Annotated in this window: 105 protein-coding genes, 2 tRNA genes, 1 other RNA gene and 2 pseudogenes (1 of these 110 running past the window's edge); 51 read left to right on the top strand and 59 right to left on the bottom strand. The window is 64.9% G+C overall.

What is annotated here, in order from left to right; translation table 11 throughout:
- Positions 1 to 89, bottom strand: partial view of a crossover junction endodeoxyribonuclease RuvC gene (gene ruvC / locus ABIB78_RS12660; protein ID WP_429024698.1) — the 5' portion only. 439 nt of this gene lie to the left of the window's left edge; 89 of the gene's 528 nt are visible here — the first part of the coding sequence; the start codon lies at positions 87 to 89; its stop codon lies off the left edge, out of view.
- A 278-nt stretch (positions 90 to 367) separates the two neighbouring features.
- Positions 368 to 1,114: a YebC/PmpR family DNA-binding transcriptional regulator gene (locus ABIB78_RS12655; RefSeq protein ID WP_429024696.1), complete on the bottom strand. Its 747-nt coding sequence runs from the start codon at positions 1,112 to 1,114 to the stop codon at positions 368 to 370.
- Between the two features lie 224 nt (positions 1,115 to 1,338).
- Between ABIB78_RS12655 and ABIB78_RS12650 the strand changes: the two genes are divergently transcribed.
- Complete coding sequence (locus ABIB78_RS12650; RefSeq protein ID WP_429024694.1) at positions 1,339 to 3,099, top strand: methyl-accepting chemotaxis protein; 1,761 nt, start codon at positions 1,339 to 1,341, stop codon at positions 3,097 to 3,099.
- A 113-nt stretch (positions 3,100 to 3,212) separates the two neighbouring features.
- Positions 3,213 to 4,637: a methyl-accepting chemotaxis protein gene (locus ABIB78_RS12645; RefSeq protein WP_429024692.1), complete on the top strand. Its 1,425-nt coding sequence runs from the start codon at positions 3,213 to 3,215 to the stop codon at positions 4,635 to 4,637.
- 21 nt (positions 4,638 to 4,658) lie between these two features.
- Here ABIB78_RS12645 and ABIB78_RS12640 read toward each other — a convergent pair whose 3' ends face one another.
- The 5 genes from ABIB78_RS12640 to ABIB78_RS12620 all read right to left on the bottom strand — a co-directional run bounded on the left by ABIB78_RS12640 (position 4,659) and on the right by ABIB78_RS12620 (position 7,263).
- Entirely contained in the window at positions 4,659 to 5,483 is an 825-nt protein-coding gene (locus tag ABIB78_RS12640) for a TIGR00282 family metallophosphoesterase (RefSeq protein ID WP_429024690.1), read from the bottom strand.
- 2 nt (positions 5,484 to 5,485) lie between these two features.
- Positions 5,486 to 6,064 carry a 5-formyltetrahydrofolate cyclo-ligase gene (locus ABIB78_RS12635; protein ID WP_429024688.1) on the bottom strand — a complete coding sequence of 193 codons (579 nt, stop codon included), beginning with the start codon at positions 6,062 to 6,064 and terminating at the stop codon, positions 5,486 to 5,488.
- A 171-nt stretch (positions 6,065 to 6,235) separates the two neighbouring features.
- A non-coding RNA gene (ssrS, locus tag ABIB78_RS12630) (6S RNA) lies at positions 6,236 to 6,396 on the bottom strand.
- A gap of 166 nt (positions 6,397 to 6,562) precedes the next feature.
- Positions 6,563 to 6,946: a cell division protein ZapA gene (locus ABIB78_RS12625; protein ID WP_429024686.1), complete on the bottom strand. Its 384-nt coding sequence runs from the start codon at positions 6,944 to 6,946 to the stop codon at positions 6,563 to 6,565.
- Positions 6,943 to 7,263: a DUF4164 domain-containing protein gene (locus ABIB78_RS12620; protein WP_050405740.1), complete on the bottom strand. Its 321-nt coding sequence runs from the start codon at positions 7,261 to 7,263 to the stop codon at positions 6,943 to 6,945. The genes ABIB78_RS12625 and ABIB78_RS12620 overlap by 4 nt, the downstream gene beginning before the upstream one ends.
- Positions 7,264 to 7,587: 324 nt before the next feature.
- Here ABIB78_RS12620 and tkt point away from each other — a divergent pair, with 324 nt between their 5' ends.
- The 8 genes from tkt (at position 7,588) to ABIB78_RS12580 (ending at position 17,304) form a co-directional block, all read left to right on the top strand.
- Positions 7,588 to 9,570: a transketolase gene (gene tkt, locus ABIB78_RS12615; protein WP_429024684.1), complete on the top strand. Its 1,983-nt coding sequence runs from the start codon at positions 7,588 to 7,590 to the stop codon at positions 9,568 to 9,570.
- Positions 9,571 to 9,732: 162 nt separating this feature from the next.
- On the top strand, positions 9,733 to 10,740 hold the full coding sequence (gene gap, locus ABIB78_RS12610; RefSeq protein ID WP_429024682.1) for a type I glyceraldehyde-3-phosphate dehydrogenase: 1,008 nt from the start codon (positions 9,733 to 9,735) through the stop codon (positions 10,738 to 10,740).
- Positions 10,741 to 10,884: 144 nt separating this feature from the next.
- A complete protein-coding gene (locus ABIB78_RS12605) occupies positions 10,885 to 12,081 on the top strand; it encodes a phosphoglycerate kinase (protein ID WP_429024680.1) in 1,197 nt (398 codons plus the stop codon).
- A 142-nt stretch (positions 12,082 to 12,223) separates the two neighbouring features.
- Positions 12,224 to 13,291, top strand: a complete 1,068-nt coding sequence (fba, locus tag ABIB78_RS12600; RefSeq protein ID WP_429024678.1) for a class II fructose-bisphosphate aldolase — start codon at positions 12,224 to 12,226, stop codon at positions 13,289 to 13,291.
- 176 nt (positions 13,292 to 13,467) lie between these two features.
- Positions 13,468 to 14,493, top strand: coding sequence for a class I fructose-bisphosphate aldolase (locus ABIB78_RS12595; RefSeq protein WP_429024677.1), 1,026 nt, complete (start codon positions 13,468 to 13,470; stop codon positions 14,491 to 14,493).
- Entirely contained in the window at positions 14,494 to 15,171 is a 678-nt protein-coding gene (locus tag ABIB78_RS12590) for a thiamine phosphate synthase (RefSeq protein WP_429024675.1), read from the top strand.
- Between the two features lie 7 nt (positions 15,172 to 15,178).
- On the top strand, positions 15,179 to 16,270 hold the full coding sequence (locus ABIB78_RS12585) for an HcpA family protein (protein WP_429024673.1): 1,092 nt from the start codon (positions 15,179 to 15,181) through the stop codon (positions 16,268 to 16,270).
- Between the two features lie 239 nt (positions 16,271 to 16,509).
- The gene (locus ABIB78_RS12580) at positions 16,510 to 17,304 is read left to right on the top strand and encodes an inositol monophosphatase family protein (RefSeq protein WP_429024671.1); all 795 of its coding nucleotides are present in this window, start codon (positions 16,510 to 16,512) and stop codon (positions 17,302 to 17,304) included.
- A 14-nt stretch (positions 17,305 to 17,318) separates the two neighbouring features.
- Here the strand turns inward: ABIB78_RS12580 and ABIB78_RS12575 are convergent, their stop codons facing one another.
- From ABIB78_RS12575 to ABIB78_RS12565, 3 genes are all read right to left on the bottom strand, one after another.
- Complete coding sequence (locus ABIB78_RS12575) at positions 17,319 to 18,461, bottom strand: AAA family ATPase (protein ID WP_429024670.1); 1,143 nt, start codon at positions 18,459 to 18,461, stop codon at positions 17,319 to 17,321.
- Between the two features lie 116 nt (positions 18,462 to 18,577).
- On the bottom strand, positions 18,578 to 21,733 hold the full coding sequence (locus ABIB78_RS12570) for a multidrug efflux RND transporter permease subunit (protein ID WP_429024669.1): 3,156 nt from the start codon (positions 21,731 to 21,733) through the stop codon (positions 18,578 to 18,580).
- 6 nt (positions 21,734 to 21,739) lie between these two features.
- Positions 21,740 to 22,942 (bottom strand): efflux RND transporter periplasmic adaptor subunit, encoded by a 1,203-nt coding sequence (locus ABIB78_RS12565; protein ID WP_429024667.1) that lies wholly within the window; start codon positions 22,940 to 22,942, stop codon positions 21,740 to 21,742.
- Positions 22,943 to 23,472: 530 nt separating this feature from the next.
- On the opposite strand from ABIB78_RS12565, the gene ABIB78_RS12560 reads away from it, so the two are divergent.
- The 3 genes from ABIB78_RS12560 to ABIB78_RS12550 all read left to right on the top strand — a co-directional run bounded on the left by ABIB78_RS12560 (position 23,473) and on the right by ABIB78_RS12550 (position 26,085).
- Positions 23,473 to 24,462, top strand: coding sequence for a flagellar motor protein MotA (locus ABIB78_RS12560; protein ID WP_429024666.1), 990 nt, complete (start codon positions 23,473 to 23,475; stop codon positions 24,460 to 24,462).
- A 27-nt stretch (positions 24,463 to 24,489) separates the two neighbouring features.
- Complete coding sequence (locus tag ABIB78_RS12555; protein ID WP_429024665.1) at positions 24,490 to 25,518, top strand: peptidoglycan -binding protein; 1,029 nt, start codon at positions 24,490 to 24,492, stop codon at positions 25,516 to 25,518.
- A gap of 117 nt (positions 25,519 to 25,635) precedes the next feature.
- Positions 25,636 to 26,085: a GNAT family N-acetyltransferase gene (locus ABIB78_RS12550; RefSeq protein WP_429024663.1), complete on the top strand. Its 450-nt coding sequence runs from the start codon at positions 25,636 to 25,638 to the stop codon at positions 26,083 to 26,085.
- 738 nt (positions 26,086 to 26,823) lie between these two features.
- Here the strand turns inward: ABIB78_RS12550 and ABIB78_RS12545 are convergent.
- Positions 26,824 to 27,816: an aldo/keto reductase gene (locus ABIB78_RS12545; protein WP_429024662.1), complete on the bottom strand. Its 993-nt coding sequence runs from the start codon at positions 27,814 to 27,816 to the stop codon at positions 26,824 to 26,826.
- A 109-nt stretch (positions 27,817 to 27,925) separates the two neighbouring features.
- Here ABIB78_RS12545 and ABIB78_RS12540 point away from each other — a divergent pair, with 109 nt between their 5' ends.
- Positions 27,926 to 28,819 (top strand): LysR family transcriptional regulator, encoded by an 894-nt coding sequence (locus ABIB78_RS12540; RefSeq protein ID WP_429024661.1) that lies wholly within the window; start codon positions 27,926 to 27,928, stop codon positions 28,817 to 28,819.
- Positions 28,820 to 29,073: 254 nt separating this feature from the next.
- Complete coding sequence (locus ABIB78_RS12535) at positions 29,074 to 30,558, top strand: hypothetical protein (RefSeq protein ID WP_429024659.1); 1,485 nt, start codon at positions 29,074 to 29,076, stop codon at positions 30,556 to 30,558.
- Between the two features lie 64 nt (positions 30,559 to 30,622).
- Here the strand turns inward: ABIB78_RS12535 and ABIB78_RS12530 are convergent, their stop codons facing one another.
- Positions 30,623 to 30,943, bottom strand: a complete 321-nt coding sequence (locus tag ABIB78_RS12530) for a PilZ domain-containing protein (RefSeq protein ID WP_429024657.1) — start codon at positions 30,941 to 30,943, stop codon at positions 30,623 to 30,625.
- A 306-nt stretch (positions 30,944 to 31,249) separates the two neighbouring features.
- Between ABIB78_RS12530 and ABIB78_RS12525 the strand changes: the two genes are divergently transcribed.
- The 3 genes from ABIB78_RS12525 (at position 31,250) to ABIB78_RS12515 (ending at position 34,976) form a co-directional block, all read left to right on the top strand.
- Positions 31,250 to 32,767 carry an AMP-binding protein gene (locus ABIB78_RS12525; RefSeq protein WP_429024655.1) on the top strand — a complete coding sequence of 506 codons (1,518 nt, stop codon included), beginning with the start codon at positions 31,250 to 31,252 and terminating at the stop codon, positions 32,765 to 32,767.
- A 144-nt stretch (positions 32,768 to 32,911) separates the two neighbouring features.
- Complete coding sequence (locus ABIB78_RS12520; RefSeq protein WP_429024653.1) at positions 32,912 to 33,883, top strand: S1C family serine protease; 972 nt, start codon at positions 32,912 to 32,914, stop codon at positions 33,881 to 33,883.
- Between the two features lie 25 nt (positions 33,884 to 33,908).
- The gene (locus tag ABIB78_RS12515; RefSeq protein WP_429024651.1) at positions 33,909 to 34,976 is read left to right on the top strand and encodes a phospholipase; all 1,068 of its coding nucleotides are present in this window, start codon (positions 33,909 to 33,911) and stop codon (positions 34,974 to 34,976) included.
- A 99-nt stretch (positions 34,977 to 35,075) separates the two neighbouring features.
- Here the strand turns inward: ABIB78_RS12515 and ABIB78_RS12510 are convergent, their stop codons facing one another.
- Together ABIB78_RS12510 and ABIB78_RS12505 are read right to left on the bottom strand one after the other, a co-directional pair.
- A complete protein-coding gene (locus tag ABIB78_RS12510; RefSeq protein WP_429024650.1) occupies positions 35,076 to 35,975 on the bottom strand; it encodes an SDR family oxidoreductase in 900 nt (299 codons plus the stop codon).
- Between the two features lie 57 nt (positions 35,976 to 36,032).
- Positions 36,033 to 36,773, bottom strand: coding sequence for an SDR family oxidoreductase (locus tag ABIB78_RS12505; RefSeq protein ID WP_429024649.1), 741 nt, complete (start codon positions 36,771 to 36,773; stop codon positions 36,033 to 36,035).
- 120 nt (positions 36,774 to 36,893) lie between these two features.
- On the opposite strand from ABIB78_RS12505, the gene ABIB78_RS12500 reads away from it, so the two are divergent.
- Together ABIB78_RS12500 and ABIB78_RS12495 are read left to right on the top strand one after the other, a co-directional pair.
- A complete protein-coding gene (locus ABIB78_RS12500; RefSeq protein ID WP_429024647.1) occupies positions 36,894 to 37,781 on the top strand; it encodes a LysR family transcriptional regulator in 888 nt (295 codons plus the stop codon).
- 63 nt (positions 37,782 to 37,844) lie between these two features.
- The gene (locus ABIB78_RS12495; RefSeq protein ID WP_429024646.1) at positions 37,845 to 38,051 is read left to right on the top strand and encodes a hypothetical protein; all 207 of its coding nucleotides are present in this window, start codon (positions 37,845 to 37,847) and stop codon (positions 38,049 to 38,051) included.
- An 85-nt stretch (positions 38,052 to 38,136) separates the two neighbouring features.
- On the opposite strand, the gene ABIB78_RS12490 is transcribed toward ABIB78_RS12495, so the two are convergent.
- The 6 genes from ABIB78_RS12490 to ABIB78_RS12465 all read right to left on the bottom strand — a co-directional run bounded on the left by ABIB78_RS12490 (position 38,137) and on the right by ABIB78_RS12465 (position 41,930).
- Entirely contained in the window at positions 38,137 to 38,814 is a 678-nt protein-coding gene (locus tag ABIB78_RS12490) for a DsbA family protein (RefSeq protein ID WP_429024644.1), read from the bottom strand.
- Positions 38,815 to 38,850: 36 nt separating this feature from the next.
- On the bottom strand, positions 38,851 to 39,588 hold the full coding sequence (locus ABIB78_RS12485) for a sulfite exporter TauE/SafE family protein (protein ID WP_429025339.1): 738 nt from the start codon (positions 39,586 to 39,588) through the stop codon (positions 38,851 to 38,853).
- A gap of 132 nt (positions 39,589 to 39,720) precedes the next feature.
- Complete coding sequence (locus ABIB78_RS12480) at positions 39,721 to 40,443, bottom strand: LrgB family protein (RefSeq protein WP_429024642.1); 723 nt, start codon at positions 40,441 to 40,443, stop codon at positions 39,721 to 39,723.
- Positions 40,440 to 40,823: a CidA/LrgA family protein gene (locus tag ABIB78_RS12475; protein ID WP_429024640.1), complete on the bottom strand. Its 384-nt coding sequence runs from the start codon at positions 40,821 to 40,823 to the stop codon at positions 40,440 to 40,442. Before ABIB78_RS12475 ends, ABIB78_RS12480 begins: the two co-directional genes overlap by 4 nt.
- Positions 40,824 to 41,043: 220 nt before the next feature.
- Positions 41,044 to 41,490: a PaaI family thioesterase gene (locus tag ABIB78_RS12470; RefSeq protein ID WP_429025336.1), complete on the bottom strand. Its 447-nt coding sequence runs from the start codon at positions 41,488 to 41,490 to the stop codon at positions 41,044 to 41,046.
- Between the two features lie 5 nt (positions 41,491 to 41,495).
- On the bottom strand, positions 41,496 to 41,930 hold the full coding sequence (locus tag ABIB78_RS12465) for an acyl-CoA thioesterase (RefSeq protein WP_429024638.1): 435 nt from the start codon (positions 41,928 to 41,930) through the stop codon (positions 41,496 to 41,498).
- A 93-nt stretch (positions 41,931 to 42,023) separates the two neighbouring features.
- On the opposite strand from ABIB78_RS12465, the gene ABIB78_RS12460 reads away from it, so the two are divergent.
- Positions 42,024 to 42,581 (top strand): TetR/AcrR family transcriptional regulator, encoded by a 558-nt coding sequence (locus tag ABIB78_RS12460; protein WP_429024636.1) that lies wholly within the window; start codon positions 42,024 to 42,026, stop codon positions 42,579 to 42,581.
- 73 nt (positions 42,582 to 42,654) lie between these two features.
- Here the strand turns inward: ABIB78_RS12460 and ABIB78_RS12455 are convergent, their stop codons facing one another.
- Entirely contained in the window at positions 42,655 to 43,140 is a 486-nt protein-coding gene (locus tag ABIB78_RS12455) for a hypothetical protein (RefSeq protein ID WP_429024634.1), read from the bottom strand.
- A 194-nt stretch (positions 43,141 to 43,334) separates the two neighbouring features.
- On the opposite strand from ABIB78_RS12455, the gene ABIB78_RS12450 reads away from it, so the two are divergent.
- Positions 43,335 to 43,610, top strand: coding sequence for a PsiF family protein (locus tag ABIB78_RS12450; protein ID WP_429024633.1), 276 nt, complete (start codon positions 43,335 to 43,337; stop codon positions 43,608 to 43,610).
- A gap of 132 nt (positions 43,611 to 43,742) precedes the next feature.
- Complete coding sequence (locus tag ABIB78_RS12445; RefSeq protein ID WP_429024631.1) at positions 43,743 to 44,828, top strand: AbrB family transcriptional regulator; 1,086 nt, start codon at positions 43,743 to 43,745, stop codon at positions 44,826 to 44,828.
- Positions 44,829 to 44,890: 62 nt separating this feature from the next.
- Here ABIB78_RS12445 and ABIB78_RS12440 read toward each other — a convergent pair whose 3' ends face one another.
- From ABIB78_RS12440 to ABIB78_RS12430, 3 genes and pseudogenes are all read right to left on the bottom strand, one after another.
- Positions 44,891 to 45,256 (bottom strand): hypothetical protein, encoded by a 366-nt coding sequence (locus ABIB78_RS12440; RefSeq protein WP_429024629.1) that lies wholly within the window; start codon positions 45,254 to 45,256, stop codon positions 44,891 to 44,893.
- Between the two features lie 96 nt (positions 45,257 to 45,352).
- Complete coding sequence (locus ABIB78_RS12435; RefSeq protein WP_429024628.1) at positions 45,353 to 45,637, bottom strand: DUF1488 family protein; 285 nt, start codon at positions 45,635 to 45,637, stop codon at positions 45,353 to 45,355.
- A 106-nt stretch (positions 45,638 to 45,743) separates the two neighbouring features.
- Positions 45,744 to 46,104: pseudogene (locus ABIB78_RS12430) on the bottom strand (hypothetical protein).
- Between the two features lie 337 nt (positions 46,105 to 46,441).
- On the opposite strand from ABIB78_RS12430, the gene ABIB78_RS12425 reads away from it, so the two are divergent.
- A complete protein-coding gene (locus ABIB78_RS12425) occupies positions 46,442 to 46,576 on the top strand; it encodes a hypothetical protein (RefSeq protein ID WP_429024626.1) in 135 nt (44 codons plus the stop codon).
- 10 nt (positions 46,577 to 46,586) lie between these two features.
- On the opposite strand, the gene ABIB78_RS12420 is transcribed toward ABIB78_RS12425, so the two are convergent.
- Complete coding sequence (locus ABIB78_RS12420; protein ID WP_429024624.1) at positions 46,587 to 47,159, bottom strand: disulfide bond formation protein B; 573 nt, start codon at positions 47,157 to 47,159, stop codon at positions 46,587 to 46,589.
- A gap of 158 nt (positions 47,160 to 47,317) precedes the next feature.
- On the opposite strand from ABIB78_RS12420, the gene ABIB78_RS12415 reads away from it, so the two are divergent.
- The 3 genes from ABIB78_RS12415 (at position 47,318) to ABIB78_RS12405 (ending at position 48,043) form a co-directional block, all read left to right on the top strand.
- Positions 47,318 to 47,402, top strand: a tRNA-Leu gene (locus ABIB78_RS12415).
- Positions 47,403 to 47,674: 272 nt separating this feature from the next.
- Positions 47,675 to 47,800, top strand: coding sequence for a hypothetical protein (locus ABIB78_RS12410; protein ID WP_429024622.1), 126 nt, complete (start codon positions 47,675 to 47,677; stop codon positions 47,798 to 47,800).
- A 123-nt stretch (positions 47,801 to 47,923) separates the two neighbouring features.
- Positions 47,924 to 48,043, top strand: a tRNA-Arg gene (locus tag ABIB78_RS12405).
- A gap of 116 nt (positions 48,044 to 48,159) precedes the next feature.
- Here ABIB78_RS12405 and ABIB78_RS12400 read toward each other — a convergent pair.
- From ABIB78_RS12400 to ABIB78_RS12385, 4 genes are all read right to left on the bottom strand, one after another.
- Positions 48,160 to 49,116 (bottom strand): alpha/beta hydrolase, encoded by a 957-nt coding sequence (locus ABIB78_RS12400; protein ID WP_429025334.1) that lies wholly within the window; start codon positions 49,114 to 49,116, stop codon positions 48,160 to 48,162.
- 236 nt (positions 49,117 to 49,352) lie between these two features.
- On the bottom strand, positions 49,353 to 49,676 hold the full coding sequence (locus ABIB78_RS12395; RefSeq protein WP_429024621.1) for a hypothetical protein: 324 nt from the start codon (positions 49,674 to 49,676) through the stop codon (positions 49,353 to 49,355).
- A gap of 70 nt (positions 49,677 to 49,746) precedes the next feature.
- The gene (locus ABIB78_RS12390; RefSeq protein WP_429024619.1) at positions 49,747 to 54,570 is read right to left on the bottom strand and encodes an NAD-glutamate dehydrogenase; all 4,824 of its coding nucleotides are present in this window, start codon (positions 54,568 to 54,570) and stop codon (positions 49,747 to 49,749) included.
- Between the two features lie 212 nt (positions 54,571 to 54,782).
- A complete protein-coding gene (locus tag ABIB78_RS12385) occupies positions 54,783 to 55,211 on the bottom strand; it encodes a twin-arginine translocation signal domain-containing protein (protein ID WP_429024618.1) in 429 nt (142 codons plus the stop codon).
- 594 nt (positions 55,212 to 55,805) lie between these two features.
- On the opposite strand from ABIB78_RS12385, the gene ABIB78_RS12380 reads away from it, so the two are divergent.
- Complete coding sequence (locus ABIB78_RS12380) at positions 55,806 to 56,057, top strand: hypothetical protein (RefSeq protein ID WP_429024616.1); 252 nt, start codon at positions 55,806 to 55,808, stop codon at positions 56,055 to 56,057.
- Between the two features lie 319 nt (positions 56,058 to 56,376).
- On the opposite strand, the gene ABIB78_RS12375 is transcribed toward ABIB78_RS12380, so the two are convergent.
- Positions 56,377 to 57,009, bottom strand: coding sequence for a TetR family transcriptional regulator (locus ABIB78_RS12375; RefSeq protein ID WP_429024614.1), 633 nt, complete (start codon positions 57,007 to 57,009; stop codon positions 56,377 to 56,379).
- 93 nt (positions 57,010 to 57,102) lie between these two features.
- Between ABIB78_RS12375 and ABIB78_RS12370 the strand changes: the two genes are divergently transcribed.
- The gene (locus ABIB78_RS12370; RefSeq protein WP_429024613.1) at positions 57,103 to 57,768 is read left to right on the top strand and encodes an O-methyltransferase; all 666 of its coding nucleotides are present in this window, start codon (positions 57,103 to 57,105) and stop codon (positions 57,766 to 57,768) included.
- A 45-nt stretch (positions 57,769 to 57,813) separates the two neighbouring features.
- Here ABIB78_RS12370 and ABIB78_RS12365 read toward each other — a convergent pair whose 3' ends face one another.
- The 3 genes from ABIB78_RS12365 to ABIB78_RS12355 form a co-directional block, all read right to left on the bottom strand.
- Entirely contained in the window at positions 57,814 to 58,554 is a 741-nt protein-coding gene (locus ABIB78_RS12365; RefSeq protein ID WP_429024611.1) for a hypothetical protein, read from the bottom strand.
- 108 nt (positions 58,555 to 58,662) lie between these two features.
- Complete coding sequence (locus tag ABIB78_RS12360; RefSeq protein WP_429024609.1) at positions 58,663 to 58,908, bottom strand: hypothetical protein; 246 nt, start codon at positions 58,906 to 58,908, stop codon at positions 58,663 to 58,665.
- 116 nt (positions 58,909 to 59,024) lie between these two features.
- A complete protein-coding gene (locus tag ABIB78_RS12355) occupies positions 59,025 to 60,023 on the bottom strand; it encodes an NAD(P)H-dependent flavin oxidoreductase (protein ID WP_429024607.1) in 999 nt (332 codons plus the stop codon).
- 66 nt (positions 60,024 to 60,089) lie between these two features.
- Between ABIB78_RS12355 and ABIB78_RS12350 the strand changes: the two genes are divergently transcribed.
- Positions 60,090 to 61,652 carry an AMP-binding protein gene (locus ABIB78_RS12350; protein WP_429024606.1) on the top strand — a complete coding sequence of 521 codons (1,563 nt, stop codon included), beginning with the start codon at positions 60,090 to 60,092 and terminating at the stop codon, positions 61,650 to 61,652.
- A gap of 184 nt (positions 61,653 to 61,836) precedes the next feature.
- On the opposite strand, the gene ABIB78_RS12345 is transcribed toward ABIB78_RS12350, so the two are convergent.
- The 7 genes from ABIB78_RS12345 to ABIB78_RS12315 all read right to left on the bottom strand — a co-directional run bounded on the left by ABIB78_RS12345 (position 61,837) and on the right by ABIB78_RS12315 (position 68,435).
- A complete protein-coding gene (locus tag ABIB78_RS12345; RefSeq protein ID WP_429024604.1) occupies positions 61,837 to 63,939 on the bottom strand; it encodes an ATP-binding protein in 2,103 nt (700 codons plus the stop codon).
- A gap of 231 nt (positions 63,940 to 64,170) precedes the next feature.
- The gene (locus ABIB78_RS12340) at positions 64,171 to 64,944 is read right to left on the bottom strand and encodes a thioesterase family protein (protein WP_429024602.1); all 774 of its coding nucleotides are present in this window, start codon (positions 64,942 to 64,944) and stop codon (positions 64,171 to 64,173) included.
- A gap of 120 nt (positions 64,945 to 65,064) precedes the next feature.
- Entirely contained in the window at positions 65,065 to 66,036 is a 972-nt protein-coding gene (locus ABIB78_RS12335) for an NAD(P)H-dependent flavin oxidoreductase (RefSeq protein ID WP_429024600.1), read from the bottom strand.
- A 182-nt stretch (positions 66,037 to 66,218) separates the two neighbouring features.
- Positions 66,219 to 66,776 (bottom strand): hypothetical protein, encoded by a 558-nt coding sequence (locus ABIB78_RS12330; protein ID WP_429024598.1) that lies wholly within the window; start codon positions 66,774 to 66,776, stop codon positions 66,219 to 66,221.
- A gap of 47 nt (positions 66,777 to 66,823) precedes the next feature.
- Positions 66,824 to 67,405, bottom strand: a complete 582-nt coding sequence (locus ABIB78_RS12325) for a YqaA family protein (protein WP_429024596.1) — start codon at positions 67,403 to 67,405, stop codon at positions 66,824 to 66,826.
- Positions 67,406 to 67,468: 63 nt separating this feature from the next.
- On the bottom strand, positions 67,469 to 67,870 hold the full coding sequence (hisE, locus tag ABIB78_RS12320; protein WP_429024594.1) for a phosphoribosyl-ATP diphosphatase: 402 nt from the start codon (positions 67,868 to 67,870) through the stop codon (positions 67,469 to 67,471).
- Positions 67,871 to 67,994: 124 nt separating this feature from the next.
- A complete protein-coding gene (locus ABIB78_RS12315; RefSeq protein WP_429024592.1) occupies positions 67,995 to 68,435 on the bottom strand; it encodes a hypothetical protein in 441 nt (146 codons plus the stop codon).
- 293 nt (positions 68,436 to 68,728) lie between these two features.
- Between ABIB78_RS12315 and ABIB78_RS12310 the strand changes: the two genes are divergently transcribed.
- From ABIB78_RS12310 to ABIB78_RS12285, 6 genes are all read left to right on the top strand, one after another.
- Positions 68,729 to 69,787: an ABC transporter substrate-binding protein gene (locus tag ABIB78_RS12310; RefSeq protein WP_429024590.1), complete on the top strand. Its 1,059-nt coding sequence runs from the start codon at positions 68,729 to 68,731 to the stop codon at positions 69,785 to 69,787.
- Between the two features lie 244 nt (positions 69,788 to 70,031).
- Complete coding sequence (locus tag ABIB78_RS12305) at positions 70,032 to 71,810, top strand: glucan ABC transporter ATP-binding protein/ permease (protein WP_429024588.1); 1,779 nt, start codon at positions 70,032 to 70,034, stop codon at positions 71,808 to 71,810.
- A gap of 202 nt (positions 71,811 to 72,012) precedes the next feature.
- On the top strand, positions 72,013 to 73,446 hold the full coding sequence (locus ABIB78_RS12300) for a D-alanyl-D-alanine carboxypeptidase family protein (RefSeq protein ID WP_429024586.1): 1,434 nt from the start codon (positions 72,013 to 72,015) through the stop codon (positions 73,444 to 73,446).
- Between the two features lie 178 nt (positions 73,447 to 73,624).
- The gene (locus ABIB78_RS12295) at positions 73,625 to 75,307 is read left to right on the top strand and encodes a long-chain fatty acid--CoA ligase (RefSeq protein WP_429025331.1); all 1,683 of its coding nucleotides are present in this window, start codon (positions 73,625 to 73,627) and stop codon (positions 75,305 to 75,307) included.
- Positions 75,308 to 75,331: 24 nt separating this feature from the next.
- Entirely contained in the window at positions 75,332 to 75,889 is a 558-nt protein-coding gene (locus ABIB78_RS12290; protein ID WP_429024584.1) for a DUF924 family protein, read from the top strand.
- Positions 75,890 to 75,997: 108 nt separating this feature from the next.
- Entirely contained in the window at positions 75,998 to 76,483 is a 486-nt protein-coding gene (locus tag ABIB78_RS12285) for a peroxiredoxin (RefSeq protein WP_429024582.1), read from the top strand.
- A 110-nt stretch (positions 76,484 to 76,593) separates the two neighbouring features.
- Here ABIB78_RS12285 and rnhA read toward each other — a convergent pair whose 3' ends face one another.
- The 3 genes from rnhA to ispH are packed head-to-tail and all read right to left on the bottom strand — an operon-like array spanning position 76,594 to position 79,003.
- Positions 76,594 to 77,055, bottom strand: a complete 462-nt coding sequence (gene rnhA / locus ABIB78_RS12280) for a ribonuclease HI (protein ID WP_429024580.1) — start codon at positions 77,053 to 77,055, stop codon at positions 76,594 to 76,596.
- Positions 77,043 to 78,023, bottom strand: a complete 981-nt coding sequence (locus ABIB78_RS12275; RefSeq protein WP_429024578.1) for a homoserine kinase — start codon at positions 78,021 to 78,023, stop codon at positions 77,043 to 77,045. The genes rnhA and ABIB78_RS12275 overlap by 13 nt, the downstream gene beginning before the upstream one ends.
- A gap of 5 nt (positions 78,024 to 78,028) precedes the next feature.
- Complete coding sequence (gene ispH / locus ABIB78_RS12270; RefSeq protein WP_429025329.1) at positions 78,029 to 79,003, bottom strand: 4-hydroxy-3-methylbut-2-enyl diphosphate reductase; 975 nt, start codon at positions 79,001 to 79,003, stop codon at positions 78,029 to 78,031.
- A gap of 229 nt (positions 79,004 to 79,232) precedes the next feature.
- On the opposite strand from ispH, the gene ABIB78_RS12265 reads away from it, so the two are divergent.
- Positions 79,233 to 79,928: a DUF1013 domain-containing protein gene (locus ABIB78_RS12265; RefSeq protein ID WP_429024576.1), complete on the top strand. Its 696-nt coding sequence runs from the start codon at positions 79,233 to 79,235 to the stop codon at positions 79,926 to 79,928.
- A gap of 109 nt (positions 79,929 to 80,037) precedes the next feature.
- On the opposite strand, the gene ABIB78_RS12260 is transcribed toward ABIB78_RS12265, so the two are convergent.
- From ABIB78_RS12260 to ABIB78_RS12250, 3 genes are all read right to left on the bottom strand, one after another.
- Complete coding sequence (locus ABIB78_RS12260; protein ID WP_429024574.1) at positions 80,038 to 80,310, bottom strand: hypothetical protein; 273 nt, start codon at positions 80,308 to 80,310, stop codon at positions 80,038 to 80,040.
- 348 nt (positions 80,311 to 80,658) lie between these two features.
- Positions 80,659 to 82,563, bottom strand: a complete 1,905-nt coding sequence (locus ABIB78_RS12255) for a propionyl-CoA synthetase (RefSeq protein ID WP_429025326.1) — start codon at positions 82,561 to 82,563, stop codon at positions 80,659 to 80,661.
- 201 nt (positions 82,564 to 82,764) lie between these two features.
- A complete protein-coding gene (locus ABIB78_RS12250; RefSeq protein ID WP_429024572.1) occupies positions 82,765 to 83,535 on the bottom strand; it encodes a tetratricopeptide repeat protein in 771 nt (256 codons plus the stop codon).
- A 135-nt stretch (positions 83,536 to 83,670) separates the two neighbouring features.
- Here ABIB78_RS12250 and ABIB78_RS12245 point away from each other — a divergent pair, with 135 nt between their 5' ends.
- On the top strand, positions 83,671 to 85,215 hold the full coding sequence (locus ABIB78_RS12245; RefSeq protein ID WP_429024570.1) for a cation:proton antiporter: 1,545 nt from the start codon (positions 83,671 to 83,673) through the stop codon (positions 85,213 to 85,215).
- Between the two features lie 77 nt (positions 85,216 to 85,292).
- A complete protein-coding gene (locus ABIB78_RS12240) occupies positions 85,293 to 86,063 on the top strand; it encodes a hypothetical protein (protein ID WP_429024568.1) in 771 nt (256 codons plus the stop codon).
- Between the two features lie 107 nt (positions 86,064 to 86,170).
- Here the strand turns inward: ABIB78_RS12240 and ABIB78_RS12235 are convergent, their stop codons facing one another.
- The 4 genes from ABIB78_RS12235 to ABIB78_RS12220 all read right to left on the bottom strand — a co-directional run bounded on the left by ABIB78_RS12235 (position 86,171) and on the right by ABIB78_RS12220 (position 90,679).
- Positions 86,171 to 86,977, bottom strand: coding sequence for an SDR family NAD(P)-dependent oxidoreductase (locus tag ABIB78_RS12235; protein ID WP_429024566.1), 807 nt, complete (start codon positions 86,975 to 86,977; stop codon positions 86,171 to 86,173).
- Positions 86,978 to 87,073: 96 nt separating this feature from the next.
- Positions 87,074 to 87,487, bottom strand: coding sequence for a DUF1850 domain-containing protein (locus tag ABIB78_RS12230; RefSeq protein ID WP_429024564.1), 414 nt, complete (start codon positions 87,485 to 87,487; stop codon positions 87,074 to 87,076).
- Positions 87,448 to 89,556, bottom strand: a complete 2,109-nt coding sequence (locus ABIB78_RS12225; RefSeq protein WP_429024562.1) for a TRAP transporter permease — start codon at positions 89,554 to 89,556, stop codon at positions 87,448 to 87,450. Before ABIB78_RS12225 ends, ABIB78_RS12230 begins: the two co-directional genes overlap by 40 nt.
- 175 nt (positions 89,557 to 89,731) lie before the next feature.
- On the bottom strand, positions 89,732 to 90,679 hold the full coding sequence (locus tag ABIB78_RS12220; RefSeq protein WP_429024561.1) for a TAXI family TRAP transporter solute-binding subunit: 948 nt from the start codon (positions 90,677 to 90,679) through the stop codon (positions 89,732 to 89,734).
- Positions 90,680 to 90,811: 132 nt separating this feature from the next.
- On the opposite strand from ABIB78_RS12220, the pseudogene ABIB78_RS12215 reads away from it, so the two are divergent.
- Positions 90,812 to 91,317 (top strand): annotated as a pseudogene (locus tag ABIB78_RS12215) (MFS transporter); the annotation flags it as partial.
- A gap of 319 nt (positions 91,318 to 91,636) precedes the next feature.
- A complete protein-coding gene (locus ABIB78_RS12210) occupies positions 91,637 to 92,851 on the top strand; it encodes an EAL domain-containing response regulator (protein WP_429025323.1) in 1,215 nt (404 codons plus the stop codon).
- A gap of 14 nt (positions 92,852 to 92,865) precedes the next feature.
- Here ABIB78_RS12210 and ABIB78_RS12205 read toward each other — a convergent pair whose 3' ends face one another.
- A complete protein-coding gene (locus ABIB78_RS12205) occupies positions 92,866 to 93,768 on the bottom strand; it encodes an HpcH/HpaI aldolase/citrate lyase family protein (protein WP_429024559.1) in 903 nt (300 codons plus the stop codon).
- Positions 93,769 to 93,775: 7 nt separating this feature from the next.
- On the bottom strand, positions 93,776 to 94,255 hold the full coding sequence (locus ABIB78_RS12200) for a hypothetical protein (RefSeq protein ID WP_429024557.1): 480 nt from the start codon (positions 94,253 to 94,255) through the stop codon (positions 93,776 to 93,778).
- Positions 94,256 to 94,460: 205 nt separating this feature from the next.
- Here ABIB78_RS12200 and ABIB78_RS12195 point away from each other — a divergent pair, with 205 nt between their 5' ends.
- On the top strand, positions 94,461 to 94,760 hold the full coding sequence (locus ABIB78_RS12195; protein ID WP_429024555.1) for a hypothetical protein: 300 nt from the start codon (positions 94,461 to 94,463) through the stop codon (positions 94,758 to 94,760).
- A gap of 16 nt (positions 94,761 to 94,776) precedes the next feature.
- On the opposite strand, the gene ABIB78_RS12190 is transcribed toward ABIB78_RS12195, so the two are convergent.
- Entirely contained in the window at positions 94,777 to 95,973 is a 1,197-nt protein-coding gene (locus ABIB78_RS12190; RefSeq protein ID WP_429024554.1) for a hypothetical protein, read from the bottom strand.
- Positions 95,974 to 96,070: 97 nt separating this feature from the next.
- Positions 96,071 to 96,700: an NUDIX hydrolase gene (locus tag ABIB78_RS12185; RefSeq protein WP_429024552.1), complete on the bottom strand. Its 630-nt coding sequence runs from the start codon at positions 96,698 to 96,700 to the stop codon at positions 96,071 to 96,073.
- Positions 96,701 to 96,792: 92 nt separating this feature from the next.
- Here ABIB78_RS12185 and ABIB78_RS12180 point away from each other — a divergent pair, with 92 nt between their 5' ends.
- The 3 genes from ABIB78_RS12180 to ABIB78_RS12170 all read left to right on the top strand — a co-directional run bounded on the left by ABIB78_RS12180 (position 96,793) and on the right by ABIB78_RS12170 (position 98,693).
- Entirely contained in the window at positions 96,793 to 97,215 is a 423-nt protein-coding gene (locus ABIB78_RS12180; RefSeq protein WP_429024550.1) for a PaaI family thioesterase, read from the top strand.
- Between the two features lie 147 nt (positions 97,216 to 97,362).
- Entirely contained in the window at positions 97,363 to 98,373 is a 1,011-nt protein-coding gene (locus ABIB78_RS12175; RefSeq protein ID WP_429024548.1) for an aldo/keto reductase, read from the top strand.
- A 119-nt stretch (positions 98,374 to 98,492) separates the two neighbouring features.
- Complete coding sequence (locus ABIB78_RS12170) at positions 98,493 to 98,693, top strand: hypothetical protein (protein WP_429024546.1); 201 nt, start codon at positions 98,493 to 98,495, stop codon at positions 98,691 to 98,693.
- Positions 98,694 to 98,807: 114 nt separating this feature from the next.
- On the opposite strand, the gene katG is transcribed toward ABIB78_RS12170, so the two are convergent.
- Entirely contained in the window at positions 98,808 to 100,982 is a 2,175-nt protein-coding gene (gene katG, locus ABIB78_RS12165; RefSeq protein ID WP_429024544.1) for a catalase/peroxidase HPI, read from the bottom strand.
- 118 nt (positions 100,983 to 101,100) lie between these two features.
- Here katG and ABIB78_RS12160 point away from each other — a divergent pair, with 118 nt between their 5' ends.
- Positions 101,101 to 102,060, top strand: coding sequence for a LysR substrate-binding domain-containing protein (locus tag ABIB78_RS12160; RefSeq protein WP_429024543.1), 960 nt, complete (start codon positions 101,101 to 101,103; stop codon positions 102,058 to 102,060).
- Between the two features lie 455 nt (positions 102,061 to 102,515).
- On the opposite strand, the gene galU is transcribed toward ABIB78_RS12160, so the two are convergent.
- Both galU and ABIB78_RS12150 read right to left on the bottom strand, forming a co-directional pair.
- A complete protein-coding gene (gene galU, locus ABIB78_RS12155) occupies positions 102,516 to 103,391 on the bottom strand; it encodes a UTP--glucose-1-phosphate uridylyltransferase GalU (protein ID WP_429024542.1) in 876 nt (291 codons plus the stop codon).
- A 208-nt stretch (positions 103,392 to 103,599) separates the two neighbouring features.
- Positions 103,600 to 104,889 carry an NADH:flavin oxidoreductase/NADH oxidase family protein gene (locus ABIB78_RS12150; RefSeq protein ID WP_429024540.1) on the bottom strand — a complete coding sequence of 430 codons (1,290 nt, stop codon included), beginning with the start codon at positions 104,887 to 104,889 and terminating at the stop codon, positions 103,600 to 103,602.
- Between ABIB78_RS12150 and ABIB78_RS12145 the strand changes: the two genes are divergently transcribed.
- From ABIB78_RS12145 to ABIB78_RS12135, 3 genes are all read left to right on the top strand, one after another.
- Entirely contained in the window at positions 104,888 to 105,400 is a 513-nt protein-coding gene (locus tag ABIB78_RS12145; protein ID WP_429024538.1) for a MerR family transcriptional regulator, read from the top strand. The two genes, ABIB78_RS12150 and ABIB78_RS12145, sit on opposite strands and share 2 nt — an antisense overlap.
- 134 nt (positions 105,401 to 105,534) lie before the next feature.
- The gene (locus ABIB78_RS12140; protein ID WP_429024536.1) at positions 105,535 to 106,917 is read left to right on the top strand and encodes a lytic murein transglycosylase; all 1,383 of its coding nucleotides are present in this window, start codon (positions 105,535 to 105,537) and stop codon (positions 106,915 to 106,917) included.
- A 286-nt stretch (positions 106,918 to 107,203) separates the two neighbouring features.
- Entirely contained in the window at positions 107,204 to 108,934 is a 1,731-nt protein-coding gene (locus ABIB78_RS12135) for a DUF459 domain-containing protein (protein ID WP_429024534.1), read from the top strand.
- An 81-nt stretch (positions 108,935 to 109,015) separates the two neighbouring features.
- Here the strand turns inward: ABIB78_RS12135 and ABIB78_RS12130 are convergent, their stop codons facing one another.
- Together ABIB78_RS12130 and ABIB78_RS12125 are read right to left on the bottom strand one after the other, a co-directional pair.
- Positions 109,016 to 109,393 carry a CsbD family protein gene (locus ABIB78_RS12130; RefSeq protein WP_429024532.1) on the bottom strand — a complete coding sequence of 126 codons (378 nt, stop codon included), beginning with the start codon at positions 109,391 to 109,393 and terminating at the stop codon, positions 109,016 to 109,018.
- 59 nt (positions 109,394 to 109,452) lie between these two features.
- Entirely contained in the window at positions 109,453 to 110,187 is a 735-nt protein-coding gene (locus tag ABIB78_RS12125) for an SDR family NAD(P)-dependent oxidoreductase (protein WP_429024530.1), read from the bottom strand.
- 178 nt (positions 110,188 to 110,365) lie between these two features.
- On the opposite strand from ABIB78_RS12125, the gene ABIB78_RS12120 reads away from it, so the two are divergent.
- Both ABIB78_RS12120 and ABIB78_RS12115 read left to right on the top strand, forming a co-directional pair.
- Positions 110,366 to 111,145 carry an SDR family NAD(P)-dependent oxidoreductase gene (locus tag ABIB78_RS12120; protein ID WP_429024528.1) on the top strand — a complete coding sequence of 260 codons (780 nt, stop codon included), beginning with the start codon at positions 110,366 to 110,368 and terminating at the stop codon, positions 111,143 to 111,145.
- Between the two features lie 127 nt (positions 111,146 to 111,272).
- A complete protein-coding gene (locus ABIB78_RS12115; RefSeq protein WP_429024526.1) occupies positions 111,273 to 112,160 on the top strand; it encodes a TauD/TfdA dioxygenase family protein in 888 nt (295 codons plus the stop codon).
- Positions 112,161 to 112,403 lie beyond the last annotated feature (243 nt).

Here is a 112,403-nt window from a genome sequence, read left to right as displayed (position 1 = left end):
TCGGTCTCGATCACGCCCCAGCCGGTGCGGCGGAGACCCGGATCGATACCGATGATACGGACGGGAGAGCGAATCGGCTGCGATGTCATGGGCTAGTGATACCGCCTGCGCCGGGAGAACGAAACACAAACGGAGCGCCGTCCCCTGCTCCGCGTATCATCGCACCGTGCTCGTCATCCAGCCCTACTCGTCATCCCCGAAAGCGGCGAGCCAGTACGCCGCGGCTTCTCGGATCAAACGCAGGCCTCTCGAATACTGGATCGCCCGGTCCCGTCTACGCCAAGGCTTCGATGGGGGTCACGGATTCAGGCACGCCGAAGCTTCAGCGGAGGCGGCAAGCCGGGCGATGACAGTGGAGCAACGCGCGTCAGCCGCCCATCTTAGCGATCAGCGCGTCGGACACCTCGAAATTGGCGAACACGTTCTGCACGTCGTCGTGCTCGTTGAGCAGGTCGATCAGCTTCAACAGCTTTTCGCCGGTCTCGTCGTCGACCGAGACGGTGTTCTGCGGCTTCCAGGTCAGCGCCGCCTTGCGCGGCTCGCCGAACTTCGCCTCCAGCGCTTTTGCTACTTCGCGGAAGGTGTCCTGCGCGGCGTAGACCTCGTGGCCGGCCTCGCTGGAGACCACGTCGTCGGCGCCGGCCTCGATCGCGGCGTCCAGCATGGCATCGTCGGAGGCGACCTTGGCGTCGTATTCGATGATGCCGGTATGGTCGAACATGAAGGCGACCGAGCCGGTTTCGCCGAGATTGCCGCCCGATTTCGTGAAGAACGAGCGGATGTCGGAGGCGGCGCGGTTGCGGTTGTCGGTCAGCGCCTCGACGATCACCGCGACGCCGCCCGGACCATAGCCCTCGTAGCGGATCTCGTCATAGTTCTCGCCCTCACCGCCGATCGCCTTCTTGATGGCACGATCGATATTGTCCTTCGGCATGTTCTCGGCGCGGGCCGCAACCACGGCGGCGCGCAGCCGCGGGTTCATCGCAGGATCCGGGGTGCCGAGCTTGGCCGCCACGGTGATTTCGCGGGCCAGCTTGCCGAAAAGCTTCGACTTCTGGGCATCCTGCCGGCCCTTGCGGTGCATGATGTTCTTGAATTGGGAATGGCCGGCCATGCGACGTCTCTTCGGAGCTTAGTGTCTGATCAGGGTGGAAAACGCGGCCTTATAGGCCCCTATCGGTCAAAATCAAAGGATCGGCGGGGCCCTCCGGCAGAGGAATACTACCGCATGCCGGAATATGAGGCACTTGTTAACCATGACTTCACGACCGGATGCGAGGATCGCCCCGTCCCGCTGCAACTTTCCAAGGCAACTCCCAGAAGCCCCAAAGAGCCCCCATGGCGTTCGGTTTGTTTCGAAAGCAAGTGCCGGAGCCGGCTGCGCCGGCCGTCGCGCCGCAGGTTCCAAATGCTGCGCCTGAAGTCTCGACCGAGACTGATTCGTCCGGTGATTCGGCCAAGGAAATCCTGGAACTGCTGGAACTCGAGCTCGGCGCGATGATCCGCCAGCTCGAACGTGCCGCGGGCTCGGTTGCCGACGGTGCCGAAGCGACGGCAGCCAAGCTTGCGACCATCCGCGCGCGCACCGATGCGCTCACCGGCCGCAGCAGCGATGCGCAGAGCACCGCGACGACGTTCTCTGAAGCGGCCAACCGTTTCACCCATTCCGCCGAGGGCATCGGCGCGCAGGTGCGCAGCGCCGGCCAACTCGCCGACGACGCCGCGGCCGCGGCGCGCGAGGCCACCGCCAATGTCGATCGGCTGCGCGAATCCTCGGCGGCGATCGGCAACGTCGTCAACCTGATCGCGCAGATCGCGCGGCAGACCACGCTGCTGGCACTCAACTCGACGATCGAGGCCGCACGCGCCGGCGCCGCGGGCAAGGGCTTTGCGGTGGTCGCCACCGAGGTTAAGGCGCTCGCCGTGCAGACCCAGAGCGCGACCGAGGAGATCACGCGGAAGATCGAGGCGCTGCAGAAGGACGCCACCGGATCGGCGGACGCCGTCCACCGCATCTCGCAGGCGATCGAAAGGATCCGCCCCGTGTTCGACAACGTCAACGGCGCGGTCGCCGAGCAGAACCAGATCACCGGCGAGATGGGCCAGAACGCGGCCTCCGCCTCGCATTTCATCGTCTCGGTCGGCACCAGCGCCGGCGAGATCGACAGTGCGACACGCGAAGCCGCCGCGCATGGTGACAATGTCGCGAAGGCCGGCAAGGCGGTAACTGCGTTCGCCCAGAAGCTGAAGGCACGCTGCGCGGTGCTGCTGCGCCAGGACGAGCGCGGCGATCCGCGCAAGAACGAGCGCCTGCCCTGCAACCTCAAGATCGAGATCACGACCGCGCGCGGCATCGTCACCGCGCCGGTCTACGAGATCGCGATGGACGGCATCCTGATCGGCGGGCCCGATGCCGAGAAGCTGCCGGCCGATGAGAGTATGAGCGCCACCCTGCAGGATATCGGCGCATGCCGGATCAGGATCGGCGACCGCTCCAAGGCCGGTGCGCAGGCCCGCTTCGAGGCGGCGACCGCCGAACTGCGGGAAAAGGTCGAAGACCGGATGTGGGCGATCCACGAGGAGAACGCCGAACTCGTCACCCGCGCGATGGAAGCAGGCAGCGCGCTGAGCAGGATTTTCGAGAACGGACTGGCGAGCGGCGCCATCACGCTCGAGGACATGCTCGACACCGACTATGTCGAGATACCCGGTACCAACCCGGTGCAGTACCGCACCAAGATGCTGGATTGGGCGGATCGCGCGCTGCCCGCCTTGCTAGAAGCGTTCCTCGCCAAGGACCAGCGGATGGCGTTCTGCGCGACGGTCGACCGAAACGGCTATTTGCCGGTTCACAACAAGATCTACTCGCATCCGCAGCGGCCGGGCGATGTCGCCTACAACACCGCCAACTGCCGCAACCGCCGCATCTTCAACGATCCGGCCGGGCTTGCCGCCGCCCGCAACCAGCGCGCCTATCTGATCCAGAGCTACGCACGCGACATGGGCAACGGCACCACCGTGATGATGCGCGAGATCGACGTGCCGATCCGCGTTCGCGGCCGGCACTGGGGCGCCTTCCGCACCGCCTACAAGCTCTGAGCGGGCGCGAGTGCACGCTCAGGCAAGACCGGCGGCGCGAATCACGCTTTAGGATTGGGATGGGGAATGATGCGGCGGCTCTACGGGCCGCTGTGACCGGAGGAAGTGCTGATATGTCGGCTGCGCAGCTTGCAGTGCTGGATACGTCATCGAACCGGACGCTGGCCGAACGGCTCGTCGACCAGCTCGCCGACCGTATCGGCGGCCTTGGGGTGGAGCTTGCCGATATCGCCGGCAACGTCCAGGAGGTCGCGAACCGCGTCAGCAGCCAGTCGGAGCGGTTCCATCATTTGCAGGAGACAGCCGAGACGATGGTCTCCGCCAATCACGACATCGCTAATGCGTCGCAGGCGGTACAAACGACCGCATCCGCCGCGGTCGGCCAGATCGCGCAGTCGCGCAACGTGGTCGAGACGGCGGTCAGCCACATCGCAGAGCTCGTCGCGGCGGTCGGACGGATCGAGACCCGGCTGAGCGCGGTCGGCTCCGCGCTGAGCCAGGTTGCCAAGGTCTCGGGTTCGATCGAGGCGATCGCGAAGCAGACCAATCTGCTGGCGCTCAACGCCACCATTGAGGCGGTGCGCGCCGGCGCCGCCGGCCGCGGCTTTGCCGTGGTCGCGAGCGAGGTGAAGAACCTCGCCGAGGCGACGCGTCAGGCGACGCATCAGATTTCCGACACCGTGCGCGACCTCGACGGCCAGATCGGCAGCCTGATCGGCGAGAGCAGCGATGCCTCGCTGCGCGCCAAGAGCGCCGGCGAAGGCGCCCAGCAGATCTCGGGCATCATCATGCGCGTGCAGGAGGGCTTTTCATCGGTTGGCGCCGAGATCGGCAGCGTCGCGCGCGCCGCAACCTCCAATCTCGGTCATTGCGACACCGTGATCGCGGAGCTGAACGAGCTTGCCAAGGGCGTCGATCTTTCCTCGCGCGACCTCAAGCACGCCGACGGACGCGTCGCGAAACTGCTCGAGCTCTCCGAGAGCTTGATTGTCATGATCGCCGACAGCGGCGTGGAGACCAGCGATGCGCCGCTGATCCGCGTCGTGATCGAGACCGCGAAACAGATTTCCGAGCTGTTCGAGAATGCCATAGCAAGCGGCGAGATCACGCTCGCGCAACTGATGGACGAGAATTATCGCGAGATCGCGGGCACCAACCCGAAGCAGTATCTGACCGACTACGTCAGCTTCACCGACCGCCTGCTGCCCGCGATTCAGGATCCGATCCAGAAGACCGATCCGCGCATCGTGTTCTGCGTCGCCTGGGCGCGGGGTGGCTATCTGCCGACCCATAATCCGAACTACCGGCTGCCGCAGGGGCCGGACCCGGTCTGGAATAACGCCAATTGCCGCAACCGCCGCCTGTTCAACGACCGCGCGGTGAGCAAGGTCGCGGCGAATACAAAACCGTTCCTGCTACAGACCTACCGCCGCGACATGGGCGGCGGCAATTTCGTGCTGATGAAGGACCTGTCATCGCCGATATTCGTGAACGGCCGCCACTGGGGTGCGTTCCGGGTGGGTTTTCGGCAGAGCTAGAACGAATCCGGGCTACAGGCACTACGTCCAGAACCCCGGCACCGCAGGCTCGAGCCGCCCGCCGGCGCGCACCGGCGCGACTTTCACGGCAAGGCCCGTCGCATCATCGGTCTCGACGGCCACGCCGCTGAGCGTCGCGACGCCCGCGGCCGGCTCGAAGCGGCCGGAGGGAATGCCGGTGAGGAAACGCTGCAGCGGCTCCTCCTTCTGCATGCCGATCACCGAATCATAATCGCCGGTCATGCCGGCATCGCTCATATAGGCGGTGCCGCCGGGCAGCACCTGATGATCGGCGGTCGGCACATGCGTGTGGGTCCCGACCACGAGGCTGACGCGGCCGTCGCAGAAGAAGCCGATGCCCTGCTTCTCGCTAGTGGCCTCGGCGTGGAAATCGAGCACAATGGCGTCGGCGCCCTCGCGCAACGGGCAGGCCTCGAGCTCGCGCTCGATCGCGCTGAACGGATCGTTCGAGGACGGCTCCATGAAGACGCGGCCGATCGCGTTGATGACCAGCGCGCGCTTGCCGGTCTTGGTATCGACCAGCGTGGCGCCGCGGCCCGGCGAATGGCGCGGGAAATTCAGCGGGCGGATCAGGCGCGGCGCGCGCTCGATGAAGACCAGCGCCTCCTTCTGGTTCCAGGCGTGATTGCCGAGCGTGATCGCATCGGCGCCGGCGTCGAGCAGCTCCTGGTAGATCGCCTCGGTGATGCCGAAGCCGCCGGCGGAATTCTCGCCATTGACGACCACGAGATCGAGCGACCAGTCCCTGATCATGCCGGGAAGGTGGTCGGCGATGGCGGTGCGGCCGGTCCTGCCGACGACGTCACCAACGAAGAGAATACGCAAGGCTAGCTACTCCGGAAATCGAACGTCTTGCGCTCCGTTAGCACATAATCGAGCGGGACGTCGTGCGACAGCGCCGGAATCGCCTTGGTTTCCTGTGCAGCAAAGGCAATCCCGACCCCGATCACGTGCTTGGCCTTGCGTAGATGCGCAAAGGTATAGTCGTAATAGCCGGCGCCATAGCCGATGCGGTGGCCGAGCCGGTCGAATGCCGCGAGCGGCACCAGCATCACGTCGGGATGCACCTCGGCCGCGGCCGGCGACGGCTCCGGAATGCCGAGCGGCCCGAGCATCAGCCGGTCCTGCGGCGACCAGCTTCGGAAGGTCAGCGACTGGCCGCGCGCATTGATGCAGGGCAGCGCGAGCCGCGCGCCCTTGTCGGCAAGCTTCTTCATCAGCGGCACCGGATCGAGCTCGCTGCGGATCGGGGCATAGCCGGAGACGATCATGCCTTGCGCGATCTCGAACGGCGCGCCGCGCTTGGCGAGCGCCTCGGCCGCGGCCGCGCGCTGCTCGTCGCTCAGCGCGTCGCGCTTGGCGAGGGCAAGTGCCCGAAGCTCGGCCTTCGATGGAGATGCGTGCATGATCCATCTTCCGCTGTCGTCGTCCGCGACAACGGACGATCCATCATTCAGAGACGCTCACATTCGTTAGGGCCAGGCCGCAGCGCACCGGACGCCCCGCGTCGCGGGGCACAACACTGCACCACAATCGAGCCGCCGCAGCGCGACGACAAGGCAACAGCAAAAAATCAGTGCGAAGCCGCAGAGGCCGTTGGAGCGCTCGATCCCGGAGTTCCCTACGAAAGTAGGTGGGCACCATATGTCCGGGTCCACGGACCCGGCCAGGGACAGTTCCCTAAAGGATCGATAAGGCCCCGGGGATATATGGCTCCTGACGCACGACGCAGCTTCGCGAGGGTCAATGTAGCGACGAAGTGCCTGTTCCGCCAGCGGCACCTATTCGTCCCGGCGAAGGCCGGACCCATAACCACTACTTTTGATTGCTTCGGGGGGTGTCGACCCACAACGCCCAAAAACGTCAGGCCGCAGCGTATGGATCCCGGCCTTCGTCGGGAGGACTCACCCGATCGCGATGCCGCCGCCGATGGTGCGGTTGAGCACCTGCGTGGTGCGCTCGATCCGCTCGGCGGCGGCGTTGAGCGCATTGGAGACGGCGGTCTGGGTCGCACGGGCGCGGTCGGTGGCAGCGACCCGGGCATTGCGCAACTGCTCGACCTCTTCCTCGAGGCTGCGAATGCGCGCGCCCGCATCGACCAGCTCGTCGCAGGCGGTGAGCGCCGCCATCACGGTCAGCCGCGCATCGCCGATCTCGCCGAACTTGCCGCGCAAGGATTCGACACGCTGCTCGAGGTTTTCCGCGAGCTTCAAGAGCCGCACCTCCTGGCCCTCCTCGCAGGCCATCCGGTATTGCCGGCCATTGATGGTGACGTTGATATGGCTCATCTGCCTTCTCCGCCCTCGAGCACGGCGCGAATGGTGCCGATCGCCGCGTCGAGTTTCTCCGCAATGTCGCGATTGACGCGCTCGAGCTTGCGCGTCTTCACCAGCGATCCGTCGAGTTCGTCGGCAAGCCGGGAGCGATCGGCGCCGAGCGCCTGGATCCGGCTCGCCAATTCGTTCTCGTCGCGATCGGCCTCGCGGCGCCGCTCCACGGAGCTTTCCAGCGCATCGAGCGCTGCCATCAGCCGCTTGGTCGCAGCGTCGATATCGGCAAGCGGTGCCTCGGTATTGCCAGACCCGTTGGCGAGACGATCACTCATGACACGCGGCGTGGACCCCTAAGGTAGGCCTGCTGGAGATAGGCCTGCCGCACGGCAAAACTGGCGGTTCGGCAAGCGTTTACGGGACGAAATTTACGTGGCAAGCGAGCCCAGCGCAACGGCGGCGCAGAACTATGCACCGTTCAATGAAACTGGGCGATTTCGGGCAACTTTTCCCCGTTTTGGGGCGTTTCATCGCCTTGGACTTGCGGAATTGAGGTGCTAATCCACCCTCCAACCCGTAAGGCCCTTCCACGCGCGTATCGCGGCTGCCCGCCCCGATGCGTTCAGAATCAGCTCCTCATTCCAGGCGGACTTTTCATCATGACGCAGGTCGATCACACCCGTATGGCCAATGCGATCCGTGGCCTTGCCATGGACGCCGTCGAGAAGGCGAATTCCGGCCATCCGGGCCTGCCGATGGGCGCCGCCGACATCGCGACCGTCCTGTTCACCCAGTTCCTGAAATTCGATGCCGCCGACACGGCGTGGCCCGATCGTGACCGCTTCGTGCTCTCGGCCGGCCACGGCTCGATGCTGCTCTATTCGTTGCTGTACCTCACCGGCAACACGGACATGACGCTCGACCAGCTCAAGCATTTCCGCCAGCTCGGATCGCGGACGCCGGGACATCCCGAGAATTTCCACACCAAGGGCATCGAGACCACCACCGGTCCGCTCGGCCAGGGCATTGCGACCGCGGTCGGCATGGCGCTCGCCGAGAAGATGCTCGCCGCCGAGTTCGGCAAGAAGATCGTCAACCACCACACCTATGTGCTCGCCTCCGACGGTGACCTGATGGAAGGCATCTCGCAGGAAGCGATCGCGCTCGCCGGCCACTGGCGGCTCAACAAGATGATCGTGCTGTACGATGACAACGGCATCTCGATCGATGGCCCGACCTCGATCTCCGATTCGGTGGATCAAGTGAAGCGCTTCAAGTCCGCAGGCTGGGCCGCCGAATTGATCGACGGCCAGGATCCGCAGGCGATCGCCGCCGCGATCACCCGCGCGCAGAAATCCAGCAAGCCTTCGATGATCGCCTGCAAGACCACGATCGGCTTCGGCGCGCCGCACAAGGCCGGCACCGCCAAGGCGCATGGCGAGGCGCTCGGCGCCGACGAACTCAAGGCCGCCAAGGAGAAGCTCGGCATTTCGCTCGAGCCGTTCTCGGTACCCGACGACGTGCTGAAGGCCTGGCGTGAGGCCGGTGCCCGCGGCGCCGCCGATCACAAGGCATGGGACGAGCAGTTCGCGCAGCTCGGCAACCGCAAGCGCGCCGAGTTCGAGCGCCGCATCCGTCACGAGCGGCCGCAATCGCTCGCCAAGGGGCTGCGCGCCTTCAAGAAGGGCCTGTTGGAAAATCCGCTCAACGTCGCGACCCGCAAATCGTCGGAAGCCGCGATCGAAGTGATCGCCGCCGCGATGCCGATGGAATTCGTGGCCGGCTCCGCCGACCTCACCGGCTCCAACAACAACAAGGCGAAGTCGGCGACAGCGTTTGCCGCCAAGACCCCGAAGGGCCGCTTCATCCATTACGGCATCCGCGAGCACGGCATGGCAGCGTGCCTCAACGGCATCTTCCTGCACGGCGGCTTCGCACCGAACGGCGCCACCTTCCTGGTGTTCACCGACTATGCGCGCGGCGCAATGCGGCTGTCGGCGCTGATGGGCACCGGCGTCGTCTATGTCATGACCCATGACTCGATCGGCCTTGGCGAGGACGGCCCGACGCACCAGCCGGTCGAGCATCTCTCCGCGCTGCGCGCCATGCCCAACATGCGCGTGTTCCGTCCCTGCGATGCGGTCGAGACCGCCGAGTGCTGGGAACTCGCGCTCAACCGCATCGACGGACCGACGGTGCTGGCACTGACCCGCCAGAACCTGCCGCAACTCCGCACCACGGTGCCGAACGACAATCCGTGCAGCCACGGCGCCTACGAGCTGGTCGCGGCGCAGGGTGACGCAAAAGTGTCATTGTTCGCCTCCGGTTCCGAGGTCCAGATCGCGGTCGAGGCGCAGAAGCAGCTTGCCGGGCGCGGCATCGCGACGCGGGTGGTCTCGGTCCCGTCGCTGGAATTGCTGCTGACGCAGCCCGCCGAGCGGCAAAATGCGGTCATCGGCAACGCCCCGGTCAAGATCGCGATCGAGGCTGCGGTGCGCTGGGGCTGGGATGCCGTGATCGGCCATGACGGCGAATTCATCGGCATGCACGGTTTCGGCGCCAGCGCTCCGGCGAAGGACCTTTTCCCGCATTTCGGCATTACTGCGGAGGCCGTCGTTAACGCTGCCCTGAAGCGCGTCTGACGCTGGCCTGACACCGCCGGTCGAAGGTTGAGCTTGCCGCAAAAAAGGATTACGAAAGCTCCATCTTTTCCGCTCGCGCCCGGCTGAACCGGGCGTTCCGCCGTAAAACCCTCGTGGGACACCTCCCGCGGGGCCGGCAGCAGCTTTTAGAGGAGACACAGCATGGCAATCCGCGTCGCGATCAACGGGTTTGGGCGTATCGGCCGCAATGTGTTGCGCGCCATCGCCGAGTCCGGCCGCAAGGACATCGAGGTGGTCGGCATCAACGACCTCGGCCCGGTCGAGACCAACGCACACCTGCTGCGCTTCGATTCCGTACACGGCCGCTTTCCGGGCACCGTGACCGTCGATGGCGACTCGATCAGCGTCGGCGACAACAAGATCAAGGTCTCGGCCGAGCGCGATCCCTCCAAGCTGCCGTGGAAGGCCCTCGGCGTCGACATCGCGCTGGAATGCACCGGCATCTTCACCTCGAAGGACAAGGCCTCGGCGCACCTCACGGCCGGCGCCAAGCGCGTGCTGGTCTCGGCGCCGGCCGACGGGGCCGACGCTACCATCGTCTACGGCGTCAACCACGACACGCTGAACAAGGATCAGCTGGTCATCTCCAACGGCTCCTGCACGACCAACTGCCTCGCGCCGGTTGCCAAGGTGCTGAACGAGACGGTCGGCATCGAGACCGGATTCATGACCACGATCCACGCCTATACCGGTGACCAGCCGACGCTCGATACTCTGCACAAGGACCTCTATCGCGGCCGCGCCGCGGCGATGTCAATGATCCCGACCTCGACCGGTGCGGCAAAAGCGATCGGCCTGGTGCTGCCGGAGCTGAAGGGCAAGCTCGACGGCGTCTCGATCCGCGTGCCGACCCCGAATGTCTCGGTGATCGATCTCAAGATCGTCGCCAAGCGTGCCACCGACGCCAAGGAAATCAACGAAGCGATGAAGCGCGCCTCCGAGCAGCAGCTCAAGGGCATTTTGGGCTTCACCACCGCGCCCAACGTCTCGATCGACTTCAACCACGATCCGCACTCGGCCACCTTCCACATGGACCAGACCAAGGTGCAGAACGGCACGCTGGTGCGGGTGATGGCCTGGTACGACAATGAGTGGGGCTTCTCGAACCGCATGGCCGACACCGCCGTCGCGATCGGCAAGCTGGTTTAAGTTCGACTGTTGGCGATGCCCGGCCCCGTGCCGGGCATCTGCGTCTTTGCCCCCGCATTCGCGACCTGAACGGCCGCGACATCGGCAAGCGACAGCGACGCCGTCCTCTCTGGACGGCTGTGTCGGGCCGCACAGGAAACGCTCATGACAAAATCGTTCCGCACCCTCGACGACGTCAACGTGAAGGGCAAGCGCGTGCTGCTGCGCGTCGACCTCAACGTCCCCATGGAGGGCGGCCGCGTCACCGACGCCACACGGCTCGAGCGCGTTGCCCCCACCATCACCGAAATTTCCGACAAGGGCGGCAAGGTGATCCTGCTCGCCCATTTCGGCCGCCCCAAGGGGCGCGATCCCAAGGAGTCGCTGAAGCCGGTGGCTGAAGCGCTCTCGAAGGTGATCAAGCGTCCGGTCGCTTTCGCCGAGGATTGCATCGGTGAGCCTGCGGCCACGGCGGTCGCGGCGCTCAACGACGGCGACATCCTCTGCCTCGAGAACACGCGCTTCCATAAGGAAGAAGAGAAGAACGACGCCGGCTTCGTCGCGGAGCTTGTCAAGCTCGGCGACATCTGGGTCAACGACGCCTTCTCCGCGGCGCATCGCGCCCACGCCTCGACCGAAGGCCTCGGCCACAAGCTGCCGGCTTATGCCGGCCGCACCATGCAGGCCGAGCTCGACGCGCTCGGCAAGGCGCTGGAAGCACCGACCAAACCTGTGATCGCGATCATCGGCGGCGCCAAGGTCTCGACCAAGATCGATCTTCTGGAAAACCTCGTGAACAAGGTCGACGCGCTGGTGATCGGCGGCGGCATGGCCAATACCTTCCTGCACGCGCAGGGCGTCGCCGTCGGCAAGTCGCTCGCCGAGAAGGACCTCGCCGCGACCGCGCTGCGGATCATGGAGAAGGCTAACTCGGCCAATTGCGCGATCATCCTCCCGGTCGACGCCGTCGTCGCCAACCAGTTTGCCGCCAATGCGCCCTCGCATGCCTATGGCCTCGATGCGATCCCGGCCGACGGCATGATCCTCGACGTCGGCCCGCAATCGATCGCGCGGATCCATGCCGCGATCGACGATGCGGCGACGCTGGTCTGGAACGGGCCGCTCGGCGCCTTCGAGCTGACGCCGTTCGACCGCGGCACCGTGGTGTCGGCCAAGCGCGCCGCCGAGCGCACCAGAGCCAGGAAGCTGATCTCGGTCGCCGGCGGCGGCGATACCGTCGCGGCACTGAACCAGGCGGGCGTGGCCGGTGATTTTTCCTACGTCTCGACCGCGGGCGGCGCGTTTCTTGAATGGATGGAAGGCAAGCCGCTGCCGGGCGTCGAAGTTCTGAAAAACGGTTGATTTAGGGCATGATCCGGAAAAGCGTGAAGCGTTTTCCGAAAAGATCATGCTCAAACAAAGAGTTAAAGCGCGATGACGATCTAGTCCAATCGCATCGCGCCTTAGGTCAAATCCGCGAACGCGCACTACAGGGAGAAATGGAATGGCTCGCATAACGTTGCGGCAACTGCTCGATCACGCGGCCGAGCACGATTACGGCGTACCCGCCTTCAACATCAACAACATGGAGCAGGCGCTGGCGATCATGGCCGCGGCCTCCGAGGTCGACGCGCCCGTGATCATCCAGGCCTCGCGCGGTGCGCGGTCCTACGCCAACGACGTCATGCTCAAGCACATGATGGACGCCGTCACCGAGATCTACCCGCAGATCCCGGTCTGCGTGCATCTCGACCACGGCAACGAGCCCGCCACCTGCATGACCGCGATCCAGGCTGGTTTCACCTCGGTCATGATGGACGGTTCGCTGAAGGCCGACGGCAAGACCCCCGGCGATTGGGACTACAATGTCGGCGTCACCAGGACCGTGACCGGCATGGCCCATCTCGGCGGCATCTCGGTGGAAGGCGAGCTCGGCGTGCTCGGCTCGCTCGAGACCGGCATGGGCGACAAGGAAGACGGCCATGGCGCCGAGGGCAAACTGTCGCATGACCAGCTTCTGACCAATCCCGACGAAGCCGTGAAGTTCGTCCGGGAGACCAAGGTCGACGCGCTGGCGATCGCGATGGGCACCTCGCACGGCGCCTACAAGTTCACCCGCAAGCCCGACGGCGACATTCTCGCCATGAACGTGATCGAGGAAATCCACCGCAAGCTGCCGAACACGCATCTGGTGATGCACGGCTCCTCGTCGGTGCCGCAGGAGTTGCAGGAGATCATCAACGCCAATGGCGGCAAGATGAAGCCGACCTGGGGCGTGCCGGTCGCCGAGATCCAGCGCGGCATCAAGAACGGCGTGCGCAAGATCAACATCGACACCGACAACCGCATGGCGATGACCGGCCAGATCCGGAAGGTGCTGAAGGACAATCCGGAAGAATTTGATCCGCGCAAGTACCTGAAGCCCGCCATGGACGCGATGACCAGGCTGTGCAAGCAGCGGCTGCAGGAGTTCAACACCGCGGGCCAGGCCAGCAAGATCAAGAAGGTGCTGACCACGGCGGAGATGGCCAAGCGCTACGCCAACGGCCAGCTCGACCCGAAGGTCGCCTGACGACATATCGCCTCAATCATTAAGGCGGGACACCGGCTCTGACGCAGTTGGAAACGGTGTCCCAGGCTGTGATTGCCGGCGGCGACAAACACCGGCCGCGACGAACGTTTTCTAGGCAATTGCCCGAGAACCGCCTATTTTGGCTCGCAAAGGCAATGGCTCTGGAGGACGCCCCCATGAACCTCTCCGACCTCAACAAAATTGCGCTTGCCATGGTCACCCCGGGCAAGGGTATCCTCGCCGCGGACGAATCCTCCGGCACCATCAAGAAGCGTTTCGACGCCATCAAGGTCGACTCGACCGAAGATAATCGCCGCGACTATCGCGAGATGCTGTTCCGCTCGCAGGACGCGATGCACAAGTACATCTCCGGCGTCATCCTCTACGACGAGACGATCTGGCAGAATGCCAGGGACGGCACGCCGCTGGTCAAGCTGATCGAGCAGGCCGGCAGCATTCCCGGCATCAAGGTCGACGAAGGCACGCAGGCCTTGCCGAACTGCCCCGGCGAACTCGTTACCGTCGGCCTCGACAAGCTCGCCGAGCGGCTGAAGAAATATTACGAGCGCGGTGCGCGCTTTGCGAAATGGCGCGCCGTGATCGATATCGGGCCGCGAATCCCGACCCAGACCGCGATCCGCGTCAATGCCCATGCGCTGGCGCGCTACGCTGCGTTGTGCCAGGCCGCGCAGATCGTCCCGATCGTCGAGCCCGAGGTGCTGATGGACGGTGATCACGACATCGACCGCTGCTACGAGGTGACGCAGCGCGTGCTGAACCGCACCTTCCAGGAATTGCGGGTGCAGCGCGTCGCGCTCGAAGGCATGATCCTCAAGCCGAACATGGCGATCTCGGGCAAGAAGTGCCCCAAGCAGGCATCGGTCCAGGAAGTCGCCGAAAAGACCATCCGCCTGCTCAAGAGCTGCGTTCCGGCCGCGGTGCCCGGCATCGCCTTCCTCTCCGGAGGACAGAACGACGAGGAAGCGACGGCGCATCTCGACGCCATGAACAAGATCGGCCATCTGCCCTGGCGGCTGACCTTCTCCTATGGCCGCGCGCTGCAGGCGGCGCCGCAGAAGGCGTGGTCCGGCAAGCCCGACAACGTCCCCGCCGGCCAGCGCGCCTTCTCGCATCGCGCCCGGATGAACGGGCTGGCGAGCACCGGCAACTGGGAAGCCGGCCTCGAAAAACAGGCGGCATAGTTGGCCACCAAGCCCGTTCCGCCACGGCCAGCGCCGCGCCTCTATCTGGCAACACCGCCGGTCGACGAGCCCGCGCAGCTTGCGGCCGAGCTTCCGGACCTGCTTGCCGCGGCCGACGTCGCGGCAGTGTTGGTGCGGCTGCGCGAGACCGACCCGCGCAGCATGATCTCGTACGTCAAGGCGCTGGCGCCCGCCATCCAGACAGCACGTGCTGCGCTGCTGATCGACGGCCATCCCGATATCGTGGCCCGCGCCGGCGCCGACGGCGCGCACCTGACCGGGATCGCCGCGTTGGAAGACGCGGTGCCCTCGCTGAAACCCGACCGCATCGTCGGTGTCGGCGGTCTCGCGACGCGCCACGATTCCATGGCCGCGGGCGAGGCCGGCGCCGACTATGTGCTGTTCGGCGAGCCCGACGCCAAGGGACAGCGGCCCTCGACCGAGGCGATCGCCGAGCGGCTGGAATGGTGGGATGAATTGTTCGAGCCGCCCTGCGTCGGCTTTGCGATCTCGCGCGAGGAGGCCGAGGCATTCGCGGCGGCCGGCGCGGATTTCGTGCTGGTCGGAGACGTCATCTGGTCCGATCCGCGCGGCGCAAAGGCGGCTCTCGTCGAGATTGGCGATGCGATAGCGCAGGCGCATGCCGGCACGTTCGGCCAGGCCAAGGCCGAGGGATGACGCCGGAATGAAATGCCTGCGTCCGATAGGTCTTGCGCTCGGCTGCACGATGCTGGCGAGCGGCGCGATGGCGCAGCTCTCGATCACGCCGCCGGCGCAGACGCCGCCTTCTGCAAAAAAGGAGGCTCCGAAGCCGAAGGTGCATGCGCCGGTCGCGAAGAAGCCGACGCCGAAGCCTGCCGCCTCCGCGACGCCGAAGCCTGGCGCATCAGCGACGCCCACCCCGACGCCATCGCCAACCCCGACACCGGACGATCCCAATGTCGACCTCGTCTACGGCGCCTATCAGCGCGGCATGTACAAGACGGCATTCGATCTCGCGACAGTGCGCGCGCAGAACAACAACGATGCCAAGGCAATGACGATGCTGGGCGAGCTCTATGCCAATGGGCTCGGCGTCAAGCGCGACTACGCCAAGGCCGACGACTGGTACAAGCGCGCGTCCGATGCCGGCGACCGCGAGGCGATGTTCGCGCTCGCCATGATGAAGATCGCAGGCCGCGGCGTCACGGTGGACAAGGATGCCGCGGTCAAGCTGCTGGCGTCGTCGGCCAAGCTTGGCGAACCGAAGGCGGCCTATAATCTCGCGCTGCTCTATCTCGACGGCCAGACCCTGCCGCAGGACCTCCGCCGCTCCGCGGAGCTGTTGCGCATGGCGGCGGACGCCGGCAGCCCCGAGGCGCAATACGCGCTGGCGACCTTCTACAAGGAAGGCACCGGCGTGCCGAAGGACCTCGAAAAGGCGGCGCGGCTGCTACAGGCCGCCTCGCTGGCCGACAATGTCGACGCCGAGGTCGAATATGCCATTGCGCTCTACAACGGCTCCGGCACGCCGCGGAACGTGCCGGCGGCGGTGGCAATGCTGCGCAAGGCGGCCCGGCAGAACAGCGCGATCGCGCAAAACCGCCTCGCCCACGTGTTGGCGACCGGCGCGGGCGCCCCGGTGGACAAGGTCGAGGCATTGAAATGGCACATGGTCGCCAAGACCGCCGGCAAGGGTGACCCCGATCTCGACGACATTCTCGCCGATATGAGCCCGGAAGACCGCGCCAAAGGCGAGGCAGCGGCGCGAAAATGGATCGGAAACAACGTCAAATGACGCCTTGACGGCGCCACTTCCAGAGGGCACCCAGTCCAGCAACCGAAGGCGCCGCAGGCCGTTTCCCGTCATCCTGAGGTGCGAGCCTTGCGGCGCAATTGCGCCGCTGGGCGAGCCTCGAAGGATGCACGGCCGGTTGGCGGCCGTCGATCCTTCGAAACGCGCGTTCCGCGCTCCTCAGGATGACAGGACCACGTTCGGGCCGGTCCTCCAGCACAATCGCAAAGAAACCGTTCACTATGCTCTACTCCGCCCTCATCAATGTCATGGTCAAGGCTGCGCGCCGCGCCGGCCGCAGCCTCAAGCGCGACCTCGGCGAGATCGAACATCTCCAGGTGTCGCTGAAGGGGCCGGCGAACTTCGTCTCGCTCGCCGACAAGCGAGCCGAGGAGATGCTCTACACCGATCTTGAGAAGGCCCGGCCCGGCTACGGGTTTCTCGGTGAGGAAGGCGGCAAGCGTGAAGGCTCGGACAAGAGCCACACCTGGATCGTCGATCCGCTCGACGGCACCACCAACTTCCTGCACGGCATCCCGCAATTCGCGATCTCGATCGGGCTCAAGCGCGAGGACACCGTGATCGCGGGCGTGATCTACAATCCCGCCAATGACGAGCTCTACATCGCCGAGCGCGGCAAGGGTGCGTTCCTCAACGACCAGCGGCTGCGCGTCGCCGGCCGCCGCCAGCTCAACGAATGCGTGGTCGCCTGCGGCCTGCCGCATATCGGTCGCGGCAATCACCAGCTGGCGCTGCAGGAGATGGCCGCGCTGCAGACCAAGGTCGCGGGCTTCCGCCGCTTCGGCGCCGCCTCGCTCGACCTCGCCTTCGTCGCCGCCGGCCGTCTCGACGGCTATTGGGAACGCAATCTGCAGGCCTGGGACGTCGCGGCCGGCCTGCTGATGATCCGGGAAGCCGGCGGCACGGTCTCGGGCATCCAGGGCAATGACGATCCGCTGCAGACCGGCCACATCGTCTGCGGCAATGAGTTCGTGCACGGCGAGCTGATCAAGATCCTCAAACCGCTCGGGCAATAGCGCGACGGCCCGATCTAATCGTCATCGTTGTCATCATCGTTATCGTCGTCTTCCCGGTCACGAAATTCACCGCCGGCGGTCAGGCCCTCAATCGTCGTGGCGCCATTCGCCTTGATCACCCGGCGCAGCGGGACCGAACTCTCGCTTCGCAATGCCTCCATCAGATGTTCCGAATGGGTGACGATCCAGATGTCGGCGCGGCGGGACGCTTTGGCGATCAGCCTGGCCAACGGCGCCAGCAGCGATGGATGCAGGCTGGTCTCGGGTTCGTTCAGCGCGATGAACGGCGGCAGCCGATAGCCCATGAACACGGCGAGCAGGCAGATGTATTTCAGCGTCCCGTCGGACAATTCGTGAGCCTTGAACGGACGCGGCATATCCTGCTGCCGTAACTCGAATTCACACCGCCCATTCTCCTCCCATGCCCGGAGTTCAGCGCCCGGGAATGCGTCTTCGATCGCATCCTGCAGATCACCGGCACCTTCCCTAATAGCGAAGAGTGTTGCCAGCACGGCAGCCAGATCGTGGCCATCGGCGCTCAGCGACGGCGTCGTGATCGCCAGACAAGGCTTGCGGATCGGCGACGCCGGATCGGTACGAAAGTCGTGATAGAATCGCCAGCTCTGCAACGCGTTTCGGATCAGATCGATTTCGGGGCACACTTTGCTGTCGAGGAAATCCGCGAGCGCGGTTTCCGACGGCAGCACCGCATCCTTGTGCTCGCTCCAGGCGCCGCTCTCGCCGCGGACGCTGACATGTGAATTGGCCCGCTCCATCATCAGCACTTTTCGCTTGCCGTGAGTCGCTTCGATTCGTTCGGACTTGATCATCGGCTCACCAGGAAATGCCGCCTCGGCCGGGGCAGGAAACCCGAGCTCGATGGCATATCTGATGTGCTCGAACCTGACCTCCAGCCGCAGTCGTCCGTCCTCGCCCCGCCTGCGGACGCCGGACCAGTAGACGGAGTTCAATCCACCTTCGTCGGCGATCGTGCGCGTGATCCGACCCGTCGCCGCGTCACGCAACAGCGACAGGGACTTGTAGAGATTGGATTTGCCGACACCGTTCTGGCCGACGAAGACGGACAGCGGCTGAATGGGCATGATGAGCCGGCGAATGGAGCGATAGTTCGAGATCGCAATATCGCTCGGCCGCATCACATGCCCTCGATCCCCGGGTTGCTTGCACGTTCCCCGTTCAATCCAGAGATGCAATCTGAATTGAACGGCTTGCGAAAGCAAGCCGCCGATCTGATCGGCACCCGTCTTGAACATCAGTGACCGATCCTTGCCGGCGCGGGCGGGCCGTAGACTTCGGCCTTTGCCGGCGCCTTCTCGCGATCCCCCGCCAGCACGCGCTGCACGCTGACGAAGAACACCGGCACCAGCAGCAGCGCGAGGATCACGACGGCGATCATGCCGCCCATCACCGAGGTGCCGAGCGCCTGCTGGCTGGCACCGCCGGCGCCGGTCGCGATCGCCATCGGCAGCACGCCGCAGACGAAGGCGAGACCAGTCATCAGGATCGGGCGGAATCTGAGACTGCACGCCTCGATGGTCGCCTCGACCAGCGGCTTGCCCTGCGCGCGCAGATCCTTGGCGAACTCGATGATCAGGATCGCGTCCTTGGCGGCAAGGCCGATGATGGTGATCAGGCCGACGGTAAAATAGACGTCGTTGGATAGCCCGCGCAGCGTCGCCGCCACCACGGCGCCGAGAATGCCTAGCGGAATGGTGAGCAGCACCGCGAGCGGAATGGTCCAGCTCTCATAGAGCGCCGCGAGCAAGAGGAACACCACCAGCACCGACAGCGCGAGCAGGAACGGCGCCTGCGAGCCCGACAGCTTCTCCTGCAACGACTGGCCGGTCCATTCATAGCCGAAGCCGCGCGGCAGCTTGTCGGCGAGCCGCTCCATCTCTGAGATCGCATCGCCCGAGGTGAAGCCCGGCTTCGCCTCGCCGGAAATGCGCACCGCCGGATAATAGTTGAAGCCCGCAATTTGAGTGGGTCCCTTCGACCACTCGATGGTGGCGAAGGCCGAGAACGGCACCAATTGCCCACGGCTGTTCTTGACGTTGTAATTGAGGATGTCGTCCGCGTTCATGCGGCTGGTCTTGTCGGCCTGCACGATGACGCGCTGCATGCGCCCGCGGTTCGGGAAGTCATTGATGTAGTTCGAGCCGAGATTGGTCGAGATCGTGTTGTTGATGTCCTCGAAGGTGAGCCCGAACGCGCCCGCCTTCTCGCGGTCGATCATCAGATTGACCTGCGGCGCCGGCGGCAGGCCCTCGACATAGACCTTCTGCAGGATCGGGCTGGCATTGGCCTCCGCGATCAGGCGGTCGGACGCTGCGATCAGCGCCGTATAGCCCTTCTGGCCGCGGTCCTGCAGGCGGAACGAAAAGCCCGAGGAGTTGCCGAGGTTGTCGATCGGCGGCGGCTGCAGCGCCGAGATCCTGGCGTCGCGGATCGACGACAGCTCGCGGTTGATGTCGGCAACGATGGCGGCGGCGGAATCCTTCGGTCCGCGCTCCGACCAGTCTTTCAGCGTGATGAACGCCTGCGCGGTGTTCATGCCCTGGCCGAGGAAGCTGAAGCCGGTAAGGAACGTCACGTTCTCGATGCCGGCGCGATCCTTCAGGTACTTCTCGACCTGCTCGACCGCAGCTTCGGTGCGCGCATAGGACGACTCCGACGGCGTCTGCACGTCGGTCGTGATGAAGCCCTGATCGTCGACCGGCAGGAAGCCGCCGGGCAGCCGCACGAACCCGTAGGCGACGCCTGCGAACAGCACGAGATAGATCAGCATCAGGCGGCCGGTGCGCTTCAGCCCGGCCTGCACCGTACGGACATAGCCAGCACGGCTGGTGTCGAGCACGCGGTTGAAGGCTCCGAACACGCCCTTGCGGGCATGGCCGTGGCCCTTCTCGACCGGCTTGAGCAGCGTCGCGCACAGCGCCGGCGTCAGCGATAGCGCGAGCAGCGCGGAGAACGCGATCGCCGCCACCATGGTGACCGAGAACTGGCGGTAGATGATACCGACCGAGCCAGGGAAGAACGCCATCGGCACGAACACCGCCATCAGCACCAGCGTGATGCCGATGATGGCGCCTGATATCTGCGACATCGCCTTCCTGGTGGCTTCCTTCGGCGGCAGGCCCTCCTCGGCCATGATGCGCTCGACGTTCTCGACCACGACGATGGCGTCGTCGACGAGGATGCCGACCGCCAGCACCATGCCGAACATGGTCAGCATGTTGATCGAGAAGCCCGCGATCATCAGCGTGGCGCAGGCGCCGAGCAGCGCCACCGGAACCACGATGGTCGGAATGATGGTGTAGCGGATGTTCTGCAGGAACAGGAACATCACGATGAACACCAGCACCACCGCCTCGACCAGCGTCATCAGCACCTTCTTGATCGATGCCTCGACCACCGGCGTGATGTTGTAGGGGATCTCGTAAGAGATATTGGCCGGGAAGAAGCGCGACAGCTCCTTCATCTTGGCTTCGACGGCGCTCGCGGTCGCCAGCGCGTTGCCCTTCGGCGACAGCAGCACCGAGAGACCGGCAGTCGGCTTGCCGTCGAGGCGCGTATTGAACTGATAGCTGAGACCGCCGATCTCGATCCGCGCGACGTCGCGCAGGCGGACCGTCGAGCCGTCGGCATTGGCACGCAGGATGATGGCGCCGAACTCGTCGGGCGAGGAGAGCTGGCCCTTCACCAGCACCAGCGCGGAAATCTTCTGCGTGTCGGTGCTCGGCTCGGCGCCGATGCTGCCGGAGGCGACCTGGGCGTTCTGCGCCGTGATCGCCTTGTTGACGTCGTCGACGGACAGGCCGTAGCCGACCAGCTTGGCCGGATCGATCCAGATGCGCAGGCTGCGCTCGGTCGAATAGAGCGTGGCGCGGCCGACGCCGGGAATACGGCGCACCTCGCCCAGCACGTTGCGGATCATGAAGTCGCCGAGGCCGACCTCGTCGAGGCTGCCGTCGGTCGAATTCAACGTGATGATCTGCAGCACCGCGGATGACGCTTCCTCGACCAGGATGCCCTGCTGGATCACGGCGCGTGGCAGCCGCGCCTCGACGCGCTTGAGACGGTTCTGCACCTCGACCGAGGCCTGGCTGGTGTCGGTGCCCGGCTTGAAGTTGGCGATGATCTCGACCTGGCCGAGCGAGTCGGAGGTCGATTCGAAGTTCAGGATGTTGGCGGCGCCGTTGAGCTCCTCCTCGATCAGCCGCGTCACGCTGTTGTACAGGTTCTCCGGCGACGCGCCGGGATAGCTGGTCGAGATCGAGATCGAGGGCGGCGCGATGATCGGGTATTGCGCCACCGCGAGTAGCGGAATCGAGATCGCGCCGATCAGACAGATGAACAGCGCGACCACCCAGGCGAAGATCGGCCTGTCGATGAAGAAGGCGGGCATGTCGGATCACCGCACCGCGTGCGCGGTCTGCTGCGAATCCGATGCCGCTGCAGCGTCGATCTCACGCCAGGCCAGCGGCCGCACCTTGTCGCCGGCGGCGAATTTCTGGAAGCCCTCGACGACGACCTTGTCGCCGGCCTTGAGGCCTTCGGTCACGAACCAGGAACCGCCCTGCAACGAGCCGGTGCGCACCGGCTGCACCGCGACGTGATTGTCGTCCTTGACGACGAACACCTCGCTGCCGCCGCCGCCATTGCGCTGGATCGCCTGCTGCGGCACGGCGATCGCGTCGCTGTCGATGCCCTGCTCGATCAGCACGCGGACATACATGCCCGGCAGCAGGATGCGATGCGGATTCGGAAACTCGCCGCGCAGGGTCACCTGCCCGGTATAGGCATCGACCTTGGCGTCGGAGAACAATAGCTTGCCCGGCACCGGATAGATCGAGCCGTCGTCGAGCACGAGACGCACTTTCAGCGCGTCGGGCGCGATACGGTCGAGGTCGCCGCTCTCGAAGGCGCGGCGGAGCTGGTTCATCTCGGTCACCGACTGCTGGAAGTCGGCATAGATCGGATCGAGCTGCTGGATGGTCGCAAGGCTCGCGGCGTCGTTCTGCACCACAAGCGCGCCCTCGCTGACGAGCGCAGCACCGATGGTGCCATCGATCGGCGCGCGGATCGTGGCATAATCGAGATTGAGTTTCGCACGCGCGACCTCTGCCTCGCGGCCCTGTACGTCGGCCTCTGCCTGCTTCAGCGTTGCGATCGCCTTTTCGTTCTCGGCTTCCGGCGCCGCGCGCTGGCTGGTCAAGGTGGCGATACGGCGGGCCTGCAGCGCGGCTTGCTCCTGCACTGCCTTGGCGCGCGCCAGCGCGGCCTCGGTCGACTGCAATTCGACTTCGAACGGGCGCGGATCGATCTGGTACAAGGGATCGCCGACCTTCACCTCGCTGCCCTGATGGAACATGCGATTGACGATGATACCCGAGACGCGCGGGCGCACCTCGGAGACACGGGTCGGCGCGATGCGGCCCGGCAGCTCGCGCACCATCGCGCGCGCTTGCGGCTTCACGGTGACGACACTGACGTCCGGCTCGGGTGCTTGCACGGCGGCGGTTGCGGTGTTCGGCTCGTCGCAGCTGGCAAGCAATGGCGCCGTCACGGCCAGCATCAGAGCAATGCATGCCGATTGCGCGCGAAGTCCAGACATTGAGATGATCGCCCCCGAAAGGTTCGAACAAACGAACGGCGGTGTCACGGCGACAGCGCTCGCGTTGCTGCGGTGAAAATAAAATCTGCTTGCTGCAACGCAATGCGTTTTTCGGCGGCTCATTGTCACAGAACGCTATCGCCCTGATTTCGCGGCATCTTTTATCGACTCACTGCATTGTGAGCGGGTTCCATCGCAGGCTATGGGAATGCATTAAGGACTGCGTGAGCGGGAACGCGCCATTTTGCCTGCGCAGGAATGCCGCAGCTCGCAACATCATGCGGCGATCCGGCCGAATCACCGCGCGGCGCGCGCCGCCCCAGCGATGCATGCAGCCCGGTCTCGTCACCCGATCTACGCGTGCGACCGGGCACCTGCGCAAACGTTGGCCATAAAGCTGCGCAAAGCGGCAACAGTCTGCCCGGTCTCAACCCAAGGTTCTGCCATCCGCCCTTGGATTCGGCTTTCCTCACTCCGCCGCTGTGCCATATTGCTGGCAGATGCGGCCTTCGCGAACGGATGATCCGGCAATGCCCCCTTCCCGCTCCGACATGGAGATCGAACTGAGCAAGCTGTCCTCGCCCAGGATCTTCCTGGTGCGGATGCTGGTGTTCCTGGTGCTCTGCGGCCTGGTCGGGGTCGTGCTGTACAAGCAGATCGTCACCGCTTTCTTCGCCAATCCCGGGCTGAACGCCCTGATCGGCGCGGTGCTGCTGATCGGCGTCATCCTCGCGTTCCGCCAGGTGATCCGGCTCTATCCCGAGGTCGCCTGGGTCAATAACTTCCGCATCGCCGATCCCGGCCTTGCGATCGAGCGCCGTCCGACGCTGCTTGCGCCGATGGCCGCGATTCTCGGCGGCGAGCGCACCGGGCGGATGTCGATCTCGCAGCAGACCATGCGGCATCTGCTCGATTCGATCGCAACCCGGCTGGATGAAGCCCGCGACATCTCGCGTTACATGACCGGCCTCCTGGTGTTCCTCGGCCTGCTCGGCACCTTCTGGGGCCTGATCGAGACGGTGGGCTCGGTCGGCAAGGTGATCGACGGGCTCAAGGTCGGCGGCGACGCCGGCGCGCTGTTCGACACGCTGAAGGAGGGCCTCGCCGCCCCGCTCGGCGGCATGGGCATCTCGTTCTCGTCCTCGCTGTTCGGCCTCGCCGGCTCGCTGATCCTCGGCTTCCTCGACCTGCAATCGAGCCAGGCCCAGAACCGCTTCTACACCGATCTCGAGGACTGGCTCGCCACCACCGTGCGCGGCATTTCCGGCGAGGGTGTCGGCACCGGCGGCGCCGACCTGCAGGGCGCGATCGAGCGGTTGCGCGCCACGGTCGAGGAAGGCGGGGGCGGCCGCAGCACCACAGCCGCGATGGCCAATCTTGCCGAGGCGATCCAGGGGCTGGTCGCGCACATGCGCACCGAGCAGCAGATGATCCGCGAATGGGCCGATGGCCAGGGCGAGCAGAACCGCGAAATCAAGCGGCTGCTCGAGCGCCTCGCTCGCCAGCCCGAAAAGAACTAACCGGGGAGCAAGCCCAAGGAGAAAACCATGGCCCTCGCCCGCTCGCGCCGCAGCGAATCCGGCTTCAACTACTGGCCCGGCTTTGTCGACGCGTTGTCGACGCTGGTGCTGTCGATCGTGTTCCTGCTGTCGGTGTTCCTCGTCGTGCAGTTCTTCCTGTCGCAGGAGGTCACCGGCAAGGACAAGGCACTGGAGCAGCTCACCGCCAAGATCGCGCAGCTCAACGACCTCCTGTCGCTGGAGAAGCTCTCTAAGCTGACGCTCGACGACCAGGTGTCGCAGCTGCGCGCCGGCCTCGCCTCCGCGGAAGGCGAGCGCGATCGCATGAAAGGGCTCTATGAGGGGCTCGCCAATTCCGGCAATGACGCGCAGGGCCGCGCCAACGAGCTCAACAAGGCGCTGGAGTCCGAGAAGAGCGTGTCGTCGCGCGCGCTGGCGCAGATCGAGGTGCTGAACCAGCAGATCAGCGCGCTGCGCCGCCAGCTCGCCGCGCTCGAGGAGGCGCTCGACGCCTCCGAGAAGCGCGACAAGGAATCGCAGAGCCGGATCGCCGATCTCGGCCAGCGCCTCAACGTCGCGCTGGCGCAGCGGGTGCAGGAACTGTCGAAATACCGCTCGGAATTCTTCGGCCGGCTGCGCGCGATCCTCGGCAACCGCCCCGATATCCGCATCGTCGGCGACCGCTTCGTGTTCCAATCCGAAGTGTTCTTCGACACCGGCCAGGCGACGCTGCTGCCGGAAGGCAAGACCGAGCTCGAGACGGTGGCGAGCGCCTTGATCGATCTGGACAAGCAGATCCCGGCCGAGATCGCCTGGGTGCTGCGCGTCGACGGCCACACCGACGTGCGGCCGATCAACAGCCCGCTGTTCAAGTCGAACTGGGAATTGTCCTCCGCGCGCGCGATCTCGGTGGTGCAATACCTGGTCTCGCTCGGCGTGCCGGCGCAGCGCCTGGTCGCCGCCGGCTTCGCCGAATTCCAGCCGCTCGACACCGCGCAGACCGAAGAGGCCTACAAGCGCAACCGCCGCATCGAGCTGAAGCTGACGGAGCGCTAGGACAATGGCGCCTGGCCAACCAGTCGTCATGCCCGGGCTTGACCCGGCAATCCATCTGAGAGGAGTCGTTCGAAGTAGATGGATGCCTGGGTCAAGCCCGGGCATGACTGCCTTTGCATGACAAACATCTTCCAACTCCGTCCCTACCGTGCCGCGGATGAGGACGCCGCCATCGAGTTGTGGCGGCTGACCTGGCAGCAGGCCTATCCGTCGATCGATTTCAACGCGCGGGTGGAATGGTGGCGCGAGCGGTGGCGCAACGAACTGGTAGCGAATGCCGCGATCGTCGTCGCGGAACAGGAAGGCTCCCTGGCCGGCTTCGTCACCATCGACGAGACCGGTTATCTCGACCAGCTCGTGGTCGATCCCGCTCGCTGGGGCTCGCCGCTGGCAAGCGCGCTGGCCGATGAAGCCAAGCGCCTGTCGCCCGATGGCGTCACGCTGCTGGTCAACAAGGACAACGCCCGCGCCATCCGCTTCTACGAACGCAACGGCTTTGTGCATGCAGGCGAAGACGTCAACCCGACCTCGGGACGGCAGGTGCTGAAGATGGCGTGGGCGCCGTGAGGCAGGTTGCGAGGCACCAACCACCCGTCGTCCCTGCGGAAGCAGGGACCCATACTCCGCGGCGGATATCGTGAACGGGACTCGTCATTGCCACGCCGCCCAACAATAGCCATTCGTGGTTGTGGGTCCCTGCTTCCGCAGGGACGACACCGAATTTGTTGCGGCATCGAGAGTCATACATTCGCATTCTCGCGACATGATCTGTCCGAAGTTTTGCATCGCGTTCCGCCGCTCTTGAACAGAGGGCGCAGGGAAAGCCGGGTGCCGATCGCACCCATGGGCCCCGAGCAAAGGGTAGAAAGCTCGGGGGTAGGACCACAGGTGTAACCGGAGCAACCCGGCTTTCCCTGCGCGATGGGTTACGGCTTACTTCGCGCTCTCCCCGGCGAGACTGGGCTTGTTTGTCACCGCCTTCGCAACGCGCATCGCGCAATGCGAAAAGACACCTACCACTAGGGCGTCAGGACCACACGACTTCACCGTCCGCCTCAGTCACGCTTCGTCGGTCGTGACATCAGCGTCCACCGCATCTCACACCGCGTTCGTGACGACCGCGAAGCGCCCCTCGATCGGGTGAGACGGGCAGACCATACGCTGAGTTGCACTTCTGATAAAGCGAAATATTTTCGCCGTGGTGGCTTGCCACGTCGGGCAACTCAGTAGCACGCGCGCGAGGGAACCACCGGCGGGGAGGGTTCTGAACCGAGTGCTCACCTTACCGTCATTCTCGACGACGCCTCAGCGGCCAACCATCCCGAGCAATTGCTCCGGATAGCGCGCGCCCTGGACCTCGATCGCGGCAATGGCCTTACCGATGTCAGCCAGATCGGCAGCGGTGAGTTCGACACGCGCGGCGCCGATGTTTTCCTTGAGCCGATTGAGCTTCGTGGTGCCCGGGATCGGCACGATCCACGGCTTCTGCGCCAGCAGCCAGGCCAGCGCGATCTGGGCCGGCGTCGCGCCCTTGCCGACCGCGATCCTGCCGAGCTGATCGACCAGTGCCTGATTGGCGCGGCGGGCTTCCGGCGAAAAACGCGGCACGAGGTTGCGGAAGTCGTCGCTCGCGAACGTCGTAGACGCATTGATCGTGCCGGTGAGAAAACCTCGGCCGAGCGGGCTATACGGCACGAAGCCGATGCCGAGTTCTTCCAGCACCGGCAGGATCTCTGCTTCCGGCCCGCGTTCCCACAATGAATATTCGCTCTGCAATGCCGTGACCTTCTGCACCGCATGGGCGCGGCGGATGGTCTGCACGCCCGCCTCCGACAGGCCGAAATGACGGACCTTGCCCGCGGCAATCAGGTCCTTCACGGTACCGGCGACGTCCTCGATCGGCACGTCCGGATCGACGCGATGCTGATAGAACAGGTCGATGACGTCGATGTTGAGCCGTTTCAGCGAGGCATCCGCCACCGCCCTGATGTGCTCGGGCCGGCTGTTCAGCGACCGGTGCCGCTCGGCCATGGAGCCGATATCGAAGCCGAACTTGGTCGCGATCACGACCTCGTTGCGGACCGGCGCCAGCGCCTCGCCGACCAGTTCCTCGTTGACGAAGGGGCCATAAACCTCGGCGGTGTCGAAGAAGGTGATGCCGCGCTCGACCGCGCCGCGAAGCACCGCGATGCCCTGCGCCTTCTCGAGCGCCGGGCCATAGGCGAAGCTCAGGCCCATGCAGCCCAGGCCGATCGCCGATACTTCCAGATTGCTGTTACCGAGTTTGCGTTTCTGCATGCTGTCTCTCCGCATCGATGACTGGAATTCGTCGCAGCGGGATTTAGGGCGTGCACCGGCGCGCCATTAGACGTAAAAATCGGAATGGACTTATGAGCAGGATTCATGAATGCCACGGCATGACGTCAATGACCTGATCGCCTTCCTCGCCGTCGCGCGCGAGCGCAGCTTCACCCGCGCCGCCGCGCGGCTCGGTGTGTCGCAATCGGCACTCAGCCACACCATGCGCGCGCTGGAGGAACGGCTCGGCGTGCGGCTCTTGACCCGCACCACGCGCAGCGTCGCGCCCACCGCAGCCGGCGAACGGCTGCTGCAGGGCATCGGCCCGCGCTTCGAGGAGATCGAGGCCGAGCTCGCCGCGTTGAGCGCCTTGCGCGAGAAACCTGCCGGCACCATCCGTATCAATGCCGGCGAGCACGCGGCCGAGACGATCCTGTGGCCGGCGTTGGCCGAGTTCCTGCCGTGCTATCCCGACATCAAGGTGGAGTTGAGCGTCGACAACGGGCTCGCGAACATCGTCGCGGAGCGCTTCGACGCCGGCGTTCGCCTCGGCGAACAGCTCGCAAAGGACATGATCGCTGTACGGATCGGGCCGGATTTCCGCATGGTCGTGGTCGGCGCACCGTCCTATTTCAAGCAGCGGGAGCGCCCGAAACGGCCGCAGGATCTGACGCAGCATGCCTGCATCAACATCCGCTTGCCGACCCATGGCGGCATCTATGCCTGGGAGTTCGAGCGGCGCGGCCGCCCGCTCAAGGTCCGCGTCGACGGACAATTGGTGTTCAACAGCACCCCACTGCGGATCAAGGCGGCGCTGGCCGGACTGGGGCTTGCCTATATCGCCGAGGATCAGGTGCGCGCACAGCTCGCCAAGGGACAGCTGGTCCAGGTGCTCGACGATTGGTGCGCGCCGTTTCCCGGCTATCACCTCTACTACCCGAGCCGGCGGCAGTCCTCTCCGGCCTTCGCGTTGCTGATCGAGGCACTGCGCTATCGCCGCTGACCGTGACCGGCCGCGTAGCTTCCTCCGGCGGTGTTGGCGGTCTTGCGCTTCCGGCGCAGCCGGGCCGGCGCCTCGCACCATCCTCCTGCGACGGTCGTGCGGCGCGAGTTCCATACGGGCGTCGGGCAGCCATCGAATTGCTCGGCCGACATTAACTCTACTTTAGCGGGCGTGTCCTAAAGCGATTGTTTGCTAGGCAAACACAAAGCATGCAGGGCCCGCTGGCGGCTCGCCTTGATCGTGGGGTCTCATTCATGGACGCGCTGGCGGCTTGGAACGGCACCAAGCCTGATCGAGAGCCAAGAACGATCAAGCTTGAGAAGTTCGGAATCTATATCTTCCTGATCGCATTCGCATGTGTGTACTACCTGTCAAACGGGCCGATCCTGCTTGGCCACCTTGATCTGGGATGGCACCTGGCCGCCGGAGACCTGATAAGAGACCGTGGCAGTATCCCCTTCCAGGATCCATGGTCGTTCACCCTCGGAAACAGGCAATGGTATAACCTTTCCTGGCTCTGGGACGTGATCGCCAGCGTGGTGTTTCAATACACGGGATTTGCCGGTCTCACATTGTCGGTCGTTGCATGTGGTGCCGTCATCGCCGGATATCTTACATCTTTCTCCCTGAGCAGCGGCGCCTCAACACTTGCGGTTTGTATTTCCGTTTTCCCCGCGTGCCTGCTTTACCCCGCTTTTGCGACCGCCCCGAATTCCTATCTCACCGCTTCGCCAAACATCGCCACCATGTTGTTCTGCGTCATTTTCTACGCAGAATGCTTGAAGAGAACGAGATGGTTTTTGCTGCCCGTGACGATGGTTCTTTGGGTCAATCTGCATGGCGGGTTTATGCTCGGGCTTCCCATCATTGGCATTTTTGGCGCCGCATCCGTGCTCAGGCGCGACTGGGCAGGTCTTAGGATCTACAGTTTCGCGACAGCCGGCTGCCTCGTCGCAGTACTCGTCAATCCTCTTGGCTGGCATATCTACGAAGGCGTCGCGACCACGCTGGGCCACTTTGCGCAGGCGCACATCACCGAATGGTGGTCTTATTCAGCGAACTTCACCATGCCAGGAAGCATTGCCGGCATCGTCTATATCGCCATGTTTGCTGCATTTGAGCTCCGCCACCCAACTTCTTCGCCGGCTGCTCTGGAGTCGCGGCTGCTGTCCTGGCTGTTCTTGCTTCTGGGATTTTATCAATACAGGTACATGTCGTTCTTCTTCATGTTCGCAACGGTACCGCTGGCGCTTCACATAGATCGGCTGCTGCCCAAGCACCTGAATGATCTCAAGGTCCAAAGCTCGTTGTTGGTTGCGGGCATCATTGGAATGTGCGCTCTGCCGCTGACGCTGATGTACGTCAAACCGGCTCTCGCACTTCCGCAGCTGCTGTCAAAGCAGGATGCGCGCTATCTTGAAACACATTTTCCGCACGCACGGCTTCTGAACCACTGGAACGTCGGTGGACTTTTGATCTTCTACACACGTGGTGCGGTCCCCGTGTTCATCGATGGTCGGTCAGCCACCGCCTATCCCGACGAGCTGCTGCGCGACTATTTCAGTCTGATCAAATGGGAGATCGATGAGGCCGCTTGGGACGCCGTCCTCGACAAATACAAGATCGATACGGTGCTCTGGGTGAAGGTGCACGAACCTCTCAGGAGATACCTCGTGGACAAGAGAGGTTGGACCGAGGAATACACGGGAACGGATGAGGCCCTTTACGTGAAGCACTGACGCAGCCCACGTTTTCGCGCCGCCAGCCGCATCGAGCCCGCCGCCCGGCGGCAAAGCCTTTCGGCTACACCGCGCCGGCCGGCTCCGCGGCCGGTTCGTCCGGCTCAGCTTGATCAGTCACGAATTTGAGCCCGTAGGTCTTGCCGCGACGCCAGACCACCTCGCAAGGGTAGCGCTTGGCATGATCGGCGAGCAGCGTCAGCGCAAGACGGTCCTTCACCTCGAACTCGACCTCGGTGGTGATCTTGGCGCCGCCGGGCGAGATGTCGACCACCGCGCAAGCGTGCTCGGTCACGCCGTCATCGATCGTGATCCACGCCGCACGGTTGTTGAGCTGGCGCCGCGGCTCGCGACTGACCTTGATCCGTGCTCCATTGCTCGCCATCGTCGTCTCGTCCTTGAAGACTTTGGAGACCGCGCAGGTCGACCGACAAGCGCGGCACACAACCGCACGGGCCACAATGCCGTCGCCCCGTAAAGTCCGGCTTAGCGCGATCGCTTGAACTTTACCGGAATCTTGATCCGGCTTTTATCAAACAGGGATTCTACAATTCCATCAGCGGGATACCGGCCACATCCGCAGCCGTCGGCTTGACACGGAGACCGCACTGTTGGTGAAGTGGCCGCCGTGGCTTTGGCCACATCCTGCAACAAGAGCGCTTCAAGCCGCCCCCTCTGACGGAAACGACCCATGCTGATCCCCTTAGCCGACGTGCCGCGCTGGTATGCCGGACGCAAGCCCGCCGATGCGATCGCCGTCAGTCACGGCGCGGATACGCTGACCTGGCTTGAGCTCGAGCGCCGAGCCAATGCGCGGGCGCGCGCCTTCGCCGCCAAGGGCGTCAAGCCCGGCGACTTCGTCGCGATCGGGCTGCCCAACAGCAATGCGTTCTTCGAGACCAGCTTTGCGGTGTGGAAATGCGGCGCGACGCCGACATCGCTGTCGTGGCGGCTGCCGCGCGGCGAAGCTGCCGCGGTGCTCGACATCCTGAAGCCGGCGCTGGTGGTCGGCGGCGAGGCCGACTGGAACGCGCCGAATTCGCTGCCGGTGAATTTTGTGCCGGAGGGATTTTCCGAGGAGCCGCTCGATGCACCGGTCGCGCGCTACTGGAAGGCGATGACGAGCGGCGGCTCGACCGGACGGCCGAAGGTGATCCTCGATCACAACCCCGCTGTGATCGATACGGCTGCGGAGGCGACGCTAGGCATTGCGCGTGACACCTCGCTGCTCAATCCTGGGCCGCTCTATCACAACGCGCCGTTCATCCTCTCGCACTTTGCGTTGTTCGGCGGCGGGCGGCTGACCGGCATGGTGAAGTTCGACGCCGAGGAGACGCTAAAGCTGATCGAGCGCGAGCGCGTGCAATGGGTCAACTTCGTGCCGACCATGATGCACCGGATCTGGGCGCTGCCCGACGAGGTGCGCAACCGCTACGACGTCTCCAGCCTAAGAATCGTGTTTCACATGGCGGCGCCGATGCCGCCCTGGCTGAAGGAGAAGTGGATCGAATGGCTCAGGCCGGAACGGATCTGGGAGCTCTATGGCGGCACCGAGCGGCAGGGCGCCTGCGTGATCTCGGGCGTCGAGTGGATGGCGCACAAGGGCTCGGTCGGCAAGATCGGCGAGACCGCGCGCTTGCGCATCATCGGCGAGGACGGCAACGACGTCGCACCGGGCGAGACCGGCGAGATCTATTTCCTGCCCAATGACGGCGCCGGCTCCACCTATCACTATCTCGGCGCGACGCCGAAGCGGCGGCCGGACGGTTGGGAGTCGCTCGGCGACATCGGCCGACTCGATGACGACGGCTATCTCTATCTCGGCGACCGGCTCGCCGACATGGTACTGCGCGGCGGCGCCAACATCTATCCGGCCGAGGTCGAGGCCGCGGTGAGCGAACATCCAGAGGTGCGCTCCTGCGTCGTGGTCGGATTGCCAGATCCGGAATTCGGTCAGCGCGTGCATGCGATCCTCGAGCTCGCCGACAGCGCCGATGCGCAAGAGATCGCCGACGGCATGGGCGATTTCCTGAAGGACCGGCTCAGCCGCTACAAGCATCCGGAAAGTTTCGAGCGCGTCGGCACCGCGCCGCGCGACGATTCCGGAAAAGTCCGCCGCACCATGTTGCGCGACGAGCGCGCCGCATGGATCAAGGACAACCGCGCTTTCCGCATCATGCCGGCGCGCGCGGCAGCAAAAAGCGAATAGGCTCATTCTATCTTGCGAGGAGCAGGTCTGCACGCCACATGAGCTGTGCAGGCACCCGCGCAGGGTATATCATTCCATCTTCCCTGCCGGCAGAACCTCGGATTACCTTGAGGTTCCAGCGCCCTGCACGCCAGGAGATCCCAGATGCCCTCCACGACCGAATGGAAAGTGCCCGCGGCCTTTCAGCCCCGCCCCGAAGATTACCGCTATGATCTCGATCGCGCGCTGATGAGTGTAGTCGGGCTGCATTCGATCATTCCGCCGGATGCCTTCAGCGCCGAGACGCTCGGCACCGAGCGCGTCGGCAACGGCGTGCTGATCGACGACGGGCTGGTGCTGACGATCGGCTATCTGATCACCGAAGCCGCCACGGTCTGGCTGCATCTCGGCGATGGCCGCGCGGTCGAGGGGCATGCGCTCGGCTTCGATTTCGAATCCGGCTTCGGCCTGGTTCAGGCGCTCGGAAAGCTCGATATTGATCCGCTGACGATCGGCTCGTCAGCGGCGACGCAGGTCGGCGACAATGTGGTGCTCGGCGGCGCCGGCGGCCGCACCCGCTCGGTCGCAAGCCAGATCGCGGCCAAGCAGGAATTCGCGGGCTACTGGGAATATCTGCTCGACGAGGCGATCTTCACCTATCCGTCGCATCCGAACTGGGGCGGCACCGGACTGATCAACAATGCCGGCGAGCTGATCGGCATCGGCTCGCTGCAGCTCGAACGCGAGCGCTCGAGCCGCGCCGAGCATGTCAACATGATCGTGCCGATCGACCTGCTCAAGCCGGTGCTGAGCGACCTGCGCAAGTTCGGACGCGTCGACAAGCCGGCGCGGCCGTGGCTCGGCATGTATACGACCGAGATCGATAACCGCCTCGTAGTGGTCGGCGTCGCCAGCAAGGGACCCGCGGCGCGCGGCGAGCTGAGGACCGGCGACGTGATCCTCGCGGTCGCCGGCGACAAGGTGACGAGCCAAACCGCCTTCTATCGCAAGCTCTGGTCGCTCGGCGCGGCCGGCGTCGACGTGCCGCTGACCGTCTATCACGAGGGCGTCACCTTCGACGTCACGCTGACCTCGATCGACCGCATGAAGCTGTTGAAGTCGCCGCGGCTGCACTGAAACAAAAAAGGAAGAGGCAGCAACGATGAGCGAGGCCGTGGTTGACGACATCGTGGCCGTGCTGCCGCCGCTGTTGCAGACGCTGGAATCGCTCTCCTTTGTCGCGCGCAATCTCAACCCGCCGGACTTCGATCGCGTGATGCAGATCGCGGGCGAGCCCGAGGAGGCGCTGCAGGCGGTGCAGCCGCGGCTTGCCGATTGGCCGGAGAAGTTCGCGCATATCAAGGTAGCGCTCGGGGCTGCGATCGATGCGGCGCTCGCCGGCTATGCGGGCTTACGCGCGGTGCAGAACGGCGAAGGCGATCTGGTCAGCGTATTCCGCGCGCTGCGCTATCTGCCGCGCGCACAGGAAGCGCTCTATCCGCTGACCGAGCTGCAGCCGGTAAGCCACTTCTTCATTGCGTCAGATCTCCGCGAGGACGCAGATCTGCAGACGAAGCTCGCGGCGACGCCCAACGCCGACACCGGCATCTTCCATGAGCGCAACGAGCCGGGCAACCGCGGCGGCTTCTCGATGTATGTGCCGGAATATTACACACCGGATCGGGCCTGGCCGCTGGTGATGGCGCTGCATGGCGGCAGCGGCAACGGCCGCGGCTTCCTGTGGAGCTGGCTGCGCGACGCGCGCAGCCGCGGCGCGATCCTGGTGGCGCCGACCGCGACCGGCCAGACCTGGGCGCTGATGGGCGACGACACCGACACGCCGAACCTCAACCGCATCATCGACCAGGTGCGTGCGCGCTGGCGCGTCGACGAGACCCGCATGCTGTTGACCGGCATGAGCGACGGCGGCACGTTCAGCTATGTGGCCGGGCTCGACGGCACATCGCGCTTCACGCATCTGGCACCCGTCGCGGCCACCTTCCATCCGCTGATGGCTGACATGGCCGATGCGCAGCGGCTGCCCGGCTTGCCGGTCTTCATCACCCATGGCCGGCAGGATTGGATGTTTCCGGTGCAGACCGCGCGGCAGACGCAAGGCTTGCTGTCGGCCGCCGGCGCCAGGGTGACCTATCGCGAGATCGACGACCTCAGCCACACCTATCCGCGCGAGATCAATGCGGAGATTCTTCGGTGGCTGAACGGCGGATGAGACCAACGGTCGTCTCCTCCGTCATTGCGAGGAGCGAAGCGACGAAGCAATCCATGCCGCCACTTGTGGTTTGCTCGCAATGACGTGGATAGAGCATGCCTACTGATTCACCCGCGGCTTGAGCAGGTCGGAGAAGCCGACCCGGTGCAGCATCTCGTTGCGGACCCGGTCGATCACGCCGAATGCGACTTCGGCACCGTCCTGGGTCGGATCGATGTGGACGCGGAACGGCCGCTTGCCGAACGGCATGTCGACGACCTCAACGATGGCGTCCGCGACGGAAGACGCGTCGGCATCTTCAGGCATGATCGCCGCGAACGCCTTCATGATCTCCTCGCCGAAGCCGGCATAGGGACCCGCCTCATATTCGGCGACACGCGCCTGGTCGGCGGGACGGCCGGAATGCGCGAAGTGATTGGTGCCGCCGGTGAAGGCGCCGGGCACGATGATCGAGGTCTCGATGCCCCAGCGCGACAGCTCGCGGGCATAGATCACGGCCATTGCATCCATGCCGGCCTTCGCCGCGAAGTACGGCGCGAGATAGGGCGGCGTACCGCCAGCCGAGCTGCTGCTCGATACCCAGACCACAAGTCCCCTGCCCTGCTTGCGCAACTGCGGCAGCGCCGCGCGATTGACGCGCTGGGTCGAGAGCACATTGACGTCGTACAGGTCGCCGAGCTGCTCGGGCGTGAACGCCTCAGCCGGACCGAACACCATGTGGCCGGCATTGTGCATGACGACGTCGAGGCGGCCTTCTTCGGCGACGATCTGCGCAATCGCCTTGTCGACCGACGCCTGCGAGCCGACATCGAGCTCGAGCGCACGCAGATCGACGTTGTTGTCCCTGGCGAACTCCTCGATATCGGCGACCGCGGCGGCATTGCGGCCGGTGGTGTGGCGCATCGAGGCGTAGACGATGTGGCCGGCCCTGGCGAGCGCGTTGGCGGTGAGGCGGCCGAAGCCGCTCGAGGCGCCGGTGATGACGATGACCTGTTTCATGACACGTTTCCTTGTGATGACGGATTGAACGAAGGTTGGGTTGAAGGTGCGAAGGCGTCAGACCAGGCCGCCATTGGCGCGCAGGGTCTGGCCGTTGATCCAGGAGCCGTCGGGACCGGCGAGGAAAGACACGACGTTCGCGATGTCGCCAGGCATGCCGAGCCGCTCCAGCGGGACCATCTTGGCGAAGCGGTCAATCAGCTCGTCCGACTTGCCGTTGAGGAACAGATCGGTCGCGGTCGGGCCGGGCGCGACCGCGTTCACGGTGATGCCGCGGCCGCGCAATTCCTTGGACAGGATCGATGTCAGCGCCTCGATCGCGGCCTTGGTCGCGACATAAATGCCGTAGGTCTCGAGCCTGGTGCCGACGACGCTGGTCGAGAAGTTCACGATGCGTCCGCCATTGCGCAGCCGGTGCGCCGCCTCGCGCATGGTGTTGAAGCTGCCCTTCAGGTTGACCGCGACCTGCTGGTCGAAGGCCGCATCGTCGCTGTCGGCGATCCTGCCGAGCTTCATGATGCCGGCATTGTTGACCAGCAGGTCGACGCCGCCGAACGCCGCTTCCGCAGCGTCGAACATGCCGCGCACAGCACTGGCATCGCTGACATCGGCCTTCGCGGTCAGCGCCCGGCCGCCGGCGGCCTCGATCCTGTCGGCCACTGCCTGGGCGGGCCTGGCGTCGCCTGAGTAGTTGACGACGACGGTGAAGCCGTCCCGGGCGAGGCGTTCAGCAACCGCAGCGCCGATCCCGCGTGAGGCGCCCGTCACCAGAGCTACCTTATTGGTTTTGTTCATCATTATAAGTCTCCTATCGAGTTGTGCGGCTTAGCCGCGTTCGATGGGAGGACGCTACGCCTTGGCAGTGACCGGATAATCATGCATCTTCTGGCATCACTATTCGCGATTTTCGGATAATGGATGGACCGTTTCGACGCGATGCGCGTGTTCACCCGCGTGGTGGAGCGGCGCAGCTTTTCGCTGGCCGCCGACGATCTCGCTCTGCCACGCTCGACGGTGACCGACGCGGTGAAGGGGCTGGAAGCGCGGCTCGGCGTCCGGCTGCTCGAGCGCACCACGCGCACGGTGCGCCCGACCCTCGATGGCGAGGCGCACTACCGCCGCTGCCTGTCGCTGATCTCGGACCTCGAAGACGCCGAGGGCGCGTTCGGCGGCGCGCGGCCGAAGGGCCTGCTGCGGCTCGAAGTGCAGGGCACGCTGGCGCGGCACTTCCTGCTGCCGAACCTGCCGGGCTTCCTCGCCGAATATCCCGATATCGAAATCAACATGAGCGAGAGCGACCGCTGGGTCGATCTGATCCGCGAAGGCGTCGACTGCGTGCTGCGCTTCGGCCGATTGCCCGACAGCGACATGATCGCGCGGCAGGTGACGATGCTGGAGCGGCTGACCTGCGCCACGCCGGATTACTTCGCGCGCTTCGGCACGCCGACCGATCCGTTCGCGCTCGACGGTCATCGCACGATCGGCATTCGCTCGCTGACGACGGGCCGCCTGCGGCCGATGGAGTTTCTAATCGACGGCGCCGTGAGGCAGTTTCCGCTGCCCGCGCCGATGTCGGTGACCGGCCCCGAGAGTTATCTGGCGAGCGCCAGGCTCGGCCTCGGCCTCGTACAGGTGCCGCGCTTCCACGCCGAAACCGATCTCGCAAACGGCACGCTCGTGTCGGTGCTGCAGCAATGGCCACCGCCATCGGTGCCGGTATCCCTGCTCTATCCGCGCAACCGCCAGCTTTCACCGCGGGTGCGCGTGTTCATCAATTATGTGATACGGGTGTTCGCGCGCAGTTGATCGAACGCCGGAACCACAGCGAACCCCACGACGTTATCCCGCCGACACCGGAGGGATTAGGCGATGCGGACCTTTTTCGGCATGATTCTGGGCGCGCTGCTGCTGGTATGCGGCGTCTATGTCACCGATTCGATGCGGACGTCGAGCGTGGCCAATGGCGAGGTCGCGCGGGACACGCGCACCATCGTCAATTGGGACGTCGCGGCCCATGACTGGAACCTGTTGAAGGAGCGCGCCCGCGAGCAGTGGACCAAGGTCGCCGAGAAATAGCCGTGGTTTTCAAGCCGGCACAAAAGCAAATGGCCTCTCCAGCGCTGGAGGGGCCATTTTTATCAACATGCCCGAAGGCCCTTCTCTAGTTCTGCTCGATCTTGCGGCCCATATTGGCCTTGCGGGCGTCGGCGATCGCCTGCTCGAACTGATCCATGCTGAGCACACCCGGCACGCGGTACTTGCCGACGATGAATGACGGCGTGCCGTTGAAGCCGAACGCCAGCGCCTGCTCGTTGTTGCGCACCAAAATCGCGTCGATCGTCTTGGCGTTGGCGTCGAGATCCTTCTTCAGCCGGTCCATGTCGAGACCGGCAGCCGAAAGCAGCTCGGCGATGCGCGGCTCGGTGATGCGCGAATTGGTCGAGATCATCGCCTCATGCGCGGCCTCGAACTTGTCCTGGTACTTTGCCGCCAGCGCCATCCGCGCGGCGACCTTGGAGACCGGCCCAAGGATCGGCCAGTCCTTCAGCACGAGGCGAACCTTGCCGTCGTCCTGCACCACCTGGCGGAGTTCCGGCGCGAGCTTGCGGCAATACGGGCAGTTGTAGTCGAACCATTCGACGATGGTGATATCGCCCTTGGGATTGCCGATCACCGGAATATCCGGATCGCGCAGCACCTGCTCTTCGGTCAGAACGTTGTCGTCCTCGGCGCGCGCGCCTCCCGCAGCCAGCAGCGCGAGGCCGGCACTGAGCAGGCCGAGCGCGTCGCGGCGGGTGGCGCCGGCGTTGATCAGGGGCGATTTCGTCAGATGGTTCATAGCTGGCTTTCGCAAGGGCTGTTCGCCCTTCTACGTTCAGGACACATTGACGTTACGCAGCAGCATATAGATCGCCACGGCGATAATCACGGTCGCAAACACGATATTAAGCGCGCCGCGCCGTTCCGACAGGTGCCGGGCGCTGCGCGTGCCGACCAGGCCGCCTGCGATGCCGCCGGCGACGAATAGCCCCGCCAGGCCCCACGACACCAGCCCGGACCACGCATAGCTCAGGGCCGTGGTCATGCCGAAGGCGGTGACGGCCACCAGCGAGGAGCTGACCGCGTTCATGATCGGCATCCCGGTCGCCAGCATCAGCGCCGGCACGATCAGGAAGCCGCCGCCGATGCCGAAGAAGCCGGACATGGTTCCCGCGGTAAGCCCGAGACCGATGATCGCGGGCGTGTTGGCCATCGAGATCTTGACATCGGTCAGCCCGACGCGCGCGCGGGTCTTCAGCATCAGGCCCGCGATCACCAGCATCACCAGCGAGAACATCGCGAGCAGCTTCTGCCCGTCCAGCATCTTGCCGAGGATCGAACCGCCGAATGCACCACACATGCCCGACAGCGCGAACAGCAGCGCGCAGGACCAGATCACGGTGCCGCCACGGGCGTGGTTGGAGAGGTTGATCGCGGCGTTGGCGGCGACTGCGATCGCGGAGGTGCCGATCGCGACATGTGGCTGGGCCACCCCGACCACATAGACCATCAGCGGCACGGCAAGGATCGACCCGCCGCCGCCGACCAGGCCCAGCGAAAAGCCGACCAGCATGCCCGATGCCAGCCCGAGCAGGCTTTGAGTTGCGGAGAAGACCAAGGGGAACAGACTCGCGTTTGCGGCGACCCTAGAAGGATTTGCTGCCTAATGCCATACCAATAGCACAAAACTGCCCTGCAGCCGGCGTCAGCGCAGCAGATATGTCACGGCCAGCGGCACCAGCAGCGAGGTGACCAGCGCGTTCAGGCTCATCGCGATCCCGGCAAAGACGCCGGCGATCTCGTCGACCTGAAAGGCGCGCGCGGTGCCGATGCCATGCGCGGCGATGCCGGCGGCAAAGCCGCGGCCGCGATAGTCGGTGATGCCGGTGAAGTTCATCAGCGGCGTGACGATGATCGCTCCCATGATGCCGGTGAGGATCACCGACACCGCCGTCAGCGACGGATCGGCATGCAGCGACTCGCTGATGCCCATCGCGACGCCGGCCGTCACCGATTTCGGCGCCAGCGACAAAATGATGTCGCGCGGCAGGCCGAAGGCCCGCGCGAGCAGCACCACCGAGACGATCGCCGTGAGCGAGCCGACCGCGAGCGCAACCAGCATCGGCACGACCGCAGCCGCAACCCGCTTGCGGTTCTCGTACAGCGGCACCGCGAGCGCCACCGTCGCCGGCCCGAGCAGGAAGTGCACGAACTGCGCGCCGGCGAAATAGGTGGTGTAGGAGGTGTTGGTCAGCAGCAGGAACACGCCGATGATCCACAGCGAATGCAGCACGGGATTGGCGAGCGGGTGCCGGCGCGTCTTCAGCGACACCGCATCGGTCGCGGCATAGGTCACGAGCGTCACCGTCAGCCAGAGCAGCGGCGACTGCGAGAGATAGACCCAGAGCGAGAACGGATTGTCGCTCACGGCTCCTCCTCGCGCGAAAACAGGCTGCTTGCCGCAACGAAGGTCGCGACCGTCGCCAGCAGCGTGACGATGACCGAAACCGCGAGGATCACCAGGATCGCGATGCCGTGCTCGGCAAGCAGGTCGAGTTTCTGCACCACGCCGACCCCGGCCGGAATGAACAGCAGCGAGAGATTGGCGAGCATGCCGCGGCTTGCGCTCTCGACGCCGTCATTGCCGAGCGGCCCGCGCGAGAGCACAGGATACCGGTCGCGCGCCAGCAGCAGCAACAGCAGGAGCACCAGCCCGACCACCGGGCCCGGCACCGGCACGGCGAGCGCGCGCACGGCAACCTCACCGACCAGCTGACAGAACAGGATCAGACCAAGGCTGGCGATCATGACAAGGCGCTCACGCGAAGCATCCACCTATCAGGTCGGTGTGGGAGAGGCTTGTCAATGTGCGGCAATGCACAAAGCTGCGTCACTGCGAGGAGCTCGCGACAGAATTGCAAAGCAATTTTGCGCTGAAGCGACGAAGCAATCCACCTCTCGGTACGAATGGAAGCAATGGATTGCTTCGCTTCGCTCGCAATGACGGTGGTGTGGTTTCTACCCTCGCCTATCGCTCCCGCCGTGCCAGCGCCATCAGCGTGCCGCTCATGGTCGCGACCAGCGTCTCAATGCCGTCCTGCACCGCATAGGCGCGGCCGTCGCAGACCGTCAGCGTGCGGCCGGGCTTGACCACGACGCCGCGGAACACGAATCGTTCGCCGCGCGCCGGCGCCAGCAGATTGGTCTTGAACTCCACGGTGAGGATGTCGGAACCTTCGGGCATCAGCGTGAAGGCGGCGATCCCGCAGGCATTGTCAAGGCCTGCGGTGATGACGCCGGCATGCACGAAGCCGTTCTGCTGGCAGAATTCCGGCGCGTAGGGCATTGCGAGATCGACCTCACCGGGCTCCATGCGCGCGATCGAGATGCCGAGCGTCTGCATGGCGCGCTGGCGCGCGAATGTATCGGTCGCGACCGCGCGATAGTCGGGGTTCTTCGGCTCGAACCGGAGCATGGCGGTCACGCACTCACGGGTTCTGACGGGACGAGATGCGGCATCGCCGCGTAGCGGATCGCCGGCGCAAACGGCGCCGCCTTGCGCGCGGCGCGATCGATATGCACGGCTGCGATCTCGCAGGTCGCCACGATCTCGCCGGTCTCGGCGTTGCGCATCTCGTGCAGGATACGGATCGACTTGTCGCGGAACCCGACCAGCCGGCTCTTGACCTCGACGAGGTCGCCGGCAAGCAGTTCGCGCTTGTAGGAAATGTTCTGCTGCACGGCGGCCATGCCGCGGCTGGACTCGCGCAGATAACTCGGGGTCAGGCCGAGCCGCGCGAACATGTTCCAGCTCGCCTCGTCGAACTTGCCGACATACCACATGACGTTCATGTGGCCGATGTGGTCGCAGTGCCAGGGATAGACCGTGCCGCGATAGGTCGCCTCGCCCTCCATCGTACTCTCCCTCGATTCTTGATACGGTAGCGTATCAGGGACGAAGCGGGCTAGCAATACGGTACCGTATCGGGATCGCTGCGCGGAGATCACATGATTGAAAGCAAGGGCGACGTTTGGGTCGCGGCAGGCTTTGCCGAACTCGCGCATAGCGGCGTCGACGGCGTGCGGGTCGAGGTGCTGGCGAAGAATCTCGGCGTCACCAAGGGCGGCTTCTACCGCCGCTTCAGGGATCGCGCCGCGCTGCTCGAGACCATGCTGACGCGCTGGCGCGACGGCCGCATCGCATCGATCGAGAAGCAGACCGCGCTCGACGGCGCGAGCGCGCGCGAACGGCTGAAGGCGATCATCACGCTCTATTCGGAGCGCATGAACACCGAGGCGATGGCGGTCGAGCTCGCGATCCGGCAATGGGCGCGCACCGACGAGGCCGCCGCCACCGCCGCCGCGAGCGTCGATGCCGCGCGGCTGAGGCAGGTCGGCCAGCTCTACCGCGCCACCGGGCTGTCAACTGAGGAGGCCGATGCGCAGGCCTTCCTGTTCTACTGCTTCATCTTCGGCCAGAGCCTGCTGTTTCTCGAACGTAGTCCGCGCAAGCACGCGCAACTGCTGGCGCAGTCGGCGGACAAGCTGCTCTCGGAGAGCCAGTAGCGCTCGCGCCAAAGAAAAGCGGCCGGCTTGCGCCGGCCGCTCGCGCAACTCCTCGCGTAACTCAGAGGCTAGCTCACGCGCCCTTCAGGCGCTTGTTGCATTCGCTGTAATAGCCGCCGCCCTTCTGGATCCACTTCAGGCCGCCATTGCCGCCGGTGGTCTTGTTGGCATTGTACTGGTCGACGCAGGTGTGCATGCGCCCCTTGCCTCCGGACTCCTTGGCGTATTTGGGATCGACCGCGTTCGGAAACACGGCGGGCCCTGCCGGTGCGGCCGGCGCCGCGGCGGGAGCTTGCTTGGCTTCCTTCGGCGCGGCCGGAGCGGGCGCGGCTGCAGCGGGCGGCGGTGCGGCGGGTGCCGCAGCCGGGGTCGCGTCGGCGCCGCACTGCGCCTTGCGGAAATCATTCCACTTCTGGCCGTTGAGGGTGCCGGCCGTCTTGGCCGCCTGGTACTTGGCACTGCATTCCTGTGTGGTCAGGGCCTGCGCCGGCGCGCTCGCCGCAAGGGCTGCAAACCCCGACACTGCAATCACACACAACAATCTGGTCTGAATGGTCATCCCTGGTCTCCCGTCATCCCTGGTTTCCCGTGGGGGCATTGGCGTAAGGCCATTATCCTAGCGCAACCCCGACTTGCGACAACGTGCGGGCGCGCCTGCGCGTTAAAATATTGTGGCGGCGGGACCACCGCATGTTCATCCACGGTTCAGCATCGCCGCGCGACGTTTCAGCCTCCTTCCTCACGAGGTGCCCCATGACGAAGTTTTCCTCGCTTGCGACCGCGACCGCCCTTGCCTCCCTGCTGCTGATGGGCGGAGCTTTCGCGCAAACTGCCGCGCCTGCCGCCAAGGACGCCGCTCCCAAGGCCGACACCAAGATGGCCAAGGAGGCCAAGCCGCGCACCGCCGAGTCGCTGGAATGCTCCAAGCAAGCCGACGCCAAGGGCCTGCACGGCAAGGAGCGCAAGAAATTCCGCTCCGAGTGCAAGAAGGCGGGCGGCGCTGCCGCAGCGCCCGCGGCGACGAAGTAACGCGTAGACATATTTGACATCCTTCACCCTCCCCGTCGGGAGGGTGAAAATCTGTGCGCCGGCGAGCCGGGGCGCAATGCTGCAATCGCGAGATGCATTTGTCCCGTGGTTGCGAATTTGCCATAAGGCGGCGTGACCCTGATCCGCGCTTCGATGGCGACCGCCATTCCCGACCGCAGCAAAGTTCTGAACGGGATCGAGACTCTCGTCATCGGCGCCGCCGGCGGCCTGCTGTTTTTATGGGCGGGATTGCCGGGTGGGCTGATCTCGGGAGCGATGACGGCGGTCGCGATCGCCGCGCTGGCCGGAAGGCCGCTCGCGGTACCGCCGGTGCTGACGCAGTCGGTGCTGCTGCTGCTCGGGATCTCCCTGGGCTCGCTGATGTCGCAGCAATTGCTGCAGCACATGAGCTCCTATCCGCTCACCATCGGCCTGCTGGCGCTGGCGACGTTCTGCTCGACCTTCGGCTCCAGCCTCTATTTGCAGCGCGTGCACGGCTGGGACCAGACCTCGGCCTTCCTTGCCGGTAGCCCGGGCGCGCTCTCGCAGATCACGATCCTCGCCGCGGAAAAGGGCGCCGACGTCGCGGCGATCGCCGTGGTGCAGACCATGCGCGTCATCATCCTGACCGCGGCGCTGCCGCTGGTGCTGGCGCTGACCGGGGTGACGCACGCGGCGCCGCCGCCGTTGCCGACGACGGTCGCCTCGCCGTTCGGCCTCGTCGCCCTGGTCGCCGCCTCGATCTGCGTCTCGCTGCTGCTGCGCTGGATCAAATTCCCTGCGAGCTGGATGTTCGGCGCGATGCTGGCCTCCAGCCTGCTGCATGGCTCAGGCCTGGTCGATGGCGGCCTGCCGCCCTGGCTCCGCAATATCGCGCTGGTCGGCATCGGCGCGCTGATCGGCACCCGCTTTGCGCGGATGAAGACCTCGACCCTGCTGAGCCACGTCAATGCCGGGCTCGGCTCGTTCGCGATCGCGATCCTGATCTCCGCCGTGTTCGTCGCGGTGATCGGCTTCACCACCCATGTGCGCCTTGCCGACGTCGTGGTCGCCTTCGCTCCCGGCGCGATGGACGCGATGCTGGCGCTGGCGCTGACGCTGCACATCGACCCGATCTTCGTCGGCGCGCATCATCTGTCGCGCTTCTTGTTCGTCACCATCTCGACGCCGGGCATCATCCATCTGTTCGGACGGCCGCAGGACGACGTCGACGATTAGCCACGGTCGGATCGGAATCAAGCATTGTCGCGCGCCGGCTCCGTGAAAGCGGCGCCGTAAGTTCACTGCTCCGGCTGATCGCGGAATGACCGAGCGAGGGCCGCCAGCTCGTCCGGATCGAATCGCAGGTCGTCATCCCGGCCGATTTGCAGTTTCGCGACGGCGGCGGCGCGCCACAACGGGCTGGTGATTTCCGCATAGGCCGAACCTGGCTGCGTTTCGCTCCATTCCTCGAGCCGCTCCCTGGCGACTGCGCGCCACAACGCGTTCAGCCGATAGCTGGCATCATTGATCTCGGAAATTCCGTATTTCGGGCGCTGCTCGCTCATGAGCGTGGTGACGAGATTGCGCCGGCTCTTGAGGCGCGACAGCGCCGCGTTGGCCAGCATCAACAGTTCGACGGGCACGCGGGGCACGGTGGTCGACATCGGCTTGCCTGTAGCGCAGGATTGGGCGGTGGCGATTGCAGCCTTCACCACCTCAGAACACCTGACACAGGTCAGGGCGTCTCCGTGAGGAAGCCTCTACCTTTGCTTCCGGAAATCGATGCTGCGCAGGATGATCCCGGGCGGCGCGCCCTCGAACTCCCTAGCCTGGTATTTGCCTTCGGCACACGCCTCGATGCGTTCGCGCAAACGCATGAATTGGCTTTCGCGCTGGCCTGCTCGCGCCAGCACCACGCCTTCCAGTTCATCCATCGCCGAGGTCGAAACCGCGCAAGTGATTTCCTTCTGCTCGTCGCGCATCGAGAACAGCACGACCATCCTGTCGTACTCGTAGCTGATGAAGCGACCTTGCGTAAGCGTCATGTGAGCGGCTCCTTCAAAGCGTGCAGTGCTCCAGACCTCACCGCTGCTCGGTGAGCCGGACAAGATCCTCGAGGTTCGCCGCATCGAGATTGAGCAGGTGGCGCGCCTACGCGGCCGTCTCCGGCCACGATGCCGCGGGCGCCGCCGACAGGCCGGCTCCGAGCCGCGGCCTGCCGTTCGCGCCACGGGATACGCTTGCGTCGATACGCTGGGCATCGGCGAGAGCGACCGAGCCGATCGCCACCATCTTCGTCGCCAGTGATCATCGTGGCGACACGGCGGAACGCCGCGAACGAGAGGCCTTCGATCGCCTCTTCGTTGGTGATGATCTCATAGACGCCCGCAGGCAGCTGGCCATCGATGTCCTTGATCCGGAATGAATGTTGGAAGGCGACGACTTCGCGCCGGGAGCGAATGGTCGTGGGCCTGCCTTTTTTCCGAAGCGCGTTGCGCCGGTACGGCCCCATCGGCAGCATGCGCCGCTTCGACCGCAATAGCCACTGCTTTTGTTGACCTTCCTGCCGCGTCCGGAGCACTGCCCGGCTTGCCTTGCACGCTGCACGTTGTTGCCGCGGCGGCGCCAGACGCCTTCGCGCTCGCTATTTGGATCGCATCGGCCTACGGTCGGCGTTCATCGCGTGTCCCGACGGCATCGACCGGTGACTGAGGGCCGCGCGCGCTCTCGCCGCAGGACGCTTCGCGAAGACTGCATCACTTCGCGAGCCAATCGACGTCGACGTCAGGATCTGCTTCCGCGGGCAAGCTCTGCCGGATCAATTCAGTCACCGCGGGATGGAGACCGATATGTCCAAGGGCGAACGACACGGCAACCGGGAATCCAAGAAGCCGAAGAAGGAGAAGGTCAAGGTGATCGCCGCTGCTCCCAGCCAGAAAGGCGGCAGCGGACAGCCGAGCTTCACGCCCGGAAAGAAGAAATAGACCGCCGGCGTCAGGCCTTGGCGGCCCTCACGACGCCCCAGCCGGCGATCGCGGCCATCAAGAGCGAGATCAGCACGTTGTAGCCGGCGAGCGAAATGCCGAGAAAGCGCCACTGCACCTCGTCGCAGCGGACCACCTTGACCTTGTCGAGTTGATCCAGCAGCGAGCCGGCCTTGCCGAAATCCACCATCGGGCCGGTGCAATCGGTCGGCCCCGGCCAGAACCCCCATTCGACACCGGCGTGATAGCTGCCGAGCCCAGCATTGGCGAGCGCGGCGAGACCGAGGATCGCTAGCCCCGCAAGCAGCACCGGGCGCGCCGCGCCGCGCGCCGCCGCGAACGCGACCGCCGCGCCGAGCGGGACCGCGAGGTAATAGGCATAGCGCTGCTCGAGACAGAGCGGACAGGGCATGATCTCCAGCACGAGCTGGAAGAACCAGGCGCCGGCCAAGGTCGCGGCCGCGATCACCGCAATCGCCAAAGCCGAGGTCAGCGCCGGATTGCCGGTGGCGGAAGCATCCCACGGATGGGCGGTGGCGAGCGTCACGGCAGTCCTCCTGCGAGCATCGTCCGGGAGGGTCATGGCCCCTGCTCCATACTCAATCCGGGTCGTATCGCGCGAAAATACCGCTGTCGAGGCGCAAGACAATCACATCCGCGCGGGTTGACCGTGACGGACCGCCCGCTATAGTCCGCCGCGCTTCGCGACCCCGGCCTTTCTCGGCCGGGACCATCGCGAATGCCCCTGTGGCGGAACTGGTAGACGCGCTCGACTCAAAATCGAGTTCCGCAAGGAGTGCTGGTTCGATTCCGGCCAGGGGCACCAAGCCGAAAACATCAATATAATAAATAACTTAAACCATTCGTTCGATTCCGTTTTTCTTTGCGAGAAACGTTGAAAATACTGATAAAAGTCAGCCCCCAGCTGTCCAATTTGTTGGTATTTTTGTTGGCATCGGGAAATTAAACGATCGCGGCGAATTTCGCGATTCCGAACAACGGAATCGAGCAGATGGCCCGCAAGAACGATGGCGCGGGCGCCAACCCAAAGCAGATCTGACCGACGTCGGCTGCCGCGCCGCGCGACCGAAATTAGACATGAGCAACGGACCGCTCGCGCTTTTTGGCTCGCGCACGAAGCTGACGCAGCATTGGGCTGATCCGATCGACCACTGGCTCGATCCCAAGAAGGCGATGCCGATCGACGGAGGCGCGCAGGCTTGAGTCTCCTATCATCAGGCTGGTTGACGTTGTCCAATTCAACCCGTGGCAAGCTCAAGTGATAATCGTCGACGCTTGTGCATCTCGTGCCGGAAGCGGATCGATTTCTCAGCTTTGCAACGCGTTGCGCTTGTCCGCCTGAGATAAACCCCGCGTGCATACGCCGTGACTAAGAGATCGTCTGCGCGCCTGGCCCCTGCCCTCCGAAGGCAAAGGTCACACGTTCGAATCGTGTCGGGTGCACCATTCGGCACGAAACTGGGCACTCCAAAACCTGCCGTTTTTCGCTTGAGGCCGCAGCGGGCGCGCGCAGGATCACGCTTTCGCCCAGCGTCGTCGCACGGCTCGGCGCAGACGCCCTCTTACGCGGTCGTACCGTCGACCGAGCGGCGGATTACCCGCTGCACTTCCGCATTCGAGAGAAACAGATCGTGGTTGATGATGCCCCAGCCTTCCTGGGAAGCATCGACCACGCGCACGCCGAGCCGCTCGATGGCGGCCTTCTCGGCGGCGCCGACCCTGGTCATTCCACCTGCGATTTGCCCCGACAGCGCCAGTGCGCGATCGTTCGTCGCGGCGATCACGGTGATCTTGCCGGCAAGCGGACCGATGCGGTGGATCGCCGACGAGAACACGTCCATGTCGATATCAGGCGCGGCAAACACGACCGCGCCGATCCTGCTCGTAACAGTGTCGCCGTATCGCGCATAGAGCTGACGCAGGCTTTCGAGCGTCAGCATGGTTCCCATGCTGTGCGCAACGATGTGCACGCGGCCGCCGCCTGATGCCGACACGAGGGAAGAGAGCACGCGTTCGAAATCATCGCGGGACCACATTGCGCTGTCGCGGTCATAGGCATAGTCGAACAGTCCTGCCCTGGAGGGCCAGGAGAACACCATGGTCCGGCCGCGGAATTTGATCCCATCGGAGAGATGGGCGGCATCGAGCGCCGCCGTCTCGAATGTCTGCTTGAAGCCGTGCACATAGATCAGCACGTCTCCTCCCCCGCCGGCCTCCGCAAGGAGATCGCCAACGTCGGCCGGCACCGGTTCGACCCGATCAAGGCGCCAATCGCCAAGTCCAACCGAGGCGAGAGAAAGACGGCTCTCGTCCGGCGCCACCAGCTTTGCCCGCGCGACCGTCATTGTGGTCGCGCGCTCCGGCCCGAACCAAGGTTTCGTGCGACCGCCGTTCACGGGCTTGCGCGTGGTGGCGACGAGCAATGTGGGGTCAACGGAGAGGGTCGACGCGTCGTAGCGCGCGCCGGTCGCGCCCAAGCCCGCGCATCCACCAAGCGCGAGGGAGCTGCCTGCCGACACAAGCCCGCCCAGGAGCGCGCGGCGCGACACGAGAGTCTCACGTTGTAGAGGATGTCGGACGATCACACGGAACCTTCGGGGAACATTGCCCATCGTTTGCCCCGGTAGCTCCGTGAATGATGATGGCGGCGAGAAAAGGGCGGTCCGGTTCCGCTTCAATCAGCGGCGGTACGTGCTGGCGCTGATGGCCGGCTCCGGCTCAGGATTATTGCCATGACGGTGTTGCAGGTCGCGGATCAAGACTTCAACCTTGCCACGACTTCAGGCCGGTTCGTCTCGAGCCAGGCCAGAGCTTCCGGCCCGTCGACGACACACTCGAAAGTCTCCCAGGTTGGGTCCTCCAGGGATTCCGATTGCAGTCGCTTCGCCGCATACTCAACGAGGTCGTGCAAGCGTTCGTATCCTCGTCGGTGCTCGAGCGAATCTGCAATCGCAGTGCTGGTCCATCCTCGTTGGGCCAAATCGACAATGCTCGGAGCGTCAGCCTCGCTGAACCAGAGTGTGGCATCGAACTCGATGCAGCGGACATTGTCGGCGGTATGGCAAGTGGCGTGGATCATTGGATTCCTCCGTTCGCCGGCTACAGCTTGCGCAAGCATTGCACTTCTTGCGTCGCCGCCTCGCACGACCTCAGGCTTTGACCAAGTCCCCGAGCAGGTTCGCCGCCACCGTCAGCTTGGCGAGCGTCAGGCCGCTGGCAGCAATTTCTTCGACCGAGCGGCGTATACGCGCCGCTTCGGGATGAGCCGCGAGCCATATCTCGACCGCTGGATGGCCGGACTGGCCGGTTGCCAGCATATCCGCGGCCAACTTTCTTTCGGCGCCACCGATCTGCTCAATGGCGCGATCGATCGCCATGCGTTCGAAATAATCGTTTGCCGGCACGCTGCGCGCGGCGGCGATGATGCGGTCGAGACGGAAATTCGCCTCGGCGGCGAAGAAGGTCGAGGCGGCGTCGCCGATGGGGCGGGTGGTACGCTCGGCAACCGTCACGATATCGGGTGCCGAGACCAGAGCGTCGAGATCGGCGAGCTCGAAGGCGAGGCCGGCCGGGACGCCGGCGTCGGCGAGTTCCTGCCGCCGCTTGCCGCGCGCCGCCTGTAGGTCCGGCGGCAGGGTGGTGTCGAGCCCGGCGACGATCTGGCGAATCGCCGGGCCGAAGCGCGCGACGACGGCCTCCAGCCCGTCCCTGAAATCGACATTACGCACGTACCAGACCATGCGCGAGAGCAGGAGGTCCTGCACTGACGCGTAGAGCGACAGCTGCACCTGCCCGTCGATGCAGGTGTCGAGTGCATCGATCGCGTCATTGAGCCACTTCAGCCCATAGCATTCATCGACCGCCACATAGGCCATGACGATGGTCGGGATATCGGCGTCGGTCTCGTCGATCAGGCGCACGACACAGGCCGGGCCGCCGCGGTTGATCACCGCATTGGCGAGACTGGTCGCGATGATCTCCCGCCGCAGGCGATGCAATTCGGCCGCTGTCGGGAATTTGTCCTGAAGCTCGCGCGGAAAATACTGCGACAGTTCGCGGGCAAGATAGGGGTCATCGGGCACGCTGGTGACGAGCAGGTCATCGTAGAGCGTCAGCTTGGCGTAGGCGAGCAGCACGGCAAGCTCGGGCCGCGCGAGGGACTGGCCGCGCCGTGTGCGCTCGGTGAGCGCTGCATCGTCGGGCAAGAACTCCACCGCGCGGCTGAGCAAGCCGCGCTGTTCTAGCGACTGCATCAGGCGAGTGAGGAAGCCGGTCTCGGCTACACCCTTGCGCTCGGCCAGCGAGAGCGCCAGCGTCTGCAGATAATTGTTGCGCAGCACCAGCGTGCCGACCGCGTCGGTCATCGCGGCGAGCAGGCTGTTGCGATCGGCGGGAATGAGACGCCCCTCGCGCTCAGGGCGCGCCAGCGCGATCTTGATATTGACCTCGACGTCGGACGTGTTCACGCCGGCGGAATTGTCGATGGCGTCGGTGTTGAGCTTGACGCCCTTCTGCGCCGCTTCAATGCGGCCGCGCTGGGTGACGCCGAGGTTGGCGCCTTCGCCGATCACCCGGGCGCGCACGTCGCCACCCGTGATGCGGATCGGATCGTTGGTGCGGTCCCCGACCTGATCGTCGCTTTCCCCGGAGGAGCGCACATAGGTGCCGATGCCGCCAAACCACAAGAGGTCTGCGCGAGCCTTCAGGATCGCCGTCATCACCTCGAACGGCGTGGCTTGCGGCTTGTCGAGATCGAGCAGAGTGCGCACTTCTGGAGCGAGCGGGATCGCCTTGAGCTGGCGCGAGAACACGCCGCCGCCCTGGGAGATCAGCGACTTGTTGTAGTCCTGCCAGCTCGATCGCGGCAGATCGAACAGCCGCTTGCGCTCAGCGATGCTGATGGCCGGATCGGGCGAAGGATCGATGAAGATGTCGCGATGATCAAAAGCAGCCACGAGCCTTGTCGCCGGTGAGAGCAGCATGCCATTGCCGAAGACGTCGCCGGACATGTCGCCCACGCCGACCGCGGTGAACGGCATGGTCTGAATGTCGGTGCCGAGCTCGCGGAAGTGGCGCTTGACCGCCTCCCAGGCGCCGCGCGCTGTGATCCCCATCTTCTTATGGTCGTAGCCCTGGCTGCCACCGGATGCGAAGGCATCGCCGAGCCAATGGTTCTTCTCGGCCGAGATTGCGTTGGCGAGGTCGGAGAAGGTGGCGGTGCCCTTGTCGGCGGCCACGACGAGGTAGGGGTCGTCGCCGTCGTGACGCACGGTGGATTCGGGCGGCACGACGATGTCGCCGTCGAGATTGTCGGTGAGCTCGAGCAGCGAGCGAACGAAGACGCGATAGGCTTCGGTGCCTTCCGCGAGCCAGGCGTCGCGACTGGAAGGCGGCGGCAGGCGCTTGGGAACGAAGCCGCCCTTGGCGCCGACCGGCACGATCACGGCGTTCTTGACCTGCTGCGCTTTCACCAGGCCGAGAATCTCGGTGCGGAAATCCTGCGGCCGATCGGACCAGCGCAAGCCACCGCGCGCAACCTTGCCGAAGCGCAGGTGAATACCTTCGACACGAGGTGAATAGACGAAGATCTCATAGAGAGGTCGTGGAGCGGGTAGATCGTCGATCCGGCGCGCCTCGAACTTGAAGGAGATCACCGGACGCGGATGTCCATCCTCGCCGATCTGCCACAGATTGGTGCGAACGGTTGCCTGCACCAGATTGGTAAAGCGGCGCACGATGCGGTCCTCATCGAGCGAGGCGACGGATTTGAGCTGTTCCTCGATCTCGGCGAGGAGGGCCGTCTCGCGCGCCGAGCGCTCGGCATCCGTCAAGGCGAGGCGCGGATCGAGGCGGGCTTGGAACAGCGCGACCAGGGTGGCAGTGATTGCGGTGTTCTTGCGCAAAGTCGCCCACATGTAATCCTGGGTGAACGGCGCGCGGATCTGGTGCAAATAGCGCGACAGCGCCCGGATGGTCGAGACTTCCCGCCAGCCCAGGGCGGTGCGCAGGATCAGGGCATTGTAACCGTCGGATTCGGCGCGATCGGCGACCACCGCCATGATCGAGGCCTCAAGGCGATGGCTGAAGTCCGGGTTGATCTCGATCGGTTCGCCGTCACTGGTCTCGATCGTCATGTCGTGCAGCCAGACCGGCTCCGGCCTGTTACCGGGCACGATTTGATAGGTGCGTTCGTTGACCACGCGCAGGCCGTGATTCTCGATCACCGGCACTCGGTATGACAACGACAGCGGTGCGGCGTCCGAAAAGACCTTCAAGCCGAGGCGGTTGGGATCGTCCCCCTCGAAGCGGTGAACCGAAATCGTTACCGGGCGGGCTGGCGTCAGCTTTTCGATGGTGGCGATATCGACGATTGCCTGCTCCGCGCTGAAAATTTCGGTGTAGCCACCGGTAAAGGCCCGGGCATAACGGTTGGTGAGCATGCGCGCCCGCATGCCGTCGGTCGACGCGGTGAGCGCAGCCTTAAGCTTGTCAGCCCAGGTCGCGGCAATGGCGCTGATCCCGGCTTCGAGCGTAGTGTGCTCGACGACGGGAGTTTTGCCTTCATAGCGCCCGATGATGAAATGGACGCGCGCAAGCGCGCCTTCAGGGAATGATACGTAGGAAGCGGACAGGGTCCCCTTGTAGGTCTGCGCCAGGAAGGCTCCGACGCGCGTGCGGACGTCGGTGTCGTATTTATCGCGCGGAATGAAGGTGAGAATGGAGACGAAGCGATCGAACTTGTCCACCCGCGCCAGCGCCCGGACGCGCGGACGCTCGTAGAGGAGCAGAATCTCGATGACGAATTTGTAGAGCGTGTCGACGTCGATCTGGAATAGCTCGTCACGCGGATAGTCTTCGAGAATATGCATCAGCGCCTTGCCGGAATGGCCGTTCGGGTCGAAGCCTGCGCGCTGCAGCACCCGGGAAACCTTGTGGCGCACATAAGGGATCTGCCGTACCGAGCGGGTATAGGCGCCCGAGGTAAAAAGGCCGACGACGCGCAACTCGCCTTCGAGCCGGCCGTCGGGCGAATAGAGCTTGATGCCCACATAATCCATCCGGATGCGGCGGTGGACGCGGCTGGAGACATTGGCCTTGAAGACGATCAGCAGGGTCGGCTCCCGCATGAACTCGCGGATTTCCGACGTCATCACCACCATTTCGGTGCCGCGGCGCAGGACCTTCACGTCGGGATCGCGCAAGATACCGAGGCCTTCGCCGGTCGTGATGCCGTCCGACGCGTCGCTGTCGGGCGAGAAGCGATATTCGCGCAAACCGAGGAACGTGAAATTGTCTGCGCAGAGCCATTGCAGGAACTGATTGGCTTCGGCGACCTCGTCGATCGGCAGGGGCGGCGGATTGGAAGAGAACGTCTTGATCGCTTCCTCGACGCGGTCGCGCATGGCGCGCCAGTCGGCGACGCAGGCGCGGACATTTCCCAACGTCGTGGCCAGACCCTCAATCAGCTTCTGGCGATCGGCATCCGCGTCTAGGCGGGTGATGTGGAGATGAATCAGGCTTTCGCGCGCGCCCTTTGCTCCCTCCGGCAGCGCTTCACCGTAGAACCGCAGCAGCTTACCCTCATCATCGCGCTCCACGGCGATGGTCGGGTGAGCGACGAGGGTGACTTCGATGCCCTGCTCGGTGAGCTCCGCCATGGTGGAATCGAACAGGAAGGGCATGTTGTCGTTGAGGATTTCGAGCACGGAAATCTCGCGCCCGTTCGGCAACGTCGGGTTGACGACGCGGATATCGGCGCTGCCCGCCGTGCGCCGCTGCACGTGTTCCCAGGCTTGCTCCGCCAGGAGGGCAAGCGAGGCGGCATCGTAATTGGTGAGATCCTCGATATTGGTGTAGCCGAACAAGGGCTCGGCAAAGGCCCGGGGGCTCTTACCCGCTGGCACGCTGCCCGCTGCATCGCGGATCAGGGTTGCGCGGGCCTTGTCGTCGCGCCACGCCATAATGTCCTCCATTTGCCGCGCCGTCCGATCGCAGGTGCGATCATCAGCTTGATTCAGGAGTGCATTTCTTCGAGTGCCGCAATCGAGTGCCCGGTCTCGAAGCTTCGACGGCTTCCGACGACAATACTACGCTCCCGGAGCGAAAGGCGCACGCTGTCGTGAGGCGCGCTAAAATTTCCTACGACGGCGTGAGGCCGAAGTCGGCGCCGACGGCCATCGAACCATTAGGGCAGGAAAATCGCGAGCAATTTCAATTGTATATGCACCGCGATCTCTTCATGTGGACAGGTGATGATCTCGGGCTTCTTGTTGCCGCCATGATTGACGACGGCCCCGTGCAACCCGCGGAAGCTCGAGGCGCAGTTCATCGCGAGGTAATCGATGTCCAGCGTCTTCAGCACGTCGACCATGAAGTCGCCGCCGCTCGAGGTTTGGTTGACCGGATCGGCCGGCGGCGGCATCGCATCGGCGGCCGCGAGCCTCGGTCCGGGCAGCACCGCCTTGGGACGCTGTTCCGGAAACGCCGACATCGCGGTGTTGGCCGCGGCCGGCGTGCCCAGCGCCGCGGCACCTGCGATCGTTGCACCTTTCAGGAAATTGCGGCGGCTGGAATCGGGCGCGCCATCGCGGTGCGAGCTGCTTCGCTTCGACATGGTGTCCTCTCCGGGAACGCGACCAGATGCCTACGAGCTCGTTGTTTGTTGATGCGAATGTCGTCCCCGATCCTGCGACCCGTCAATACACGGACGCGTCAGCGTGCAACGCCAGACGGGCTGCTCCGCGAAATCAGCATGGGATTGGAAACTGGGATTGGAAACAATGCGGTCACGCATCGTCGCGTGCGACGCGGATCGCGCGGACGGAATTAGCGCTGCGCGTGCTGCTTGAAATCGGCGCAGACCATGTCTGACGCCTTCGGCAATTTCTCAGCCACCAGACGGAATTTACCCGTCATATTTTAGCCATAGCCCGTTTCTTAAAGGCCCGGGCGGGCCATGTCCCCGCCTCTGTTTTGCGTCGTCCGGCCGATGCGGTCGCTTCGCAACCAAATCGCAGATCATCGCTGCGCCCCTCCCACAACCAGGATGGCCTGCCAACAACAAGAGGACTTTGTAATGCGTAAAACTCTGGCTGCCGTCACCGTGCTTTTGGCCTTCGCTTCATCTGCCGCCGAAGCTCGCGGCCGTCACCATCATCATCGGCACTATGCACATTCCGGTCGCCCGGCTGCGTGGTGCGGGTGGTTCATGCGCACGCAGGTCGGCGGCGATCCGGGCCCGCAATTCAATCTGGCGCGCTCCTGGGCGCGATACGGCAGCAATGCAGGCGGGCCTTCGGTCGGCACGATCGTGGTTTGGCGTCACCACGTCGGCAAGATCGTCGGTCAGCAGAACGGCCAGTGGATCGTACAGAGCGGCAACGATGGACATGCCGTGCGCACGCGGCCGCGCTCGCTGGCTGGCGCCATCGCGTTCCGCAATGCCTACGCTTCGTTTTAGGGAACCTCGACACTCCAGCTGACATGCGAGCTTGCGACGCCGAGCGATATACGAACCGTTCATAGTCGCGGCTTACGCTGCGGCAGGGTTTCGCCCTGAAGCCCTCAGACGGGCGCCGTCACCTGCGTTGACCAGGTGGCGGCGCCTTTTTCAGGAATGCACTGGGTTGCCTCGGAAACCGAAAAAAGTTGCGGCTGTTTCCAAGACTGTTTCTTGTTGGTCGGCCGCTTACGTCAGTTTTTGCAATGGCATGACTGTTTTCGCTGTCACCGGCGGCGTGCTCGGGTTTCTGTTGGTCGCCAGACACTATCTGTAAACTTCAGCGGTTTCCGAGACTCCCGAGATACGCGCAGAACATGTCGGCCATGGCATCGGCATAGCTCTCGATCTCGGCGCGCGTTCGCGGGCTCTCGGAAAAATCCTTGCCGACCGTGCTGAGCGTCGTCGTGATCAGATCGCCGGCCATCGCGCGCACGGCGCCTGAAGTCTTCGGCAATGCCTCGCGCATGAAGGCCTCGACGATGCGTTCGCCGGAGGCTCGCACTTCGCGCGCCTCCGGCGCGTCGCGATAGAGCGGCGCGGCGTCGTTGAGTGCGACGCGCACCGCGGCCTCCTCGCATTCGGAGCGGATGAAGGCGTGCACCAGCGAACGCAGCCGGTCCGGCGGCGGCCGCGCAGCGTCTTCGAGAATGTCGCGCAGCATGCCCGTGGTCTGCCGCCACTCGTCGCTCTGCAGCCGGAACAGGATCGACGCCTTGTTCGGAAAGTACTGGTACAGCGAGCCGACGCTGACGCCGGCCCTCTCGGCCACCCGCGCCGTGGTGAAACGCTGCGCCCCCTCCTTGGTCAAAACCTGAACAGCAGCATCGAGAATCGCCGCGACGAGCCCGGTCGAGCGGGCCTGTTGCGGTTGTTTTCGCGAGGAAATTGAAGAGGTTCGCCGTTCGGCCATGAATGCCTTGGGGAATGCGATTAGCGAATGCGAATAATTATTCGTATTTCTGGCGAGGCGCAAGGACGCGCCGCTTTTGGACCGGAGACCCACATGACCACCCTCACCTCACCCAAGCTCGCGGGCCTGCTCGATCGCCTGTTCGAGCAAGCTTCCGCCGCGGTGGAGGAAACCCGGCGCGCGGTGGCCGACCTTTCCGACGAGGAACAGGCGCGCCTGATGCGGAGCAAGACCGACTACCGCGCGCTCTACAACCGCCTGAACAATGTGCCCCTCGCCGTCTCGCGCGAGACCGGCGCGCTGCTCTACATGCTGGCGCGCGGCGCGCGGGCGCGGAGCATCGTCGAGTTCGGAACCTCGTTCGGCATCTCGACGCTGCATCTCGCCGCTGCGCTGCGCGACAATGGCGGCGGGCGCCTGATCACCAGCGAATTCGAATCGTCGAAGGTGACGCGTGCCCGGGACAATCTCGTCGCCGGCGGGCTCGACGACCTCGTCGAGATCCGCGAGGGCGATGCGCTCAAGACACTGCGCGCCGATCTGCCCGATACGATCGACCTCGTGCTGCTCGACGGCGCCAAGGCGCTCTATCCCGAGATCCTCGACCTCGTGGAAAGCCGCCTGAAGCCGGGCGCCTTCGTCGTCGCCGACAACGCCGATTACAGCCCTGACTATCTGGCGCGCGTGCGCTCGCCGGCGAATGGCTACATGTCGACGCCGTTCGGCAACGACGTCGAGCTGTCGATGCGGCTCGGCTGAGGCGGATGCTTGAAGGGCGCAGGTTCGGTTCAGCCGAACCTGCGCTCAGATCATCGAGGCGACCCGTTCGAGGCCAATCAGGCGCGCCAGCGAACGGACCTCGTTCTTCTGATCCTCGCGGAGCTGGAACAGCAGCGGCATCGCCGCCGACTTCAGCTGCTGGACTTCCTCGGAATCCGGATCGATCGGCACGCTGCCCGCGGCGGGATCGCCCTGGCGCCTGGCGTGGAGCTTGCGGGCGACGGCCCGCAGCGCGGTCTCGACCGGCGGCCAGTAATACTCCTGCGACGACGACAGTTTGAGCCGGTCCTTGATGCCGGCGATCTGCGCGTCGCTGAGCAGCGCATAGTTCTTTTGCGGCGCCGGCTTGGCGGCAGCCTTGGGCTTCGGCGATATGGGAGCCGTCGGGGCCGACGGCGCGAGCACGGGCTCGGCGGTCTTCGGCTGGCCGGCATAGACCGGATCGGTGACCTTCGGCAGTCCGATATCGGCGGGCTCGGCTGAGGCGTAGGCTTGGCGCGCCGTATCGGCCGCGCCCGGAATCGCGGCTTGCGCCCGCAGCAGGAGCGGCGACGGACTGGCGGGAGGTTCGGCCGGCTTGGGCGCCTCAAAGGCGGCAGCCGCGAGCACCGTGACCGCGAGCTTGTCCTGTTTGCTGGCGCGGTTGGCAACCGGGCCAATGTCAGCCTGCGCCGCCGGAAGGCTGTCACGGCCCAAAATGGCTGTTATCGCAGCGCCGGCGAGGAGGAAGCAGGTCAGCGCGGCGAGGGTGATGGCTCTGGTCAAAAACAACTCCATTGCCTGCCGGTGTCGCCGCAAACTGCGCTCCAAATGCGGCGTTAGCGTGCCATGACGGCGCCAAATAGGTGAAATCGTCCCGAAACGGCCCGAAAATCAGGCCGCGGCGTCAAGCTCATAGGCTTCCTGGATGTCCGCGACGATCTCGTGCGCCGTCCAGAGTGCGCCAGGCTGGACCGCGTGCATGCTGACCGTCCAGTTGGCGCGGCGGGTGCGCGGCGTGCTGACGATGTCGAATTCGACCTGACGGCACAGCGGATGCCGCTGCAGGGCGTAGAAGACCCGGGTCCGGAGTTCGTTGAGCGATGCCGGGGTCTTGGCAAAGAGCGCCTCAAAAGCCATGTCGCATTCCCACAACTGCCGGGCGGCCAGCCGTGGCGGCGGACCATCCCGTGACGCATAGTTGGGACTGGCATGGTTAATGCCGCGTTAAGCGAACAGGCGGGCTTTGAGCGGTATCAGGCGAGCCGTACTCGCGCGCTCGCCGCGTCGTACTCCGCGATCGTCCGGGCCACGAGATCATCGACCGCGAGCACCCCGGTCACCCCTGAGGTGGAATGACCGCCGCTCCAGATGTCGCGCCAGCGCTTCGGCCGGCTTTCGCGGGCGCCGATGTCGATGTCCTTGCCGATGTCGATCGCGCCGCGTGCCGGCAAGTCGTCGGGATCGAGACCGGCGGCCTCGATCGAGGGCCGCAGCATGTTGGTCTGCAGGCCCGTGAACGCCGTCGTGAGCAGGATGTCGTCGGCGCCAGAGTCGACCAGCATCTGCTTGTACCTCGCGTCCGCCATGCTCTCGCGCGTGGCGATGAACTTGGTGCCCATATAGGCGAGATCGCAGCCGAGCGCCTGTGCGGCGCGTAGCGCGTGACCATCGCTGATGCCGCCGGCGAGCACGATCGGGCCATCAAAGAAGCCGCGCACCGCGCGGACGAAGACGAACGGATTGAGCCAGCCGGTCTGCCCGCCGGCGCCCGCGGTAAGCAGCACGAGCCCGTCGGCGCCGGCCGCGACCGCGCGCTCGGCATGGCGGATCGAGGCGACGTCGGCGAACACCAGCGCGCCGGCGTCGTGCAAGGGCGCGAGCACCGGCGCGGGTGAGCCGACCGAGGTGATCACGAGCTCGGGCTTGTGCCGCAGCAGCACGGCGAGATCCTGCGCCAGCCGCGCATTGGAGCGGTGCACGATCAGGTTCGGGCAGATCGGCGCCGCCGTGCTGCCGCTCGCATCGGCATGCACTTGCAGGCGGCGCTCGATCTCGTCGAGCCAGGCATCGAGCTGCTCCGTCTCGCGGCAGTTCACCGTCGGAAACGAGCCGATCACACCGTTGCGGCAGGCGGCTACCACCAGCTCGACGCCGGACACCAGAAACATCGGTGCCGCGATCAGCGGCAGCCGGAGGCGATCGCGAAAACGCGCGAGAGGATCAGCCGACAAGTTGTTTCTTCCCTTCATCATTGTGTTAGCGTTGCCGCCAACATTGGCACGCAAGAGGCCAAAGACAAAGCGGGAGGAGACAACAGGATGAGCAATCCGCTCTATGCATTTCCGGCGGTGTGCGAGCAGACCTTGCGGGCGCTGGCACGCTATCCGTCGCGCACCGCCTTCGCATGGCCGGGCGGCTCGCTCAGCTATCAGGGCGCGACCGACCTGATCGGACGGATGCAGAGCGTGTTCATGCGGCTGGGCTTCGCGCCGGGCACCCGCGTCGCGCTACTCACCGCCAACCGCGCCGACAGCTGGTGCGCCGGCGTCGCCGCGCAATTGTCGCGGCTCGCGATCACCTGGCTGCATCCGCTCGGCTCGCTCGACGATCAGTTGTTCCAGATCGAGGACTCCGACGCCGCAATGCTTATCGTCGACGGCATCACGTTTTGCGATCGCGGCGGCGAGCTCGCGGCGAAAGCCGCGAGCCTGAAGACCGTGTTCACGCTCGGTCCGGCAAGCTACGGCACCGACCTGTTGCAGGTGGTCGAGGATGCCGGCAGCGCGAGCCCGAAGAACTTCGCCCGCGAGGACGACATCTCGACCCTGAACTACACCGGCGGCACGACAGGCAAATCCAAGGGCGCGCTGCGCTACCACCGCGAATATGGCGGCTTCGCCGCCGCCATCCTAGCCGACTTCGAGATTCCGGAGACGCCGCGCTACCTGACGGTGGCACCGATCAGCCATGTTGCAGGCACCAAGGTGCTGCCGACGTTGATGCGCGGCGGCACCGTGCACATGCTGAAGGGGTTCGATCCCGAGGCCGTGTTCAAGACCATCGAGCGCGAGAGGATCAACTTCACGCTGTTCGTGCCGACCATGATCTACGTGATGCTGGATCATCCAGCGCTTCCAAGGACCGACCTCTCCTCGCTCGAGCTCTTGCTCTACGGCGCATCCGCGATGTCGCCGAGCCGGCTGGTGGAGGGCATCGAGCGGATCGGCCCGGTGTTCTCGCAACTCTACGGCCAGACCGAATGCTACCCGGTCTCGGTGCTGCGCAAGGCGGACCATGATCCGAAGACGCCGGAGCTGTTCCTGTCCTGCGGCTTCCCGATCACCGCCTGCCAGGTGAAGATTCTCGATCAGGACGACCAGGAGGTCGCGACCAGCGAGCCGGGCGAGATCTGCGTCCGCGCCACGCACGTGATGGCCGAATACTGGAAGCGGCCGGACATCACGGCCGAGACGTTGAAGAGCGGCTGGCTGCACACCGGCGACATCGCCCGCATCGACGAGCGCGGCTATATGTTCATCCTCGACCGCAAGAAGGACATGATCGTCTCCGGCGGCTTCAACATCTTCCCGCGCGAGGTCGAGGACGTGCTGTCGCAGCATGCCGACGTCGCGATGGTCGCCGTGGTCGGGGTGCCCGACGACAAATGGGGCGAGGCCGTCACCGCCGTCGTGGTGGCGCGCGAGGGCGCGACGCCCGACGCCGACGAGCTGATCGGCCTGGTGAAGGCGAAGAAGGGCCCGGCGCATGCGCCGAAGCAGATCCAGTTCGTCAAGGAGCTGCCGATGACCGGCGTCGGCAAGGTCGACAAGAAGGTGCTGAAGGCCCGCTTCTGGACCGGCCGCGACCGCATGGTGGGGTGAGTGCAACTGCACGTCACCCCGCGCGAAGGCTTCACCTTAGTCGCTGGAGGAGGCGTCACAGCGGCCGTCTCGAAGGATGCACGGCCCCGACATTTCAGCGTGTCAGCGTGCGTCTCGGCCCATCGCGGCGGCAGCCGTGCCGTCGCCCTTCGAGACGCCGCTTCGCGGCTCCTCAGGATGACCGTTAAAAAGGACGGGCACCGGCACCGACAGCGTGCCGTTCGCTCGCTGCGCCCTGCCCCAGCAGCTGATCCAGCCGCTCGCGCAGCTGATCCTGGTGATAGGGCTTGGCCAGCCGCGGCAGGTCGACCTGGATGCCGTCGGGCAATTCGGCATAGCCGGTGGCGAGCAGGACAAGGAGTTGCGGCCGCACCTCGCGCGACGCCGCGGCGAGCTCGATGCCGGTCATGCCGGGCATCACGTGATCGGTCATCATCAGGTCGATCTCCTGGTCGCTCCTGAGGATATCGAGCGCCTGCTGTCCGGAATTGACGCCGATCACGCGATGACCGAGGTCCTCCAGCATCTCCATGGTCGACATCGCGATCAGCGGATCGTCATCGACCAGCAGGATCACCGCCGAGCGCCTGACCTTCTGCGCCGCAGGTACCGGGCTCTCGACCGCGGGCGCGGCGGTCGCAACCGGCAGCACCAGCGCGGCCGTGGTGCCCTTACCGACCGCGCTCGATAGCTGCAGCGCGCCACCGAGCTGCACTGCGAGCCCATGCACCATCGACAGGCCGAGCCCGGTGCCCTTGCCCACCGGCTTCGACGAGAAGAATGGCTCGATTGCCCGCTTCAACACGTCCGGCGACATGCCGCTGCCGCTGTCGATCACCGACAGTTTCAGGTAGTTGCCCGGCTGCAGCGCCGGATCGCTCTTCGGCTGCGAGGCCGCGAGACGGATCTCGATCACGCCGCCATCCGGCATCGCATCGCGCGCATTGATCGCGAGGTTGAGCACCGCAAGCTCGAGCTGGTTGGTATCGACGCAGGCCGGCGGCAGCCCCTCGGGAATGTCGAGCCGCAGCACGATGCGCGGTCCGAGCGAGCGCTCGAGCAGCTCGCTCATGTCGCGCACCAGCGCGCCGAGATCGACCGGCACCGCGCGCAGATCCTGCTGTCGCGCGAATGCCAGCAGCCGCTGTGTCAGCGAGGCGCCGCGCTCGGCGCCCTGCAGCGCGCCGTCGACCAGGCGACGCAGGCGCGGGTCCTCCGGCATCCGCTTGCGCAGCAGATCGAGATTGCCCATCACCGCCATCAGCAGATTGTTGAAGTCGTGTGCGACGCCGCCGGTGAGCTGGCCGATCGCCTCCATCTTCTGCGCATGGCGAAGCTGTTCCTGGGCCCTCTCCCGCGCGGCGACCTCCTTCATCAGGTCGGCCGTGCGCTGCTCGACCCGCTGCTCCAGCGTCGCGGTGAGTTCGGCAAGCGCCGTGCGCTCGACGGCGAGCTGCGCCAGCAGCGTCTCACGCTCGATCTCCGCGGTCTTGCGCGCGGTGATGTCGGAGCAAACCCCGACCAGCGACCGGATGCTGCCGTCGGGCCGGCGCACCGCGCGGGCGCGCACATCGACCCAGTGCTGGCTGCCGTCGGGCCAGATGTTGCGATATTCGATCCGATAGTCCGCGCCGGTGCGCAGCGTCTGCTCGACGATTTCGCTCCGGCGGGTGCGGTCGTCGGGATGCACCGCATCCAGCAGATCCTGATAGGTGAAGGGATCGCCAGGCCTGCGCCCGAAGAATGTCTTGCAGCTCGGGGACGCCTCGAGCTCGAAATCGGGCAAATGGAGTTCCAGGGCGCCGAGATGGCCCGCATTGAGCGCGGTCTGCAACAGGTCTTCGCTCTCGGTCAGATCCTCGAGGATCTGACGGGTCTGGTATTGGCGGCGGCGGCCGCGCACCGCCGCGGCGACCAGACTCACCAGCGTGGCCGGATGGAACGGGCGCTCGATGAAGGTGACATTGCCCAGCGCGCGGCCGAGCCGCGCCGCTTCGGGATTGCGCTCGGGCTCGCCCTTCTCGCTCATCAGCACGATGGGGAAATCCGACCATGACGGCTGCTCGTTCAGCCAGCGCGTCAGGCCGGCAAGATCGGCGGTCTTGATCACCTCATCCGCGATGATGGCAAGGCCCGCCCCGCTTGCGACCTGGCGCCCGAGTTCGGCGAGGCCGCCGCAGATATTGGCGTAGTAGCCGGCTTCCTTGATCAGATGGGCAGTCTTGACGGCGTCCCGCTCGCTCGCGGCAAGGATGACCGCGCGTTCCGAGGACGGGCCGGGCTTCATCACGTCTGTCCCTGCGGCGGCCGGGCGTCGACACCAACCGCCGCGACCGCACGAAGCCGCCGGATGGCCAAGGCCACGATGCCGGCGACAGGATCGATACGCATCATGAGGCCCCCTAACGGAAGCGAAACTCGCTCGTGCCGCCAACCGTTCCCACGAGCCGAAGTTATTTTGCCGTAAGGGCAGCCACTTGGGGCTGCCCTTACCCCCACGGCAGGTGAACGCCCCGTCCTAACGGCGCTCGATCACCAGGCTCTGGACTGCCCGGCCGAAATAGCCGCGCTGGTCGGCGAGCCGCGACATCGCAAGTCCGGCGCCGTCAGGCCCGATCCAGGATTCGCCGTCAAGAAGTATCCAATCGCCGACCGGCTCGCGCGCCAGGCTCACGGTGAGATCGGCGTTGATGAAGGTCCACTGGTTGAAATCGAGCGCCGGCGAGGTGCCGTTGGAGAAATCGGAGGCGACCACCGCCCGCATCGCCTGCGAGACGGCGGCGCCCGCGATCAGCGGCTGGTTGACCCGGAACCAGATCGCGCCGGGCCCCATCACGCCGAAGCGACCGCGCGCGGCTCGCATAGAGATGCATTTCACGAACGGACTGTTCGCGAGATTACCCGGCTCAGCCATACTTTCGTCGGGGCCCGGCAGATCGACCGGAAGCGCGGCGATGGCCGGCGGAAGCTCGGCCGCCTGCCGCTTGATCTTCAGCACGCTGGCCGAAACGACTAGAACGCCGTCGGCGAGCAGCGTGACGCCGCAGAGCTGGATCTTGCGGCCGTCGCGCAGGATCTCGCTCTGCACCGTCAACGGCGCCACCGGCACCGGACGCATCAGGTCGATCGTGACGCGCGCGATCCGCATCGGCACCGGCGTGGGGATGGCTTCGGCAGCCCACACCACCAGCGCGGCCGGCGCCGAGCCGTGCTGCATCCGCGGATCCCAGGGACCCGCGGCATCGGGACTGGTGACGACGCGGTCGCCGTCAACGCGAAAGATCGGCTCCATCAGAGCATGATCCGGAAAAGTGTGGAGCGGTTTTCCCCGCGACAAAACGCGAAGCGTTTGCGCGTAGATCATGCTCAAACAGAAAGCCAAAGCGCGGTGATCCATCTTGATCACCCTGCTTTAGGCAAGCGCCGGATCGACCGCTTCGTCGTACTCTTTCCTGAAGCGAGCAATCAGCTCGGCCGCAGGCACCACCTTGGAGATGCTGCCGACGCCCTGGCCGGAGCCCCAGATTTCCTTCCAGGCCTTCGGCTTGGCGCGCTCGCCCGAAGAGTCGGTGCCGAAGCTCATCTTCGAGGCATCGGAGGTCGGCAGGTTCTCCGGATCCATGCCGGCCGCGACGATCGACGGCTTCAGGTAGTTGCCGTGCACGCCGGTGAACAGGTTGGAGTAGACGATGTCTTCGGCGGACGAATTGGTGATCATGCTCTTGTAGCCCTCGACCGCGTTCGCTTCCTTCGTCGCGATGAAGGCGGAACCGACATAGGCGAAGTCGGCGCCGATAATGCGCGCGGCGCGAATGGCGCGGCCGTTGGCGATGGTGCCCGACAGCGCGATCGGCCCGTCGAACCACTGCCGCGTCTCGGACACGAACGGGAACGGCGACAGCGTACCGGCATGGCCGCCGGCCCCTGCTGCAACCAGGATCAGGCCATCGGCGCCCTTCTCGATCGCCTTGTGCGCGAACTTCTGGTTGATCACGTCGTGGAAGACGATGCCGCCCCAGCCGTGGACGGCCTGGTTGAGCTCTTCGCGCGCGCCGAGCGAGGAGATGATCATCGACACCTTGTGCTTCTCGCAAAGTGCCATGTCGTGATCGAGCCGGTTGTTCGACTTGTGCACGATCTGGTTCACCGCGAACGGCGCCGACGGCCGCTCCGGATGCGCCTTGTCATACGCGGCGAGCTCTTCCTTGATCCGGTACAGCCATTCGTCGAGCAGTTCCGGCGGGCGCGCATTCAGCGCCGGAAACGAACCGACCACGCCGGCCTTGCACTGGGCAATGACGAGGTCGGGCACGGAGATAATGAACAGCGGCGCCCCGATCACGGGAAGAGACAGGCGGCCCTTGAACAGAGCAGGCATAGACATTGGCGGCGGATCCTTAAAGCGGTTGGTCGATCGATTGATCACGAATGCTGACCGTCATACCAACAAGAATCTTTCCAGTGTCAAGTATTGCGTTATGGCGCTGCAAAAAAGATGACAAATCCTCATCCAGACGCCGTGCTTTCCGGAAGCGTCTGGCATCCCAGACGCAAGCTTCGCCGCCACTATTGGCAGACCGCCCGTGTCACGAAATTTTCCGTCTTGCAGTCATTCGGGCCGCGTTTGTGACCCGGCAAATAGACCAGCGGCGAGCATTTCTCGGAGGAGTCGGTGTCGATGCCCTTGCCTTCCCTGAATCCCTTGCTCCGGCACAGCCGGTCGGCGCCGATCTTGCAGTCCGGCGCGCCGTTCGAGGCCACCACGCAGGCCGCGCGCCCGGTCACGACGGTCGAGGGACGCGCGATGTTGGAGAGGTCGTTCATGGTCTCGCCGGGGCTCTTCAGCGGCGGCAGCATGGTCTTCGACTTCTCGAACAGCTTGCCGATTTCGTTGATCAGCCCGGGGTCCTCGCGCTCGACCGGAGCAGGCGGCAATTCGATCTGCTGCGGCTGAGACGGGGCTGGCTGCGGCTGCTGCGCGGGGGACTGCACGCCGAGCGCGGGCGGCGCGGTCTGGGCCCAGCCGCGGTCGAGGGTCGCCAGCGTCATCGACAGCGCAAGGCCCGCCAGTGCAACGCGTGCCTTTGCGGCAGGAATAAACAGATCCTCGATTCCATCAGCCATCGCGGCGAGCGTAGCCCGAAGCCGCCCGCAGGCAAAGCCGCAAGGAGTTAGATCAGCTTGAATGCGACAACGAAGCCCAGCACCAGCACGATCGCGCCGATCGCGACCCACAGGCCGAGCCGCTTCTCGAGCTCGGCGCGGATGAAATCGCCATAGCGGTTGAGCAGCACCGCGACGAAGAAGAAGCGGCCGCCGCGCGCGATGATCGAGCACAGAACGAACAGCCAGATGTTGTAGCCGGCAAAGCCCGAGGTGATGGTCACGAGCTTGTAGGGGATCGGCGTCAGCCCCTTCACCAGGATGATTACGGCGCCCCACTCGGCATACGAGGCGCGGAACGCGTCGACCTTGCCGGAAAGGCCGTAGAGATGGATCAGCCACTGCCCAAGCGAGTCGTAGAGCAGCGCGCCGATCGCGTAGCCGAGCACGCCGCCGGTCACGGACGCGACGGTGCAGACGGCCGCGAACCACCAGGCCCGCTTCGGCCGCGCCAGCGACATCGGCAGCAGCATGATGTCGGGAGGGATCGGGAAGAAGGAGCTCTCGGCGAAGGCGACGGCCGCGAGAATCCAGAGTGCGTAGGGCTTGTCGGCCGCATCGACGCACCAGTTGTAAATCCGTTTCAACATGGGCGCGATGAACCATCATGGAGCGGATTTGTCCATGCCGGGAATGGGTTGATTTGAGGTGATTTATGGCTGCCGTTTGCGCAGCCGGTTCTCCAGCGCGACAATTCGACGCCGGACCACCGGGACCGGCGCGGTCTTAGAGACCTTGACCGGCGACTTCGGCAGCTTCTCGGCGATCCCGAGCAGCCGCTCGCGCCGCCCCATCTCGCGCCAGACATCCTCCGGCTTCACGCCGGCCGACGCCCAGAGAACCGTGAGATTGTAGAGCAGGTCCGCGCTCTCCCGGACCACAGCATCCGGCTTGCCGCTGATGGCATCGATCACGACCTCGACCGCTTCCTCGGCGAGCTTCTTGGCCATCTTGGCCGGCCCGCGCTGGAACAACCGTGCCGTGCGCGACGTAGCCGGATCAAGATCCTTGGCCGCGATCACCGCCTGGTAAAGCCGTTCGATCGAATCACTCATCCTTCGAGCCTAGTCGAAACGCGTCGCCAGCGTGTTAACGGCGCAATCGACGACAAAAAATCCACCGGCCTTGCAGCCGGTGGATTCGGTACTTTGTGACAGTTCCGAGAACCGCCGACGGGTGTCAGTACGGTTGATAAGGTAGTTGCGAGCGGCGCCCGTAATAGCCGCGATAATCATAATACGGTCCGCCGCCATAGTAGACCGGGCCGCCACCATAATAGGCGGGACCACCGTAGTAGCCCGGGCCGCCATAGTAGCCGTAGGAATCGTAATAGTCGCGGCGGCTCTGGGCTGCGGCGATCGCGAGACCCGTGCCGACGATCCCGGCGAACACGGCCGCAGCAGCCGCACCACCGCCGCCACCACGATAGTAACGACGGCGCGCGCTGATGTCGGTCGCGCCGCTCGTGCCGTGCGATGTGGTCACAGTCGCCGCCTTGCCGGCCGGAGCAGAGCCTGCGAACGCCAACGTCGGCTCAACGGCTGTCAACGCCACTGCGGCAACCGTTGCCAATGTGGCTGCGCGGCCAACAGACGAAAAAATACCTTTTCGCGCAAACATTGCAGTCATCCTTTGTGGAAGCCGGCCCGACGGGCCATGGTCAGCTAACCACCACCTCTAGGTTAGGTTCCCCAAACCGAATGCAAGCTGAACAACCTGAGGTGAAATCGTGGCAAATCAGACCTGGGCAACTCAGACCTTGACAGTCATCGGCCGTTCACCTTGGCTGAGGCAGAATGCCTGCAAATAACGCTTGAAATTGCGCCTTGAAATGACCCTTGCCTTGGCGCATTCGGTGTCATGAAGCAGGTGCAGCCGGCGCGGCACTTTGTCTCGCCTCCCGGATTTTCACGATGCAGGTAAGTCGGACCATCGCTCTCCGCTGGATACTGGCCGGCATGATCGGCCTCTCGGGCGGCGTGTGGCCGGCGTTGGCGCCGCTCCACGCCAGCGATCCACCGCCGCCGCCGCTCACCATCCAGTTCACGCTCGACCGCCCGCTTGATGCTGCCGCTGCCCCCTTCGTGATGGCGTCGGCCGGCGGCCTTTTCAGCGCCGAGGGCCTTGCCGTCGGCACCAACGTCGCCACCAGTTCGGCTGACGCGATCGCGCGCGTCGCCGACGGCTCGAGCGATTTCGCGCTCGTCGACATCAACTCGCTGATCCGCTTTCGCGACAAGCCTGGTGCTGCCCCGGTCAAGGCGGTGTTCGTGCTGTTCAACCAGGCGCCCTATGCGATCATTGCCCGCAAGAGCCGCGGCATCAAGGCGCTGACCGACATCCAGGGCAAGAACCTCGGCGTCGCCGAGGGCGACCTCTCGATCCGGCTGTGGCCGGCGCTCGCAAAACAGAACGGCATCAAGCTTTCGAGCGTGAAGCTGAACACGATCAGCGCTGCGGTGCGCGAGCCGATGCTCTCCGCAGGCCAGGTCGACGCCGTCACCGGCTTCTCCTATCTCTCGGCGATCAATTTGCGGGATCGCGGCGTGCCTGCCGACGATCTCGCGGTGCTTCGCTTCGCCGACCATGGCTGCGAGGCCTACGGCTTTGCCGTGATCGTCAGCCCGCGCCTTGCCACGGCGAAGCCGGCCGCGGTGAAAGGGTTCGTGCGCGCGGTGATCGGCGGCACCAACCTCGCCGTCAAGGACCCGGCCCGCGCGGCGAGCGAGGTGGTGAGCCGAATGGATGGCGGTTCGCGCGATCTGGAGCTCGAGCGGCTGCAGGCAATCATCCGCGACAATATCCTGACCGGCGAGGTAAAGCGCAACGGCATCGGCGGCATCGAGACGGAGCGCTTCGAACGCTCGGTCGACCAGCTAGCTGAGGACTTCAAATTCCAGAAGCGGCCGCACGCCACCGACATCTTCGACGAGCAGTTCCTGCCGCCGATCGACGGCCGGCTGGTGAATTGAGGATCGCATCTCTTCGTCGTCGTCAAGCCCGGGCTTGACCCGGGCATCCACGCCTTTGGTCACCGCTTGCCGGATAGACGTGGATGCCGGGACCATAGGCGAGCGAAGCCACGCCGTCCCTTCGACGGCCATGCCCGGCCATGACGGAGTGTCATACATCGTCCACCGCTGGTCCTCGGCGACGAACCCTGATTAGATCACATCCCGCCTGACCTTGCGTCCACCGCTTACGAGTCCCGCCGGCATGTCCATGCTCCGCCTCTATACCCGCGTCCTCGAACTGCTCGGCAAGGAGGCACGGCTCGGCTGGATCCTCGCCGCGGCCAACATGCTGCTCGCCGGCGCGCAATTCGCAGAGCCGGTGCTGTTCGGCAAGATCGTCGACGTCCTGTCGGGCCGGCCGGTCACCGGATTGTTCGCGACCTCCTCGGCATGGCCGCTGCTGGTCGCCTGGGCGGCGTTTGGCCTGTTCACGATCGGCTGCAGCGCGATCGTTGCGCTGCAGGCAGACCGGCTGGCGCACCGCCAGCGCCAGGCGGTGCTGACTGATTATTTCGAGCACATCCTGCAGCTGCCGCTGACCTTCCACTCCGGCACCCATTCCGGGCGGCTGATGAAGGTGATGCTGAACGGTACCGATGCGCTGTGGCGACTCTGGCTCGGCTTCTTCCGCGAGCACTTCGCCGCGATCATGTCGCTGGTCGTGCTGTTGCCGCTCTCGCTTTACATCAATTGGCGGCTCGCGATCCTGCTGTTCGCGCTTTGCGTCGTGTTCACCGTGCTGACCACGCTGGTGGTGCGCAAGACCTACGGCATGCAGAGCGAGGTCGAGGCCTATTACAGCGACCTCTCGGCGCGCGCCTCGGACGCGCTCGGCAATGTCGCGCTGGTGCAGAGCTTCGTACGGATCGATTCCGAGGTGCAGGGCCTGCGCTACGTCGCCGACAAGCTGCTCGCGGTGCAGATGCCGGTGCTGTCGTGGTGGGCGCTGGTCACCGTGATCACGCGCGCCTCGACCACGATCACGGTGCTCGCGATCTTCACCGTCGGCATCGCGCTGCATAACCAGGACCTCACCACGGTCGGCGAGATCGTGATGTTCGTCTCGTTCGCCACCATGCTGATCCAGAAGCTCGAGCAGGTGGTGGGCTTCATCAACAACGTGTTCATGGAGGCGCCTCGCTTGCAGGAATTCTTCGACGTGCTCGATGCGGTGCCGGCGGTGCGTGACCGGCCCGGCGCGGTCGATCCTGGACGGCTGTCCGGCCTGGTCGAGTTCAACGACGTCTCGTTCTCCTATGACGGCAAGCGGCCGGCGATCGAGGATCTCACCTTCACCGCGTTGCCCGGCCAGACCATCGCCCTGGTCGGTTCGACCGGGGCCGGCAAATCCACCGCGATCGCGCTGTTGCATCGCGCGTTCGATCCGCAATCTGGCATCATCAAGATCGACGGTATGGATATACGCGCGCTGAAGCTGACGGCGCTGCGGCGAAACATCGGCGTGGTGTTCCAGGAGGCGCTGCTGTTCAACCGCTCGCTCGCCGACAATCTGCGCGTCGGCAAGCCCGATGCGACCGATGAGGAACTGCGCACCGCCGCGGCGCGCGCGCAGGCGCTGGATTTCATCGAGCGCAGCGAAAGGAAATTCGACACCCATGCCGGCGAGCGCGGCCGCATGCTCTCGGGCGGCGAACGTCAGCGGCTGTCGATTGCCCGTGCGCTCTTGAAGGATCCGCCGATCCTGATCCTCGACGAGGCGACCAGCGCGCTCGACGCCGTCACCGAGGCCAGGGTGAACGCTGCTCTCGACGAAGTGATGAAGGGCCGCACCACCTTCGTGATCGCGCACCGTCTCTCGACCATCCGCCACGCCACCCGCATCCTGCTGTTCGACCAGGGGCGGGTGATCGAAAGCGGAACTTTCGATGAACTGGTGGCGAAAGGCGGGCGTTTTGCCGATCTCGCGCGTGCCCAGTTCATGGTCCACGAGCAGGCGCGCGCCGGCATCGAGACATCATAATTCCGGCTTTCCAATTGAGGCGGCTGCCGAAATTCAGCCGATTTCGTCCACGATATAATTGGACGGCCTCTGTTCTCTGCTGGCAAGCCGGTATAGGGTTTGCATCGCCGCAAAGCGGCGCCGGACACGCTTGAAACCCGTACGTCACAATCGCAAGACCTCCTTTTTTGAAGGCGGGTCTCAAAGGACCGGAACCGGATTCGTGCATTTTCCTCGCCCGCTGCGCCCGTCGTTGAAATGGATTCTGGCCGCCGCGATGCTCGCCATCGCAGCGCCGCAGATGGCGCGGGCCGAAGCGCTGCTGGTCGTCGAGGCCGATTCCGGAAAGGTGGTGCAGGCCGACAATGCGACGATGCCGTGGTACCCGGCTTCGCTCAGCAAGTTGATGACGGCCTATGTCACGCTGAAAGCGGTCAAGGATGGCCGCGTATCGCTCGACACGTTGCTCACGGTGTCGCCGAACGCAGCTTCGCAGTCGCCATCGAAGATGGGCTTCCGGCCCGGCACCCAGGTCACCGTCGACAACGCGCTCAAAATGATGCTGGTGAAGTCGGCCAACGACATGGCCGTGGTGCTGGCCGAGGGCGTAGGCGGTTCGATCGACGGCTTTGCCGGCATGATGAACCAGACCGCCCAGAAGCTCGGCATGACGCAGACGAGCTACGTCAATCCGAACGGCCTGCCCGCCGACGGCCAGATCACCTCGGCGCGCGATATGGCGATCCTCGCCCGCGCCATCATCCGCGACCTGCCGGAATACGAGTATTTCGTCCACATCCCCTCGATCCGCTTCGGCCGCCGGATCACCCAGAACTTCAACAAGCTGATCGGCCGCTATCCGGGCGCCGACGGCTTCAAGACCGGCTTCATCTGCGCCTCCGGCTACAATCTCGTGGCGTCGGCGACGCGCGACGGCAAGCGGCTGATCGCCGTCGTGCTCGGCGCCTCCTCGGGCCGCATGCGTGCGATCCGCGCCGCGCAGCTCTTGGATCGGGGCTTTGCCAATAACGGGCTGGCGTGGCTGCGGCCCTCGCTCGGCACCGTCGACAATCTGGTGCCGATCGATTCCACGCCGCCGAACCTGCGCGAGGAGATGTGCGGCGCCAAACATAAGCGGCCGGCCAGCGATGAGGACGGGGAAGACACCGTCGCCAGCGCCGGAAGCTCCAGCACCAATGGCGACGGTGGCGTGAGCTTCTTCGCCTCGGGCCTGCAGGCCGCGATGCCAACAAAACCGGCTGACATGCTGGCGCAGCCGGCGACGGCGTCCGAACCGGTCGTGGTTTATACGGGGCCGACCAAGACCGGCGCTGCGTTGATCGCCGCGGTCGAGGCCGACACCGAGAAGATGCAGCCGGTCAAGCGCGCCAAGGGCAAGCATACCCGCGTCGCGGGCAAGAAGCCCGATGCGGCGGACGACGCCTCCAAGTCGGACAACAAGCCGGCGGCCAAGCCTGTGCGTCACGCCAACGCCAAGCCGGATGCCGCAGCTGCGAAGCCGGCCGCAGACAAGCAGGCCGCCGCAAAGCCTGCCGGCAAGCCGGCGACGGCGGCAAAGCCTGCTGCGAAGCCCAAAGCTGCCGACAAGCCGAAGGCCGACGCCAAGCCGAAAGCCGACGCCAAGCCAGCCGGCTAGCCAGAGCCCCCCGACCGTCCTTTCCTCCAATGCGTCGATACCGCGCAGCGGCTTGCCATTGACCGCGGCATCGCTCAATACTGCCTGAAATGACGCGGCCAGGACACGGTCAAGGGTCGGAAAACCCGGAAGCAATCCGGGACATCAGCCAAATTTATAAGAGAGGGGATTGACCATTATGGAGCGCATCTGGCTCAAGCATTATCCGGCCGGCGTGCCCGCCGATATCGACGTCACGCAATATTCGTCGCTGGTCGAATTGCTCGAAGAGAGCTTCAAGAAATTCGCCGATCGCAAGGCGTTCATCTGCATGGACAAGGCGATCACCTATCGCGAGCTCGACGAGATGTCGACGGCGCTCGGCGCCTACCTCCAGAGCAAGGGCCTGCAGAAAGGCGCGCGGGTCGCGCTGATGATGCCGAACGTGCTGCAATACCCGGTCGCGACCGCCGCCGTGTTGCGCGCCGGATATGCGGTGGTCAACGTCAATCCGCTCTACACCCCGCGCGAGCTCGAGCACCAGCTGAAGGATTCCGGCGCGGAAGCGATCATCGTGCTGGAGAACTTTGCCACCACCGTGCAGAAGGTGCTGGCGAACACCGCGGTGAAGCAGGTGATCGTCGGCAGCATGGGCGACCTGCTCGGCTTCAAGGGCGTGATCGTCAACCTGGTGGTTCGCCGGGTGAAGAAGATGGTCCCGGCTTGGTCGATCCCCGGCGCGGTCACGTTCAACGAGGCGCTGTCGGCCGGCCGCGGCATGAAGCTCAACAAGCCCGTACTGACGCGCGAGGACGTCGCTTTCCTGCAATATACCGGCGGCACCACGGGCATTTCCAAGGGCGCCACGCTGATCCATCAGAACGTGCTCGCCAATGTCCTGCAGAATGACGCTTGGCTGCAGCCGGCGCTGAAGAAGCCGCCGCATGTCGAGCAGCTCTTCATCGTCTGCGCGCTGCCGCTCTACCACATCTTCGCGCTGACCGCGTGCTACCTGCTCGCGGTGCGCGCCGGCGGCGTCAATCTGTTGATCCCGAACCCGCGCGACATGGCGGGCTTCATCAAGGAGCTGTCGAAGTACCAGGTCAACAGCTTCCCCGCCGTCAACACGCTCTACAACGGCCTGTTGAACACGCCCGGTTTCGACAAGCTCGACTTCTCCAAGCTGAAGACCTCGTTTGGCGGCGGCATGGCGACGCAGAAGCCGGTCGCAGAGAAGTGGCTGAAGGTGACCGGTTGCGCGCTGTCGGAAGGCTACGGCCTGTCGGAGACCTCGCCGACGCTGACCTGCAATCCCGCCGACGCCGACGAGTTCTCCGGCTCGATCGGCCTGCCCGTGCCCTCAACGCATCTGTCGATCCGCGACGACGACGGCAACGAGTTGCCGCTCGGTCAGGCCGGCGAGATCTGCGCCAAGGGCCCGCAGGTGATGGCGGGCTACTGGAACAGGCCAGACGAGACCGCGCGCGTGATGACCGCGGACGGCTATTTCCGCACCGGCGACATCGGCGTGATGGACGAGCGGGGCTTCACCAAGATCGTCGACCGCAAGAAGGACATGATCCTGGTCTCCGGCTTCAACGTCTATCCGAACGAGATCGAGGAAGTGATCGCGAGCCATCCGGGCGTGCTCGAATGCGCCGTGATCGGCGTGCCCGACGCGAAGTCCGGCGAAGCCGTGAAGGCGTTCGTGGTCAAGAAGGACCCGAACCTCACCGCAGAGGACATCATCAAGTTCAGCGCCACCCAGCTCACCGCCTACAAGGTGCCGAAGCAGATCGAGTTCAGGACCGACCTGCCGAAGACCAATGTCGGCAAGATCCTGCGCCGCGAATTGCGCGACGAGAAGAAGGCTGCGGCCTGAACACGCGTGATGCGGGCGTGGACCATGACTGACGCATGCTTCGCGACGCCTGCCGACATCCTCGCCTTCTGGCTGAAGGCCGGCCGCGACCGCTGGTACGAGCGCGACGATGCCTTCGATGCCGAAATACGCAGCCGCTTTCTCGCCACCTGGGAGAAGGCGGTTGCCGGCGAGTTGTCGTCATGGGAGGCGAGCGACGACGGCGCGGCGGCGCTGACCATCGTGCTCGACCAGTTTCCCCGTAACATGTTTCGCGGGGACGCCCGGACCTATGCCAGCGATGCGCTGGCGCGTGAGGTGACTGGCCGCGCCATCGACCGCGGCGTCGACGCGCGGATCGATCCGCTGCTGCGCGAATTCCTCTATCTGCCGTTCATGCATTCGGAGCACCTCGCCGACCAGCAGCGCTGCGTGGTGCTGTTTCGGCAATGCGGTGGCCATCCCGACAACCTGAAATACGCCGAAGACCACGCCGACATCATTCGCCGGTTCGGCCGCTTCCCGCACCGTAATCATGTCCTGGGCCGGGAAACGACCGCCGAGGAGCGGGCTTTTCTCAATGCGGGCGGATTTTCCGGCTGATGACGGAACGGTGACCAGCTTCCGGCATTGCCGTTCCTCCATCAGCCCGTATTGTGCGGTTAGCGCGCCGGGTTTAAGACAATTCCGCTTCACCGAGGGAGAACAACGATGACGATCAATGTTGGCGACAAGCTGCCGGAAGCCAAGTTTCGCGTGATGACCGCCGAGGGTCCGCAGGTCAAAACCACCGACGACATTTTCAAGGGCAAGAAGGTCGCCCTGTTCGCAGTGCCCGGAGCCTACACCGGCACCTGCCACAAGATGCATCTGCCCAGCATCTTCCTCAACGCCTACGCCATCAAGAACAAGGGCGTCGACACCATCGCGATCGTCTCGGTCAACGACGCCTTTGTGATGAACGCCTGGAAGCGCGACACCGACCAGCGCGACGAAGCCGTGTTCCTTGCCGACGGCAATGCCGACTTCGCCAAGGCGATCGGCATGGAGCTCGACGCCTCCGGCAACGGCCTCGGCATCCGCTCCCACCGCTACTCGATGCTGGTCGAGGACGGCGTGGTGAAGAAGCTCAACAAGGAGCCCGCCCCGGGCAAGGTCGAAGTCTCCGGCGGCGACACGCTGCTCGGGCAGCTCTGAACTGACGCTCTCGCCGCAAACTGGCTGTCATCGCCCGGCTCGACCGGGCGATGACAGTTTTGAGCATGGCGGTAGCCGGGATCGCTGATGCGCAGCCGGCAAGCGGCGCCCTACCCCTTCAACCTCGCCATCGCCACGCCCTCGCGCGCCAGCTCATCGGCGCGCTCGTTTTCGGCGTGGCCGGCATGGCCCTTGATCCAGTGCCAGCGCACCTCATGCGGCTTCAGCGCGGCATCGAGGCGCTGCCACAGTTCGACATTCTTGACCGGCTTCTTGTCGGCGGTGCGCCAGCCATTGCGCTTCCAGCCGTGGATCCAGCCGGTGATGCCCTGGCGGACATACTGGCTGTCGGTGGTGAGGTCGACCACGCAGGGTTTCTTCAGGGCTTCCAGCGCCGAGATCGCCGCCATCAGCTCCATGCGGTTGTTGGTGGTGTGCGCCTCGCCGCCCTTCAATTCCTTCTCGACGTCGCCGAATCTCAGGATCGCACCCCAGCCGCCCGGTCCGGGATTTCCGGAGCAGGCACCATCGGTGTAGACAATCACGTGCGGCTTGTCGCTCACGCCGCGCATCCAGCCGGCGTGATGCCGTAGTCGCGCAGACTCGCGACGTTCTGCTGGAAGCGCAGCTTGCGGACGTATTCCAGCGGATCCTTCGGCTGCACCAGCGCGCCCTCGGGCACGTTGAGGAAATCGACCAGCCGCGTCAGCAGGAAGCGCATCGATGCTCCCCGCGCAAGCAGCGGCAGCGCGGCCTCTTCCGCCGCCGACAATTGCCGCTCGCGGCCATAGGCATTGAGCAGCGCGCGCGCCTTGGTGACGTTGAAGGAATGATCCGGCTCGAAGCACCAGGCGTTGAGGCAGATCGCGACGTCGTAGGCCAGGATGTCGTTGCAGGCGAACGGGAAGTCGATCAAGCCCGACAGCCTGTCGCCGAGGAAGAAGACGTTGTCGGGAAACAGGTCGGCATGGATCACGCCGACCGGTAGATCGGTCGGCCACGAGGCTTCGAGATGATCGAGCTCGCGCGCGATGAAGTCGTGCAACCCCGCTTGCACGCTGTCGGCCCGCGCGGCGGCGAGATCGAACAGCGGCCGCCAGCCGGAAACCGACAGCGGATTCTTGCGGACCAGCGGAAAGTCGCGGCCGGCGAGATGCATCTTGGCCAGGGCATCGCCGACACCGGCGCAATGCGCCACGTTCGGCCGTCGTGGCCATACGCCTTCGAGGAAGTTGATGATCGCCGCGGGCCGGCCGGCAAGCCGGCTGTAGACCTCGCCCTTGCGGTTGCGCGCCGGCTGTGGGCACGACACGCCGCGCTCGGCAAGATGCGCCATCAGCGACAGGAAATACGGCAGGTCGTCCTCCGCCACGCGCTTCTCATAGAGCGTGAGGATGTAGGCGCCTTGGCTGGTGTGCAGCAGGAAGTTCGAATTCTCGACGCCCTCGGCGATGCCCTTGTAGGAGAGCAATTCGCCGATGTCGTAGCTTTTGAGGAATTCCGCGAGGTCTTCGGCGGCAACGTCGGTGTAGACCGCCATATGGCTTATTCCGCCGCGGCAGCGTCGGGCCGCAGCGAACGCGGCAGCGGGAAGAACTCATTCTCCTCCGCGGCCGAGACCGTCTCCACGTGCAGTTCGAAGCGCTCGGCGAAGGCGCCCATGATCTCCTCGACGATCACCTCCGGCGCCGAGGCGCCTGCGGTGATGCCGAGGCTCGTGATGCCTTCAAAACGCTCCCAGTCGATATCGCTGGCGCGTTGGGCAAGCACGGCAATAGGACAGCCCTCGCGCTCGGCGACTTCGCGCAGCCGCTGCGAGTTCGACGAGTTCGGCGCGCCGACCACGATCAGGGCATCGACCACCGGCGCCACCTTCTTGACCGCAAGCTGGCGGTTGGTGGTGGCGTAGCAGATGTCTTCCTTGTGCGGACCGTTGACGTTCGGGAAGCGCTCCTTGAGCAGCGCCACGATCTCCGCGGTGTCGTCGATCGACAGCGTGGTCTGGGTCACGAAGGCGAGGTTGTCGGGGTCCTTCGGGGTGAAGGTCTTGGCGTCCTCGGCGGTCTCGATCAGGGTCACGGCGCCCGCCGGCAGCTGGCCGACCGTCCCGACCACCTCGGGGTGATGGGAGTGCCCGATCAGGAGAATCTCGCGGCCGCGCTTGAAATGGATCGATGCCTCGCGGTGGACCTTGGTCACCAGCGGGCAGGTCGCATCCAGCGAGAAGAAATTGCGGGATTTCGCTTCGGCGGGAACCGATTTGGGAACGCCGTGGGCCGAAAACACCACCGGCGCATTGGTATCGTCGGGGATTTCGGCCAATTCCTCGACGAAAATAGCGCCCTTCGTCTTCAGGCTGTCCACCACATACTTGTTATGGACGATTTCGTGCCGGACATAGACCGGCGCTCCATAAATGGTGAGGGCACGTTCGACCGTGTCGATGGCGCGCACCACCCCGGCGCAAAAGCCGCGGGGGGAACAAAGCACGATTTTAAGATCGGGTTTTTTCGCTGACATCGGGCTGTCTCGGGGCAATCTCGGGACCGAATCACCCCTCGCCGGCGGGCAGGGAACGGCCAATTTGAATAAGGACTTGGGACTGCTTTGGGGCTCTGTCAAGGCGATTTTGCTGGCCCATTGCGCCATTCCCCCCTGAGGGCTTATATAGACCCCATAATTCCCGTCATCGCTGATGACTACCAGCTTCGCCTCGACAGAGGTGGGCGAAGCACAAAGGAGATTTGCCATGAGCAACGCACCGCTGATGCCGAAGGCGACTGCCGTGTGGTTGGTCGACAATACCGCCCTGACGTTCGATCAGGTGGCCGATTTTACCAAAATGCACCCTCTCGAGGTCCGCGCCATCGCCGACGGCGACGCGGCTCAGGGCATCAAGGGCATGGACCCGATTTCCAACGGCCAGCTGACCCGCGAGGAGATCGAACGCGGCGAGAGGGACCAGAACTATCGCCTCAGGCTCCAGGAGAGCAAGGTGGTGCTGCCCTCCGCCGCCAAGAAGAAGGGCCCGCGCTACACCCCGGTGTCGCGCCGCCATGAGCGGCCGAGCGCGATCCTCTGGCTGGTGCGTAACCACCCCGAGCTGAAGGACGCCCAGATCATGCGTCTGGTCGGCACCACCAAGACCACGATCGCGAGCGTGCGCGACCGCACCCACTGGAACGCCTCGACCCTGACCCCGATGGATCCGGTGACGCTGGGCCTGTGCTCGCAGATCGAACTCGATTTCGAGGTGCAGCGCGCCGCCAAGGAGAAGCCGACCACGACCGTCTATGGCGGCGCCACGCTGCTGCCGGCCTCCGAGACCACGCGCAAGGAAGAGGACGATCAGCCGATCGAGCGGCACGACGATCTCAATGTCGATGCCGTGTTCGCCAAGCTGAAGACGATCGGCGGCAAGAAGGCCGCCGACGACGAAGAGTAAGCGCGACCTGCGCAACTCGAAAACGCAATACGAAACGCGGCGAAGCGATTCGCCGCGTTTTTGCTTGTGGACGCATGCGATCGGCGTGACGGCGGACCGTCAGTGACGCTCAGTGCACGTCCGGATGGTTCATCATGTATTCGCCGAGATCGCGCTGCCGCCGATCGGTGCGGGCTTCGGCGTTCTGGCGCTGGACGTCGCGGTCCTTGCGGCAAGCAACATATTCGGGCGAGCCGACCGCTAGCTTGCCATTGGCCTGACAGTACTGATCGTCGTCGCCCATGCTCTCCGCGATCGGCGACCGCCCGCGTTCGAGGCAGCCTGCCAGCAACGGCAGTGCAAGCAGCAATGCAAGGGGCGCGCGTGCGGAAATCGATCGCATCCGTGGGTCCGTATCTCGTGACGACATGACGTTCGAAAAGCCGGGATGACCCGGCAATCCATCAAAATCAAGGCCGTTTTGCTCGGAAATGCGTTTCGAGGACTAGCAGCCGATTGCACGACCATACACTCGTCGATCATCTCACCCGCGGCCTACCCCTCTCCCCAACCCTCCCCCGCAAGGGGGGAGGGAGCCTGACCAGTGTGCTTGCCTCACATGAGGGAAGCACCGACGGCAGGGTCCCCCCCTTGCGGGGGAGGGCTAGGGAGAGGGGTTCACACGACGTGCTCTCTCGGATGTGTGTCACCGCATGCTTCGTCGCTTCGTTTTTCAGAACGACGATCGCGGCTACGCCTTGCCCTTCAGCGCTTCGCCGATTTCGTCGAGCACCTTGGGGTCCTCGATCGTCGCCGGCATGGTCCACGGCTCGCCGTCGGCGATCTTCTTGATGGTGCCGCGCAGGATCTTGCCGGAGCGGGTCTTCGGCAGCCGCGCCACCGTGATCGCGAGCTTGAACGCTGCGACCGGCCCGAGCTTCTCGCGCACCAGCGCCACGACCTCCTTCTCGACCTGGTCCGGCGTCTTCGTGACACCGGCCTTCAGCACCAGGAAGCCGCAGGGCACCTCGCCCTTGATCGCATCCTTGACGCCGAGCACGGCGCATTCTGCGACGTCGGGATGCGAAGCCAGGATCTCTTCCATGCCGCCGGTCGAGAGCCGATGGCCGGCGACATTGATGATGTCATCGGTACGGCCCATCACCCAGACATAGCCGTCCTCATCCTTGTAGCCGGCGTCCGAGGTCTTGTAGTAGCCGGGGAATTCCGTGAGATAGGCGTCCCTGAAGCGGTCGTCCTGCTGCCACAGCGTCGGCAAGCAGGCCGGCGGCATCGGCAGCTTGATCACGATCGAGCCCATGGTGCCCGCGGGCAGCGGCTTCGCCGCCTCGTCGACGATGTCGACCTGGTAGCCCGGCATCGGCACCGTCGGCGACCCGTGCTTGACCGGCAGCTGGCCCAGCCCGACCGGATTGCCGGCGATGCACCAGCCGGTCTCGGTCTGCCACCAGTGATCGATGACAGGCACCTTGAGCTGCTGCTCCGCCCACTCCACCGTCGGCGGATCGGCGCGCTCACCGGCAAGGAACAGGGTGCGGAAGCTCGAGAGGTCGTAGCTCCTGAGCAGTTTGCCTTCGGGGTCTTCCTTCTTGATCGCGCGAAACGCGGTCGGCGCAGTGAAGAAGGCAACCGCCCTGTGCTCGCTGATCACGCGCCAGAACGCGCCTGCATCCGGCGTGCCGACCGGCTTGCCCACATACATGATCGTGGTCGCGCCGTGGATCAGCGGGCCGTAGACGATGTAGGAGTGACCGACCACCCAGCCGATGTCGGAGCCGCACCACCAGATCTCGCCGGGCTTCACGCCGTAGAGATTGTGCATCGACCATTTCAGCGCGACGAGATGACCGCCATTGTCGCGCACCACGCCCTTCGGGATTCCGGTCGTGCCCGAAGTGTAGAGGATGTAGAGCGGATCGGTCGCAAGCACCGGCACGCAGGGCGCAGCCTTGCCGGCATCGAAAGCGGCGCGGCGCAGCGCCGCCCAGTCATGATCGCGGCCCGCGGTGAGCTCGCAACCATGCTGCGGTCGCTGCAGGATGATGCAGGTCTCGGGCTTGGTGCCGGCGAGGCGGATCGCCTCGTCGAGCAACGGCTTGTATTGCACGATGCGGCCGGGCTCGAGGCCGCAGCTCGCCGAGAAGATCAGCTTCGGCTTGGCGTCGTCGATGCGGGTCGCGAGCTCCTTGGCGGCGAAGCCGCCGAACACCACGCTGTGCACCGCGCCGATCCGCGCGCAGGCGAGCATCGCGACAACGGCCTCCGGCACCATCGGCATATAGAGGATGACCCGATCGCCCTTGGTCACGCCGAAATCCTGCATCACGGCGGCGAGCGTCTGCACTTCCTCCAGCAGCTCGGAATAGGTGAATTTGGTGATCGTGTTGGCGAGCGGAGAATCGTGGATCAGCGCGACCTGGCTGGCGCGGCCACTCGCGACATGGCGATCCAGCGCGTTGTAACAGGTGTTGACCACGGCGCCGGCGAACCAGCGTCCATAGGCACCCACGGCGGGATCGAAGATCTTCTTCGCCGGCTCGATCCAGTCGATCTCGCGCGCCGCTTCCGCCCAAAAGCCTTCGGGGTCTCGAAGCGAGCGGGCATGCACCTCATGATACCGGCTCTTGTCTCGCATATTCATGGCGTCTCTCCCGGCGCATCTGCTCTTGTCATGGCCGGGCTTGACCCGGCCATCCACGTCTTTCGAAACCGCGGCAAAGAAAGACGTGGATGCCCGGCACAAGGCCGGGCATGACGACCGATGGTTGGCTCTCTTTGGCGGCCATTGTCATGGGCTCGGCCGATAATTCAAGCCGTAAACTGACCGACGTTAGCACTAGTACCCGTCGACCCCGTTGATCCGCTGCAGCCGCTCGCGCATCGCCTTTTGCAGGTCGTAGCCCGGCTTGCCGAATTCGGCATTGCGGCGGGCGATGAACTGATCCTGCTCGCGCTGCAGCTCGCGCGCCCGGCCCGGGTTCTGCGCCTCGCGCACCGTGCGGAACGTCGATGCGACGATCTCGCGATCGAGATCGGCGAGTTCGGGATTGGCGCAGATCGCCTTCTCCACCGGCCGGCGCGCCTTGCGGCAATCGAAGCTCGGCTTGCCGGCGACCGCCATCATGGCGCCGATCCGCTCCAGCTCCAGCGACAGCGATTTGTAATTGGCCTTGGCCGCCGCGTGATTGGGGTCGAGCTTGACGGCGGCGCCGAAATCCATGATCGCCTTCGGCCGGTCGCCCTTGCGGCGCCACAGCTCGCCGCGCGCATTGTGCGCATCGGCAAGCGACGGATCGAGCTTGAGCACGGTGTCGTAATCGGAGATCGCGCGATCGATCAACTGCTTGCGGTCATAGGCGCTCCCGCGCGCCATCAGGGCCTTGACGCGATCCGGCTTGGCCACCTTCTCATTGTCGATCAGCGCGCCGCAGACGTCGATGGTCTTGTCGTCATCCCTCTCTGCAACCGCCGCGATGCAGGGGCCGGCATCGGCCTCCACATCCTTGCCGGGTTCGCTGCTCGTCGCGCGCGCAACGCCGGATATCAGCGCGCCCGACAGGCCGACGCAGATCGCCATCACGGCCAGATTTGCAGAGTTGCGTCGCATCCCGATCGCCGACAAGACATCCCTCTCTTGCGCCTGAACCGCCGGCCCCTGATGTCCGGCAGCGCGCCATTTGCCGCAAAACCACACGCTGGATTATACGTCAATTGCGACGATCGGCTGCACTGGGGGTTCGCCTTGCTGACATTCGAATGGATCATCGGCCTGTTGCTCGCGGCGGTAGTGCTGTCGGCGCTGGCGCGGCGGATCAAGGTGCCCTACCCGACCTTCCTTGCGCTCGGCGGCGTGCTGCTGACCCTGCTGCCATGGGCCCCGACCTGGGCACTGGAACCGAAACTGGCGCTGGCGCTGTTTGTCGCGCCGGTGCTGCTCGATGCCGCCTACGACACTTCGCTGCGCGATCTCCGCAACAACTGGCTGCCGGTCTCGACGCTGGTGGTGGTCGCGGTCGGCGTCACGACGGCAGCGGTTGCCGTGGTCGCGCATTGGCTGCGCCCGGACATGCCCTGGGCGGTTGCGATCGCGCTCGGCGCCATCGTGGCGCCGCCGGACGCGGCCGCGGCCACCGCGATCCTGCGTCAGGTCAACCTGCCCTACCGGATCCAGAAGATCCTCGAAGGCGAAAGCCTGCTCAACGACGCCACCGCGCTGTTGATCTATCGTGTCGCGGTCGGCCTGGTCGCCGCCGAACACATGAAGATCCGCGAGTTCGTGCCGTCGATCACGGTCGCGCTGGTCGGCAGCCTCGCGGCCGGCTACCTGTTCGCGCAGGTCTGGATGATGATCACCCGCCGCATCACCGAGACGCCGAGCTCGATCATCACGCAATTCGGCGGCACCTTCATGGTGTGGATCGTCGCCGAGCATCTCGGGTTGTCCGGTATCCTGACCATCATCGCCTATGCGATCACCATCGCCCGCACCGCGCCGGCCCGCACATCGGCGCGGCTGCGCGTGTCGTCCTATGCGGTCTGGGAAACCGTCGTCTTCGTGCTCAACGTGCTCGCCTTCATGCTGATCGGCCTGCAACTGCGCCCGATCTGGTCCGGGCTCGACGACGAGGTGCGGTGGAAATATTGCAGCTTTGCCGCCGCGATCCTCGCGGTCGTGATCCTCGCCCGCATCCTCTGGGTGATGCCCTATGGCGCCCTGCTGCGCACGCTGAAGGCACGCCATTGGCTGCCCGCCCATGTGGTGGACGCCGTGCCGACCCTGAAGCGCGGCTTCATCGTGTCGTGGTGCGGCATGCGCGGCATCGTGACGCTGGCGGCAGCATTTGCGCTGCCCGAGTACTTTCCATATCGCGACCTGATCCTGCTGACGGCGTTTGCCGTGGTGCTGGGCTCGCTCGTGATCCAGGGCCTGACCTTGCGGCCGCTGATCCTGGCGCTGAATTTCGACGACGACGACCCGGTCGGGCGCGAGGCGGCCCATGCCCGCAGCGTCGTGTTTCGCGCCGCGCTCGATGAGATCGACGAGGACCCGTCCGAGGAAGCCGAGATCCTCCGGCTCGAATATCGCGCGGTGCTGATACGTGCGGAAAACGACCCCGACGGCGGCCTGACCTCACGCGAGCTCCCGTCGGATCCGCTGCGCCGCCGCGCCATCGCTGCGGCGCGTCAGGCGCTGCTCGATCTGCGCCACACCGAGGCGATCGGCGACGATGCGTTCCATCTGGTCGAGGAAGAGCTCGACCGCGCCGAGCTCAGCGTGGAAGCGTGACGGCCTCACGAACTTCACAACAATGTTCGCAAGCTCCGCCCGGTTGAACCATCGCCGGATTTGTCAGACCCAAGATCATGACAATCCTTATCGATCGCAATCCACCACGCGCTTCGGCGAAGATCGAAGCGCAGTACTTCTATTTCTACATGGCGCTGTCGTGCATGGCGGTCGCCCTGCTCGGTTTTGCCCCGACCTACTGGGTGCCGATGGCGCGGGGTTCGCTGTCGGCGCCCCCTGTCGTCCATTTGCATGGCCTGCTGTTCTTCGCCTGGACGCTTTATTTCGTGTTCCAGAGCTGGCTTGCCGCTTCCGGGCGCATCGTGCGGCATCGCCGGATCGGCATGATTGGCGTGTCGCTGGCGACCGTCATGACGATGCTGGGCCTCATGGCTTCGATCAGCGTCATGAAGCGCTCCGCCGCGATCGGGCAGATCAACGAAGGTATCGCCTTTTCGATCGTCCCGTTCAGCGGCATCGTGTTCTTTGCCGTCGTCTTCGCGCTCGCGATCATCTATGTCCGCGATCGCGAAGCGCACAAGCGGCTGATGCTGCTCGCAGCCATCTCGATCCTCGATGCAGCGGTCGCACGCTGGTTCCTGACCTTCCTGGCGCCACCCGGCCCGCCGGGGCCGCCGCCCGTCCCGGTCACGATCGCGCCGGCGTTCGTCGCCTATCTGCTGCTGGTCGTCGCGATCGTATTCGACTGGCGCACCCGCGGCCGTCCGCACCCGGTCTATATCTATGGCGGGCTGGCGCTGGTCGCGGTGAAACTGTCGAACTGGCCGATCAGCACCTCGGCGGCGTGGCATTCCTTCGCCGGCGGCATCCTGGCGCTGGCGCAATGACGTCCATTAAAGCGCGACGAGATCGGGTTGAATCGTCATCGCGCTTTAGCTCTTTGTCCTGAGCATGACCTTTTCGGAAACCGCTTCGCACTTTTCCGGATCATGCTCTAGGCACCCGACTTCGAGGTGATGCCGCCGTCGACCACGAGCTCGATGCCGGTGACATATTTCGATTCGTCCGACGCCAGGAACAGCGCGGCATTGGCAACGTCCCAGGCGTCGCCCATGTGCCCCATCGGCACCTGCGCGTCGCGCGCGCGCCACATCGCCTCCACATCGCCCTTGGCATAGCTCTGCGCCAGCCCCGCCGAATGCGCGACCATCGGCGTTTTCATCAGCCCGGGCAGGATGGCGTTGACGCGGACATGCTTCGAGGCGAACTCGACCGCGCTCGAGCGCGTCATCTGGTTCATCGCCGCCTTGCTCGCGTTGTAGCTGACATAGGAAATGCCGACATGGCGGATCGAGGCGATCGAGGAGATGTTGATGATCGAACCGCCGCCCTGCTTGATCATGACGGGAATGGCGTGCTTCATCGAAAGATAGGCGCTCTTGAGGTTGACCGCGAACACGCGGTCCCATTCGGCTTCCGCCACCTCGACCACGCTGCCGACCTCGGCAATGCCGACATTGTTGTCGAGCACGTCGATGCGGCCATAGGCCTTCAGGCAGGCCGCGACCATCGCCTCGACCTCGCTGGCGCGCGAGACGTCGGCGGTGAAAGCGACAGCCCTGCCGCCCTCACCGGTGATGATCTTGACGGTCTCTTCCGCCGCGGCGCCGTTGCGATCGACGCAAAACACACTGGCGCCCTCGCGCGCGAAGGTGACGGCGGTCGCCTTGCCATTGCCCCAGCCGGGCCCGATCGAGCCCGCGCCGACCACCATCGCAACCTTGCCCTTGAGCCGATCCATCGCCTGTTCTCCCTTGTTGTTGTCATTGTAGCCCGAGTGAAGCAGAGCGTAATCCGGGACTAGTGCTCCCGGATTTTCGCTGGCGCTCCATCCGGGCTACGGATCATTGCAAGCTTTCATCGTCGTGACATTAGCACCGATCGGATGCCCGAAAATCTCCGATAGCGTCTGGCAGCGTCCCTCGTGGCACAGATGCCATTCGCCCGCCGCACCGGAATTGCCGAGCATGACCTCCGGCCTTGCTGCCGGCGGCGGCGACCACTGAAACCAGCCATCGACGAGGCGCGCCTCCGGCGGCGGCTCCATGCCGGCGCCCGTGCCTTTGATGCGCGCCTGTTGCAGCGTCAGCCCGGCCGGCGTGATCAGCCAGTCTTCCTGCCAGGCGGTCTTCTCGATCGAATGCGTCCAGGCCAGCGTGAAGGCTGCGATCGACAGCGCCTTCACGACACCCGCGGAGGCAAGGCAGAGGCTCAAGCCGCCGCCACCGCATTGCGCGGACGCTGCCGCCATTGCCACAGTACGACACCAGCGGCGAGCGTGAAACCCGCCGTATCCGAGAACGGGAAATCGCCGAGCAGGCAGAGCGCGGCACCGAACGCGACCAGGATCTCGATGAAGGTCAGCCGCGTGAACAGGAAGCCGATCGCGACGATACCGAACAGCGCGATCGCCACCAGTGCCTTGAAGGTCGCCAGCGCCACCGCGCCGTAGAAGCCGAGTTGCGCCTGCATCGGATCGCCCGCTTGTAGCATCAACGCCGGCGAATAGACGAAGATGAAGGGAATGACATAGCCGGCAAGCGCGATCCGCATCGCCTCCCAGCCGATCTTGTCCGGGTTCTCCTTGGCGATCGGCGCCGCCGCCAGTGCCGCGAGCGCCACCGGCGGCGACAGGTCGGCCATGATGCCGTAGTAGAACGCGAACATGTGGCTCGCGATCAAGGGCACGCCGAGCTTGGCGAGCGCGGGCGCGGCGAGCGCCGCGGTGATGATGTAGGTCGGGATCGTCGGGATGCCGGTGCCGAGCAGGATCGACAGCAGCATGGTCATGATCAGCGCCAGGAACAGGCTCTTGGCACCGAGCCCGATGATCCAGCTGCCGAAGATGGTGCCGACACCGGTCTGCGTCATCATACCGATGATGGTGCCGACGATGGCGCAGGCCATGCCGACGGTCAACGCCGACTTGGCGCTGTCGGCGAGCGAGTCGCGGCAGGCGGCGAGCGTGGCTCGTCCGCCGCGGGTGATCGCGGCAATCGCGATCAGGCCCGCGACAATACTGATGACCGGAACGATCTCGAGCCCGTGGCGCGAAACGGCGGCAACCACCAGCGCTAGCCCGATCCAGAAGATGTAGCGCACGATGGTGTTGGAGAAGCCGAGCGTGATGCTGGCGCCGAGGATCAGCGCGACCGTCAGCGCAAGGCCCATGCTGCCGGCATAAAGCGGCGTGAAACCTTCGAACAGCATGTAAACCAGCGCCGCGAGCGGCAGCACCAGGTACCAGCGCGCCACCAGCGCCTTCCAGGCGCTCGGGATCTCCGAGCGCTTCATGCCGACCAGGCCATGCTTGCCGGCCTCCAGATGCACCATCCAGAATGCGGAAGCAAAATAGAGGACCGCCGGGATCACGGCAGCCTTGACGATCTCCGAATAGGGAACGCCGAGCGTCTCCGCCATGATGAAGGCGACCGCGCCCATCACCGGCGGCATGATCTGCCCGCCCATCGAGGCAGTGGCCTCCACGCCGGCGGCGAACGCGCGGCGATAGCCGAACCTGATCATCAGCGGAATTGTGAACTGGCCGACGGTGACGACGTTGGCGACGCCTGAGCCGGAGATGGTGCCCATCATGCCCGAGGCGAACACGGCGACCTTGGCCGGACCGCCGCGGGTGCGGCCGAACAGGCCGAGCGAAACGTCGGTGAACAGCTGGATCATGCCGGCGCGTTCCAGGAACGAGCCGAACAGAATGAACAGGAAAATGTAGGTCGCCGAGACATAGATCGGCACGCCGTAGAAGCCCTCGGTGCCGAACGAGAGATGGGTGACGATCTGGTCGAAGTCATAGCCGCGATGGTTGAACGGCGCGGGCAGATACTGGCCGAAGAACCAGTAGAGCAGACAGGCCCCGCACATCAGCGGCAGCGCCGCCCCCATCAGCCGCCGCGTGCCCTCGAAGATCAGGATCGCGAGCAGCGTGCCGACCGCAAGGTCCACGTTGGTCGGATCGCCGTCGCGTGCGATCAGGTCGGCATAGAAGATCCATTGATAGAGCCCGCACAGGAAACCGGCGGCGCCGACGATCCAACTCACGGCACGGCTCAAATCGGTCTTGGCGGTGAAATTGCCGATCAGGCCGAAGGTCAGCAGGATCAGGAAGCCGACATGGACGCCGCGCACCACCTGGCTCGGCAGGTAGTTGAAGGCCGCGACATAGAGCTGGAACACCGCAAAGGCGAGACCGATGGCATAGGCCAGATGCCCCCAGGCGCCGGCGCCAAAGCCTTCCGGAAAGCCATGCTCGAAATTGTCGAATTCAACCTTGATGGGCTGCTCACCCTCAACGTGCTGCTGCATATGATCAGTCCCCCGCCGTGCCGCGACGCTTATAGCGTCGCGCTGCACGTCATGCGCGGGCTCGACCCGCGCATCCATCGAAAAAATCAACGTCTTTAGAAAGATGGATGGCCGGGTCATCCCCGATCAAGTCGGGACGGGCGCCCGGCCATGACACATCGAAGCGTACCTGGCCTTACTTGATCAGGCCCTTTTCCTTGTAATAGCGGATCGCGCCGGGATGCAGCGGCACCGGGCTGCCGGTCGCGGCGGCATCGAGCTTGATCTCCTTGCCGGCAGCGTGGGCATTGGCGAGTTCCGGCAGCGATTCGTAGACCAGCTTGGTCATCCGATAGGCCAGATCGTCCGACACCGCGCTCGAGGTGACGAGGTAGTTCACGACCGCGGCGGTCGGCACGTCCTTGTCCTGGCCGGTATAGGTGTTGGCCGGGATGATCACGGAGACGAAGGGCGGACCGATCTTGTCGACGGTCTCCTTCGGCACGGCGACGACGGTGATCTGGCTCGAGGTCGAAAGGTCCTTCAGCGAGGCAACGCCGAGGCCGGCGGACTGCAGCGTGGCGTTGAGCTGACGATTCTTCATCAGATCGACCGATTCGGCGAACGGCAGATACTCGACCTTTCCGAGATCCTTGTAGCTCATGCCGGCCGCCGCGAGGATCGCACGCGAGTTGAGCTCGGTGCCGGACTTCGGCGCGCCGACCGACAGGCTCTTGCCCTTGAGATCGGCCAGCGTCTTGATGCCGCTCTCGGCGGTGGCCACGATCTGGATGTAGTTCGGATAGATCGCGCCGATGGTGCGCAGCTTGTCGAGTTTGTTCTTGAAGCCGGCTTCGGTGTCGCCTTCCCAAGCCGCCTTCAGCGAATCGCCAAGCGTGAAGGCGATCTCGCCGCGGCCCTGCTGCAGCAGCACCAGGTTCTCGACCGAGGCCTTGGTCGCTTGCACCTGGGTCTTCACGTCAGGGATCTTGTCGCCGTAGATCTTCCCCATCGCGACGCCGAGCGGATAGTAGACGCCCGAGGTGCCGCCGGTGAGCACATTAATGAACTGCTGGGCCTGTGCTAGAGGCGCTGACAAAACGCTGGCTGCCACGATCGCGGCGGCCATCAACCTTGAATTCATGAGTATTATTCTCCCCTTGAGCCGGCCGGAAATTGGCCGGACACCCCTTCCGGGTCAACCCATCCAAATGACGCATGGGCGGCCGAAATTCCGAACGGCAGCATCACTTTACCTGCGCGGGGAACTCTCCGCGTGATGGTGCCGGTTGCGACGCTGCTCGGACGCAAGGCCGACGTCTGGGGCCGCAAACCGATCTTCGCTATGGCGCTCGCCATATCGGCTATTCGCGGCGCGCTCTATCCGTTGTCGGACAATCCAGATTGGCCGGTGTCGGTGCAACTGCTCGACGGCATCGGCGCCGGGACTTTCGGCGCGCCGTTTCCACTCGTGGTTGCCGATCTCACGCACGGTACCGGGCATTTCAATATCAGCCAAGGCACGATCGCCACTGCAACCGGCCGCGGCGGCGCGCTGAGCACGGCCGTACTGGATTCATTATAGTCCACGCCGGTTATAGCGCCGCATTTCTGTTCCTTGCAGCCGTCGCTTGTGCGGGGCTGATCGGCTACTGCGCGTTGATCCCGGAGACGTTGCGATCGGCAGCGGCCACATCACGCACGACTGCATTGGCACGCAGCACGGATGACCTGACGATCGCCGTCGTTGCTCGGCGACGACTCAACGGATCACTCGCGTGATGCGACCTGATGTCCGACAATGGCGCAAATCCACGCCTGCATCGACGCGCCAACACAGTCATTAACGTCGTCTCTCGATGAAACACGCGCGGTGTTTTCTGCCGAGGTCCAAAGTCGGACGCGATCGCACTCATGAACATCAGATGACGCATTTGTTGCACGCGTGACAGCGGCGAGACGCTGCGATTCCAGCGTCATTTGATTCGAATTGAGTCCTTTAAGGTTAGCGAAGCAATCAATGTATGATCCAGAAATTTCCATGATTGCCGCCGCTCTAGGATGTACGAGTCAAGCCGGGGTAACTACGGATAAGGCGGGCATGAATCACATCAGTCACATAGAACGCACGCGGACCGGCTGGTTCGGACATCGCAAGCTGACCCCACGCGCATGCATTGCGGACAGCAAAAAGCACCTTCGGACCTTCCTCGCAGAGGCGCTGGAAGACCTCGGCTTCATCACCAGTGAATGCAGCCAGGCTTTGGAACTCGACACCGTCCTCGACGCGGAACGGCCCGATCTTCTGGTGCTCGGCGTGTCCGTAGACGGCATCGAAGTCAGTAAAATTCTCGAGACTTTGGTGAGAAAGGACTATGGCGGCAAGGTCCTCGTCATCGGGCAGTCGGACTCCATCATCGTAAAGGCGGTCCGGCAAATTGGCGATGAATACGGCATCCCCATGCTGCCCGCGCTGTCGACGCCGTTCAGCGCCGGAACCCTTCGCGACAGCCTTGCGTCACTGTTGCCGCTCGAACCCGCGCCGAGCCCCGCGGTGGACGTGCCCGAAGCGCTGAAGGCCGGCTGGCTGGAGCTGTGGTATCAGCAGAAAATTCATCTCCGAACACTGGTTCCGAGCGGTGCCGAGGCGCTGATCCGGATGCGCCATCCCGCGTGGGGTGTCGTGCCGCCTGCCTACTTCATCCCGGACGAGGACGACCCGCATTTTCATGCCCTGTCCGAGTTCGTGATCGAGCGCGCGATCGAGGACTGGCGCTATCTGCTCGAGCAGATCGGACCGGTCAATCTCTCGATCAACCTGCCGATTTCCTTCCTCGCCGACGACGATGCGGTGCGCGAGCTCTGTTATCGGATTCCGGATCATGCTGCATTCGGCGGCCTGCTGATCGAGATCGACAGCACCGAGGTGGTCGATAACCTGGACTTGGCGATCGATGTCGCCAGGCGCGTTCGCCTGCACAACATCGGGATCTCGATCGACAATGTCGGCGCGAACTGGCCATCCTTGCTGGGACTGCCGAACTTTCCGTTCGTCCAGCTCAAGGTCGACCATCAATACGTCACCGGCTGCGCAGATCAACGCCTGAAGCAGACGGTATGCCGGCGTGTCGTCGAGCTCGCCCATGACAGCGGCGCGCAGGTCGTAGCCCAGGGGGTCGAGACGCGCGCGGACTTTCTCGCCGCGCACGAAATGGATTTCGATCAGGTCCAGGGCTACCTGTTCGGCAAGCCGATGGGCGTCAAGAAGTTCGCTCGCTCACGCATGCACTTCTCGGAGAAGCAGCCGGCGTCCTGAGGCCCGGCCTCTCGTCAGGCTCGACCGTCGCGATCGATCGCGCGCAGCGCCTCGCCGCGCGCGATCAGGCGTTTTGCGTTGGAATAGGTCGGGACTTCCAGCAGCGAGCCGTCAAGTTCGACGCGCCCGAAGCCCTGCGTTCGCGCCGCTTCGAACGCCGCAACGATCCTGCCCGCCTGGCGCAAATCATCCTCGCCCGGCGTGAGGACACTGTTGACGATGGCGGCATGCGCAGGATCGACCAGGCTCTTTGCGCCGTAACCGAGCCGCCGAGCCCAGATCGTGTCGCGTTCAACGCCTCCGGCGTCGCTCCAGGTGTAGGGACAATCGACCGCCACGACGTTGGCAGCGCGACATTCGACGATGAAGCGCTGGCGCGCATAAGCGAGCTCCAGGCCATCGCTGCCGCGCTCGGCACCAAGATCGGCGGCAAGGTCTTCGGAGGCCATCAGACAGCCGATCGTGCGCCGGCTCGCTCCAGCGATGGCGCCGGTCTGCACCAGACCGCGTGCGAACTCGATATTCGGCAGCAGCGACGTGGAACCCGAGGCGATGCCGTAGTCGCGCTCGAATCGCGTCACCGCCTCGTCGAGCCTGACGACATGGTGCGGCTCGGCGACTTTCGGCAGCGCGACGATATCCGGACGTCCCCGCATCACGGCGGCGAGATCATCCATGCCGTCCTGATCCAGCGGATTGACCCGCACCGCGACCACCACGCCGTGGTCGCGCCATGCCGCATAGAGCTCGGCCGCCAGCGCCCGGGCCTTCGGACGCAGCGGCGGCGGGGTGAAGTCCTCGAGCTCGTGGATCAGCACGTCGGCGCCGCTGGCGGCTGCGCCTTGCAGGACCGCCTCGTTGGCGCCTTCGAGAAACAGCCAGGAGCGGCACAGCGCGGCCGGGCGCAGCTTGCGCATCACGTCGTCACTGGAACGTCATGTCGAGGCATTTGGAGATATCGGAGCCGAGGCCGGACGAGATGGTGATGCAGCCGCGGATCTTCTGGGTGTTGGTGTCGCTCGCCCAGATCGCATAGCCGCCCGGACCGAAGAACGAGTTGGTGTTCGGCGGCTCGGTCTCGGTGGCGTCGAACGTGTAATTGCCGTCGGTCTCGAAGATGCGCGGTTTCTTGGTGCAGCCGCCGTCGGCCTGGACGTTGATGACCTCCTTGTTGTCCCGCGTCAGCGCAAGCGAGACCTGGCAGCGGAAATATTCCGAGGTCTTGGCATTGAACAGATAGGCGTAGGACTTGCACGTCGACGTGTTGAGCTTGCCGGCGGAGAGGCCGCGGCTGCAGGAGATCCGCTGGTTGTTGGAGAGCTTGAATTCGTCCGCCCGCGCGACTGACGCCAGCGTCATGAACGACAGAGCGACACCGATAGCGATCTTCATGACGTGGTTCATCCTGATCATCCCAAGGTAGTGTTTCTGGCAATCGAAGCGTTTGTAAACGGTAACGTGAAGATAGTCGTCAAGCTTGACGCGGGAAATCACAAAGTCGCTGATCTGCGCGAGCGGCCGCGCCGATTGTCGTATTGACGCGCGAATGCCGTTCGTGATTTGTTCAAAGCCGTGGGGACGACGCCGTTTTTTCGGCCGGAGGTGGATCATGACGCATTTTTTGACCAAGACCTTTTTTGCAACCGCGGCGTTTGCCGCACTGACCACATGCGCATTCGCGCAACAGGCTGCGCCTTGGGAGCTGAAGCCCGACATGGGCTACGCCTATGACAAGGACGGCAAGACATGGGCCTACAAGATGGGGACCAACAATGCCGGCACGCTGCTGAAGGGCGCCAAGAAAGTGCCGAAGGGGACACTGTTCTTCGTCGGCCACAATGGCCAGCTCTACATGCGCTCCGGACCCTATCTCGAGGGCGACGGCAAGTTCATGTTCGGCTCGAACTGACGGTTTTCGGCAGACCTCAGAACGCCGCGGCCAATTCCCGGGCGCCAGGCTTGTTGCTGTTGAAATCCATCCGCTCATTGGTGATGGCAAGCAGCCTGGCCACGGTGTTGTGGCGGATCGCGACCGGGTTGCGCTCGTAGCCCGAGCGCTGGAAGAAGTTCGAGGTCGGCACCTGCTCGCGCATCGCCTGCGGCATGGTCACCATGTCGAGCCCAGTGCCGTCGCCGGTCAGGTTCATCATCTCGAGCTCGGCCGCGGTCAGCGGCCTTGTGTAGCCCTTGTTGTGCGCGAAGATCACCGAGGTCAACAGCTTGTGGGTCTGCAGCATCGGGCCGACATCGATGTCGAGCACCATGGCGTGACACGCCCAGCCCTGCGGCGTGTCGGCGAGACGTTGATGCGCCGACCAGTCATCGGGCACGGTCAGCGTGAACGCGACCATCTTCTTCAGCACCGCGAGCTTGTGCTCCATCGCCTTGCGCGCCGGCCCCTGCGTCGCCGCAACCCGCGCGGTCAGATCCCGCACGAATTCATGGCCCTGCTCGGCCAGCAGCTCGACGGTATTGGTGGTGAGCAGCTGGTTGTAGCCCATCGCGGTGGAAATCGCGCGCTTGCCGCCATGCTCGATGCCCGCCTGCACGTCGTAATTGCCGGTGCCACCGGTCTCGAATGAATAGACCCGCACCGCCTGCTCCGGCGTCAGCCCCGCGGCGCGCGCGTAGCGGGCATAGGCGCGCTTGAACTCCACCTCGCTCGCCGGCCGCTGCGGCGTGAACTGGAATTGTTCGGCCGCCGCCCTGACCAGATCCGAGACCACGGGAATGGTTTTGGGCGGGCGCGGCGGCTTGCCGCCCTCCTCTTCCGGCGCCGGATTGACCGGCCGCTTCGGACCCTCATAGACCGGCGGCTGCTGCAGCACGTAGTCGTCCAGCGAAATCTGCACGCGGTCGCGGCGCTTGGCGTTGCGGCCGCGCCGCTTGTCGGCGATCGCGCTCCAATAGGCGCTGGCATCCTGCTCGAAGGCGTCGCGCGCCTCCTGATATTCCTGCAGCTTGCGGCGATATTCCATGATCGCCTGCGGCGATGCCTGCGCCATCGCATTGGCGACGGACGGCGGCAACGCATCGGCCTCGCCGGCCGATACCGACGGCGCGCTGGCGGCGAGCGCGAGCGCGACAAATCCAGAACACAGGCGAATCAATTGCGGGCGCATGACCTCGTTGTAGCAAGCGCCGCTGCGAAGTCAGCCCGGAATTGTCCGGATCGAAAGCGGCCGGATGCCGCGATCCGGTCCAGAATTTCCGCCATAATCACTTCCATGCGAACACCGGTTGCTCCAGCTCGGCGACCCGGGTACTGCGCCCGGCCAGCACTTCGCGGAACTGATAGATCAGCGCGGCAGTCGGCGCATGAATCTGCTGGCCGCCGAGCCGGAAGCGGATCACATGCCGCGCGCTCTCCGGGATCGTGACGAAGGTGAACGCGTCGTCGGGCTCGATCGCATCGAGGCCGATGCGGTGGACGGACGCGACCTCGTCCGGGTTCGGCGCGATCGCTGCATGCGCACCGGTCCAGACCACGACCGGTGTGATCAGATAGCCCGACCGCGTCGGATAGTCATCGAGCATGCCGAGCACGTCGCGCGGACCAAGCGCAAGCCCGAGCTCTTCGTGCAGTTCACGCAGCGCGGCTTCGGCCGGGGTCTCGCCGGCGTCGCAGCGGCCGCCCGGCAGCGCCCATTGCGCGCTGTGGGCGCGCAGGCGCGCGCTGCGGCGGGTCAGCAGGAAGGCCGCGCCGCTGCCGTCATCGCCTTCGGTGAGCGCAATCGCGACCGCGGCGCGCTTCAGCGTCGGCGCGGCATCGGCCGGCGCCAGGCGCGCGAACGCGGCACAGAGCTCTGCGATATTCCGCCGGGTGGCATCGTCAAATGTGCGGGCCATTGATCTTGACTACAACACAACAGCGATTGATGAAATGTCCCGTACGACATGCCTCCCGTGATCCATCATTTGCAAGCAAGGTATCTCTCCTCATGACGGCCAAGGCCGCGGACAAACTCAAATCCGACGGCTGGAAGATCGCCGAAACCACGGGATTCCTGACGCTGATCGGCCCGTTGTGGGAACGGTTGAAGGACGGCGCGCTCGAACTCGCGCTGATCACCGAGGACAAGCACCACAATCGCCGCGGCCTCGTGCAGGGCGGCGTGATCATGACCTTCGCCGACCGCGCCTGCGGCATGGCGGCGCGCTTCGTCTCGGGCAAGCCGACGCTTGCGACGGTGCAGCTCGACACCCATTTCGTCGAGGCCGGCAAGATCGGCGAGATCCTGACGACGCGGCCGCGCGTGGTGCGCTCGACCCGCAGCCTGATCTTCATCACGGCCGAGGTGACGGTCGACAAGCGCTGCATCGCGATGGCCAATGGCGTGTTCAAGATTTTGAGGAGCGAGTGAGAACGTTGCGGCTTCCGTCATTGCGAGAAGCGATAGCGACGAAGCAATCCATCCTATCTTTGTATGGGACGATGGATTGCTTCGCTTGCGCTCGCAACGACGGAGCATAGGCGCTATGCTGTATACTTCACGCGCAGGACAAACCCGATGCAATATCGCCAGCTCGGCCGCAGCGGCCTGAAGGTTTCGCCGATCTGCCTCGGCACCATGATGTTCGGCGGACCGGCCGACGAGGCGACCTCGTCGCGGATCGCGGCGAAGGCGCGCGATACCGGCGTCAACTTCATCGACAGCGCCGACGCCTACAATGGCGGCAAGTCCGAGGAGGTCGTGGGCCGCGCGATCTCCAACAGCCGGTCGAACTGGGTCCTCGCGACAAAACTCGCCAACCCGATCGGCGACGATCCCAACCATGGCGGGCTGTCGCGGCGCTGGGTTTTCCAGGCCGCCGACGAAAGCCTGAAGCGGCTCGGCACCGACTACATCGACGTCTACTATCTGCACAAGGAAGACCACACGACGCCGCTCGACGAGACGGTGCGGGCGATGGGCGACCTGATCCGCGCCGGCAAGGTGCGCTATTTCGGTGTCTCCAACTACCGCGCCTGGCGCGTCGCCGAGATCTGCAACATCTGCGACCGGCTCGGCATCGACCGTCCGGTCGCGAGTCAGCCCTATTACAATGCGATGAACCGGATGCCGGAGGTCGAGCATTTCCCGGCCTGCGCCTATTATGGCCTCGGTATCGTGCCCTATAGCCCGCTGGCGCGCGGCGTGCTGACCGGCAAATACGCGCCCGATGCAGCGCCGCCCGCCGATACCCGCGCCGGCCGCAACGACAAGCGCATGATGCAGACCGAATGGCGGCCGGAATCGCTGCAGCTTGCGCAGGAGATCAAGCGCCACGCCGAGAGCCGCGGCATCACCGCGGGCCAGTTCGCGGTGTCCTGGGTGCTGAACTCGTCGTTCGTCAGTGCGGTGATTGCGGGCCCGCGCACCGAAGCGCAATGGGACGACTACATCCGCGCGCTCGATTACCGCTTCACCGCCGAGGACGAAGCCCTGATCGACCGCCTCGTCGTCACCGGCCATCCCTCGACGCCGAGATTCAACGATCCCGCCTATCCGATCGAAGGGCGCCGGGCACGGACCGAATAGCGTCGAAGCGTCGGTGCTCGTCTCGGCTGCGCCGAAGTTACGTTTCGTAGCTTCCGAATTGCGCAGGCGTCGTGTCGGCTGCACCATCAGCGCATGGAAATGCTGATGCTGGTGCTGCAATGACGGCATCCAATGTACTGGACTGGATCGTGGCGCTGCTGGTCTGCTGGGCGAGCTTGACCGCAATCTTCGAGCCTTCGCGCCGGGCCTCACAGTGCGATGCTCCCATCGCGACGAGCAGCGCGCCGCAGGTCCCGCTCGCCGCTCCCACGCAGGAGGAGTTCGAGGAGATGATCCGCGACATGAAGCTGCACGATTGAGCGGAATGGCCAGGTGCGGAAGCCTTTCATCCTAAAACTCCCAAAAACTGCATCCCCGAAATGAAACAGGGCGGCGCCGAAGCGCCGCCCTGCCCTGATTGCGGTTGCCGGCGCTTACTTCGCGAGATCGAAGCGATCGGCGTTCATCACCTTGGCCCAGGCCGCGACGAAGTCCTTCACGAACTGCTCCTTGGCGTCCGACGAGCCGTAGACCTCGGCGAACGCGCGCAGCTGCGAGTGCGAGCCGAAGATCAGGTCGACGCGGGTGCCGGTCCACTTCACCGCCTTGGTCTTGCGGTCGCGGCCCTCATAGACGCCCTGGCCGGCATCGCTCCACACCGTGCCCATGTCGAGCAGGTTGAGGAAGAAGTCGTTGGTCAGCGTCCCCGGCTTGCCGGTGAAGACGCCGTGCTTCGACTTCTTGGCGTTGGCGCCGAGCACGCGCAGGCCGCCGACCAGGGCCGTCAATTCCGGTCCGGTCAGCCGCAGAAGCTGCGCACGGTCGACCAACGCCTCCTCGGGCTGCAGGAACTGATGCTTGCCGCCGATATAGTTGCGGAAGCCGTCAACCCGCGGCTCAAGCGGAGCGAACGATTCGACGTCGGTCTGATCCTGCGTCGCGTCGGTGCGGCCCGGCGTGAAGGGGACCTTCACATTGGTGCCGCCGTCCTTGGCCGCCTTCTCGATCGCAGCGGCGCCGCCGAGCACGATCAGGTCGGCCAGCGAGACCTTCTTGCCGCCCGCATGGAACTCCTTCTGGATAGCTTCGAGCTTGCCCAGCACACCCTTGAGCTGCGCCGGCTCGTTGACATCCCAGTCCTTCTGCGGAGCAAGACGGATGCGTGCACCGTTGGCACCGCCGCGCTTGTCGGAACCACGGAACGTGGAGGCCGAGGCCCAGGCGGTCGACACCAGTTCGGAGACCGAGAGACCCGAGGCGAGGATCTTCGCCTTGAGCGCCTCGATATCCTTGTCGTCGATCACGGCGTGATCGAGCGCCGGCACCGGATCCTGCCAGATCAGCCTCTCCTTCGGCACCAGCGGGCCGAGGTAGCGCTGGATCGGACCCATGTCGCGATGCGTGAGCTTGAACCATGCGCGGGCGAAGGCGTCCGCGAACTGATCCGGGTGCTCGTAGAACCGGCGCGAGATCTTCTCATAGGCCGGGTCGTAGCGCAGCGAGAGGTCGGTGGTCAGCATCGTCGGCTTGCGCTTCTTCGACGGGTCGAACGGATCCGGAATGAACGCATCCGCACCCTTAGCCACCCATTGCTGCGCGCCCGCGGGGCTCTTCGTCAGCTCCCATTCGTACTTGAACAGGTTCTCGAAGAAGTAGTTGCTCCACTTGGTCGGGGTTTGGCTCCAGACCACTTCCGGGCCGCCGGTGATTGCATCGGCGCCGACGCCGGTGCCGTGCTTGCTCTTCCAGCCAAGGCCCTGATCCTCGAGCGCGGCGCCTTCCGGCTCCGGCCCGATCAGCGACGGATCGCCCGCGCCGTGGGTCTTGCCGAAGGTATGGCCGCCCGCGATCAGCGCGACGGTCTCCTCGTCGTTCATCGCCATGCGGAAGAACGTCTCGCGGATGTCCTTCGCGGCGGCGACCGGGTCCGGGTTGCCGTTCGGGCCTTCCGGGTTGACGTAGATCAAGCCCATCTGCACCGCGCCGAGCGGCTCGGAGAGCTGACGCTCGCCGCTGTAACGCTCGTCGCCGAGCCAGGTGCCTTCCGGACCCCAGTACAGCTCTTCCGGCTCCCACACGTCGGCGCGGCCGCCGGCGAAGCCGAAGGTCTTGAAGCCCATCGATTCCAGCGCGACGTTGCCGGCAAGGATCATCAAATCGGCCCAGGAGATCTTGCGGCCGTATTTCTGCTTGATCGGCCACAGCAGCCGCCGCGCCTTGTCGAGGTTGGCGTTGTCGGGCCAGCTGTTAAGCGGGGCGAACCGCTGCTGGCCGGCACCGGCGCCGCCGCGGCCATCGGTGATGCGATAGGTGCCCGCCGAGTGCCAGGCCATGCGGATCATCAGGCCGCCGTAGTGACCGTAGTCGGCCGGCCACCATTCCTGCGACTCCTTCATCAGGGCATGCAGGTCCTTGATCACGGCATTGAGATCGAGGGACTTGAATTCCTTGGCGTAGTCGAACCCCTTGCCCATCGGATCGGACAGGCTGGAGTTGTGATGCAGCACCTGAACGTCGAGCGTCTCCGGCCACCAGTCACGATTCGTGTGCCCGCGGGGCCCGCCCGTGAATGGGCATTTGCCCGCGCCTTCGTCGGTTTTTGCGTCCATGTTTCTTCTCCGAGGTGATGGATTCTGGAATGTGCTGGAGCTCTTCCAAGAATGATTCTACGCGCCCCTATCCATCAGGTGAAATTGACTTTAGTGATCGCGACGATAAGATAATCTGATGATAAATGTCACACTCCGGCAACTGAGGTATTTCGATGCGCTGGCGCAGCACGGGCATTTCGGGCGCGCCGCGGATGCCTGCGCGGTGTCGCAGCCGGCGCTGTCGATGCAGATCCGCGAGATGGAACGCGCCGTCGGCGGGGTGCTGATCGAACGCAATGCCCGACAGGTCACCCTGACGACCTTCGGCGAGGACCTGCTGCATCGCGTGCGCGACATCCTGCGCTCGGTCGATGAGCTCGGCGACTTCGCGCGCGCTTCGCGCGACAAGCTCGCCGGACGGCTGCGCGTCGGCATGATCCCGACGATCGCGCCGTATCTGCTGCCGAAGGTGATCGAGACGCTGGCGCGGCTGCATCCCGAGCTCGACATCCATGTCCGCGAGACGTTGACGCCGAAGCTGATCAAGGAGGTCGCCGAGGGCCGGCTCGACACCGCGATCGTGGCGCTGCCGGTGCATGAACCGTCGCTGACCGAGGTCGCGCTGTTTTCGGAGAACTTCCTGCTGGTGCGGCCGGGCGAGGATGCCAAGACGCCGGTGCCGAGCGCCGAGATGCTGCGCGAGATGCGGCTGCTGCTGCTCGAGGAGGGCCACTGCTTCCGCGACCAGGCGCTGTCGTTCTGCAACATGCAATCGTCGTCGCCGCCGCGCGAGGTGCTGGATGCGAGCTCGCTGTCGACATTGGTGCAGATGGTCGGCGCCGGCATCGGCGTCACCTTGATCCCCGAGATGGCGGTGACGGTGGAGACGCGCTCGGCGCCGGTCACGGTCTCGCGCTTCAAGAACCCGCAGCCCTCGCGCACCATCGGCATGGTCTGGCGCAAGACCAGCCCGCTCGCCTCGCAGCTGCAGCAGATTTCCGAAGTGGTCTCGCTCGCCGCCGATGCGCTGCGCGCACCGAAACAGAATGGTGCGAAGGAGCCGGCGAAGCGCGTGGGGCGGCGCAAGGTCGCGTGATCTCGGCTATGTTGCGGAGAGAATGCAGTCCGCATTTGAAGCGGATATCTCACCACATTCACAAGCGTCGTCCCTGCGAAAGCAGGGACCCATACTCCGCGGCGGGTGTTGTGTGAGCGCGACTCGTCGTTCCAACATCGCTCAACATGACCATTTGTGGTTATGGATCCCTGCTTTCGCAGGGACGACACTGAGTTTGTTGCATGGCCTGTGAGTCATACGTCCGCATCCTCGCGACATGATTTGCCCGAGCTTTGGATTTCGTTCCGCCCTCTCACTCCGCAGAGGGCGCAGGGAAAGCCGGGTGCCGATCGCACCCATGGGCCCCGAGCAAAGGGTAGAAAGCTCGGGGGTAGGACCACAGGTGTAACCGGAGCAATCCGGCTTTCCATGCGATGGGACGACTCGGCGACGTGAGAGCGGAATGACGCAAAGAGCGCGGAGCGCCCCTCGCCTCACTTCTCCAGATACTTCTTCATCTCGGCGATCAGGCCGTCGCGCAGCTCGGGGCGCTTGAGGCCGAAGGCGATGTTGGCACGGAGGAAACCGGGCTTCGAGCCGCAATCGTGGCGCTCGCCTTCGAACTCGACACCGTAGAACTTCTGCGTCTTGGCAAGACCGATCATCGCGTCGGTGAGCTGGATCTCGCCGCCGGCGCCGCGCTCCTGCGTGGCCAGGATGTTGAAGATCTCCGGCTGCAGGATGTAGCGGCCGGTGATCGATAGATTCGACGGCGCGGTGCCCTTCGGCGGCTTCTCGACCATGCCGTCGACCTCGAAGATGTTGCCGGTGCGTTTTCCTACGCCGCAGATGCCGTATTGGTGGGTGAGCTCGTCGGGCACGGCCTCGACCGCGATCACATTCGACTTCCCGCCGAGCTTGTTTGCGGCATCGATCATCTGCTTCAGGCAGCCCGGCGTGTTCAGCACCAGCTCGTCGGGCAGCACCACCGCGAACGGCTCGTTGCCGACGATCTCGCGCGCGCACCACACCGCGTGGCCGAGCCCGAGCGGCGCCTGCTGCCGGGTGAAGCTCATCGCGCCGGCCTCAGGCTGGTTCTGCGCCAGGATATCCTGCTCGGTCTTCTTGCCGCGCTGCGCGAGCGTGGTGTCGAGTTCGAACATGCGGTCGAAATGATCTTCGATGACGCCCTTGTTGCGGCCGGTGACGAACACGAAGTGCTCGATGCCGGCTTCCCGGGCCTCGTCGACCACGTACTGGATCAGGGGCTTGTCGACGATCGTCAACATCTCTTTCGGCATCGCCTTGGTGGCGGGCAGCACACGGGTACCGAGACCGGCGACGGGAAATACGGCTTTGCGGATCTTCATGGGATTATCGGAAGCCTTGCAACGGGTGGGACGGCGGCGCGAAACTCTTTAGCTTGACGCGTTTTCTTCACGCGAACCGGAATCCACTTCGCTCGAAAACGCTATCATCGCATCTTGGTAACCGTTTTGCAGCCGAGAACAAAGGCGGATGTGTGATGCGCACCAATCCGTCTTCTCCACCCATGCGCTTTCGACCTGAGCGTTCCGCCTAGCGCGGCATCCCGACCGCGCGCGACGGGACCGACGCGCCGCCGGATGCAGCGGTCGCGGCAGCAGATGACGCGATCCAGCGGCGATACCTGCGGGTGAGCGACGCCGTCCGCAGCTGGGCGAGGACCAACGCCTTCAATGGCCAAACGTTCGGATTGGCCGTGCGGCCCCGGCTCAACCGCCGCAACTGGAATTTCACGACCGCCATTGCGGCAAGCGAGGCCAGCGGCTTGCTCTTCCAGCTGATCGGCGCGACTTCTGGCCGCAGATCCTCGCCGTTGCGCCAGGCATTCGGCAAATCCGGCCTGATGGCGAGCACGGTGCCGATACCTGCGATGGCGACGCCGCTGTCGAGCACCTGTTGCACGACGCCGATGCGGCGAATGCCGCCGGTGACCATGACCGGCATTCTTGCGACCGCGGCGATATCGCGCGCGAAGTCGAGGAAATAGGCCTCGCGCGCCAGCGTGCGGCCGTCGCGCGCAACGCCTTGCATCGCCGGCGCTTCGTAACTGCCGCCCGACAGTTCGACCAGATCGACGGGCAATTCATTCAGCATTTCGACGACGGTCTTCGCATCGGCTGCCTCGAAGCCGCCGCGCTGGAAATCGGCCGAGTTCAATTTGACCGCAACGGAGAAGCCCGGCGACACCGCTGCGCGGACAGCCTTGACGGTTTCGATCAGGAGACGCGCCCTGTTTTGCAGCGAGCCGCCCCAACCATCGGTGCGCCGGTTGGTCAGTGGCGACAGGAACTGGCTGAGCAGATAGCCGTGTGCCGCATGGATCTGCACGCCGGAGAAGCCGGCCCGCTGCGCGAGCCGCGCCGCGCTGACGAAGCGCGCGATCACTTCGCTGATGTCCTGCTCGGTCATCGCCCTGGGCAACGCAAACAGGTTCGAATGCTTGCCGAGGTCGAGCGGCACCGCCGACGGCGCCAAGGTTTGCTGGCCCAGATTTTTCATCATCTGCCGACCCGGATGATTGAGCTGCATCCAGATTTGCGCACCCTTCGCGCGACCGATCCGCGCCCAGTCTCGAAACGGCTCAAGCTCGGTGGTGTCCTCCAGCACGACGCCGCCCGGACCGGTCATGGCGCGGCGATCGATCATGACATTGCCGGTGATGATGAGGCCGGCGCCACCGTCGGCCCAGGCCTGATAGAGGCGCAGCAGTTCAGCCGAGGGGAAATGCCCGGCATCGGCCATGTTCTCCTCCATCGCCGCCTTGGCGATGCGGTTGGGAACGGCGCTTCCGTTGGGCAGAGTGAGGGCATCGAACGGCGACATGAGCCAGGTTTCCTTATCGAGTTCCTTGTTGATCTGCGCGCAGCCTAACCTTAAAGTGAACTTCAAGGTCAAGGAGGAAGGGAGCATCGCAGTGAAGATCGGGGAACTGGCCCGGGAATCCGGCCTCGCGCCGTCGCGCATCCGCTTCTATGAGCGACAGGGCCTGATTGGGGCGATCGACCGCGGTTTGAACGGCTACCGGCAGTATTCGCGCGGGACCCGACAGACTCTCGAGATCATCGTGATGGCCCAGCAGGCCGGCTTCTCGCTCGACGAAATCCGGAACCTGCTGCCGCCGCACGGCAAGGGAGACTGGAGCCGCGACACGCTGGTGGTCGCGCTCAAGACCAAGGTGGTCGAGGTCGAAGCCCTGCGGCGTCGATTGACTGAAACCCAGGCCGGGCTGGAGGCCGTGATCGCCCGGATTGAAGCCAGCCCGCCGGGCGGCGGCTGCTTTGAGAACGCCGAAGCTGTTTTGGCCGGTCTCAGGGACCAGTCCAAAGCGGGTTGATGCCCGCCGGACGATTTGTCCCGGCAAAAACCGTCGCGTGATTTCGCCACGCCCAAAATGCCGCCCTTTGTTAAGCTATTGGAAACCGTGACGAGGCCTTCTGAGGCGGCACGATTTTGACAGGCACACGACATATGCGCGCGACGGGAACATCAAGGACCAGACTATTCAACGCGAGCCTGATCGCGCTGGCCCTGCTGCTGCCCGGCAGTACGCAGGCCCAATCGGCCGGCAACGGCCTGACCAACCTGATCGACAGCATCTTTTCCGGACCAAACGCCGCGACGCCGCCGCAGGCTGCGACCGGACAGGACGGCGCCGCGCCGCCCTGGAGCGGGGAAGATGGCGCCTCCGGCCATCCGCTGATGACCGCTGGCGCGATCCGCCAGGCCGCATCCGACTTCCCGAACTGCGTCGCGGCGATGTGGCCCGATGCCGCGCGGCGCAACATCACTCAGCAAAACTTCGAGCGCTTCACCGCGGGGCTGCAGCCCGATCTGCGCATCATGGACCTGCTGGATTCGCAGCCGGAATTCACCAAGGCGATCTGGGACTATCTCGATATTCTCGTGAGCGATGCGCGGCTGGCCAAGGGCCGCGAGATCCTCGCCAAATACAAGCCGCAGTTCGACGCGACCGAGAAGGCCTATGGCGTCGATCGCTATATCATCGCGGCGATCTGGGGCATCGAGTCGAACTACTCGACCCAGATGGGCGATCGCAGCGTGATGCAGTCGACCGCGACGCTCGCCTGCATCGGCCGCCGCCAGGCCTATTTCAAGGACGAGTTCCTGTCGGCGCTGGAAATCCTCAACCGCGGCGATTTGCGACCCGAACAGATGCGCGGCTCCTGGGCCGGCGCATTCGGCCCGACCCAGTTCATGCCGACCGCGTTCAAGCGCTACGCCGTCGACGGCGATGGCGATGGCCGCCGCGACGTCGTCGACGATCCGAGCGACCTGATCGCCTCGACCGCCAATAATCTGAAGAAGGACGGCTGGCAGACCGGCGCGAGCTGGGGCTACGAGGTCGCGCTGCCGCAAGGCCTCAATTACATGCTGGCCGACCGCGCCAAGGCGATGCCGCTGTCGCAATGGGAGCAGCTCGGCGTCAAGCGGCCCAACGGCCAGCCGTTCCCGCGGCGATCCGACAAGGCCTATTTGCTGGCGCCGGCCGGCGCCGAGGGGCCGGGCTTCCTGATGCTGCAGAACTTCCGGGTGATCATGAAGTACAACCCGGCCGAGGCTTATGCGCTGGCGATCGGCCATTTCGCCGATCGGCTGCGCGGCGGCCAGCCCTTCGTGCAACCCTGGCCGCGCCAGGAACGGGTGCTGTCACGCGCCGAGCGGCTGGAACTGCAACAGCTGCTCGCCCAGCGCGGCTTCTACAAGGGCACCCCCGACGGTCAGTTCGGCGGCCAGACCCGCGAGGCGCTGCGCGGCTTCCAGGTGTCGATCGGCGCCCCCGCCGACGGGTTTGCCACCGCCGAGGTGCTGGAGCGGCTGCGGGGACGGTAGGTAGCGGTTTAGCCAAAGCGGTTCGGTCGGTCTCCTGGCGAGGTTCCGTCATGCCCGGGCTTGTCCCGGGCATCCACGTCTTCAGGGCCGCCCGGAAGCAAGATGTAGATGGCCGGGACAAGCCCGGCCATGACAGCTTCCGTCCAAAACTAACCGTGAAATCCGATATTTGGCCGGCGCCTTGACGGCGGCCGGACGCACCCGATTTATGGTGGAAAAGCTGCCCGCGTGCGGCCCGATTCCGCTAGTATGCTCACGTACTTCCAGATCATTGCGTCCGAACTCGATGCCGAAGCCGAAGTCCTTCCTGCGCATATTCACCGAAGCCGGCCCGCTGGTCGCGCTGACGGTTGCGCTTGCGCTGTTGATCGGCATTGCCGAGCCCGCCTCGGCGCAGTTCTTCGGCTTCCCCGGCTTCGGTGACGCACCCCAGCGCCGCGCGCCGCCGCGTAGTGGTGGGGGTGGCGGCGGCTGGTTCGGGGGCGATTTCTTCGCGCCGTTCCAGCAACAGCACCCGCAGGCCCAGCCGCAGCAGCGGCCGCGCGAGGATTTCTCGCGCGCCCCACCGCCGGCCAAGCGCGACGCCGCGGCCGAGCGCAACGTGCTTGTGATCGGCGACGCCATGGCCGACTGGCTCGCCTATGGCCTGGAAGATGCCTATTCCGATCAGCCCGAGATGGGCGTGATCCGCAAGCACAAGACGGTCTCCGGCCTGATCCGCTATCAGCCCAAGGGCGACCCGGCGGATTGGGCTGCGGCCGCGAAGGGCATTCTCGCCACCGAGAACCCCGACGCCATCGTCGTGATGCTCGGCCTCAACGACCGCACCTCGATCCGCGAACCCGTCGTGGAGAAGAAGGTCGACAAGAAGGACGAGAAGAAGGACGCGCGCGGCAAGCCGGATGCGAAGCCCGGCGACAAGCCCGATGCAGCTGCCAAGAGCGACGGAAAGACCAGCGACGGAAAGACCGATGGCAAGGCTGAGGCCAAGCCAGCCGATCCCGAGTTGCCAGCCGACGACGCCGACAACGACTCGCAGGCCGCGCCGGAAAAGACCGCGCGCTCGCCCAATGGCCTCTATGACTTCCGCGACGACCGCTGGGTCGAGCTCTACGGCAAGAAGATCGAGGAGTTGATCAACGTGCTCAAGAGCAAGGGTGTGCCGGTGCTGTGGGTCGGCCTGCCCGCGATCCGCGGCCAGAAGGGCACGTCGGACATGCTGTTCCTCGACGCGCTCTACCGCGACGGCGCCGGCAAGGCCGGCATCACCTATGTCGACGTCTGGGACGGCTTTGTCGACGAGGCCGGCCGCTTCATGCAGAAGGGCCCGGACTTCGAAGGCCAGCCGCGCAAGCTGCGCTCCGATGACGGCGTGTTCTTCACCAAGGCCGGCGCGCGCAAGCTCGCGCATTATGTCGAGCGCGAGGTGACGCGCCTGCTTGCGGTGCGCTCGGGCCCGATCGCGCTGCCGAGCGAACCGGCGACGCCTGATACCAGCGCCGAGCCCGGCAAGCCCGCGCCGCGGCCGCTTGCGGGACCGGTGTTGCCGCTGGTCGCCTCGACCGTCGGCACCGATCAATTGCTCGGCGGACCGGGTTCGCGACCCGCCGCGGTCGACGCGCTCGCCGCACGCACGCTGGTGAAGGGGGAAGCCTTGGCGCCGCCGGCCGGCCGCGCCGATGATTTCGTCTGGCCGCGTCGCGAGATGGGCCGTGAGCAGGCCAAGGGCGACGTGCCTGTGGCCGCGACCACGCCGGCCGCACCGACCGGTGGCCCCGCGAATCCGCCGCCCTCGACCACGGCGATCGCGCCTGATGGCTCGATCATCACCGCGCCGAAGCCGCCAAAGCGTGTGTTCCGTCCGGCCCAGACGCAACAACAGCAGCCGCAGACCCAGCCCTGGCTGCGTGACTTCTTCGGCTTCGGCGCGCCGCAGCAGCGCCCGCTGGTCGCCCCGCCGCGGCCGCCGGGCAATGTCGGACAGCGTGCCGCGGTGCCGGGAAATCCCTGGCAGTAGCAATCTCTGTTCGGGGACTCTTCCGACGAAGCGCGTAAGCTCCATCCACGTCCTTGTTGTCGACGGCGGTAGGAGAACGCCTCAACCGTAATAGCGCCAGCGTGACGGCGGCGGGCGGCGCGGCTGGCGCGTCATCAGCAGCGCGAGCGCAAAGCCGATACCGCCGGCGATCAAGAGCGCGCCGAGCGGATTGTCCTGCACCGACCTTGCCATGGCCTTCTGCCCGTCGCGGATGGTTTCGCCGCGATGCTCATAGGCGTCCTTGGCATAGTTGACCGCGGTGTCGGCGGCATCACGCGCGGCATCCTTGGCCTGGCCGTAGAGATCCTGCACCGAGCCGGCGGCTTCGCGCGCGCGGCCCGAAGCCTGCGTCTGCGTATCGCCGGTCGCATCGCCGACTGCACCTTCGGCCTTGCCCGCGAACTCCTTCGCCGTTCCGAAAATCCGATCCTTGTCCATCGTCACGCTCCCTGAATCGTCAGGGAGCCAACCGCCGAACCTCGCGCAAGTTCCTGGAGCTAAAGTATCAGCCCGCCGTCGACAACGATGGTCTGGCCGACGATGTAGGAGGCGAGCGGCGACGCCAGGAACAGCGCGGCGCCGGCCATGTCGGCGGGCGTGCCGAGACGCTTCAGCGGAATGCGCTCGAGCGCGCCTTCGAGACGCTTCGGATTTGCCGTCGTCGCCTTGGTCATCTTGGTGTCGACGAGCCCGGGCGCGATGCCGTTGACGCGGATGCCGTTCTCGGCCCAGGCCTCGCCGAGCGTGCGCGTCAGCCCGACGGCGCCGGTCTTCGAGGCGTTGTAGGCCGGATTGCCCATGGTGGAATGATAGGCCGCGGTCGAGCTCACGATGATCAGCGAGCCTTTGCTCGCGCTCAGCATCGCCTGGAATTTGGTCGCGCAGGCCATCAGGCTCATCAGGTTGACCTCGAGCACCTTGCGGAAGCCTTCCATCTCGAATTCCCCGCGGCGGTAAATCACCGCGCCCTGCGCCAGCACGAGCACATCCAGGCGATCGAACGGCGGCTTGAAGTGCTCGATCGCCTGCGGATTGCTGACGTCGAGCTGCGCGTAGGCAAGGCCCTCGAGATGCGAGCCTTCGTCAGCGGAATAGTCGCTCGCCTGCGCGCGGGTGCCGCATATCGCGACGTGCGCGCCCTTGGCGCGGAAGGCCTGCGCGATACCATTGCCGATGCCGCTGGAGCCGCCGACCACCAATACCTGCTTGCCGCCGAAATCGAGTTCGTTCATCGCGTTCCTCCCTCGTGCTGCTTTCTTGATTGAGCATGATCCTTTTCGAAAAGCCAACCGGGAAACTTGCGTTAACGCGCTGCGCGCGCGCCGATATCGGATCGCTGGTTTGACGACTCTGCGGATCGGTGCCAGCGTTGCCGGTCTCACAACGCAAAAAAATCAACGGAGGTCCATGATGTCCGAATACAAGCAGCTCAGCCGTTCGGTGAAGGGCCTCACCGTTCTCGTCACCGGCGCCGCCAGCGGCATGGGCCGCGCCACCGCGCGCGTGTTCGCCGATGAAGGCGCCAATGTCGCGGTCACCGACCTCACCGAAGAGGGCACGCAGGCGGTGGCGAAGGAGATCGCGGCAAGCGGCGGTTCGGCAAAGGCCTGGACGCTCGACGTCGCCGATCGCGACGCCATCAGCAAGGTCGTCAACGATGTCGCCGCGCATTTCGGCGGGCTCGACATCATCGTCAACAATGCCGGCATCTCTGTGCGCGTGCCGATCGACGATCCTGCTTACGAGGACGCCTGGGCCAAGGGCATCGCGGTGATGCTGACGGCGCATCCGCGCATCATCCGCGCCGCACTGCCATACCTGCGCAAGTCGCGATCGCCGCGCATCGTCAACATCGCCTCGACCGAAGCGCTGGGCGCGACCGGGCTGCACAGCCCCTACTCCGCGGCGAAAGGCGGCGTCACCAGCCTGACCCGCTCGCTCGCGGTGGAACTGGGGCGCGAGGGCATCACCGTGAACTGCATCTGCCCGGGCCCGATCCGCACCGCGATCACCGACCGCATCTCCGAGGAGCACAAGACGATCTACGCCAAGCGCCGCACCGCGCTGGCGCGTTACGGCGATCCGGAGGAGGTCGCGCACATGACGCTGAGCCTGTGCCTGCCCGCCGCATCCTTCCTGACCGGCGCCGTGATTCCCGTCGACGGCGGGTTGATGGCACGGAATGCCTGACCCGCGCATGGCCCACTCTTTGCCGCGAAGCGTTGACAGCGCGCGCGTCGGGAGTAGCCTTTGCTCAAACTAAGCGGGCTGCAAACGAAGCGGGACAACAGCCCGCAGAGCACGGGGAGATACGCCAATGACGGTCCTGATCCGGCAGCTTCACAAGCATTTCGTCGGCGAGGTCTCCGGCGTCGATCTGCGCAAGCCGCTGACGAAGCAGGAAGCGATCGACATCGAGGCCGGCATGGACAAATACGCCGTGCTCGTCTTCCACGGTCAAGCCATCTCAGACGAACAGCAGATGGCGTTCGCGCTGAACTTCGGCGAGCGCGAGTCCTCACGCGGCGGCACCGTGACGAAGAAGGAAGACTACCGCCTCTCCTCCGGGCTCAACGATGTCTCTAATCTCGGCAAGGACGGCAAGCCGCTGCCGAAGGATCACCGCTCCCATCTGTTCAATCTCGGCAACTGCCTGTGGCATTCCGACAGCTCGTTCCGGCCGATCCCGGCGAAATTCTCGCTGCTGTCGGCGCGTGTGGTCAACCCGAAGGGCGGCAACACCGAGTTCGCCGACATGCGCGCCGCCTATGACGCGCTCGACGACGAGACCAAGGCCGAGATCGAAGACATGATCTGCGAACACTCGCTGATGTATTCGCGCGGCTCGCTCGGCTTCCTCGACTACACCGACGAGGAGAAGGCGATGTTCAAGCCGGTGCTGCAACGCCTGGTGCGCACGCATCCGGTGCACGGCCGCAAGTCGCTGTATCTGTCCTCGCATGCCGGCGCCATCAAGGGCATGAGCATGCCGGAGGCACGGCTGTTGCTGCGCGACCTCACCGAGCACGCCACCCAGCCCGAGTTCGTCTATGTGCACAAATGGACGCTGCATGACCTCGTGATGTGGGACAACCGCCAGACCGTGCACCGCGTGCGCCGCTACGACCAGTCGCAGCCCCGCGACATGCGCCGCGCCACGGTCGCCGGCACTCAGCCGACGGTCGCGCAGGAAGCGGCGGAGTAGGCAAAACTACGGCCGTCGCAGCCAAAACTACAGGTGTCGTACCCAAACCTACAGTTGTCGTCCCGGGCAAGCGAAGCGCGACCCGGGAACCCACAGGGCGTCGTTGTTGCGCGACCTGTGGCCCCAGTTCGCTCTATCCGTACGTCCCGTGGCTGATGGGGTGGACGGCCCCCTACGGCATCAGTTGTGCCAGAATGAGGTTGTTGCAAATCTCAGACAAGGGAGCCGTCCGTGAGAGAGATT

This window comes from Bradyrhizobium sp. I1.14.4, from assembly GCF_050435825.1.
Taxonomy (GTDB): domain Bacteria; phylum Pseudomonadota; class Alphaproteobacteria; order Rhizobiales; family Xanthobacteraceae; genus Bradyrhizobium.
This window is presented reverse-complemented; position numbering and strand designations above follow the sequence as displayed.

Coding starts and splice junctions, on each gene's coding strand:
- ABIB78_RS12565 (WP_429024667.1), bottom strand. CDS start 22,942: ATGTCTGGACTTCGCGCGCAATCGGCATGCATTGCTCTGATGCTGGCC.
- ABIB78_RS12440 (WP_429024629.1), bottom strand. CDS start 45,256: ATGTCGACCACCGTGCCCCGCGTGCCCGTCGAACTGTTGATGCTGGCC.
- ABIB78_RS12325 (WP_429024596.1), bottom strand. CDS start 67,405: ATGTTGAAACGGATTTACAACTGGTGCGTCGATGCGGCCGACAAGCCC.
- ABIB78_RS12140 (WP_429024536.1), top strand. CDS start 105,535: ATGCGCGCGACGGGAACATCAAGGACCAGACTATTCAACGCGAGCCTG.
- ABIB78_RS12485 (WP_429025339.1), bottom strand. CDS start 39,588: ATGCTGGTCGGCTTTTCGCTGGGCCTGGTCGGCGGCGGCGGGTCGATC.
- ABIB78_RS12335 (WP_429024600.1), bottom strand. CDS start 66,036: ATGTCTATGCCTGCTCTGTTCAAGGGCCGCCTGTCTCTTCCCGTGATC.
- gap (WP_429024682.1), top strand. CDS start 9,733: ATGGCAATCCGCGTCGCGATCAACGGGTTTGGGCGTATCGGCCGCAAT.
- ABIB78_RS12515 (WP_429024651.1), top strand. CDS start 33,909: ATGAGCGAGGCCGTGGTTGACGACATCGTGGCCGTGCTGCCGCCGCTG.
- ABIB78_RS12650 (WP_429024694.1), top strand. CDS start 1,339: ATGGCGTTCGGTTTGTTTCGAAAGCAAGTGCCGGAGCCGGCTGCGCCG.
- ABIB78_RS12350 (WP_429024606.1), top strand. CDS start 60,090: ATGAGCAATCCGCTCTATGCATTTCCGGCGGTGTGCGAGCAGACCTTG.
- ABIB78_RS12500 (WP_429024647.1), top strand. CDS start 36,894: ATGGACCGTTTCGACGCGATGCGCGTGTTCACCCGCGTGGTGGAGCGG.
- ABIB78_RS12550 (WP_429024663.1), top strand. CDS start 25,636: ATGACAAACATCTTCCAACTCCGTCCCTACCGTGCCGCGGATGAGGAC.
- ABIB78_RS12355 (WP_429024607.1), bottom strand. CDS start 60,023: ATGATGAAGGGAAGAAACAACTTGTCGGCTGATCCTCTCGCGCGTTTT.
- ABIB78_RS12655 (WP_429024696.1), bottom strand. CDS start 1,114: ATGGCCGGCCATTCCCAATTCAAGAACATCATGCACCGCAAGGGCCGG.
- ABIB78_RS12115 (WP_429024526.1), top strand. CDS start 111,273: ATGACGGTCCTGATCCGGCAGCTTCACAAGCATTTCGTCGGCGAGGTC.
- ABIB78_RS12490 (WP_429024644.1), bottom strand. CDS start 38,814: ATGAACCATCTGACGAAATCGCCCCTGATCAACGCCGGCGCCACCCGC.
- ABIB78_RS12560 (WP_429024666.1), top strand. CDS start 23,473: ATGCCCCCTTCCCGCTCCGACATGGAGATCGAACTGAGCAAGCTGTCC.
- ABIB78_RS12175 (WP_429024548.1), top strand. CDS start 97,363: ATGCAATATCGCCAGCTCGGCCGCAGCGGCCTGAAGGTTTCGCCGATC.
- ABIB78_RS12595 (WP_429024677.1), top strand. CDS start 13,468: ATGAACCTCTCCGACCTCAACAAAATTGCGCTTGCCATGGTCACCCCG.
- ABIB78_RS12495 (WP_429024646.1), top strand. CDS start 37,845: ATGCGGACCTTTTTCGGCATGATTCTGGGCGCGCTGCTGCTGGTATGC.
- ABIB78_RS12285 (WP_429024582.1), top strand. CDS start 75,998: ATGACGATCAATGTTGGCGACAAGCTGCCGGAAGCCAAGTTTCGCGTG.
- ABIB78_RS12340 (WP_429024602.1), bottom strand. CDS start 64,944: ATGGAGCCGATCTTTCGCGTTGACGGCGACCGCGTCGTCACCAGTCCC.
- ABIB78_RS12570 (WP_429024669.1), bottom strand. CDS start 21,733: ATGCCCGCCTTCTTCATCGACAGGCCGATCTTCGCCTGGGTGGTCGCG.
- ABIB78_RS12145 (WP_429024538.1), top strand. CDS start 104,888: ATGAGCCAGGTTTCCTTATCGAGTTCCTTGTTGATCTGCGCGCAGCCT.
- ABIB78_RS12295 (WP_429025331.1), top strand. CDS start 73,625: ATGGAGCGCATCTGGCTCAAGCATTATCCGGCCGGCGTGCCCGCCGAT.
- ABIB78_RS12195 (WP_429024555.1), top strand. CDS start 94,461: ATGACGCATTTTTTGACCAAGACCTTTTTTGCAACCGCGGCGTTTGCC.
- ABIB78_RS12540 (WP_429024661.1), top strand. CDS start 27,926: ATGCCACGGCATGACGTCAATGACCTGATCGCCTTCCTCGCCGTCGCG.
- ABIB78_RS12465 (WP_429024638.1), bottom strand. CDS start 41,930: ATGGAGGGCGAGGCGACCTATCGCGGCACGGTCTATCCCTGGCACTGC.
- ABIB78_RS12315 (WP_429024592.1), bottom strand. CDS start 68,435: ATGTTTGCGCGAAAAGGTATTTTTTCGTCTGTTGGCCGCGCAGCCACA.
- ABIB78_RS12625 (WP_429024686.1), bottom strand. CDS start 6,946: ATGAGCCATATCAACGTCACCATCAATGGCCGGCAATACCGGATGGCC.
- ABIB78_RS12375 (WP_429024614.1), bottom strand. CDS start 57,009: ATGGCCGAACGGCGAACCTCTTCAATTTCCTCGCGAAAACAACCGCAA.
- ABIB78_RS12265 (WP_429024576.1), top strand. CDS start 79,233: ATGAGCAACGCACCGCTGATGCCGAAGGCGACTGCCGTGTGGTTGGTC.
- ABIB78_RS12310 (WP_429024590.1), top strand. CDS start 68,729: ATGCAGGTAAGTCGGACCATCGCTCTCCGCTGGATACTGGCCGGCATG.
- ABIB78_RS12275 (WP_429024578.1), bottom strand. CDS start 78,023: ATGGCGGTCTACACCGACGTTGCCGCCGAAGACCTCGCGGAATTCCTC.
- ABIB78_RS12585 (WP_429024673.1), top strand. CDS start 15,179: ATGAAATGCCTGCGTCCGATAGGTCTTGCGCTCGGCTGCACGATGCTG.
- ABIB78_RS12170 (WP_429024546.1), top strand. CDS start 98,493: ATGACGGCATCCAATGTACTGGACTGGATCGTGGCGCTGCTGGTCTGC.
- ABIB78_RS12475 (WP_429024640.1), bottom strand. CDS start 40,823: ATGATCGCCAGCCTTGGTCTGATCCTGTTCTGTCAGCTGGTCGGTGAG.
- ABIB78_RS12580 (WP_429024671.1), top strand. CDS start 16,510: ATGCTCTACTCCGCCCTCATCAATGTCATGGTCAAGGCTGCGCGCCGC.
- ABIB78_RS12410 (WP_429024622.1), top strand. CDS start 47,675: ATGAGCAACGGACCGCTCGCGCTTTTTGGCTCGCGCACGAAGCTGACG.
- ABIB78_RS12455 (WP_429024634.1), bottom strand. CDS start 43,140: ATGACCATTCAGACCAGATTGTTGTGTGTGATTGCAGTGTCGGGGTTT.
- ABIB78_RS12370 (WP_429024613.1), top strand. CDS start 57,103: ATGACCACCCTCACCTCACCCAAGCTCGCGGGCCTGCTCGATCGCCTG.
- ABIB78_RS12620 (WP_050405740.1), bottom strand. CDS start 7,263: ATGAGTGATCGTCTCGCCAACGGGTCTGGCAATACCGAGGCACCGCTT.
- ABIB78_RS12530 (WP_429024657.1), bottom strand. CDS start 30,943: ATGGCGAGCAATGGAGCACGGATCAAGGTCAGTCGCGAGCCGCGGCGC.
- ABIB78_RS12385 (WP_429024618.1), bottom strand. CDS start 55,211: ATGTCGAAGCGAAGCAGCTCGCACCGCGATGGCGCGCCCGATTCCAGC.
- ABIB78_RS12435 (WP_429024628.1), bottom strand. CDS start 45,637: ATGACGCTTACGCAAGGTCGCTTCATCAGCTACGAGTACGACAGGATG.
- ABIB78_RS12535 (WP_429024659.1), top strand. CDS start 29,074: ATGGACGCGCTGGCGGCTTGGAACGGCACCAAGCCTGATCGAGAGCCA.
- ABIB78_RS12395 (WP_429024621.1), bottom strand. CDS start 49,676: ATGATCCACGCCACTTGCCATACCGCCGACAATGTCCGCTGCATCGAG.
- ABIB78_RS12645 (WP_429024692.1), top strand. CDS start 3,213: ATGTCGGCTGCGCAGCTTGCAGTGCTGGATACGTCATCGAACCGGACG.
- ABIB78_RS12505 (WP_429024649.1), bottom strand. CDS start 36,773: ATGATGAACAAAACCAATAAGGTAGCTCTGGTGACGGGCGCCTCACGC.
- ABIB78_RS12605 (WP_429024680.1), top strand. CDS start 10,885: ATGACAAAATCGTTCCGCACCCTCGACGACGTCAACGTGAAGGGCAAG.
- galU (WP_429024542.1), bottom strand. CDS start 103,391: ATGAAGATCCGCAAAGCCGTATTTCCCGTCGCCGGTCTCGGTACCCGT.
- ABIB78_RS12240 (WP_429024568.1), top strand. CDS start 85,293: ATGACAATCCTTATCGATCGCAATCCACCACGCGCTTCGGCGAAGATC.
- ABIB78_RS12150 (WP_429024540.1), bottom strand. CDS start 104,889: ATGTCGCCGTTCGATGCCCTCACTCTGCCCAACGGAAGCGCCGTTCCC.
- tkt (WP_429024684.1), top strand. CDS start 7,588: ATGACGCAGGTCGATCACACCCGTATGGCCAATGCGATCCGTGGCCTT.
- ABIB78_RS12250 (WP_429024572.1), bottom strand. CDS start 83,535: ATGCGACGCAACTCTGCAAATCTGGCCGTGATGGCGATCTGCGTCGGC.
- ABIB78_RS12525 (WP_429024655.1), top strand. CDS start 31,250: ATGCTGATCCCCTTAGCCGACGTGCCGCGCTGGTATGCCGGACGCAAG.
- ABIB78_RS12225 (WP_429024562.1), bottom strand. CDS start 89,556: ATGCAGCAGCACGTTGAGGGTGAGCAGCCCATCAAGGTTGAATTCGAC.
- ABIB78_RS12220 (WP_429024561.1), bottom strand. CDS start 90,679: ATGAATTCAAGGTTGATGGCCGCCGCGATCGTGGCAGCCAGCGTTTTG.
- ABIB78_RS12205 (WP_429024559.1), bottom strand. CDS start 93,768: ATGCGCAAGCTGCGCCCGGCCGCGCTGTGCCGCTCCTGGCTGTTTCTC.
- rnhA (WP_429024580.1), bottom strand. CDS start 77,055: ATGCGCGGCGTGAGCGACAAGCCGCACGTGATTGTCTACACCGATGGT.
- ABIB78_RS12135 (WP_429024534.1), top strand. CDS start 107,204: ATGCCGAAGCCGAAGTCCTTCCTGCGCATATTCACCGAAGCCGGCCCG.
- ABIB78_RS12425 (WP_429024626.1), top strand. CDS start 46,442: ATGTCCAAGGGCGAACGACACGGCAACCGGGAATCCAAGAAGCCGAAG.
- ABIB78_RS12305 (WP_429024588.1), top strand. CDS start 70,032: ATGTCCATGCTCCGCCTCTATACCCGCGTCCTCGAACTGCTCGGCAAG.
- ABIB78_RS12180 (WP_429024550.1), top strand. CDS start 96,793: ATGACGGCCAAGGCCGCGGACAAACTCAAATCCGACGGCTGGAAGATC.
- ABIB78_RS12160 (WP_429024543.1), top strand. CDS start 101,101: ATGATAAATGTCACACTCCGGCAACTGAGGTATTTCGATGCGCTGGCG.
- ABIB78_RS12330 (WP_429024598.1), bottom strand. CDS start 66,776: ATGGCTGATGGAATCGAGGATCTGTTTATTCCTGCCGCAAAGGCACGC.
- ABIB78_RS12420 (WP_429024624.1), bottom strand. CDS start 47,159: ATGACCCTCCCGGACGATGCTCGCAGGAGGACTGCCGTGACGCTCGCC.
- ABIB78_RS12185 (WP_429024552.1), bottom strand. CDS start 96,700: ATGGCCCGCACATTTGACGATGCCACCCGGCGGAATATCGCAGAGCTC.
- ABIB78_RS12230 (WP_429024564.1), bottom strand. CDS start 87,487: ATGGCGGCAGCGTCCGCGCAATGCGGTGGCGGCGGCTTGAGCCTCTGC.
- ABIB78_RS12130 (WP_429024532.1), bottom strand. CDS start 109,393: ATGGACAAGGATCGGATTTTCGGAACGGCGAAGGAGTTCGCGGGCAAG.
- ABIB78_RS12360 (WP_429024609.1), bottom strand. CDS start 58,908: ATGGCTTTTGAGGCGCTCTTTGCCAAGACCCCGGCATCGCTCAACGAA.
- ABIB78_RS12190 (WP_429024554.1), bottom strand. CDS start 95,973: ATGCGCCCGCAATTGATTCGCCTGTGTTCTGGATTTGTCGCGCTCGCG.
- ABIB78_RS12460 (WP_429024636.1), top strand. CDS start 42,024: ATGATTGAAAGCAAGGGCGACGTTTGGGTCGCGGCAGGCTTTGCCGAA.
- ABIB78_RS12450 (WP_429024633.1), top strand. CDS start 43,335: ATGACGAAGTTTTCCTCGCTTGCGACCGCGACCGCCCTTGCCTCCCTG.
- ABIB78_RS12345 (WP_429024604.1), bottom strand. CDS start 63,939: ATGAAGCCCGGCCCGTCCTCGGAACGCGCGGTCATCCTTGCCGCGAGC.
- ABIB78_RS12125 (WP_429024530.1), bottom strand. CDS start 110,187: ATGAACGAACTCGATTTCGGCGGCAAGCAGGTATTGGTGGTCGGCGGC.
- ABIB78_RS12255 (WP_429025326.1), bottom strand. CDS start 82,563: ATGCGAGACAAGAGCCGGTATCATGAGGTGCATGCCCGCTCGCTTCGA.
- ABIB78_RS12390 (WP_429024619.1), bottom strand. CDS start 54,570: ATGGAGGACATTATGGCGTGGCGCGACGACAAGGCCCGCGCAACCCTG.
- ABIB78_RS12575 (WP_429024670.1), bottom strand. CDS start 18,461: ATGCGGCCGAGCGATATTGCGATCTCGAACTATCGCTCCATTCGCCGG.
- ABIB78_RS12555 (WP_429024665.1), top strand. CDS start 24,490: ATGGCCCTCGCCCGCTCGCGCCGCAGCGAATCCGGCTTCAACTACTGG.
- hisE (WP_429024594.1), bottom strand. CDS start 67,870: ATGAGTGATTCGATCGAACGGCTTTACCAGGCGGTGATCGCGGCCAAG.
- ABIB78_RS12635 (WP_429024688.1), bottom strand. CDS start 6,064: ATGCACGCATCTCCATCGAAGGCCGAGCTTCGGGCACTTGCCCTCGCC.
- ABIB78_RS12200 (WP_429024557.1), bottom strand. CDS start 94,255: ATGAACCACGTCATGAAGATCGCTATCGGTGTCGCTCTGTCGTTCATG.
- ABIB78_RS12260 (WP_429024574.1), bottom strand. CDS start 80,310: ATGCGATCGATTTCCGCACGCGCGCCCCTTGCATTGCTGCTTGCACTG.
- ABIB78_RS12510 (WP_429024650.1), bottom strand. CDS start 35,975: ATGAAACAGGTCATCGTCATCACCGGCGCCTCGAGCGGCTTCGGCCGC.
- ispH (WP_429025329.1), bottom strand. CDS start 79,003: ATGTCAGCGAAAAAACCCGATCTTAAAATCGTGCTTTGTTCCCCCCGC.
- ABIB78_RS12520 (WP_429024653.1), top strand. CDS start 32,912: ATGCCCTCCACGACCGAATGGAAAGTGCCCGCGGCCTTTCAGCCCCGC.
- ABIB78_RS12380 (WP_429024616.1), top strand. CDS start 55,806: ATGCGCACGCAGGTCGGCGGCGATCCGGGCCCGCAATTCAATCTGGCG.
- ABIB78_RS12235 (WP_429024566.1), bottom strand. CDS start 86,977: ATGGATCGGCTCAAGGGCAAGGTTGCGATGGTGGTCGGCGCGGGCTCG.
- ABIB78_RS12470 (WP_429025336.1), bottom strand. CDS start 41,490: ATGCTCCGGTTCGAGCCGAAGAACCCCGACTATCGCGCGGTCGCGACC.
- fba (WP_429024678.1), top strand. CDS start 12,224: ATGGCTCGCATAACGTTGCGGCAACTGCTCGATCACGCGGCCGAGCAC.
- ABIB78_RS12545 (WP_429024662.1), bottom strand. CDS start 27,816: ATGCAGAAACGCAAACTCGGTAACAGCAATCTGGAAGTATCGGCGATC.
- ABIB78_RS12290 (WP_429024584.1), top strand. CDS start 75,332: ATGACTGACGCATGCTTCGCGACGCCTGCCGACATCCTCGCCTTCTGG.
- katG (WP_429024544.1), bottom strand. CDS start 100,982: ATGGACGCAAAAACCGACGAAGGCGCGGGCAAATGCCCATTCACGGGC.
- ABIB78_RS12120 (WP_429024528.1), top strand. CDS start 110,366: ATGTCCGAATACAAGCAGCTCAGCCGTTCGGTGAAGGGCCTCACCGTT.
- ABIB78_RS12210 (WP_429025323.1), top strand. CDS start 91,637: ATGAATCACATCAGTCACATAGAACGCACGCGGACCGGCTGGTTCGGA.